This window comes from Vibrio sp. RM-41-2B (assembly GCF_024744415.1).
GTDB lineage: Bacteria > Pseudomonadota > Gammaproteobacteria > Enterobacterales > Vibrionaceae > Vibrio > Vibrio diabolicus.
The window spans coordinates 1-115,343 of the sequence record NZ_JAMQWD010000021.1; the positions used below are offsets into that span (position 1 = coordinate 1).

General features: G+C 44.2%; 114 protein-coding genes and 1 pseudogene. 76 read left to right on the forward strand and 39 right to left on the reverse strand.

The window, feature by feature from the left end:
• The first annotated feature begins 73 nt into the window (after positions 1-73).
• From NB463_RS14645 to NB463_RS14725, 16 genes are all read left to right on the forward strand, one after another.
• Positions 74-541, forward strand: coding sequence for an Sbal_3080 family lipoprotein (locus tag NB463_RS14645; RefSeq protein ID WP_053809708.1), 468 nt, complete (start codon positions 74-76; stop codon positions 539-541).
• Between the two features lie 430 nt (positions 542-971).
• Positions 972-1,568: a glutathione S-transferase family protein gene (locus NB463_RS14650; RefSeq protein WP_047009863.1), complete on the forward strand. Its 597-nt coding sequence runs from the start codon at positions 972-974 to the stop codon at positions 1,566-1,568.
• A 146-nt stretch (positions 1,569-1,714) separates the two neighbouring features.
• Positions 1,715-2,236, forward strand: coding sequence for a GNAT family N-acetyltransferase (locus NB463_RS14660; protein ID WP_017821456.1), 522 nt, complete (start codon positions 1,715-1,717; stop codon positions 2,234-2,236).
• A gap of 104 nt (positions 2,237-2,340) precedes the next feature.
• Positions 2,341-2,742, forward strand: a complete 402-nt coding sequence (locus NB463_RS14665) for a putative signal transducing protein (protein ID WP_258432157.1) — start codon at positions 2,341-2,343, stop codon at positions 2,740-2,742.
• 147 nt (positions 2,743-2,889) lie between these two features.
• Positions 2,890-3,498 carry a pyridoxamine 5'-phosphate oxidase family protein gene (locus NB463_RS14670; RefSeq protein ID WP_258432158.1) on the forward strand — a complete coding sequence of 203 codons (609 nt, stop codon included), beginning with the start codon at positions 2,890-2,892 and terminating at the stop codon, positions 3,496-3,498.
• A gap of 151 nt (positions 3,499-3,649) precedes the next feature.
• Positions 3,650-4,063: an RDD family protein gene (locus tag NB463_RS14675; RefSeq protein WP_041852944.1), complete on the forward strand. Its 414-nt coding sequence runs from the start codon at positions 3,650-3,652 to the stop codon at positions 4,061-4,063.
• Positions 4,064-4,198: 135 nt separating this feature from the next.
• Positions 4,199-4,768, forward strand: a complete 570-nt coding sequence (locus NB463_RS14680) for a hypothetical protein (protein WP_225462259.1) — start codon at positions 4,199-4,201, stop codon at positions 4,766-4,768.
• A gap of 149 nt (positions 4,769-4,917) precedes the next feature.
• Positions 4,918-5,463, forward strand: coding sequence for a GNAT family N-acetyltransferase (locus tag NB463_RS14685; RefSeq protein WP_047009859.1), 546 nt, complete (start codon positions 4,918-4,920; stop codon positions 5,461-5,463).
• Between the two features lie 142 nt (positions 5,464-5,605).
• Entirely contained in the window at positions 5,606-6,247 is a 642-nt protein-coding gene (locus NB463_RS14690; RefSeq protein ID WP_182033408.1) for an alanine--tRNA ligase-related protein, read from the forward strand.
• 143 nt (positions 6,248-6,390) lie between these two features.
• Positions 6,391-6,678, forward strand: a complete 288-nt coding sequence (locus NB463_RS14695) for a putative quinol monooxygenase (protein WP_258432160.1) — start codon at positions 6,391-6,393, stop codon at positions 6,676-6,678.
• A 143-nt stretch (positions 6,679-6,821) separates the two neighbouring features.
• Entirely contained in the window at positions 6,822-7,118 is a 297-nt protein-coding gene (locus NB463_RS14700; RefSeq protein WP_176320614.1) for an antibiotic biosynthesis monooxygenase family protein, read from the forward strand.
• 92 nt (positions 7,119-7,210) lie between these two features.
• On the forward strand, positions 7,211-7,816 hold the full coding sequence (locus NB463_RS14705) for a hypothetical protein (RefSeq protein ID WP_258432161.1): 606 nt from the start codon (positions 7,211-7,213) through the stop codon (positions 7,814-7,816).
• 97 nt (positions 7,817-7,913) lie between these two features.
• Positions 7,914-8,267 carry a DUF1428 domain-containing protein gene (locus NB463_RS14710; RefSeq protein WP_012841750.1) on the forward strand — a complete coding sequence of 118 codons (354 nt, stop codon included), beginning with the start codon at positions 7,914-7,916 and terminating at the stop codon, positions 8,265-8,267.
• Between the two features lie 299 nt (positions 8,268-8,566).
• A complete protein-coding gene (locus NB463_RS14715; RefSeq protein WP_258432162.1) occupies positions 8,567-9,193 on the forward strand; it encodes a LysE family translocator in 627 nt (208 codons plus the stop codon).
• Positions 9,194-9,362: 169 nt separating this feature from the next.
• Positions 9,363-9,827: a DUF2846 domain-containing protein gene (locus NB463_RS14720; RefSeq protein WP_005377099.1), complete on the forward strand. Its 465-nt coding sequence runs from the start codon at positions 9,363-9,365 to the stop codon at positions 9,825-9,827.
• A 288-nt stretch (positions 9,828-10,115) separates the two neighbouring features.
• Entirely contained in the window at positions 10,116-11,822 is a 1,707-nt protein-coding gene (locus tag NB463_RS14725; RefSeq protein WP_258432163.1) for an autotransporter assembly complex protein TamA, read from the forward strand.
• Between the two features lie 58 nt (positions 11,823-11,880).
• Here the strand turns inward: NB463_RS14725 and NB463_RS14730 are convergent, their stop codons facing one another.
• The 6 genes from NB463_RS14730 to NB463_RS14755 form a co-directional block, all read right to left on the reverse strand.
• Positions 11,881-13,332, reverse strand: a complete 1,452-nt coding sequence (locus tag NB463_RS14730) for a phospholipase D family protein (RefSeq protein ID WP_258432164.1) — start codon at positions 13,330-13,332, stop codon at positions 11,881-11,883.
• A 101-nt stretch (positions 13,333-13,433) separates the two neighbouring features.
• Positions 13,434-15,473, reverse strand: coding sequence for a carboxylesterase family protein (locus NB463_RS14735; protein WP_258432165.1), 2,040 nt, complete (start codon positions 15,471-15,473; stop codon positions 13,434-13,436).
• A 210-nt stretch (positions 15,474-15,683) separates the two neighbouring features.
• Positions 15,684-17,336, reverse strand: coding sequence for a hypothetical protein (locus NB463_RS14740; RefSeq protein WP_258432166.1), 1,653 nt, complete (start codon positions 17,334-17,336; stop codon positions 15,684-15,686).
• 301 nt (positions 17,337-17,637) lie between these two features.
• Positions 17,638-18,993 carry an FUSC family protein gene (locus NB463_RS14745; RefSeq protein ID WP_258432167.1) on the reverse strand — a complete coding sequence of 452 codons (1,356 nt, stop codon included), beginning with the start codon at positions 18,991-18,993 and terminating at the stop codon, positions 17,638-17,640.
• 13 nt (positions 18,994-19,006) lie between these two features.
• Complete coding sequence (locus NB463_RS14750) at positions 19,007-19,867, reverse strand: HlyD family secretion protein (protein ID WP_005435679.1); 861 nt, start codon at positions 19,865-19,867, stop codon at positions 19,007-19,009.
• 10 nt (positions 19,868-19,877) lie between these two features.
• Positions 19,878-20,090, reverse strand: a complete 213-nt coding sequence (locus tag NB463_RS14755) for a DUF1656 domain-containing protein (protein ID WP_258432168.1) — start codon at positions 20,088-20,090, stop codon at positions 19,878-19,880.
• A gap of 426 nt (positions 20,091-20,516) precedes the next feature.
• On the opposite strand from NB463_RS14755, the gene aspT reads away from it, so the two are divergent.
• From aspT to NB463_RS14785, 6 genes are all read left to right on the forward strand, one after another.
• Positions 20,517-22,232 carry an aspartate-alanine antiporter gene (aspT, locus tag NB463_RS14760; RefSeq protein ID WP_042523827.1) on the forward strand — a complete coding sequence of 572 codons (1,716 nt, stop codon included), beginning with the start codon at positions 20,517-20,519 and terminating at the stop codon, positions 22,230-22,232.
• A gap of 95 nt (positions 22,233-22,327) precedes the next feature.
• Positions 22,328-23,923 (forward strand): bifunctional aspartate transaminase/aspartate 4-decarboxylase, encoded by a 1,596-nt coding sequence (locus NB463_RS14765; protein WP_047009847.1) that lies wholly within the window; start codon positions 22,328-22,330, stop codon positions 23,921-23,923.
• Positions 23,924-24,048: 125 nt separating this feature from the next.
• Positions 24,049-24,906, forward strand: a complete 858-nt coding sequence (gene pdxY / locus NB463_RS14770; protein WP_033906186.1) for a pyridoxal kinase PdxY — start codon at positions 24,049-24,051, stop codon at positions 24,904-24,906.
• A gap of 210 nt (positions 24,907-25,116) precedes the next feature.
• Positions 25,117-26,286, forward strand: a complete 1,170-nt coding sequence (locus tag NB463_RS14775) for a patatin-like phospholipase family protein (RefSeq protein ID WP_130546138.1) — start codon at positions 25,117-25,119, stop codon at positions 26,284-26,286.
• A gap of 17 nt (positions 26,287-26,303) precedes the next feature.
• Positions 26,304-26,732, forward strand: a complete 429-nt coding sequence (locus NB463_RS14780) for a hypothetical protein (protein ID WP_047102715.1) — start codon at positions 26,304-26,306, stop codon at positions 26,730-26,732.
• Positions 26,733-26,874: 142 nt separating this feature from the next.
• The gene (locus tag NB463_RS14785) at positions 26,875-27,786 is read left to right on the forward strand and encodes a LysR family transcriptional regulator (protein ID WP_005435695.1); all 912 of its coding nucleotides are present in this window, start codon (positions 26,875-26,877) and stop codon (positions 27,784-27,786) included.
• A gap of 265 nt (positions 27,787-28,051) precedes the next feature.
• On the opposite strand, the gene NB463_RS14790 is transcribed toward NB463_RS14785, so the two are convergent.
• The 5 genes from NB463_RS14790 to NB463_RS14810 all read right to left on the reverse strand — a co-directional run bounded on the left by NB463_RS14790 (position 28,052) and on the right by NB463_RS14810 (position 33,146).
• Positions 28,052-29,203, reverse strand: a complete 1,152-nt coding sequence (locus NB463_RS14790; protein WP_258431664.1) for an ABC transporter permease — start codon at positions 29,201-29,203, stop codon at positions 28,052-28,054.
• Complete coding sequence (locus tag NB463_RS14795) at positions 29,200-30,366, reverse strand: ABC transporter permease (RefSeq protein WP_258431665.1); 1,167 nt, start codon at positions 30,364-30,366, stop codon at positions 29,200-29,202. Before NB463_RS14795 ends, NB463_RS14790 begins: the two co-directional genes overlap by 4 nt.
• Before the next feature lie 22 nt (positions 30,367-30,388).
• Positions 30,389-31,369 carry an HlyD family secretion protein gene (locus tag NB463_RS14800; RefSeq protein WP_258431666.1) on the reverse strand — a complete coding sequence of 327 codons (981 nt, stop codon included), beginning with the start codon at positions 31,367-31,369 and terminating at the stop codon, positions 30,389-30,391.
• Positions 31,370-31,372: 3 nt separating this feature from the next.
• Positions 31,373-32,788 (reverse strand): TolC family protein, encoded by a 1,416-nt coding sequence (locus tag NB463_RS14805; RefSeq protein WP_258431667.1) that lies wholly within the window; start codon positions 32,786-32,788, stop codon positions 31,373-31,375.
• Positions 32,789-32,918: 130 nt separating this feature from the next.
• The gene (locus NB463_RS14810) at positions 32,919-33,146 is read right to left on the reverse strand and encodes a hypothetical protein (RefSeq protein ID WP_170891487.1); all 228 of its coding nucleotides are present in this window, start codon (positions 33,144-33,146) and stop codon (positions 32,919-32,921) included.
• A 477-nt stretch (positions 33,147-33,623) separates the two neighbouring features.
• Between NB463_RS14810 and NB463_RS14815 the strand changes: the two genes are divergently transcribed.
• Positions 33,624-35,243 carry an ATP-binding protein gene (locus NB463_RS14815; protein ID WP_253645214.1) on the forward strand — a complete coding sequence of 540 codons (1,620 nt, stop codon included), beginning with the start codon at positions 33,624-33,626 and terminating at the stop codon, positions 35,241-35,243.
• Positions 35,240-35,926: a response regulator gene (locus tag NB463_RS14820; protein ID WP_114322274.1), complete on the forward strand. Its 687-nt coding sequence runs from the start codon at positions 35,240-35,242 to the stop codon at positions 35,924-35,926. Before NB463_RS14815 ends, NB463_RS14820 begins: the two co-directional genes overlap by 4 nt.
• 77 nt (positions 35,927-36,003) lie before the next feature.
• Here the strand turns inward: NB463_RS14820 and NB463_RS14825 are convergent, their stop codons facing one another.
• Positions 36,004-38,139, reverse strand: coding sequence for a TonB-dependent siderophore receptor (locus NB463_RS14825; protein ID WP_258431668.1), 2,136 nt, complete (start codon positions 38,137-38,139; stop codon positions 36,004-36,006).
• A 117-nt stretch (positions 38,140-38,256) separates the two neighbouring features.
• Positions 38,257-39,189, reverse strand: a complete 933-nt coding sequence (locus NB463_RS14830) for an AraC family transcriptional regulator (protein ID WP_258431669.1) — start codon at positions 39,187-39,189, stop codon at positions 38,257-38,259.
• 539 nt (positions 39,190-39,728) lie between these two features.
• On the opposite strand from NB463_RS14830, the gene zwf reads away from it, so the two are divergent.
• From zwf to gnd, 3 genes are read left to right on the forward strand one after another with little or no spacing between them, the layout of a single operon-like run.
• Positions 39,729-41,231, forward strand: coding sequence for a glucose-6-phosphate dehydrogenase (zwf, locus tag NB463_RS14835; protein ID WP_005397367.1), 1,503 nt, complete (start codon positions 39,729-39,731; stop codon positions 41,229-41,231).
• Complete coding sequence (gene pgl, locus NB463_RS14840) at positions 41,228-41,944, forward strand: 6-phosphogluconolactonase (protein ID WP_005397368.1); 717 nt, start codon at positions 41,228-41,230, stop codon at positions 41,942-41,944. The genes zwf and pgl overlap by 4 nt, the downstream gene beginning before the upstream one ends.
• A 37-nt stretch (positions 41,945-41,981) precedes the next feature.
• The gene (gene gnd, locus NB463_RS14845; protein WP_139059339.1) at positions 41,982-43,430 is read left to right on the forward strand and encodes a decarboxylating NADP(+)-dependent phosphogluconate dehydrogenase; all 1,449 of its coding nucleotides are present in this window, start codon (positions 41,982-41,984) and stop codon (positions 43,428-43,430) included.
• Between the two features lie 82 nt (positions 43,431-43,512).
• Here the strand turns inward: gnd and NB463_RS14850 are convergent, their stop codons facing one another.
• Positions 43,513-43,716 carry a hypothetical protein gene (locus NB463_RS14850; protein ID WP_005397371.1) on the reverse strand — a complete coding sequence of 68 codons (204 nt, stop codon included), beginning with the start codon at positions 43,714-43,716 and terminating at the stop codon, positions 43,513-43,515.
• Between the two features lie 575 nt (positions 43,717-44,291).
• On the opposite strand from NB463_RS14850, the gene NB463_RS14855 reads away from it, so the two are divergent.
• Positions 44,292-44,429: a hypothetical protein gene (locus NB463_RS14855; RefSeq protein ID WP_012841759.1), complete on the forward strand. Its 138-nt coding sequence runs from the start codon at positions 44,292-44,294 to the stop codon at positions 44,427-44,429.
• Between the two features lie 60 nt (positions 44,430-44,489).
• Here NB463_RS14855 and NB463_RS14860 read toward each other — a convergent pair whose 3' ends face one another.
• Positions 44,490-46,250, reverse strand: coding sequence for a sigma-54-dependent Fis family transcriptional regulator (locus tag NB463_RS14860; RefSeq protein WP_258431670.1), 1,761 nt, complete (start codon positions 46,248-46,250; stop codon positions 44,490-44,492).
• A gap of 239 nt (positions 46,251-46,489) precedes the next feature.
• On the opposite strand from NB463_RS14860, the gene exaC reads away from it, so the two are divergent.
• Entirely contained in the window at positions 46,490-48,010 is a 1,521-nt protein-coding gene (gene exaC, locus NB463_RS14865; protein ID WP_065646409.1) for an acetaldehyde dehydrogenase ExaC, read from the forward strand.
• A gap of 133 nt (positions 48,011-48,143) precedes the next feature.
• Here the strand turns inward: exaC and exsE2 are convergent, their stop codons facing one another.
• Together exsE2 and exsC are read right to left on the reverse strand one after the other, a co-directional pair.
• On the reverse strand, positions 48,144-48,449 hold the full coding sequence (gene exsE2, locus NB463_RS14870; protein WP_074191265.1) for a T3SS regulon translocated regulator ExsE2: 306 nt from the start codon (positions 48,447-48,449) through the stop codon (positions 48,144-48,146).
• Between the two features lie 8 nt (positions 48,450-48,457).
• The gene (exsC, locus tag NB463_RS14875) at positions 48,458-48,904 is read right to left on the reverse strand and encodes a type III secretion system regulatory chaperone ExsC (RefSeq protein WP_005397386.1); all 447 of its coding nucleotides are present in this window, start codon (positions 48,902-48,904) and stop codon (positions 48,458-48,460) included.
• 387 nt (positions 48,905-49,291) lie between these two features.
• On the opposite strand from exsC, the gene NB463_RS14880 reads away from it, so the two are divergent.
• The 20 genes from NB463_RS14880 (at position 49,292) to NB463_RS14975 (ending at position 65,408) form a co-directional block, all read left to right on the forward strand.
• Positions 49,292-49,699: a YscW family type III secretion system pilotin gene (locus NB463_RS14880; protein WP_253645220.1), complete on the forward strand. Its 408-nt coding sequence runs from the start codon at positions 49,292-49,294 to the stop codon at positions 49,697-49,699.
• 615 nt (positions 49,700-50,314) lie between these two features.
• The gene (locus NB463_RS14885; RefSeq protein WP_258431672.1) at positions 50,315-51,175 is read left to right on the forward strand and encodes a helix-turn-helix transcriptional regulator; all 861 of its coding nucleotides are present in this window, start codon (positions 50,315-50,317) and stop codon (positions 51,173-51,175) included.
• A 148-nt stretch (positions 51,176-51,323) separates the two neighbouring features.
• On the forward strand, positions 51,324-52,304 hold the full coding sequence (locus NB463_RS14890; protein WP_006741518.1) for a T3SS regulon anti-activator ExsD domain-containing protein: 981 nt from the start codon (positions 51,324-51,326) through the stop codon (positions 52,302-52,304).
• 12 nt (positions 52,305-52,316) lie between these two features.
• A complete protein-coding gene (locus tag NB463_RS14895) occupies positions 52,317-52,745 on the forward strand; it encodes a YscB family type III secretion system chaperone (protein WP_012841763.1) in 429 nt (142 codons plus the stop codon).
• Positions 52,742-54,616 carry a type III secretion system outer membrane ring subunit SctC gene (gene sctC / locus NB463_RS14900; RefSeq protein WP_405054831.1) on the forward strand — a complete coding sequence of 625 codons (1,875 nt, stop codon included), beginning with the start codon at positions 52,742-52,744 and terminating at the stop codon, positions 54,614-54,616. The genes NB463_RS14895 and sctC overlap by 4 nt, the downstream gene beginning before the upstream one ends.
• A 5-nt stretch (positions 54,617-54,621) precedes the next feature.
• Positions 54,622-55,923 (forward strand): type III secretion system inner membrane ring subunit SctD, encoded by a 1,302-nt coding sequence (sctD, locus tag NB463_RS14905; RefSeq protein ID WP_256895098.1) that lies wholly within the window; start codon positions 54,622-54,624, stop codon positions 55,921-55,923.
• Positions 55,910-56,113 carry an EscE/YscE/SsaE family type III secretion system needle protein co-chaperone gene (locus NB463_RS14910; protein ID WP_012841766.1) on the forward strand — a complete coding sequence of 68 codons (204 nt, stop codon included), beginning with the start codon at positions 55,910-55,912 and terminating at the stop codon, positions 56,111-56,113. Before sctD ends, NB463_RS14910 begins: the two co-directional genes overlap by 14 nt.
• A gap of 17 nt (positions 56,114-56,130) precedes the next feature.
• The gene (sctF, locus tag NB463_RS14915; RefSeq protein WP_047009831.1) at positions 56,131-56,379 is read left to right on the forward strand and encodes a type III secretion system needle filament subunit SctF; all 249 of its coding nucleotides are present in this window, start codon (positions 56,131-56,133) and stop codon (positions 56,377-56,379) included.
• A 3-nt stretch (positions 56,380-56,382) separates the two neighbouring features.
• Positions 56,383-56,742, forward strand: a complete 360-nt coding sequence (locus NB463_RS14920; RefSeq protein ID WP_047009830.1) for a YscG family type III secretion system chaperone — start codon at positions 56,383-56,385, stop codon at positions 56,740-56,742.
• Positions 56,739-57,374 carry a YopR family T3SS polymerization control protein gene (locus NB463_RS14925; protein WP_225461715.1) on the forward strand — a complete coding sequence of 212 codons (636 nt, stop codon included), beginning with the start codon at positions 56,739-56,741 and terminating at the stop codon, positions 57,372-57,374. The genes NB463_RS14920 and NB463_RS14925 overlap by 4 nt, the downstream gene beginning before the upstream one ends.
• Before the next feature lie 8 nt (positions 57,375-57,382).
• Positions 57,383-57,727, forward strand: coding sequence for a SctI family type III secretion system inner rod subunit VscI (gene vscI / locus NB463_RS14930; protein ID WP_005377202.1), 345 nt, complete (start codon positions 57,383-57,385; stop codon positions 57,725-57,727).
• Positions 57,727-58,473, forward strand: coding sequence for a type III secretion system inner membrane ring lipoprotein SctJ (gene sctJ, locus NB463_RS14935; protein ID WP_086015689.1), 747 nt, complete (start codon positions 57,727-57,729; stop codon positions 58,471-58,473). The genes vscI and sctJ overlap by 1 nt, the downstream gene beginning before the upstream one ends.
• A complete protein-coding gene (vscK, locus tag NB463_RS14940) occupies positions 58,466-59,131 on the forward strand; it encodes a SctK family type III secretion system sorting platform protein VscK (protein ID WP_258431676.1) in 666 nt (221 codons plus the stop codon). Before sctJ ends, vscK begins: the two co-directional genes overlap by 8 nt.
• Positions 59,110-59,748, forward strand: coding sequence for an HrpE/YscL family type III secretion apparatus protein (locus NB463_RS14945; RefSeq protein ID WP_006741524.1), 639 nt, complete (start codon positions 59,110-59,112; stop codon positions 59,746-59,748). The genes vscK and NB463_RS14945 overlap by 22 nt, the downstream gene beginning before the upstream one ends.
• A 185-nt stretch (positions 59,749-59,933) precedes the next feature.
• A complete protein-coding gene (locus NB463_RS14950) occupies positions 59,934-60,365 on the forward strand; it encodes a CesT family type III secretion system chaperone (protein WP_047009825.1) in 432 nt (143 codons plus the stop codon).
• A 3-nt stretch (positions 60,366-60,368) separates the two neighbouring features.
• Positions 60,369-61,532, forward strand: a complete 1,164-nt coding sequence (locus NB463_RS14955) for a VopS family T3SS effector adenosine monophosphate-protein transferase (RefSeq protein WP_258431678.1) — start codon at positions 60,369-60,371, stop codon at positions 61,530-61,532.
• 264 nt (positions 61,533-61,796) lie between these two features.
• Positions 61,797-62,243: a type III secretion system chaperone gene (locus NB463_RS14960; protein ID WP_047009823.1), complete on the forward strand. Its 447-nt coding sequence runs from the start codon at positions 61,797-61,799 to the stop codon at positions 62,241-62,243.
• Positions 62,244-62,253: 10 nt separating this feature from the next.
• Entirely contained in the window at positions 62,254-63,231 is a 978-nt protein-coding gene (gene vopR, locus NB463_RS14965) for a type III secretion system effector VopR (protein ID WP_047009822.1), read from the forward strand.
• Positions 63,232-63,461: 230 nt separating this feature from the next.
• On the forward strand, positions 63,462-63,920 hold the full coding sequence (locus NB463_RS14970) for a CesT family type III secretion system chaperone (RefSeq protein ID WP_258431679.1): 459 nt from the start codon (positions 63,462-63,464) through the stop codon (positions 63,918-63,920).
• A gap of 9 nt (positions 63,921-63,929) precedes the next feature.
• Positions 63,930-65,408 carry a hypothetical protein gene (locus NB463_RS14975; RefSeq protein WP_047009820.1) on the forward strand — a complete coding sequence of 493 codons (1,479 nt, stop codon included), beginning with the start codon at positions 63,930-63,932 and terminating at the stop codon, positions 65,406-65,408.
• Positions 65,409-65,483: 75 nt separating this feature from the next.
• Here NB463_RS14975 and NB463_RS14980 read toward each other — a convergent pair whose 3' ends face one another.
• The 3 genes from NB463_RS14980 to NB463_RS14990 all read right to left on the reverse strand — a co-directional run bounded on the left by NB463_RS14980 (position 65,484) and on the right by NB463_RS14990 (position 67,544).
• A complete protein-coding gene (locus NB463_RS14980) occupies positions 65,484-65,687 on the reverse strand; it encodes a hypothetical protein (protein WP_005395134.1) in 204 nt (67 codons plus the stop codon).
• 597 nt (positions 65,688-66,284) lie between these two features.
• Entirely contained in the window at positions 66,285-67,028 is a 744-nt protein-coding gene (locus tag NB463_RS14985) for an SDR family NAD(P)-dependent oxidoreductase (protein ID WP_258431680.1), read from the reverse strand.
• Between the two features lie 63 nt (positions 67,029-67,091).
• Complete coding sequence (locus tag NB463_RS14990; protein WP_005395130.1) at positions 67,092-67,544, reverse strand: MarR family winged helix-turn-helix transcriptional regulator; 453 nt, start codon at positions 67,542-67,544, stop codon at positions 67,092-67,094.
• A gap of 449 nt (positions 67,545-67,993) precedes the next feature.
• Here NB463_RS14990 and NB463_RS14995 point away from each other — a divergent pair.
• Both NB463_RS14995 and NB463_RS15000 read left to right on the forward strand, forming a co-directional pair.
• Positions 67,994-69,006 (forward strand): annotated as a pseudogene (locus NB463_RS14995) (HlyD family secretion protein).
• Between the two features lie 5 nt (positions 69,007-69,011).
• Positions 69,012-70,544, forward strand: a complete 1,533-nt coding sequence (locus NB463_RS15000) for an MFS transporter (RefSeq protein ID WP_258431682.1) — start codon at positions 69,012-69,014, stop codon at positions 70,542-70,544.
• Positions 70,545-70,595: 51 nt separating this feature from the next.
• Here NB463_RS15000 and NB463_RS15005 read toward each other — a convergent pair whose 3' ends face one another.
• From NB463_RS15005 to vscN, 9 genes are all read right to left on the reverse strand, one after another.
• Entirely contained in the window at positions 70,596-71,198 is a 603-nt protein-coding gene (locus NB463_RS15005) for a TetR/AcrR family transcriptional regulator (RefSeq protein WP_258431683.1), read from the reverse strand.
• Positions 71,199-71,482: 284 nt separating this feature from the next.
• Positions 71,483-72,538 carry a SctU family type III secretion system export apparatus subunit VscU gene (vscU, locus tag NB463_RS15010; RefSeq protein WP_258431684.1) on the reverse strand — a complete coding sequence of 352 codons (1,056 nt, stop codon included), beginning with the start codon at positions 72,536-72,538 and terminating at the stop codon, positions 71,483-71,485.
• A gap of 18 nt (positions 72,539-72,556) precedes the next feature.
• Positions 72,557-73,339 (reverse strand): type III secretion system export apparatus subunit SctT, encoded by a 783-nt coding sequence (gene sctT / locus NB463_RS15015; protein ID WP_258431685.1) that lies wholly within the window; start codon positions 73,337-73,339, stop codon positions 72,557-72,559.
• Positions 73,336-73,602 (reverse strand): SctS family type III secretion system export apparatus subunit VscS, encoded by a 267-nt coding sequence (gene vscS, locus NB463_RS15020; RefSeq protein ID WP_005377227.1) that lies wholly within the window; start codon positions 73,600-73,602, stop codon positions 73,336-73,338. The genes sctT and vscS overlap by 4 nt, the downstream gene beginning before the upstream one ends.
• A gap of 13 nt (positions 73,603-73,615) precedes the next feature.
• Positions 73,616-74,266 (reverse strand): SctR family type III secretion system export apparatus subunit VscR, encoded by a 651-nt coding sequence (gene vscR / locus NB463_RS15025; protein WP_005377232.1) that lies wholly within the window; start codon positions 74,264-74,266, stop codon positions 73,616-73,618.
• Positions 74,263-75,231: a type III secretion system cytoplasmic ring protein SctQ gene (gene sctQ / locus NB463_RS15030; RefSeq protein ID WP_258431688.1), complete on the reverse strand. Its 969-nt coding sequence runs from the start codon at positions 75,229-75,231 to the stop codon at positions 74,263-74,265. Before sctQ ends, vscR begins: the two co-directional genes overlap by 4 nt.
• Positions 75,228-76,376, reverse strand: coding sequence for a type III secretion system needle length determinant (locus NB463_RS15035; protein ID WP_258431689.1), 1,149 nt, complete (start codon positions 76,374-76,376; stop codon positions 75,228-75,230). Before NB463_RS15035 ends, sctQ begins: the two co-directional genes overlap by 4 nt.
• A gap of 9 nt (positions 76,377-76,385) precedes the next feature.
• On the reverse strand, positions 76,386-76,847 hold the full coding sequence (locus NB463_RS15040) for a type III secretion protein (RefSeq protein ID WP_048626446.1): 462 nt from the start codon (positions 76,845-76,847) through the stop codon (positions 76,386-76,388).
• Positions 76,844-78,166, reverse strand: coding sequence for a SctN family type III secretion system ATPase VscN (vscN, locus tag NB463_RS15045; protein WP_258431690.1), 1,323 nt, complete (start codon positions 78,164-78,166; stop codon positions 76,844-76,846). Before vscN ends, NB463_RS15040 begins: the two co-directional genes overlap by 4 nt.
• Before the next feature lie 185 nt (positions 78,167-78,351).
• On the opposite strand from vscN, the gene sctW reads away from it, so the two are divergent.
• The 13 genes from sctW (at position 78,352) to NB463_RS15110 (ending at position 89,191) form a co-directional block, all read left to right on the forward strand.
• On the forward strand, positions 78,352-79,245 hold the full coding sequence (gene sctW / locus NB463_RS15050) for a type III secretion system gatekeeper subunit SctW (RefSeq protein ID WP_048626445.1): 894 nt from the start codon (positions 78,352-78,354) through the stop codon (positions 79,243-79,245).
• Complete coding sequence (locus NB463_RS15055) at positions 79,226-79,510, forward strand: TyeA family type III secretion system gatekeeper subunit (protein ID WP_258431691.1); 285 nt, start codon at positions 79,226-79,228, stop codon at positions 79,508-79,510. The genes sctW and NB463_RS15055 overlap by 20 nt, the downstream gene beginning before the upstream one ends.
• Positions 79,497-79,871 (forward strand): type III secretion chaperone SycN, encoded by a 375-nt coding sequence (gene sycN, locus NB463_RS15060; protein WP_046874927.1) that lies wholly within the window; start codon positions 79,497-79,499, stop codon positions 79,869-79,871. The genes NB463_RS15055 and sycN overlap by 14 nt, the downstream gene beginning before the upstream one ends.
• A complete protein-coding gene (vscX, locus tag NB463_RS15065; RefSeq protein WP_005377246.1) occupies positions 79,868-80,245 on the forward strand; it encodes a type III secretion system protein VscX in 378 nt (125 codons plus the stop codon). Before sycN ends, vscX begins: the two co-directional genes overlap by 4 nt.
• A 5-nt stretch (positions 80,246-80,250) precedes the next feature.
• Positions 80,251-80,592: a type III secretion system chaperone VscY gene (gene vscY / locus NB463_RS15070; RefSeq protein WP_258431693.1), complete on the forward strand. Its 342-nt coding sequence runs from the start codon at positions 80,251-80,253 to the stop codon at positions 80,590-80,592.
• The gene (vcrD, locus tag NB463_RS15075; protein ID WP_139060553.1) at positions 80,576-82,702 is read left to right on the forward strand and encodes a SctV family type III secretion system export apparatus subunit VcrD; all 2,127 of its coding nucleotides are present in this window, start codon (positions 80,576-80,578) and stop codon (positions 82,700-82,702) included. Before vscY ends, vcrD begins: the two co-directional genes overlap by 17 nt.
• The gene (locus tag NB463_RS15080; protein ID WP_258431694.1) at positions 82,702-83,115 is read left to right on the forward strand and encodes an LcrR family type III secretion system chaperone; all 414 of its coding nucleotides are present in this window, start codon (positions 82,702-82,704) and stop codon (positions 83,113-83,115) included. Before vcrD ends, NB463_RS15080 begins: the two co-directional genes overlap by 1 nt.
• Positions 83,116-83,175: 60 nt before the next feature.
• A complete protein-coding gene (locus NB463_RS15085; RefSeq protein WP_005395092.1) occupies positions 83,176-83,460 on the forward strand; it encodes an LcrG family type III secretion system chaperone in 285 nt (94 codons plus the stop codon).
• A gap of 10 nt (positions 83,461-83,470) precedes the next feature.
• Positions 83,471-85,294 carry a virulence-associated V antigen gene (locus NB463_RS15090; protein ID WP_309303490.1) on the forward strand — a complete coding sequence of 608 codons (1,824 nt, stop codon included), beginning with the start codon at positions 83,471-83,473 and terminating at the stop codon, positions 85,292-85,294.
• 12 nt (positions 85,295-85,306) lie between these two features.
• The gene (gene vcrH, locus NB463_RS15095; protein WP_005377258.1) at positions 85,307-85,792 is read left to right on the forward strand and encodes a SycD/LcrH family type III secretion system chaperone VcrH; all 486 of its coding nucleotides are present in this window, start codon (positions 85,307-85,309) and stop codon (positions 85,790-85,792) included.
• A gap of 7 nt (positions 85,793-85,799) precedes the next feature.
• A complete protein-coding gene (gene vopB, locus NB463_RS15100; RefSeq protein ID WP_145532011.1) occupies positions 85,800-86,999 on the forward strand; it encodes a type III secretion system translocon subunit VopB in 1,200 nt (399 codons plus the stop codon).
• Positions 87,000-87,009: 10 nt separating this feature from the next.
• Positions 87,010-88,014, forward strand: coding sequence for a type III secretion system translocon subunit VopD (vopD, locus tag NB463_RS15105; protein ID WP_065646434.1), 1,005 nt, complete (start codon positions 87,010-87,012; stop codon positions 88,012-88,014).
• Positions 88,015-88,219: 205 nt separating this feature from the next.
• Positions 88,220-89,191 (forward strand): TAXI family TRAP transporter solute-binding subunit, encoded by a 972-nt coding sequence (locus NB463_RS15110; protein ID WP_046874934.1) that lies wholly within the window; start codon positions 88,220-88,222, stop codon positions 89,189-89,191.
• Positions 89,192-89,496: 305 nt separating this feature from the next.
• On the opposite strand, the gene NB463_RS15115 is transcribed toward NB463_RS15110, so the two are convergent.
• From NB463_RS15115 to NB463_RS15135, 5 genes are all read right to left on the reverse strand, one after another.
• Positions 89,497-90,267 (reverse strand): sulfite exporter TauE/SafE family protein, encoded by a 771-nt coding sequence (locus NB463_RS15115; RefSeq protein WP_005395076.1) that lies wholly within the window; start codon positions 90,265-90,267, stop codon positions 89,497-89,499.
• Positions 90,268-90,349: 82 nt separating this feature from the next.
• On the reverse strand, positions 90,350-90,865 hold the full coding sequence (locus tag NB463_RS15120; protein WP_065646435.1) for an adenylate kinase: 516 nt from the start codon (positions 90,863-90,865) through the stop codon (positions 90,350-90,352).
• A gap of 277 nt (positions 90,866-91,142) precedes the next feature.
• Complete coding sequence (locus NB463_RS15125) at positions 91,143-92,669, reverse strand: tripartite tricarboxylate transporter permease (protein WP_048626439.1); 1,527 nt, start codon at positions 92,667-92,669, stop codon at positions 91,143-91,145.
• A 19-nt stretch (positions 92,670-92,688) separates the two neighbouring features.
• Positions 92,689-93,183 (reverse strand): tripartite tricarboxylate transporter TctB family protein, encoded by a 495-nt coding sequence (locus tag NB463_RS15130; protein ID WP_065646436.1) that lies wholly within the window; start codon positions 93,181-93,183, stop codon positions 92,689-92,691.
• Positions 93,184-93,422: 239 nt separating this feature from the next.
• Complete coding sequence (locus NB463_RS15135) at positions 93,423-94,394, reverse strand: tripartite tricarboxylate transporter substrate binding protein (RefSeq protein WP_005395072.1); 972 nt, start codon at positions 94,392-94,394, stop codon at positions 93,423-93,425.
• A gap of 259 nt (positions 94,395-94,653) precedes the next feature.
• On the opposite strand from NB463_RS15135, the gene NB463_RS15140 reads away from it, so the two are divergent.
• From NB463_RS15140 to NB463_RS15185, 10 genes are all read left to right on the forward strand, one after another.
• Positions 94,654-95,052, forward strand: coding sequence for a GFA family protein (locus NB463_RS15140; protein ID WP_053807462.1), 399 nt, complete (start codon positions 94,654-94,656; stop codon positions 95,050-95,052).
• Positions 95,053-95,317: 265 nt separating this feature from the next.
• Entirely contained in the window at positions 95,318-96,031 is a 714-nt protein-coding gene (locus NB463_RS15145; RefSeq protein ID WP_005395069.1) for a GntR family transcriptional regulator, read from the forward strand.
• Between the two features lie 12 nt (positions 96,032-96,043).
• Complete coding sequence (prpB, locus tag NB463_RS15150) at positions 96,044-96,940, forward strand: methylisocitrate lyase (RefSeq protein ID WP_005395068.1); 897 nt, start codon at positions 96,044-96,046, stop codon at positions 96,938-96,940.
• A 131-nt stretch (positions 96,941-97,071) separates the two neighbouring features.
• Entirely contained in the window at positions 97,072-98,214 is a 1,143-nt protein-coding gene (gene prpC, locus NB463_RS15155) for a bifunctional 2-methylcitrate synthase/citrate synthase (protein WP_253645069.1), read from the forward strand.
• A gap of 156 nt (positions 98,215-98,370) precedes the next feature.
• Positions 98,371-100,962: a Fe/S-dependent 2-methylisocitrate dehydratase AcnD gene (acnD, locus tag NB463_RS15160; RefSeq protein ID WP_258431696.1), complete on the forward strand. Its 2,592-nt coding sequence runs from the start codon at positions 98,371-98,373 to the stop codon at positions 100,960-100,962.
• 9 nt (positions 100,963-100,971) lie between these two features.
• Positions 100,972-102,168, forward strand: a complete 1,197-nt coding sequence (gene prpF, locus NB463_RS15165) for a 2-methylaconitate cis-trans isomerase PrpF (protein ID WP_258431697.1) — start codon at positions 100,972-100,974, stop codon at positions 102,166-102,168.
• A 57-nt stretch (positions 102,169-102,225) separates the two neighbouring features.
• Positions 102,226-104,103, forward strand: coding sequence for a propionyl-CoA synthetase (locus tag NB463_RS15170; RefSeq protein WP_258431698.1), 1,878 nt, complete (start codon positions 102,226-102,228; stop codon positions 104,101-104,103).
• Between the two features lie 190 nt (positions 104,104-104,293).
• Entirely contained in the window at positions 104,294-104,770 is a 477-nt protein-coding gene (locus tag NB463_RS15175) for a GNAT family N-acetyltransferase (RefSeq protein WP_046874942.1), read from the forward strand.
• Between the two features lie 194 nt (positions 104,771-104,964).
• On the forward strand, positions 104,965-106,296 hold the full coding sequence (locus tag NB463_RS15180; protein ID WP_258431699.1) for a trypsin-like serine protease: 1,332 nt from the start codon (positions 104,965-104,967) through the stop codon (positions 106,294-106,296).
• Positions 106,297-106,684: 388 nt separating this feature from the next.
• A complete protein-coding gene (locus NB463_RS15185) occupies positions 106,685-108,130 on the forward strand; it encodes a bifunctional NUDIX hydrolase/phosphatase PAP2 family protein (RefSeq protein WP_258431700.1) in 1,446 nt (481 codons plus the stop codon).
• A gap of 162 nt (positions 108,131-108,292) precedes the next feature.
• Here the strand turns inward: NB463_RS15185 and NB463_RS15190 are convergent, their stop codons facing one another.
• Positions 108,293-109,102, reverse strand: coding sequence for a Cof-type HAD-IIB family hydrolase (locus NB463_RS15190; protein ID WP_041852954.1), 810 nt, complete (start codon positions 109,100-109,102; stop codon positions 108,293-108,295).
• A 216-nt stretch (positions 109,103-109,318) separates the two neighbouring features.
• On the opposite strand from NB463_RS15190, the gene queE reads away from it, so the two are divergent.
• The gene (gene queE, locus NB463_RS15195; protein ID WP_041852955.1) at positions 109,319-109,969 is read left to right on the forward strand and encodes a 7-carboxy-7-deazaguanine synthase QueE; all 651 of its coding nucleotides are present in this window, start codon (positions 109,319-109,321) and stop codon (positions 109,967-109,969) included.
• Between the two features lie 14 nt (positions 109,970-109,983).
• Positions 109,984-110,679, forward strand: a complete 696-nt coding sequence (gene queC, locus NB463_RS15200; protein WP_258431701.1) for a 7-cyano-7-deazaguanine synthase QueC — start codon at positions 109,984-109,986, stop codon at positions 110,677-110,679.
• Between the two features lie 12 nt (positions 110,680-110,691).
• Here queC and NB463_RS15205 read toward each other — a convergent pair whose 3' ends face one another.
• The 4 genes from NB463_RS15205 to NB463_RS15220 form a co-directional block, all read right to left on the reverse strand.
• Positions 110,692-112,665 (reverse strand): tetratricopeptide repeat-containing diguanylate cyclase, encoded by a 1,974-nt coding sequence (locus NB463_RS15205; RefSeq protein ID WP_258431702.1) that lies wholly within the window; start codon positions 112,663-112,665, stop codon positions 110,692-110,694.
• Between the two features lie 187 nt (positions 112,666-112,852).
• The gene (locus tag NB463_RS15210) at positions 112,853-113,206 is read right to left on the reverse strand and encodes a DUF2750 domain-containing protein (protein WP_104969426.1); all 354 of its coding nucleotides are present in this window, start codon (positions 113,204-113,206) and stop codon (positions 112,853-112,855) included.
• 167 nt (positions 113,207-113,373) lie between these two features.
• On the reverse strand, positions 113,374-113,988 hold the full coding sequence (locus tag NB463_RS15215; RefSeq protein ID WP_258431704.1) for an OmpA family protein: 615 nt from the start codon (positions 113,986-113,988) through the stop codon (positions 113,374-113,376).
• A 2-nt stretch (positions 113,989-113,990) separates the two neighbouring features.
• Positions 113,991-115,301, reverse strand: coding sequence for a TolC family outer membrane protein (locus tag NB463_RS15220; RefSeq protein ID WP_074191299.1), 1,311 nt, complete (start codon positions 115,299-115,301; stop codon positions 113,991-113,993).
• Positions 115,302-115,343: the final 42 nt, after the last annotated feature.

Sequence of the window (115,343 nt, forward strand, 5' to 3'; positions counted from 1 at the left end):
CACTCCTTAACGCGGCGTTATGCAGCCACTTGAAATTCATTTACAATTATAGATTTATTAAAAGAGATGTAAAATGTACAAGAAACTAATCATTTTTAGCTTGCCTATTCTACTGGCGGCGTGCGCAGCGCCAAAATATACAGTTGAAGCTATTTCGGAAGAGAACCAGAGCAAGGAAATTACTATTGTACAAGATGACGCCACACGAGATGTTTTCTTGGACTCGGTACAAGAATGGTGTTTGGATACGGCACATAAATGTACGGTTGTAAGTGATGGAACTCTTCCTAAGAGCTCTGAACTTACGTTGACTTATGTATCGCGCTGGAGTTGGGACTTTAGAACGTTTATTGCAGATGCCCAAGTTAAGGCATATAAAAACAGTGAAAAAGTTGGCGAAGTAGAGTTCAAGGCGCCAAATAGTGCCAATTCATATAAGTGGGGAAATGACAATAAAAGAATCATCGCAATGATGGATTTACTGTTTGGGAAACAGTCGGTTAATGAAGCTCAGTTCAAAATTAAATCGGGCGAAATGTAGCGACGTAACAAACTGTTCAAGAATGATTCAGCAGGCGTGGCATTTTTGTTTTGTGGTGTCGCACCCATATTTGGAGCAGAGACTGTAAAATGGGAAGATATTCCTGTAACAGGTTTCTCTGGCTTTTTTCTAGCTTTTGCAATATGGCCTGTATTTAGCCTGTTTTTTACATTGTTTATGTGGTGTTTTGCAGCATTTGGTTTATGGATTTACTCATTTATTAAACCGTTGAACTTAGTTTTTAAAGAGCGCTTCGAACCTAATTAGCTATTTGTATAACAAAGCATTTTAGAGTGATTCCCAACGCTTGGCATTTTCAGTTCAAGGTTGGGTTTCGTGTTTTAGGCACAATCGTTTAGTTTGGGTGGTAGCGTAGTTCATGCCTTAACCGCGCGTTATGCGCTTTACGAATTGAAACATGGAGAGAGTAATGGTTGTATATGGAGATTTGCAGTCAGGTAACTGCTTAAAAGTAAAATTACTATTGTCATTCCTTGGCATTGAGCACCAATGGAAACACGTTAATATCTTAGATAACGAGACTAAAACAACAGAATTTTTAGCCCTCAATCCAAATGGTAAAATCCCGACAGTCGTTTTAGATGACGGTCGAGTACTCTGTGAGTCCAATGCAATATTGGGGTACTTTGCAGAAGATACACCTTATCTACCTAAGGACAGTTATCAAAAAGCAAAAATGTACGAATGGCTTTTCTTTGAGCAATACTCACATGAGCCTTATATTGCAGTGGCGCGTTTTATTCAGAAGTATCAAGGTATGCCGGAGCACCGTCTAGAAGAATATAAATCACTACAATCAGGCGGCCATAAAGCATTACAAATCATGGAGCTACAGCTGTCAAAAACTAAGTTCTTAGTTGGTGATAATATTTCTATTGCTGATATCGCACTGTATGCTTATACCCATGTCGCAGATGAGGGTGGTTTTAACCTAGAAACTTACCCAAATATCGAGCGTTGGATTGGGGTAATTCGCAAGTTGGACGGTTATGTAGGTATGTATTAACCACGCGCATAACATAGCGTTTAAGATAGATTCGCAATGCGTGGCATTTTAACTATGCGTTGAGCTCAGTGATTAAGGCGGTATGCGGGAGTTTCGGTATTGTGTTGATCACCCTTTAACAGGTCATTAGCCCTCAAAGGTCAAATATGGATATTTACCCAGAAATCGAGTTATCTAAAGCACAGCATAATGCAATTGAAGCTCTTAGAAACCAGTCGTTTCCTGAACATCAAGTTACTCGCTCTTACTATAAGCAACTCCCGCATATGAGAGTTCTGAATTACGAAGGTGATCAGTTAGTTGGTTACATGGGATTAGACTACAGAGTTGTTCGTGTTGGTGATGAAATTTATAAAGTATTAGGTGTGAGTGACTTTTGTGTCGAGAGCACAGTTCAAAGACAAGGTATTGGTACAAAAATGTTGTCTCAACTCAGCGAGTATGCGTCCACTAAAGATGTCGACTTCATCATTTTAGTCTCCGATTTGGAGCGTTTTTATGTGGCTAATGGTTATATGCGCCTTAACTCTCTAAGTTCTTGGTTGCGAGTTCACGAACATAAAAATTACGGTGTCGCTGTAGAGCAACTAGATGATTTATATGTTAAACCTATCAGCGGTAAAACTTGGGCTGTTGGTCATATAGATTGGTTAGGGTATATGTATTAGTCAGTAGTGGGCTAATAAATTGTTCAAAAAGAAATACTACACGTGGCATTTCCAATTAGCGTTTCTTATACCTTACGAGAGCGTTTTCCCACAAGGAGTAATATGTGATTGTAGTAGCAAGGTTTTCTTTTCCTCATGAAGTTCATATTGCGAGAGCAAGCCTAGATAGTGTCGGAATAGAAAGTCACATCGCTGACGAACACACGGTGAATACTCAGTGGCTTTATTCAAATGCAATGGGCGGCGTTCGTCTGATGGTGGCCGAAAGTGATGCAGAAGACGCGAAACAAATACTTAGCAGTGATTTCTCAGAATCATTAGAAAATGAACTTGCCGTTGATGAAGGAAAAGATGTTTGCCCTAACTGTGGTAGTAAAGAGCTATATACATTTACAAAAGGTAAGCGTCCAGCTTTCTTAGTCTTTATTTTACTGGGTTTTCCATTGTTCTTTTACAAGCATGGTTACAAGTGTAAGCAGTGTGGGGAATTCAGTGAAAGGCTTTAATTTAAGTCTTTAGATAACAAAGCGTTGAAGAGATAATTTGCACGCGTAGCATTTTTTACTTTGCGTTAGGTTGAGTGGCTATGCAGAAGTCAGAGTTCTGCTTACTTCCAAGGAAAGCATTATACGATAGTGAAGGGACAACATTGAATGAGTGAAATTAAAACAATAGAGCAGTTAAAAGAGATTTACGCAGAGCCAAGTGCGAGAGCTAAAAATAAAGCGTTGCCTGCCCTAGATGTTCATGCGATTACATTAATTAATAATTGCCATTTTGCAGTTCTAAGTACCGCCGATACTCAAGGCTATATCGATCTCTCTCCGAAAGGAGGGGAGCCTGGCTTCGTAAAAGTTTTAGATGAATCAACATTGTTGCTCCCTGATAGCTCGGGGAATAATCGTATAGATAGTCTAAAAAATATCATTAGTAACCCCAAAGTTGGGTTGTTATTGATGGTAAATGGTATTGATGAAGTACTGCGTATTAAAGGAATTGCAAGTATTCACACAGACTCCAAATTGATATCTGCTTGCCCCGATGGAAGTAAAGGTCCTAAGGTTGTTATCAAAATAGTCATCGAGAGTATGTACTTTCATTGTGCGAAAGCGGTGATGAGAGGGAAACTTTGGTCTGATTACTATAAAGTCAATCGCTCAATTCTCCCTTCATTAGCTCAAATCTTTAAAGATCAACAAAAGTTAGAAAATAAAGCGCTTAATCAAGAAGAGATGTTGAAATATTACCAATCCAGTCTTTAGAGCGAGTGTAGTAAAGTGTTTAAAAGGGAGAAAAATGCTTGGCTCTTTAGGTTTGACCTGCTGTACGGCACTATGGATTAGTTTTGGTGGGGATGTTATTCAACCCATAACGTTAGTCCACAAATAAACAATTGTTAGTCCAAATTTTAAAATGAAAAATGTAGAAAACTTTACTCTAGAAAATTACGTTTTGGCTAGTCCGGGAATTAGGTGTGTTGGACAAATGATCGACTTTTTTGTCAGTTTTAGCATTTTTACACTCGTTTTGTGGGGCGGCTTAGAAATCGGTATTGAAAAGGAACTTGTTCGCGCTACAGCAGTAACAGCGGCTGTGTCGTATTACCTTTTTTCTGATAGTTTCCCAAATGGTCAAAGTGTGGGCAAAAAACTTTTGGGCATTGCAGTTATAAGTGCAAGAACGGGTAAAAGGTGCAATATTTTTCAGTCACTTTTTAGAAATATTATTACTCCATTCTTCGGTTTTATTGACTCAATTTTCATTCTTGGTAAAAAGAGGCAACGGCTCGGTGATAAGTTAGTGAGAACAGTGGTGGTAGTTCACTAGCTTGTTTAAAAATTGACAGCGCTGGGGGTTTGGGTTTAAGTCGGGCTTTGTTTTCAGGGTGGAACAGCTTCGCTTAGGTGGTGGCGTTGCTCACACCTCAATTCGGTGTTAGGCAATCAGAATCAGTACGTAATTATGAATAAAGAGCATTCCGAAGCTTTCATTTTGGAGATTGATAAGGTTTTAGCCCCGAGCGGTTTCAAGTTTATCAAATCTAGAGGAGTATGGGAGCGCAAGGTGGGTAAGGTCGATGTCGAATGGTTTCACTTAAACTTTGGGCTTACTGTTTTGAACCCTTCCTTCGGGGTTAAATACAAAGATATAGAAAAGGTCTTACCTAGAGAAATGCGTTGTATTGGTGGTGTTTCTCGCATGTTGAGCAGTATCACTGGTAATTCATATACCGACGCAATTAGTCCTATAGCTTTCGCTTATATGGTAAAACAGTTACTACCTATTGAGTTAGAAAAACTAAGAGATAGAAAGCGGGTTATCGAGAGTTTAAAAAGCGAAGATGTAAAAGTCTGGCCCGTGTTCAGTTATTCCACTCGTATACGACTGCTTCCTTTGCTTCTAAGTAAAACTTCGCCAAATGAAGCAATAAAGTATATGGCCTATTTTGAGTCCGAACTTAGGACTCGTGATCAACTCATTCCAAACTATGATGCGTTCAAAGGTTACTTGTTGAAGCACTTGAAGGCCTAAAAATTGCTTCAATTGATAATCGTGACAAGTGGCGCTTTTACTATGCGTTGAGCTTATTAAAAAGTGTTATACGAGAGCATTTGTATTACGTATATCACACTTTAGTTGGTTTTTATTCACCAATAACAAATCAAAAGGCTGGCCAAAAAATGTTAGTAACTAAGATTGAAACGGAACGATTAATTCTAAGAGAGCTAGTTGAAGATAATGCAAGCGAATTGTTTGGCATATTCTCAGACCATGAGGTCATGAAATATTGGAACTCTGGCCCTTGGGGTTCAATTGATGAGGCTCTAACATTTATAACCAATAGTACACAGGCTATGAATAGCAATACAGAAATGACACTAGGCATCTTCCTAAAGAGTAATGGCCAACTTCTGGGTAAGATAATGCTGTTTAACTACGTGAAAGAGTCCAGGCGCGCAGAAATTGGCTTTGGCGTTAGTCGCAATTTCTGGGGTAAAGGCATTGTACTAGAGGCGGGAAACGCATTAATCGAACACGCATTTAAAACACTGAATCTACGTCGAATAGAAGCTGAGATAGATCCAGACAATGTTTCTTCAGGTAAAGTCTTGGAACGGCTAGGTTTTATAAAGGAAGGTTTCCTAAGGCAGCGCTGGGAAGTTAATGGAGTCGTATCAGATTCCGCAATTTATGGGTTGTTAGCTAAACCTCTGGATAGAGCTTAATATCCAGCCTTAAAAGCACCTAATAGATATAGCCTGCCAGCGCTCTATACATAGCCTTACACTTGACGGTGAGGTTTCTTGAATTGACTTGGTGGTCACTGAATGTACTATCAAGGACAGGACTTACTGCAAGGATAGCAGCATGAGCGAAAAATTATTCTGGGTTAATCCCTACCAAACAGAACTTAACTCAAGAGTGACCAATGTAGACGGAAATAAAGTTGAATTGGACCAGACTATCTTCTTTGCGGAGTCTGGAGGACAAGAGAGTGATAAAGGAACGATTAATGGTATTCCGGTTTTGATTGCTCAAAAGTTAGGGGTTCGACTTATTTACACATTGGAATCCTCTCCAAATTTCGCTCTTGGTGACACTGTAACTACGCGTATTAATTGGAAGCGTAGATACGCCTTAATGAAGCTACACTTTGCGGCTGAAGTGGTGCTTGAGATGTTTTATCAGCGTCGGGAAGGCATTGTTAAGATAGGCGCGCATATTTCTGAAAATAAGAGTCGCATAGATTTCGAGTGGTCTGAAAGTATTGGTCCGTTATTGAAAGCAATTGAAACTGATGTGCAAGATTTGATTAACTCTGATTCAGTTATTATTAGTGACTTTTCCGATCAAGAGAGTGAAAGAAGGTATTGGAGAGTGGATGGGTTTGCGCAAGTACCTTGCGGTGGCACTCATTTAAAGCGCACATCAGAAGTCGGCCAAATTCAACTAAAACGCAAGAACATCGGTAAAGGCAAAGAAAGGGTTGTGATAACCTTATGCTCGTAAGTCGATAGGGCATTCGAAATAGATTCCTAACACGTGGCATTTTAGTTCATGGTGAGATTCACATTTGCGATATGATGATTGAGATTGAGGGCGTGTTGGCTACTTCTTAACGAAACGCTACACGATAGGAGCGGGAGGATGATATGTCGAAGGTAGCATTGAAAGGCTTTATTTTAGTTCCGGAAAAGGATTTAGAGTTAGTAAAACATGAGTTAATAACTCACAAAAGGCTCACGCTAGAAGAGCAGGGCTGCCTTACTTTTCTTGTGACTCAAAGCCCGACTAATCCTTTTCGTTTTGATGTCTATGAGGAGTTCGTCGACAAAGCCTCTTTTAAACAACATCAGGAAAGAGTTCAAGCCTCACATTGGGGAAAAGTAACAGCCAATGTTAAACGTCAATACGAAATCTTTGAATGTGTGCATGACTAATCGAATCGGAGTGATTTAGAGCGTTTACGCTTTGTTTTTTAGGTTGCTCTACGCTCTACTATGTTGCTTTATTCATCTATTCACCTGGTCTAGTGTTCTTGATACTTTGCCGTGTTAAATCTAGAAATTTTAATGGAAGTGTTATGTTTAGAGTTGTGTATGAATGGCGTGTGCCAAGTGAAAAAATGGATGAGTTTCAAAATATCTGGCGTTCGACGACAGATTCAATTCATCAGTCAGTAGATGGGGCGTTTGGTAGTTTTATGCTTCGTTCTTACGATGTACCGGAAAAGGTTTTAACTATTGCCAAGTGGCGAACACGTGAAGACTGGGAGCGGTTTTGGGGAACTAGTAACCCAGAAAAAATGAAGAAGATGAGTGAAATTGCAGAGCGTATTTCAGTTGAACCATTCGATGAAATTGAAGATAGAACTAAGTAGGGTCATAGACAAGCAATAGAAACGTTAAAGTGATGCCTAATGCACAGTTTGGCGGACAATATGAAAGACAACCTTAACCAAGGAATAGGGTTATGCAGATTTTAATTGTTGGAGGTAGCAAGGGTCTAGGAAGGTTCTTGACTACGAACTTACAGGGTACAGAAACTTATACTATTTCTAGATCAAAGCTAGTTGAGGATGGAGTAGCTTCTGTTCGTCTTGATGTTAGTCCGGAGAAAAAACCAGATTACACGTGCTTCAAAGGTGTAGAGTTTGACATCATAGTTTATTTGGCATCGATGTGGGGAGAGTCTTCAACATTGACAACAAACGAACTGATTGAGTTTATGAATGTTGGCCCGATTGGGTATCTTAATTTAGTCAATGAACTTAACGCTTTAGGTTCACTTAACGATAAATGCAATATTGTATCTATTGGCTCTACAGCAGAGCTTTCAGAAAGTAGTGAATACCCTGCATTCGCCCTCAGTAAAAGATTACTCAAAGATATTTCTAGCCAGCTGCAAAACGTTTATCGTGATTACCGCTTTACTCACTTTACAATAGGTGGGATCGGGCATACTGAAGAGGAACGTATTGAGTATTCGAGTGTTTTGGAGATTATAAATATGCTAACCAAGCTTGATCCAAACACATACCTTTCAAATATGCATATAAAGTCCAAGCTAGGAATGTAGCTCTCAAGCTGTATTACGTACCTGCTTCTATGATTTGGCATCATGTGCATACTTTTTATTGAGCTATGGTTATAACTCCAATGAAAGGAGTTTACTTATGTCATACATTGATGGGTTTGTCGCTGCAGTACCGACAGCGAATAAAGAAAAGTATATCGCACACGCAAAAATTGCAGCAGAAATGTTTAGGGAGTTTGGGGCATTAAAGGTTATTGAGACGTGGGGAAGTGAAGTACCAGACGGTGAGATCACATCATTTCCCATGGCAGTTAAAGCTGAAAGCAACGAAACCGTTGTGTTTTCATGGGTAGTCTGGCCTTCAAAAGAAGTTAGAGACTCAGGGTGGCAGCGGATCATGGGTGATCCTCGAATGAGTCCTGAGAATAACCCAATGCCCTTTGATGGAAAGCGTCTCATTTATGGTGGATTTGATGTTATTTTGGAGCAGTAAAATACCAGAGAGCCCCAGCTTGATTCGTGACACTTGGCGCGTTAATCAGGATTACGCTTCTGATGTACATTATTCCGCGATAAGCGTTGATAAAACTCCATGTGGAGGCTTAGAGTAAAAATGGAAGGGATGAAATTATTCACTGATTGTCGTATCAGCTATAGCTAGCCCCGGGCCTGCGATGGCAGGCACGTTAATGAACTACGGTCAACGCCTTGATAACCAACGGAAACCTAGACGTTTCATTACTTATAGTTCGATGAGATGTTATCCCGCAAGAAGTTAATCTGGAGAAAAGAATGGATTCAAACTCACTATTACTATTTGTTGTCGCTTGTCTCGCTATCAACATGATTCCTGGACCTGATGTAATTTATATTGTTTCCAATACAATGAAAGGTAAATTATCTACTGGGCTGAAAGCGGCTCTGGGGCTTGGTGTTGGTTACTTTTTTCATACACTAGCGGCATGTTTAGGTTTGTCAGCAATAATTCTGAGTTCATCTTTGGCTTTTAGCGTTGTTAAATGGTTAGGGGCCGCTTACCTAGTTTATTTAGGTGTTCAGTCATTACTGTCAATGTGGCGTGGAGAAAGTAAAATCGTTGAAAACAAAAATGTTGATAATAATAAAAATTTGTTTGTTCAGGGGGTTATCGTCAGCGTCTTGAATCCAAAAGTAGCGCTATTCTTCCTCTCGTTTCTGCCTCAATTTATTGATACGTCTGCAAGCTCAACATCAATGCAATTATTAGTACTTGGCTTGCTGTTCAGCGTACTTGCGACGACATGTAACGTTTTGTACGCATCTGTGGGTAATTGGGTATTTAGTCGTCCACACTCTCAGCGTTATTCAAGAACTCTTGAAGGTGTTTCAGGTATTCTACTTATCAGTCTAGCGAGTAAAGTGGCATTCAGTGATCGTTAGATACAGGACATTTTATTCTCGTGATTATTATATGGCTAATGTTTGCTCAATCTATACGTTAAATGAGTGCTATTGCATAGGTTGAATCACAAATTTCAAAAATACCAATAAGTGAACGTATTTGTTTATAGTATGGTTGGCGCGATTTTATCGTAGCTAGGTTAATAACATGAAAAATAAAGTAATTCTGTGTTCCGCATTCCTTTTGGGTTTATCAGGTTGTGCTTCTGTACCTACTGTTGATTCGACAGTATCAAATCAAATGAAATCATTTGAAGCACCTCAAAAGGGGAACGCAGGGATTTATATTTACCGAGAAGATGCTTTTGTCGGAGCAGCACTTAAAAAGTATGTTTACGTCGATGGAGAATGTATTGGTGAAACCGCTCCTGGTGTGTTTTTCTACCATGAGGTCGAAGGCAATAAAGAACATCAAGTAAGTACAGAGTCTGAGTTTTCTGAAAATCACTTAACTATCTTAACGGAAGAGGGGCGCAATTATTTCGTTAATCAATACATTAAAATGGGTGTATTTGTTGGTGGTGCGGGCGTGGAACTCGTAGACGAAAGCAAAGGTAAAGCAGAAGTACTAAAAGTAGACATGGCAGAAAAAGGAAACTGTTCTTCGATCTAGTTTTACTAACAGACCGCTTTTTAGATTAAAAAACACATTATCAATGTAACCCAACGCTTGATGAGATCCATTCAGCGTTGGGTTTTGTATTTTTGGCAAACAGTATACCTATTTCAGACCGCATGATTTGCCACCTCCTAGCTTGAGCCCACTTATTGTTCAAAGAATCTACTTGTGAAACGTTAATTCTCGAGAGGATTTCGTAGGGAGCAATCCTACATACGCGATTAACTGATATATCATTCCATCATTAACCTTGTCGAGTGTATTGCTAAACTAGGTAGCGGTGTGTCTCCTCTCATTAAACAAATAATAGGTATATCAGTTTTAGCTTCTATCCCTTTACATCATGCACTCGGAGCGCAATTTAAAATCAAAGGACTAACGCCAATATTAGAGAAAAATCTTGAAAATCACCTTACACCACTAACGAAACTCTCTATTTCAAACATTACCTCAAATCGACTAACGCAGATGGTTAATAATGCGTTAAACCCTTATGGCTACTATCATTCCGAGCTCAATGTTCAGAGAGAAGAGAATGATCTCATCGTGCTCAATGTCGACGCTGGCGACGTGATGTTGGTGGCAAAATCTAACCTTGCTGTGTCGGGGGAGGCCAGTAACGAGCAGGATTTCATCGAACTAATTAATCAAGCTCAACTTAAACAAGGGCAGCCGTTGCTTCATTCTGAGTACGATACGCTAAAACGAAACTTGATTTCATTGGCTCAGCAAAAAGGTTATTTAGATGGACGTTTTATCGAATCGTCTTTGGAAGTCATTCCAAGTTTGAATCAAGCCCATGTGAATCTGCATTTCTCTAGTGGTTCTCGTTACCAATTTGGAGAGCTCTCTGTTCTTACGTCGGGTATCGAAACGGCTCGAATAGAAGCGATGAGAACATTTGAGTGGGGCGACGATTTTGACACTGTGAAATTGAGTCAATATCAGGCCGACCTCTCCAGTACTGATTGGTTTCGCAGTGTGATTGTGAAAGCGGATTTCGAGGAGATATCCGATGGTCATAAGGTGCCGATAGAAGTGCTCGCAGAGCCGAATTCACGCAATATTGTGCAAGTCGGCGGTGGGTATTCGACAGACTTGGGATTACGCGCTTCGCTAAACTGGACCAAGCCTTGGTATAACGCACGTGGACACAGTTTTGAGGCACAAGCGTACGCTTCCAAACCGGAACAATCACTATTACTTGGTTACAAAATTCCCACCCAAAATGTTCTAACGGATTACTACGGGGTTCAGTTTGAATCTAAGCATGTCGACTATCGAGACACATCGAGTTTTTCTAATGATTTATCGTTTGAAAAACACTGGCAGTTAGACAGTGATTGGCAAAGCACCATGCACGTTCGTTATTTGCAAGAAAGTTATCGACAAGCGTCGGAGAATAACGAATCGCAGTTGTTATTACCGGGGGTGACATTTTCACTGCTTGATCGCAAGAACGATCAATTAGAAGTAAGGCACCGTCACGTTTACTCATTGGAATACTCAGACCCTAATTTTTTCTCCGATTCTCGTTTGCTGCGTATTGAGGGTAATAGTGTTCTGTCTTGGGACATTAGTGAAACACACAAGTTTCACTTTCGTTCCAATGTTGGCATTAATGTCGCTGACACTTTGAGCGATATCCCATCATCATTACGCTTCTTTGCGGGAGGTGATGGCAATCTTCGTGGTTATGGTTATGAATCCATCTCTCCGAGAGATGAAAATGGCGATTTAACGGGTGCTCGTTACATGTTTACTGCTGGGTTGGAATATCAATATCAGGTCTACCGCCAACTGTGGCTTGGGGCATTTTATGATGTTGGTGATGCCTTCAACGAAAGGGTGGATTGGAAAAGTGGAACAGGGTTGAGTTTGATATGGAACTCAAAATACGTGCCCGTCAAAGTGGACTTTGCTTATGGTTTAGATGTTCCTCAAGGAGACCAATTCCGCATTCACTTTTCGCTAGGCACGCAGTTTTAGCGGGCATTAAAAAGGCCCTCATCCTTGCAGATAGAGAGCCTTTTTAAGTCTTGATTGTTTAGAGTTCGAACTCACCATTCAGTTTCTTGAATATCCAGTTAGGCGCCTTATGCCATCCACCATAGTTTGGATTCTTAGTATGGTTCTCATTCATTGATTGCCACTGAGTTTGGCCTTGTCCATCTCGAGATACTCGCCAAAACAGTTCATCTTGTTGTCGAGTTAAGTAGTGCATGACATGTTCTGCAAAAGCTTCGCTTTGGACCAACACACCAAATTCCACATTGAGGAAATCCGATCTTGGGTCGAAGTTTGATGAGCCGATATAAGTCAGCCGATCATCGAGTATCACCGTCTTGTTGTGATAATAAGTATCCGCATGGAAGTAATGGTCATCATTTTTCGCTTGATTTTTGTACTCAAGTATATGAACGCCCTTATCCAACAGGGTTTGTCGGTGCTCCTCGTAATAAGCCGGAATAAAGCCAGAATCATTAGAAGCAGACGAGTTCGTCATTAACGTGATGTCCGCTTTTTGCTCCATCAAGGTATCAATAAAGGCAAATTCACCATCACTTGGTACCACGTAAGGTGTTGATATTACGGCTTTGGACGCAGTGGTTATTTGTTGCCAAACTTGGTGTTCTGCCCGTTTTCTAAAGTAGGGCTTGTTGTTTGCTAACTTGTTTAATGAGTCGAAAACGGGGGTGACTTGCGCAGCAATGAAGTGGGGTCTGGTCAGTTGCTTAACTTGTTTTTCAACTTCCGCCAGAATGATGCTTTTGTCTTTCTCACCTTTATTAAGCGCTTTAGTAAACGCGGAATAGTTTGGGGTAACGTTAACGATGTTTTCTATTGGCGTGACATGCTCGCTGTCCCAAAGTTGTTGGTAGTTCTGGTCGAACGCTCGAATAATGCTGCCTTTGAACAAGACATCCATATCAAAGAAGTTGGCTTTTCGGCTGTAACCAAAATAGTCGTCGCCAATGTTACGTCCACCTAAAATCATCCATTGATGGTCGACGTTGAAGTACTTCTCGTGCAGACGATTGTCCAAACGTTGTTGATGAGTAGAGAAGTTGACGGTGCGACCAATCCAACCTGACTTACGTGAATCAAACGGATTGAATAAACGGATTTGCATGTTGTCGTGAGCGCTGAGATCAGCAAGCCATTTCTCGTTAAAAACCAATAAATCATCGAGAGTGAGTCGAATTTGCACGCCTCGATCTGCTGCTTGTTTGAGTTCATTGAGTAGCATCAAACCAAGCGTGTCACTTTCCCAAGAAAAGTAAGTCATATCGATGCTTTGCTTAGCATTTCTTACCAGTTCAACGCGACGCGCAAAGGCTTCTGGAGCGGTTGGAATTAAGTAAACTTTGGCTTGATGCTGAGTAGTTTGCCAATTGGCTTCAAAATCCGGTTCAACTTGAGGGTAGGGCTGAGCACAGCCAACCAATAGCGCGCCGAAGATAAAGAGTAGCAGGGCACGAAGGGCGTTAGGAAACATGAGTAAACCTTCCTAATTATGTTCAAGGAATAAGGATGAAAAAAGCCAGCGAACTGGCTTTTAGGTATTTGGTAACGAGTTTTTAGTAACTGAAGATAACGTTACATGTGACTCAGAATTAGCCCGAGTTCCTCGAGACCGTTGAGGCGACCTTGGCGCAGTTTTGGATCGATGCCTGAGTGATGAGCATTGTCCCAGTCTTGTGTGGATTGAATACCGCCATCGTTATCGATCAGCAATACTCCATCAGTCGCGCTGTTGTATTGGAAGTCTTCAAATAAACGTTCGCTAAACCACATACGAGAGAGCTCGTTCATCATTGCTTTGTCTTTGCTACCTGGGCGAACACTTGAACCATCAAGCTTTAATGCTTTATTAAACACAAATGGTAATTCCGATGCATTACAAGCGCCCACAATGCAACTGATGCTTTTGAGTAAATCACCAACGTCGAGATCGCCATTTTCACCTTTGGTGTTGTAAGTCCATACGTTGAATCCAGGTGTGTAGTCAAAGTAGTAGAAGCTTGGCGTCGCTCCTGTTGCTTCTTCAGTTGAAACTTTATGACGGTTTGGACCCGTGAAGAGCAAATCATGCAACGTGGTTTTGAATTGCTGCATGTTTTTGGCCGCGCCATTCAGTTCGCTTTCATCGTTAGGGAAGAAGTCAGCCAGAGCAAGTAACTCCGTGGTTGAATCGGAGTTCCCCAAACCGAAGAACAACTTAGTCATCGCCTCATAAGCGGTGCTAGGTAGCAGTTCTAATAAGTCAGAAAGATCGAGTTCAATTGAAGCTGAATCGCTGAGTAATGAACGATATTCGGTGCGTAAACGGTTTAAGTTCGTTTCCGATTCTAGCCACTCAACCATGTATTCGACGATTAAGTTTTCGTCACTACTTTCAATGATTTCTGGCGCGTCTTGGCTCAAAATATCAAGGATAGTTGGGATCAAAAATGTCAGGCTCGGCAGCATGCCCAGAGTATTGCTTTCTGCGCTGTTAGAGCCAATTACCGTCGGTACGATCCATTCACTCTCAATCGCTTGTTCAGTAAAGTGATAGCCTGGTACTTCTTTCACTAGAAACGCTGGTGGGCGATGCTCGATGTAAGGCGCAAACGGCATCAACGTAGCTAATGGGCTGTTGTCGCGTGTTGGACTTATAACCGGAATATTCGCGGCGGTCAGTACCCAGTTCTTAAGACGTTGAATAGGATCTAGCATCTCGCTCTGTACCTTCATGACCTCTTCAAGTGGTAGTAACGTCAGATCTTCAACGCTTTGCTCTGGTCTTTGGCTCTTGGCAACATCGTAACTTTTATATTCAAAGCCGTAAGCGTTGCTTTGCATGATGGCACGTTGAAAGTGCTCACCTGCGATTGCAGCATCGCCTTTTGATTGCTGTAAAATTCCCACCGACATGGCACCCGCACCTTGACCCATGACTGTCACGTTTTGCGGATTGCCGCCGAATGCCTCTATGTTTTGTTGAACCCATTCAAGCGCGTGTTTTTGATCGCCTAGACCAAAGTTACCGCCTTCAGGGTTGTCCAAACCATCGACCCAAACACTGCCCAACAAGCCCAAACGATAGTTAAAAGTAACAGCAATGAACGGGTTACCATCGTCAGCACCTTGTGCAACCACCATATCACCATGAATCAGCGGTTCTGAGCCTGCGCCGTATTCAAAGTCTCCACCGTGAATAAAGACATAAACTGGCAAATCTGCGTACGCTTCTGTCCCAGTTGGTCGCCAAATGTTTAGGTTCAAACAATTTTCTGACTGCGTTTGTGTCGTTGTTTTTAATTGCGGACACGCATCACCGAACTGAGTCGCATCAACATCGCCTTCAAGTGGGGCCACATTGCTGTGCTGAAAGCGGTCTGCTTGCGCAAATTGGATACCTTTGAACGCCTCAACCGCTGCCAGTTTTTCATCTGCATCAAGAGGTGTGATGACAAGGGACTCTTTAGTGGCTTGAATGGCTGCATCGCCAATTTCCAAAGCGATTTGCTCTGGTGGTAAGGGTTGTAGTGGCTTCGGGCCGTTAGGAACGCTAGGTTTACCAGAGTCATCACTGCAAGCTGCTAAGGCAAGAGTGATGGTAATGGCTAAAGTTGAGCGATTGAGTAAAGTCATTGTTATGTCCAAAAAGTCATTTGGTGCGTACACCGAAAATGTTAAACGGCATCTAACAAGCGACGTCCTGACGCTTTGGCATTAATCCGTGAATGGTTGGATGGCTTGTTGTATTGATGGCTCAAATGGTAGGACATCGGCGACAGTTTCAGTAATCGCCTTTGTAGGATGCAGTCCTACCATCGTCTAGGGGCGGGCTCTTTATGAGAGCTAGAAACGGTAACCAAGATTTAAGGTTACTGACTCTCGAGTTTCCCCTTTGTTATAGAGAAAGGTCAGGTTGTAGTTTTTGCCGATTTGCTTATTGAAACCAGTCAAAAACGCCCATTGATTAAGATCTACACCGATGTCGTAATCGAACTCGATATCACCGGTTTTTACTCGGCCATCCATACGAGAGTCTAAGCCTTGATATTCAGCTCCGACAAAGAACTGGGTTCGGTAGTCTACCAACTGATAGCCAAGCATCGGTTGAACGGTAACAATACCGTCCCCCCAATCATCCAAGCCTTTCAAACGTGTTTGAGAGTACGTGCCAGTAACAGAAGCAAAGAACTCTTTGTAACCAACCGAGAGTGTTGTACCCACACCGCGCAAATCGTATTCTAGGTGAATGGGTACGTTCAGTCGCCCGCGATTACATAGAGCAGACAAACCATCACAAAACTTGTCGCCTAAGCCCGGTAGACGATCATTAAGCTTGTCTTTTAGGTACTGACCACCTTCGCCTGTGTATCCTGCATCCACGTTAGCATCGACATTGATTTTGCCGATGTAACCAAACACGTTCCAAAAAGGCAGGATATTGACGTCACCACGAATGCTGAAACTCTCTGCGTTAACAATCCCGACAGTGTCCTCTGGGTCAAATAGGTCGTTTAAACGCACGCCATCAATAGTGAAGTCATTAAATGGGATGTTCATATCTTGGTTACGGTAAGCCATTGACACACCAAACGGCAGTGGTAAATCGATACCTTGTCGACGCACCATATCGCCCATTAACGGGAAGACACGATCAAGTTTTACACTGGCTTCTTGCATGCGTGGGTCAGAAACTTCGTTCAAGCGCTTCTCATCCAACACTTGCACACCAATGTCATCCTCATAGATGGCAACAGGTTTAAGGGTGCTGACCATTTTCAGTGGTTTGTTTTTGCTTGAGCCAACAATTTCAGTGTGTTTGCTCGCAATCACAAGTTTGCCAGAATCCAGCTTTTGAAAGCGGATCTCTTGATGGTAAGTATCCACCTTGTATTTGTGGTGTGTGAACGGCTTGTCGTTAGTGATGACCATGCGTTTTGGTTCACCGTTAACGAGTTCGATATCGACGCTTAAGAAACGAAAATAGGCGATGTCTTGTGGAAGCCCGTATTTTGAGTAGTTGAAGCTGACAATGACATTGCCGTTTTGATCTTCTTTTGCTCGTACCGATGAAGAGTCAAAGCTCTCTGCGTAATTACGCAGACGATATTCTGTGCGTGTGAAGGCTTCGATTTCATCGAGTACTTTTTCGTTCTTATCCAACTCTTCAGGGTTGTATTTGATGCGTAGATCGATATTGCCCTTGCTGTCTGTGTTTTTTACAAGGAACACCGAAGAATCACGGACTTCGTTGCCGATTTGAACGGTTCGGTGAGCATGCTCTACCAAGTGCTCGCCTTGTACTAGAGAACTGATGGCCAGTTTTGGTAGATCATGGCTGATACCGTATTTGTCGAAGAGCTGGCGACCTTGTTCCATTACTTCGTTGTAAGTTGTCTCTTCTGCGGCGAAGCTAAAAGTGGGGGTAGTAAGCATTAGTGCGCTCGCTAGCACAGTAAGAGAAGATGTCTTGCTAGCGCGTATTTCAAAAAAACTCATGACGATTTCCACTCTGAATAGCCTCAAACCTTCGAGACTCAGACAGTTAATGTGTCACTGAACTTCTTGTTCAGTTAGATAGATGTGTTTGCTGTGATTGACGTTGTGAATGCCGTGTTTTTAATTGCATTTCGTAAATCAATGAGAGGATTTTATGAGGTGAAGAGAGATTCCGTTAATCGCTTTTGATGGATACTATCCTCGCTTTATGGGGTACGAAGGAATAATGGCTAGCTCACAAAAAAAAGCCCCGCAGAGCAGAAGCAATGCAGGGCTTTAGTTTCAAGTACGGAGCTGACGCTTAGACCGTAACGCGAACACGAAACAGATCAGTAAACAACTTGGCAATCATCAAAATGATCATAATGTTTACCAGCATCAGCAAGGGCGTTTCAATTCGATACGCTGGGGTTAAATTGAGCGCTCCTGATGTCAAGACAACCAATAAGTTAATACCTAGAATTCTGTGTACCATCAGTTTTGGTGTGGAAAAGACTTTCCAAATTACGATGATGTTGATGAAGTAGAATAGCCCTAGCTGCCAAAGCTCGGTCATCATTGGCATTAGGAAAATGTATTGCAATAGAATCACCGTGCCAGTGCCTATCACACCAAAAAATGCATCTTTAATAATGCTTGGTGGCATAGTAGGAACGATTGAAGAAAACACGCCTGCTAGCATCGGAAAAATGAAACCTCCGGGTACGGGCAGATAAATCCAGATCAACAAAGAAGTGACGAACATGGATACACCTTGCAATACCTTTCTGCCGTCTTCATTCAAATGCTGGATAAACGTTCGATGCTCGTGATGCCAAACCGTGTTTTTCTCTCTTTGCATGACATAAGCAACGTGACCAATGAGCGACGTACTTGGATTTTTAATATCAAAGCTTTGAAGTTGCTGCGTTAGCGTTGGCCAATCGATCTCACGACTTTGCGATTTATCTGCTTGTTCTAGCAATCGGTCTTGGATTTGTGCCATCTCATTTAAACGCGCACGCCATAGCTGACGATGTTCTTTTAAATGGTAGCTACCAGTGAGCGGCAAGCTGATCAGTTGGAACAGTTTCTCAATGTTAGTCGTATTGGTTTCCAGTGCTTCGATATCAATGTGGTGAGGGTTATTCATGGCGTTAAGCATTGCCTCACGGCTTGTCTCAAAACGCTGAATGAAGTTTTGTTCCGTGTTCACTGGCCACACTAAGCGATACACAACCGAGAAGGTGATCACACCAAGAATCGTCTCCTGCATACGAAGGACGGCGAAGTGAAATGTTGCTTGATTATCAAAGCCCCCCATACAGGCGACAATTGAGCACACCGCAAAACCGATCGTAAACACATAGCCGTACTTCTCGTCGCTCGACATAAATATGCACACACCCAAAAACAAGGTGAAGAAGGTGAGGAACAAAAAGCGGTCTTGAGAGAACGTCGCGATAAGAAAGAAGGCATAACCGATGCCCAATAAGGTTCCCAGCAATCGGTTATTTCCTTTGTTTATCGAGTGCGCGAAGCTTTCGTTCAATGCCATCACCGCGACCGCAATTGCCGCCCAGTAAGGTTTCTCCCATTGAAACCATAGGGCAAGACAGATCGCGATAACGATAGAGAGCGCAGCTTTGATCGCTTCTTTGGTAGAGGCGTTGAACATAACAATCACCGAATTATTTAATGATTTTGATAGAAGCCGTCATACCCACACGAAGTTGCAGATCGTCTGGCAGTTCATCCAGTTTTACTTTGATGGGAATACGTTGAGCCAAACGAATCCACTGGAAGTTCGGATTGACGTTTGGCAGGAGATCGTTGCCTGTGCTGCCATCTTGCTTTGCAATACCGTAGCCGATGCTTTTGATTTCACCTTTTAGTTGCACATCGTTGTGCATCATCAAGGTTACATAAGCGGTGTCTTCAGGATTGACGCCTACCAGATCTGTCTCTTTGAAGTAACCCTCTATCCAGAAGCTGTCTTCATCAATTAAGGCTACGACCGGAGAGTTAGCGACCACTTGAGAACCGACACGTAAGTTCAAATTAGTGATGTAACCATTCGTTGGAGCATAAACTTTGGTGTAATCAAGGTTCAGTTTTGCTTCCTCTACATTGGCTTTTGCAAGCTCCACGTTGGCAACCGCCGTTTCTACCGCATTGTTTAGATTGTTCAATGTCAGTACAGGTACGGCTCCAGGTGTGCGCTTTTCTAACTTAAGTGCGCGCTGCTCTTCGTTTTTTGCTTTTGCTAACAGAGCGACCGCTTGTTTTTGAGTCGCTAATGCTTTGTGGTATGCCGCTTTGTAGATGCTAGGGTCGATCTCAAACAGTAAATCGCCTTGTTTCACTTGAGAGTTGTCTTCGACATACACGTTAATAACTTGTCCTGTCACACGCGGCGTGATTGAGACAATGTATGCACTGACTTGACCGTCTCGTGTCCAAGGGCTGCTTGAGTACGACTGGTAATAGCTGAAAATCACACTGCCAGCGGCACAAAGCAGGAGCAATGTGATGAGATAACGTTTAATCACGGGATTTGCCTCAAAAGATGGTAATGAATCGACCAATAACGCCGGTAAAAATCACAATTAGACTCAGCTCTGCGAGTGCAGGAAATGCAACGTATTTGTGGATACCCAGTTTGGTAGCAACGGTTCCGACCAAAATGGTGAGCATGTAAGCCAATGCAATAACCGGCAACAAGGGTGGGAAGTAAACTTCGCCCCACACAAGTTCATGTGGCATTGAGTTCATGGTGTTTTTCTCTATTAACTTGATGAATGGGAAGATAAGGCAAGTGATGGCATCAGTGATAATCGCTTTTGTAGGATCTAATCCATCAAGAGAAAGGTGTCATGCGCTATATAGAGGGAATAGCGCAACAAAGTAGCTTTTTGGACAGTGAAAATAAAAATAAATTTATTTTCCAATTTATTTGATATTCATTGCAGAACGCTAAGTTATTAAATTTTCGACAATTATTGATCGATGTTTGCTTTTGAATATGCGAAGTGATGGTTTCATCCTTCAAATGGGATTACGAGTTGTGAGTTTTTGTTCCTAATATTCGCTTCGAAGCAAACGAGATGCTTTTTAAATTAAATAATCCAACAAATATGAGTGACAGATTATTCGTTAGATTATTTGAGTTTTATATTTATTAATAAGAGTAAAATTGTCATGGAAATTATTTCTAACCTTTTTGACATGGCACCATTTGTTGCTCTCTTTATTACGCTCTCTCTCGGTTATATGGTAGGTAAAATTACCATTGGTCGATTTGTTCTTGGCGGTGTTGCCGGAACATTATTAATGGGTGTAATTATTGGGCAATTTGGTGTTCATATTGATCCCGGAGTAAAAAGCATTTTCTTTGCGCTCTTTATTTACGCAGTAGGGTATCAAGGTGGTGCGCAGTTCTTCAAAGCATTGAACTTTAGAACCATCAACATTCTACTTTCCGCTGTAGTGATGACGGTTTCTGGCCTGCTTTGTGTACTAGCAGCAGCTTGGATGTTTGATCTAGACAGAGGTACGGCAGCAGGCCTTGCAGCTGGTGGTTTGACTCAATCGGCAATCATCGGTACAGCGGGTGATGCGATCGCACGTCTTGGTGGTGTGACAGAAGAAGCGAAGCACCTAATGCAGACCAACGTCGCAGTAGGCTACGCGGTTACGTACATCTTTGGTTCGCTTGGTCCAATTCTGATGGTGACATGGGTATTCCCAACATTGATGAAGTGGGATATCCGAGCAGAAGCGATTGCTCTAGAAGAGAAAAATTCAAATGGTAAGCGTGATTTAGCGCCGGGTGAGTTCAACGCCGTCACAGCGCTGGTTACACGAGCATTTAAAGTGAGCAAAGATGGTGGGCTAGCAGGCAAAACCTTAGCTCAGTTAAACCAACACGCTCTGGCTGCTTGTATTGAATTGATTCAACGCGATGGCAAAGTGCTAGACGTGGACAAATTCACAGCACTGAAAGAAGGGGATGTCATTGTTGTAACAGGTCGCCGTAATGCAGTACATCAGTTGCAAGATGGTTTGGCTGACAACGAGATTGCACTTCCAGAAGGCTATGAAGTTATAGAAGAAAACCGTCAACTGATCGCAGACAACCGCAAACTGATTGGTAAGTCGCTGCAAGAGATTAAAGAGGCTTCGAACCAAGGCTCTATGCGCGGTATTTATGTGACAGACTATATTCGTGAAGGCAACTCAATTGAAATGACGCCGGATCTTGTGGTGAAGAAAAACGACGTCATCCAGCTTACAGGTACCGCAAAAGACATCAATCGCGTTGAGAAAAACATTGGTCAGCGAATGGGCTCAGCAAACGTGACTGACTTAGTCGTGCTTGGTATGGGCATGGTGGTGGGCCTATTAATTGGTCTAATCAGTTTTAAGATTGCTGGTATTCCCGTCACTATCGGTTCTGGTGCAGGTTGTTTGATCTCAGGTTTGATCGTCGGTTGGTTGCGTAGCCGCAATCCGCATGTTGCTCAGTTTCCTGTGGGTGCCGCGAACTTTATTCGAGATTTCGGTTTGGCAGCATTTGTGGGCATTGTTGGCCTTGAGGCTGGGCCTCAAGCGGTCGACACCATCAAAGAACACGGTATGTCTCTGTTGTTCCTTGGCATGGGTGTAACGATTATCCCTCAGATTATTTCGTTCTTCTTCTCATATTTTGTATTGAAGATTAAGAACCCAGTTGAAGCACTTGGCTGTGTTACAGGTGGACGAAGTGCGAACCCAGCATTCGCGGCTTTAATGGAAAAAACAGGTAATGCAACACCAGTATTCTCATTCACCGTGACTTATGCAGTCGCCAATGTACTGCTTACCCTATGGGGTCCAATTATTGTCGGCATTATTACTTTAAACGCAGGCATGTAATTTAAATAAATTCGAACACTCTTATCGCCTAATTAAATAGGCGGTAGGGGAAGTATTATCCAAATTTTACTAAATAATAGATTCAGGTAAATATTATGACTACGCAAAACACAACAATTGATTTTTCAAAATTTGCAGATTTAAGCCCATTTGAATTAAAAGATAAACTTATTGAAGTGGCACAAACTGTTCCTGACCGCGCTTTATTAGATGCAGGTCGTGGTAACCCTAATTTTCTAGCGACACTACCACGTAAAGCGTTCATTCGTTTGGGTGAATTCGCAATATTGGAAGCCGAGCGCACTTACTCATACCTAGATGGTGGTTTCGGTGGCATTCCAGATGGTGTGGGCATTGTTGAGCGCTTCGATACGTTTGCAAGCAAGAATAAACAAGACCAAGGCGTACAGTTCTTGGAAAAGTCGCTGAGCTACGCAAAAGACCGTTTGGGTCTAGAGAAGCAAGCATTCTTGAATGAACTGGTTAACGCATACCTTGCATGTAACTACCCAGTGCCACCACGCATGTTGACGAACATCGAAACAGTTGTGAAACAGTACATCGCCGAAGAGATGTACGGCCCGATGCCAATGACAACAGACTTCGATCTGTTTGCAACAGAAGGCGGTACAGCGTCTATGACGTACACGTTCCAAACTATGTTCAACAACGGTCTATTGAAGAAAGGTGACAAGGTTGCACTAATCACTCCAATCTTTACGCCTTACCTAGAAATTCCAGAACTGAGTGAATACGAACTGGAAATCGTTGAACTACGTCTGGATGAGACAACATGGCAGCTGCCGATGTCTGAAATCGAAAAGCTTGCAGATACAGACATCAAACTGCTTTGTGTTGTGAACCCAGCAAACCCAGCGTCTGTGAAGTTCTCGGACGAAACTCTGGATAACCTATCAAACTTCGTAAACAACGAACGCAGCGACCTGTTCATTGTGACTGACGATGTATACGGCACATTTGCGGACGACTTTGTCTCACTGTTCGCGAAACTGCCATACAACACGCTTTGTGTTTACTCGTTCTCGAAGTACTTCGGTGCAACAGGCTGGCGTCTAGGCTCGATTGCGATTCAACACAACAACGTGTTTGACGATGCAATGCGCAGCCTTCCTGAAGCGCGTCAACTTGAGTTGGACGATCGTTACAAAACACTGACTCCGGAACCTCGTGAGATTAAGTTTATTGACCGTATCGTAGCAGACAGCCGCAGCGTAGCGCTTAACCACACAGCAGGTTTGTCTCTTCCTCAACAAGTTCAAATGGCGTTGTTCTCATTGAACTGCTTGATGGACTCAGAGAAAAACTACAAAGAAGCATGTAAACGCATCATTCGCGAGCGTTACAAAACTTTGTACAAAAATATGGGTGTAGAAATTGAAGAAAACAAAGATCGTGTGGACTACTACACACTACTTGAGCTCGACACTTTGGGCGGCAAATTGTACGGACCAGCATTCGTTGAATGGTTCAAAGCGAGCGAGAAAGGCAAAGACTTCCTGTTCCGCCTTGCACATGAAACCGGCGTTATCCTACTTCCAGGCCAAGGCTTTGATGTAGTGCACGCATCAGTTCGAGTTTCGTTAGCAAACCTTACTCACCACGAATACGAGCTTATCGGACGTGCAACACGCAAAGTGTTGGATGAGTACTTTGCTGAATTCCAAGGCTAATGAATCCAGCCTGATTAAGAATAAGCCTCGGCGTTGTCGAGGCTATTCCGACCAAATAAGCACAGTGTACGTCATTGTGTTTATTTAGTCGCCAAGCTAACAAACTTCCCAATTAAGAGTGACTTATGAAAAGTATTATTTCTATTCAATCTCATGTGGTTTATGGCCACGCAGGAAACAGTTCTGCAGTCTTTCCGATGCAGAGAATGGGCCTCGAAGTCTGGCCAATTCACACGGTTCAGTTTTCAAATCACACTCAGTACCAGCAAGGTTGGACTGGACAGAAGTTTGGGGCAGATGAAATTCATTCTCTAATGAGAGGCTTAGATAACATTGAGAAGTTAGGCGAATGTGGCGCGATACTGTCCGGTTATCAAGGCAGCGCAGAGCAATGTCGTGCGGTGGCCGAAGCGGTAAGTTTAGTCAAATCGCGTAACCATAGTGCACTTTATGTGTGTGACCCAGTTATGGGTGATCCAGACAAAGGTTGCATTGTGGCAGACGGTGTCAAAGAAGCGATAAGCCATAGCTTGTTGCCAATCGCTGATGTGATTGTTCCTAACCAGTTTGAACTGAGCGAGTTAACAGGTGTGAAAATTAACTCTCTTTATGATGCGGTCACTGCATGTAAAAAAGCCTTAGAGTTAGGACCGAAAATGGTATTGGTGAAACACCTGCATGCACTAACAGATGACGCCTTCAGTATGATTTTAGCCACGCCGAAAGCAAGCTATTTGGCCCAACGCCCTAGTGTTGAATTTGCTATGCAGCCAGTGGGTGTCGGTGATTTGATTTCTGCGATTTTTACTTCTTGTTTGGTGAAGAAGATGTCTCCTGTCGCAGCCTTTCGTCATACACATAACGCCGTTTACGGTGTATTGGAGATCACCAAAGGCTATGGCACATGGGAGCTACAGACGATCAATGCCCAATACGAATTTGTCGAACCGACGCATGAGTTCAACGTCGTGAAAATTGCTTAGCGCAGTACCTAATTAACGGAGAAGCGTAAAGTTAGCATATAGAAACTTGGCATAATTGCTTTGATGGATAGCATCCTACAATCGCGATTATGGGGTTTAGCCGTGCCTAGCTATAGTAACTCCACACAACGAAACGGACTTCATTTTGACCCAATTAACTTCAAACTGAGTCTCTGGTCATACGCCAGAGAACATTAAATGAGACTGATTATGAATCGTTTAATTTCCTCTGGTGTGACGGTTGCACTTTCGCTGTTGATAGTAGCTTGTAGTTCACCCCATACGCTGGATGTTCGTGTTTCTCAAAGCAACTATAAAGATGTCGAGATCGCGAGTTCGACACCAAATGAGCCACTTCGAATGTGGGCCAATGAAGCGCCGGATTTTCTCTACTCGTCGCACAATCAAACCACACCGATCAAAGTAGAGGGTGAACAGCTCAATATTTTGGCCTTATCGGGTGGTGGCGTAAACGGCGCGTACGGTGCCGGCGTCTTGATGGGGCTGCAGGAAAAGGGGGAGCTAAAAGATTATGCCATCATTACTGGAGTCAGTGCGGGTGCCCTAATCGCTCCTTTTGTTTTCATTGGCGGTGATGCGATGCCAAAGATGAAAGAAGTCATGCTCAACATCAATGATAAGAATATTTTGGGTAAGAAGAACTTCTTAAATACCCTGTTTAAGGACGCGTTTACCGATGGTGAGAACCTATATGATTTCATCGCAGATGCTTACCCTGAGCCCATGATCGAGGCGATGGCGCAGCAACACCGCAATGGTAAACGCCTCTTTATTGGCAGTACCCATTTTGATTCAGGCGAACTGGTGATTTGGAATATTGGTGCGATTGCGAACAGTGATTTAGCGGACAAATCTGAACTGATTTACAAGGTGCTTGCTGCGAGCGCATCGATCCCTGGTGTTTTCCCTCCACAATTTATCGATGTTGAACATGATGGAGAAACACTTGAGGAGTTACACGTAGATGGCGGTCTCGCAGCGCAGGTGTTCTTTAATCCGTCTAACTTCAACTATCAACAAATCTCAGATGCTTTGGGGTTAGAAAAAGCGCCTCAGCTGGATGTGATTCGCAATGGTGCGTTAAAAGCACCGTATCGACCACTAAAAGACAAAGGTTTGGACTTGGTATCGAAAAGTGTCTCAAGTCTTACGCTAGCGCAAACTCGTGGTGATCTCTATCGAATGAAATACATCAGTGAAATCAACGATATCGAGATGCAGTTTACCTACATTGATCAAGATTTCAGATACGCCAAAGTAACGAAAGATATGTTCGATCACCGCTACTTGCTGACGATTTACGAATATGGATTCAAAAAAGCCACCCAAGGGCAACTTTGGGTAACTGAACTCCCTTAATACAGGAAAACGATACAATGAAAAAAGCCGTTCTTACACTCATGATGCTTACCGCTTCCGCGACTGCATTCGCCCAAAGTGGAGCCCATCTTGACCAGCAAAAAGTGGATAGTGATATGCAGCAACTGTCTGCAATCAAAGAAGAAGGTGCAGCCTTTATCATGATTGACGAGAACTCGAGTTACGTGGCGGTCGAGTTCGTGGGAAAGTGGGAAGAGATCAACAACTATGTGTCACACAAAGAAGCGAAACAACGTAAATTGGAAAAAGTGAACAAGCAGTTCGTGTACTCTCAGGTCGGTGAAACGTTGGAGTCACTTGAGCAAAAAGTCGTTGACCACATTTACGCTGATCAACCTAAATATTTCAGTGTCGATGTCTACCGTGATTACCATGGTGACTCAGGAGAATTCAACTATTTAGCTCGTGTCGTTGAGTACAACTAAGTTAGAGAAAACCTACTGAAGCTAGTAGGTTTTTTTGTGTCGTCGAGAAGGAATTCAAACGCAGATTGTTTCCGTTACCAAGTAGCAATTCTACGATCTTGTGGTAATTTAATTAGATAACTCTAAAAAGTAAGCACAACCTATGAATTTTAGTTTTGAACAACTTCTCGCGTTCGTAACCGTTTATGAACAGCTTTCGTTTAGTAAGGCGGCGGTCAAACTCAATAAGCACCGAACCACAATAGGGCAGGTGATTACCAATCTTGAAGATCAACTGGCGGTCAACCTGTTTGAGCGAGTGGGGCGCTCGGTAGAACCAACAGAAGATGGCCACCATCTGTACCACTATGCTAAACAAACCATCGAACAGGCTCGTACTTTCGATAAAGTCGCACTGAGTCTTTCTTACGGTGGATTAGAAAGCGTTAACATCGCCTATTCTAGTGTGATTCCGCATCGTGCTTTGGTTGAAATTCGCCAGCAATTGTTACGTGACTTTCCGTTAATGCGTGTGAACTTCTTTGTTCGGAATAAACAGGACATCAAAAAGGGGATCGCTAGTGGTGAATTCCACTTCGGTATCGTGAATGTTCATGATAGCCAGGCGATGCATAGCTTTGATGCCACCTTCCTTGGGCATTTCGAGTTTTTCCCTTTTGCACAAAAAGGTGGAGAGCTGTCTAAGTTGAAGAAAGATGAAGTCTTAACCGCATTGAAAAGCAGCAAGCAATTTGTCTTACGCTCATTTATCGAAGAAGGCATGGCGGAGAAGATCATCGTTAGCTCTGATAACGAAGAAGTCGATCAGCTTGCCCTCGTGATAAAAATGGTCGAAGCGGGCTTGGGCTGGGCGCTACTGCCTAAAACCTTTGCTAACACTGAGTTTGCCAACCATTCGATTGAACCTGTCGAATCTGCCGAGATGCTTGAAGGGTTCAAGTTTGGTTTTGCACTATGGTGTCCACATTCGAAACAGGTTGGTGATATCAAGCAATCGCTAATGACCGTGATAAATAACTATCGCCAGCGATTCGAAGACAGCCTTCGTCGCTGATTCCAAAGACTCATTTCATTCCAACAAGGCTCATTTCGAGCCTTGTTTTCGTTTTATCCGACTCAAAATATCCGGCTTCAAATTTTGAAGGATCACACCCTCTATACGAGAGTATGGGATATCACTATTTTGCCTTAATCTAATCTCGCTCAATGGGTAAGCCCAGAGCAAAAAGTGTTTTTACCATATGTCCGCTGCAAGGACGCAGATTTTCAGCCGGGTTTAGTTACCCGGCTTTTTTTATAGTAATAAAAAATGTCAGCTGTCACCCCAAGCTCTCTGTTACAACTGGCTTGTTACTTCGCTTAGCAATCCAGTACGCAACGCTACCCCAAAGCACAGTGAGTGCCCAAAGTGCCGTCCAATGTAGAGCGACTTGTTGCCAGGTTGCCCCCATTTGGTTTAGCGCTAAGAAAGCTTTGATCGCCCAAGTGCTTGGGCTTAAATCAGCAATCCATAGCAAGGGAGTAGGTATGGATTCAATCGGCCAAATAAAACCAGCCAAGAAAATGAGCGGCATAGAGCTCACTAGGACGACTAAGGTGACAAGTTCACGCCGAGGTAATAAGTAACCTAACCAGAAGCCTAGTCCGCAACAACCTAAAAAGAACGGGAACAACATAGCCAGCAATTCGCCCGCATTGGCGATATGGTTTACGTTTAAACGTTCGAAGCTAAAACCAAAATAGTAGGCGCCGAGTAAATAATAAATTGCCACAAATACTAACGTTCTCACAAGCAGCAGCGATCCCGTTGATACTTGTGACCAATAGCCACGACCATGACGCTGTGTTCCCGTTTGTAATCCAACCGCCATGATCAACGTTTGTTGTAAAATCAGAACAAATACTGCCGGCACTACGTATTCGATGTAACCCATGGTTGGGTTGAACGTCGGTTTCATATTAAGCTTAATAGCAGAGTAATTATGGCTAGCCATACTCATGGGCACACCATCTATCACCATTTTACTGACTTTCACTTGGGCCCCTAATGTGCCTCCCGCTTGGGCCAATCCTTCTACCACGGTTCCGTATACGAGAAAATACGAGGCGTCCGCAGCGTAGGCTAGAGTCGGGCTTTTACCTAGCATTAGGTCTTTGTAAAAGTGTTCCGGTATGACTAAAAAACCGGTGATCTCTCGTTGTAAAAATGCTTGCTTTGCATCGGCAATCGTATGAAGTCGAGTAACTACGTTGACTTGCGGGGTGGCATCAACCATACGTTCCAGCTTTAAACTCGTCTGACTACCATCTAGATTAACAATCGCGATTGGTTGTTCACGAGGCGTTTGTTGTGCATAAGGCAAAGGGTATAAAAACGAGTAAAATACGACACCACCAAACACGGTCAACGTAACGACTGGATTAGTTAGAACGGCCTTAAGTTCCGCTTTAATCAGTTGCCACAATGTCATACCGCCTCCTTCGCTTGGCATGTTGATGAAGCTGTTCGATGTTTACCCATCAAGGCTGCGGTAATGAGCAGAGGCACAACGTAACCAATCATAGGCCATAGCGAGCTTAAAGATTGTGCGGCCGATGCTCCATAGTTTGCTTGACTCACTTGTACTTCAATGTAATGGGTAATCGGCAATAATGAACGCCATGCATAAGCGAGCGTGTTCATGTCAGAAACTGGGAATGTAATTCCCATGAACGCGAAGCTTGGAGCCGTAAATGCGCCAGCAAAACTCATCGCACGTGCAGGATCCATCGACAAGAAGAAGAACAACGCTCCCATAATGATACAGGCGATAACCGTCGCCAATTGTGCTAATAGCATAACCACAAAACTGCCTTCCATTGGCCAATCAAGCACGGAATAAAACCAGTACAAGAACAACGCACCTTGCGCCATAAAGACCGGAATGTACCGACTTAATAAGGTAGTGAGCCTGGCGTATGGCTTTTCGCCCAAAAATGCAAAGCTATTCTTTCCACCATAAATGCGAAAGTGCGCGGCAAGAATCAAAATAGTGCTTACTACAATACATATTTGCCAAATGGCTGGCACGATAGCCGTTACCAAAAATTGTGCGTAGTTATTGTTACGGTTAAATAATGCGGTTATTTGTGTCGACACGGGTACAGCCTGTCCAGCCGCTGCTAACGTTGTGGTGTTGCCCTTAGCCAAGTTGCCCATTACTTCAACCTGAGCGTCGAAATAGCCTTGTGCTTGCGCAACGGCAGAGTTGATCAGTTTCGCTACCAAAATGTACTGACTGTTGTAAAAGACAGAAAGTTGAGGTTGGCGGTGCTGGAGAATATCTTGGTCGAACTTAGATGGGATGACCGCGTAAGCGTAGATATCGCCTTCAATCATCGCATTTTTTGCTTCGCTTGCACTGGTGTAGTGATAGTTAACAGCCAGACTCGACGACGCATCCAAAGATTGAATGAGCTTTCGAGAAAGTTGGGAATGTTGTAGATCAACCACACCGATTGGCAGATCCCGGGCAATGCCCGCAGAGAACACTCCCCAAATCATCATCGCGAGCAAAATCGGTATCCAAGTAAGGCACGAAAGCAACCACTTGTCTCGTCGTAAGATATGCCGCTGTGAAATCTTAATCGTCATAGCATTAACCTAGTGGTTGTGATTAAAGTTCAACGACAACACTCATTCCCATACGCAGTTCAGGTTCGGGTTGAGCTGGACGAGCTTCTACTTCAAAGGTACGAAGATCAAAACCTTGAGAAGCATCGGTTGCTCTCCACGTTGCAAAGTCACCCATAACGGCAACATGCGTTACTTTGAACTCAACATTTTTCTTTAAGGCAGGCAAATAGGCATCAAAGGTTGCTCCTTTTTTAAAGTGTTGAAGGTAATCTTCACGCACATTCAGTGTCGCCCAGGCATCTTCTGTATCTATCACAGTAACAACCGGGAAGCCCTGAGGTGCTAATTCACCACTTTGAAGTAGAACTTGAGAGACTTCGCCGTCGAACCAGCTGTAGATCTGAGTATCTTTCGCGTACGCTTCTACTTCGGCTACGGCACCTGATGCCATGCGCGCTTTTTCCGCCGCAGCCACTTTGGTTTCACTTCTAGCGCCTTCTTTTGCCATTTCGTACATTTGAAACGCGGCACTTTCTGTGTATTTCGCTGCTTGCCACTGAGTTAAAGCTTCATCGCGTTTTTGTTCTGCAACCACGCCATCGTTATAAAGGTTATTCACACGATTGTAGGTTTTTTCCATTAAATTCGCAGCGGCTTTGGCTTTCATCCACTGATCTTTTGCTGCTTGGATTTGTTGCTCACGTGCGCCTTTCTCAGCTTCTTGAGCTAAGGCGTCCGCCGCTTTTTCACCTGCTTTTGCTTGTTCTAACTTCGCTTCAATTTCAGGACTATGAAGGGTAAAAATAAGCTGACCTTTCTCTACATCGTCGCCTTTACGTACCATGACCTCATCAATACGCCCTGGAACTTTTGAGGAAATGCTGTATTGCTGGGCTTCAATTAATCCCTGTAAGCGGGTCGGTTCCGGTTGATAGGCTTGGTAAAATTGATAACCAACCCAAGAGGCAACACCCAAAGCACAAAGTGAGAGTAAAACGGGTTTTAGTGATTTAGCTGCCATGATTTATTTCACCTCTTTGGATGTTGAAGCAGGGATATAAGCGGTATTTTGATATTGTTCGAAGCTGTTCATTTCACTGCTCAATGCGAGTAGCTTGGTTAAAGATATTAAATAGCGGAAACGCGCCGCTGAACGTTGTGTTTCTATACTCGCGACATAAAGTTGTGCATCCACAACATCCAGAGAAGACGACAGACCCTGAGTAAATGCTTTTTCACGCAAGCGCAGGTTTTCGTTAGCGAGTTCAATGCTAGATGCGAGCCCTTGTACTTCATCAATAGCTTGCTGAGCCTCCAAGTATGTCTTTTGGACTAACAGCGATAAGTCTTGTTTGGCTTGGGACTTTAATGAGTCAACCTGCGAGACGACGCTTTGAGCGGCTTTGACTTTTTCGCTTCGCCCTGATGATTCAATCAGTGGAATGCTGACACCAACACCAACTAACCAGTCTGGCTTCATTTGGCTTGCGAGAGAATCGTCTTCATACAAGCTGTAGTCGCCGTAAAGGTAAACTTCAGGGTAGTATTTCCCTTTTTCTGCTTTGATTAAGCTAGAGGCTTGTTTGTGTTTAGCGCTCAGAAGTTCTAACCCCGGATAGGTAAGCAACGTTTGATCGACAAAAGCGGTAAGAGGGGGGAGACTGTCGTTGATAAACAAAGATTCAGCGGGCTCTACGGCGTCATCTTGCGCAAGTAATTTACCTAATGCTGCTTGAGCGATACTCAAATCGCTGGCGGCTTTACGTGTTTCTACTGATGCTTTATCTAGAGAAGCCTCGGCTTGCAGGCGCTCAACGTGTGCGATTTGTCCTTGCTCTTCAAGCTTAATGGCAAAATCTCTATGCTTTTTTAGTCCAGCTTCAACCGCTTGCCGCGTTGCGAGTACTTCCTTTGCCAGCACGACAGAAAAGTAGTACTTCGACAAATCTTCAAAGCGCGCTTGTTGTTCCATTAGAAGCTGGCTTTTAGCCTCATCTGTTTTGCCTTCTGCTGCTGATTGAGCAGCAGAAATACGACCACCAGTAAAAATTGGCCAAATGGCACGAATAGACGAAGAGAAAATATCGCGCTCGGTTATGGTCGAAGTAGTACTAGCTAAGGCACCAAAAATAGGTTGAAAAGTAGGAGGTACGTTAATGTGTGCTCCTGTGCTGTCTAGGATCTGTTTTCCCGACAGCGTGATATCGGTATCTAAACGCGTGTAATTCGCGCCAATGGTAACCTGAGGTAAGTTGAGATTGCTGGTGGCACTCTCTTGGTATTGGTAATTCTCGACGTTTGAGCGTTGAGCTTTAAGAGAATAGTTGTTTTCTAGCAATAGCTGCCATGCGGTATCAAAAGTGATCGGTGCCGCATGACAGGCAAGGGAAATCGAGCTGCTAAGTAAGCCCAGTATCCAAAACTTTCCTGTTTTTTTCATAATGGCTGCTTTGTCGTAGAGTATAAGCTCTAATATAAAGGATTCGTAACTTGGTGTTAAGTAGGAGGGGAAATTGGGTAGTAGTATGCGCCCAGTTATGTTTGTGCTGGGCGCGGGAGATGTTACAAGTTTACTTCGTATATGGACAGTGAAACTCTGCTCTCCACTCAAGCTGACGAGAACCTCGCATCGTATTCAATAGGTCTTTTCCACTCATTTGAGGGAACGACAACAGGACCTTGAGATCAGAAGTACCGCCTCTGTTTTTTTCATAAGCCCTGACGTGTGTAAACGTTGAATACATATTCTCTGACAGCATCGCCTTATTCAGGCATATTCCAAAGGTATCGCGTTCCATGTTTGGTGTTCCTTCTAACTATAAATGCACCTCTGTTTATAGTTTTCCAGTTTTCAGATGGTGTCTAAGTGTTTGTCATATAGTCAGTATTTGTGTTTTGTTTTATTTGTTTCCAAATCACTGACATCAATGTTGAGCTTTTAATAGACTTCCAGCTTCACTGCTTTCTAACCGAAACTCTCAATGGTTTCGTTGATTAAAAATTATACGTTGGAAAGTCTAAAAACGCCTCAAAAACCGCTAAAATCGATGTGATCACGATCATGTTTTAAAGGGCAATTTATGTATGGAATTGAGTATCAGAGAGGAATGCTAAATTTGGTGAATGGTTGTAATTTTATGTTTCAGCTCGTCGATTAATTAACCGTAAACTCTGCGGTTTGCTTGCCTTCCTCACAGATTTATCACCGCGACAACGCCATGCTGTTAACTGAGTGTTAACGTAATCGCTTGGGAGTGAATCATAAGGATGTATCAATGAGTTGGAAAACGATCAGCTTTCGTAAGCGAATGCTCATTATTATGACGCTGTCGGGGTTGATAGAGCTTCTATTGCTTGTCGCTGCAGGATTCACTTATCTCAAAATCAATCAAGAGCAAGAAATGGGAGAAAAAGCACTGGGTGTTGCCCGTTTTTTAGCAGACTCCGCCGTTGTTCGCGAAATGGTCGCAACCCAAAATCCTCAGCCATACCAACTTCGTTTCCGAGAATTAACCGAAGCCATCGGTGCTGCATTCATCGTTATTGGCGACCATGAGGGAGTGCGCTTAATTCACCCCGTTGATGAGCGGTTGGGTAAACCAATGAGAGGTGGTGACAATCGTCGAGCGCTAGAGCAGGGATTGTCTTATATTTCGACGGCACAGGGCTCGTTAGGTTATTCAGTTCGTGGTAAAGCTGCGATTTTTGACGAGCAAGGGAACATCATTGGTGTGGTTTCGGTTGGCTATTTGCTCGACCGGCTGCAAGACCGCATCGAACCATTTTTGGCCTTTTTGATTTTAATGGTCATCGTAGTTGTTGTCGCTAATGCCATTGTATCCAATTATGCGTCGAGAAAGTTTCAGCGCGCCATTTTGGGGTTCGAGCCTGAAGAGATAGGGCGGTTGTACGGCGAATTAGAAGTGACGATGAGTACCATTAAAGAAGGCGTGTTAAGTATTGATGCCCAAGGGATACTTCGCTCGATCAATCGTAGCGCCTGTCAGATTCTCGGTATTGATAGAGAGGCAGCTCTTAATAAACCGTTGACTGAGACGTTACGCGATAGTGACTTATATACGGTGCTAGAAACCGGACAGGAAGATCATGATATTGAGATATTCCTTAATCATAAACGTCTGATCGCAAACCGTTCGCCAATTTATGTGGATGGAAAAATAGTGGGGGCAGTATCGAGTTTCCGTTTAAGGGATGAAATCAACGACCTAACCGAGCAGTTATCACAAACTAAAGAATATGCAGATTTATTACGTTCGCAAACCCATGAGCATCGAAATAAGCTAAACACCATTAGCGGGTTAGTTCAGATGGGTGAGCTGGATGCCGTACAAAAGTTAATTGGGCAAGAAACCGCACACTATCAAGCGATGATCGAATTTTTAAGAGACACCGTTAAAGACCCGTTAATTGCTGGTATGTTGCTTGGAAAAACAGAACGTGCTCGCGAGTTAGGCTTACAGCTGGTGGTTGAAGAAGGCAGTCGTTTGGAGCCTCTGCCTGAGTGGCTAAATTCGGAAGACCTTGTCACCATTCTGGGCAACTTAATTGATAACGCTTTCGATGCAACGTTAACCTCGATTCGTGATGAATCGAATGTCGCATCGGAGCGCAGAAATATCGATGTGTCAGTGAGCGATTACGGAAATGAAGTGATACTTGAGGTGATAGATCAAGGCTGTGGTTTACCAAGCGATATAGAGCCGCAGGCGCTATTTAAAAAAGGGGTGTCGACGAAATCTCGTCAAAATCGGGGGGTAGGATTGCATCTTGTCAACCAGTTGGCTACTCGATATCACGGCCATGTTGAGATGATGCCCAACACAAATTATGGAACAAGAATAACGGTGTATTTACCCAAGGAAGAACAATTATGAGTATGGCGACTCGCGTAATGATCATTGAAGATGATCTGGCTATTGCTGAGCTGCACCACAAATACTTGAGCCAATTGGCAGGTTTGGAAGTGGTCGGCATTGCGACCACGAGAATAGAAGCGGAAATGCAACTCGATATTCTTAAGCCAGACCTGTTGTTGATGGATGTATACCTTCCTGATGGAACAGGGCTTGAGATACTCAATACATTACGTGCGAACAACCAAACGTGTGATGTCATTTTGATTACCGCGGCAAGGGATGTCGATACGCTACAACAGGCAATGAGAGGTGGCGTTGTCGATTACCTGTTAAAACCAGTGATGTTTCCACGCTTAGATGCCGCACTGAAAAAGTATGTGTCCCAACGCCAGCAACTAGACATCGCAGAGAGTTTGGATCAGAACCTCGTTGATAAAATGCTGCAGTCTCACGCCAATCAAGACAACTTGCCGAACCGATTACCGAAAGGGATTGATGGTGTAACCTTGGATAAGATTAGAGAGTTGTTCCCAAATGGTAGTGTGCTGACCGCTGATGAGGCAGGCGAAAAGATTGGTGCGAGCCGAACAACGGCAAGGCGCTATTTGGAGTATCTGATCAGCACTGGTGAACTAGAGGCTGATTTAAACTATGGGTCGGTAGGTAGGCCGGAAAGGTGCTATAAGAAAGTGATACGGTAACGTAGAATTTGATGCTAAATACGAAATGAAAGCGATGGCTTGTTTTAAACAAACCATCGCTTTTTCGCGCTAAGGAGTTAGAAATTATATTCTAATTTCGCTTCAATAGAGCGCTCAGCGCCAAACCAACAGTTATTTTTGTCGTAACAAGAATAGTATTCTTTATCGAATAGATTGCTTGCAGAAAGCGTGACGCTAGCCCCTTTCATTGATTCAGATACTGTTGAGAAATCGTAACTTGCTGCCAAATCAAACAAGGTGTAGTCAGGCACTTTTTCGCTGTTTTGAGCATCAATTTGTGCTTCTCCGACATAGCGAACGCCAGCACTGGTACGAAGGCCTGAAAGATTTCCTTCAAAGAAGTAGTTGGCCCATAAAGAGGCCGTTTGCTCAGGTACCCAAACCGGCGTTTTACCTTCTTGGTTGTAATAACTGTCTTCGGTAATCTCCATATCGGTATACGTGTAGCCTAGAGTTAAATCAACTTTTGCTGTGGCTTGCCATTTTGCCTCTAGTTCAACACCCTGTGATACCACTTCGCCCGCTTGATAGTTCGGTGCATAAGGATTATTCGGGTCGGTCAAGATCGCGTTTTTCTTCGTAATATGGAAGAACGCTAAATTACCTGAAATGTCATCAGACAATGGCGCGTATTTAAAACCGAGTTCCCACTGATGCCCGGTTGATGGTTCAAACGCTTTGCCTGTGGCATCTGCACCTGCAATCGGCTCAAAACTCTCGGAGTAAGTAAGGTATGGGGATAGGCCGAAGTCGAGTTCATACAAACCACCGACTCGGAAAGATACGTTGGTGTCGTCTAACTCTTCCTTGCTGTTGGATATTGTTCCTAGGTAATCGCTCTCGGCGTCTGTATTTGAATCGTATTTATCCCAACGAAGACCCGCAATCATTACAAGTTGGTCGTAACGAACTTGATCTTGCAAATAAACGCCAATTTGCTTCGTTTTGATATCTAAGTTTTGTTTGTATTGGAAATTCAGTGCATTACGGTCAATGCTGTTGTGGTCAGGATTAAAGATGTCCTGAGTTAGCGAATACCCAAGCGTATCTTTGTATTTTACATCCGAATCTAGATACTGATAATCAAGTCCGAACAATAAGTTATGTTCAAAGTCTCCCGTTTTAACGTAGCCAGATAGTTGGTTGTCAATCACAAAGGATTTGGACTTTTCATCGGTTAAATAGGCATTTCGACCAACGGTACGGTTATCCGCTTCAAGTGCACCGTTATATGTGTTTTCCTGATAGGCATCGGCGGTCATGTAGCGGGCATTCTGTAGAAATTGCCAATTGTTGTTAAAGTCGTGTTGGACTTTGTAACCCATCATCAGAACTTCGCGTTCGTAAGTGTTCCAGTCCTCATCCCCCAAATAAGTGCTTGGTGACATCGAGCCAAGTGGGTTGTCAATCACTGAGCCAGACGCTGGCACGGTCGTGTAGATACCTGCTGATGGATCATTTTGATAGTAAACATTCACATTGACTAAGGTGCTTTCTGTCGCTTGCCAATTGAAAGATGGAGCGAGGACATAACGTTCGTCTTCAGACGTATCGGCTTGACCATCTCGCTGTTTTGCTAGGCCGATAATACGGTAATCAACATTAGAGTCACCAATTTGTCCTGTGGTGTCGAACGTCAGTTCTTTTAGGCTGTTAGTCCCAGTACTAATCGAGACAGAGTGCGAAGGTGTTGACTGAGGCGCCTTGGCGATAATATTGACCATACCTCCTGGTGGAATATTGCCGTAAAGAACAGACGTTGGCCCTTTAAAAACCTCGATTTGTTCAAGGGCAACGGAATCGACCTGAGGTTGAAGGTTCCAGCCGTTGTACAGCAAAGGAAGACCATCATAAAAGTTGGTGTAGTTAATAAAACCACGAATATTGAATAGGTCAAGTCGGGAAACGGCACCGCCACGCAGCTCTGTATTTACGCCAGGCGCGTAACGCAATGCTTCGCTCACCGAGTTTACGCCGCGTAGGTCCATGTCATCTTTAGTGATTACCGTGATCGCTTGCGGCGTTTCTTCCGGTTCTAAAACGGTTTTAGTTGCGGTGTTTCGGTATGTTTCGCCAAGTACTGTGATAGTTTCGTGCTGAGAAGTGCTCTCAGTGGCACTGGCGTGACCAGCAATAAGCGCGGATACCACGACTGCAACCGCAGAACGATGAAATCGATTCGGACTTTCCATATTTATTAATTCCACTACTTTTATTTGTTGATAATGATTGTTGTTTGCATTCTATAGCGAAAGAAATAGGAAAAGTTAACAATTTGGTGCAAAGCCAGAACCTAAGTGCTTAGGCTTTTATCTAATGGTCAAGGCTTCGTTCGGTTTGACAGGTATCCAGTAATGCATTTGGGCATTCTCACTCTCAACATCATAGTCTTCTGGATAAACTTCTAACTCGTAGCCATCGATACCGTGATAATTGGAATAGGGGAGCCAGTGCAAAATGAACCACTCAAGCGTCGCCGCTAGATTTGATGCTTTACCTATGTGCGTAATCACTGCGTAGGTTTGCTCAGGAACAACCAGAAGATCTGGTTCTTGCGTAGAGCCTTTGGATATTGAAGTTCTTGACGCTGAGTTGTACTCATAACCTGCCCAATACTCGAGTTGCTGGTTACTTGAATACGCTTTTGTTACGTCAATCACACCAAGATATTTTCTTTCCAGATGAGTATGGTTTTCAGATGAATAGAGCTGTGACCACAGAAAGGGCACTTTGGATTGGAAGTTGGGCGTTGCGGAAAACAATCCATAAATAGGTTCATGATAACCAGCAAGCACAAAAGCAGGTTTTGTTTCTATTCGAACTTCGATAAAGCACTTATGTCTATTTTCGTCTTCTGGTGTATCGCGCAACGTTAAAGGTTGCCTCAAGCCCGTTAGTTGCTGAGCTTTACGATAATCTCGAGGACTTTTTGAAAACATATTTTTGAACGCTCGACTGAATGCATGTTCAGAAGCAAACCCCATTTCTATCGCAATATCTAACGAGCGATCTGATGTATGGATTAAGCGTTCAGCTGCAAGGCTTAGTTTAAGCTCTCTAATATAGTGAGCGACGGATACGCCAGTGTGTTGCTGGAAAACGCGTTGCAGTTGCCAACGTGACCAGCAGCTTGCTTTCGAGATTTCATCCACACTAAGTGCGATATCTAGATTGTTGTGAATGTAATCAAGCACAGAGTGTATTCGGTTTATCGGGTGCAGATTCTTTGTGCCTGGTTTCATGACATTCTACTTTCGCATTAATAGTATCCTCATTATCTTTAATTGAGTATCATTATCAATAGGGTGAGAGGATAAAATTCAGGCTACATAGATCACAATAAAGTTGTAATGGATTGCAAGGATGGGTAAGGATTGTCCATATTAGAGTTTTTGCTTAATTTTTGTCTTACGTTAGTGCAACTTTTTTTATCCATAAAATACAAACATTTATGATGTTTTGTGCAACTTATTTAAACGTTTGCACTGGCAAGTGTTGATGTAAATCAAATAGTCGTAGACAATACTGCACCGTGTCGGACTCTCCTCCAGCGAGTACAGTGTGTACTTTTGAGACATAAGTGACCTAAATGACCTTAATACGTCGTGTTTCCAAAAGATTTGGGAGTGCTACTTCTTGAGGTTCTTTGGGCCTATAGACTTTACCTATCAACGTAATAGGTAAGACCAATTTTCTATTTTGAGGTGCCATTGATAGGGTTGGCTCATCCTTTAGCCGTATCCGGGCACACAATAAGTACCTCGTTTTTAAGGGAAAGATGATGGTAATACCAGAAAACAGCAGCATCGTTATTTTTGGTGCTTCAGGTGACCTTACATACCGTAAGCTCATTCCTGCTTTATACCACCTCTATGCGAACAAACAGCTTCCAGAAAATTTTGCCATTCTGGGTGTAAGTCGCACTGAATACAGTGATGAGTCTTACCGCGCGAAGCTGAAAAAATCGCTTCAGGAAATGGAAAAGACTGAGCCAGAAACGCTTGATGCATTTATTAACCATCTGCACTACCAAGCTATCAATACTTCTGACACACAAGATTACAGTAAGCTATCTTCTCGTTTAGACCAACTTGCTGACGAATATCGCTTCGATCAGCGCAATACGCTTTTCTACTTAGCAACCCCACCAAGTTTATACAGTGTGATTCCTGCAAGTCTTGCAGCACACGGCCTAAACAAAGAAGAAGATGGTTGGAAACGCCTGATTATTGAGAAACCATTCGGTTATGACCTTGAATCAGCGCGTATTCTGGATAAAGAAATTCACGAGCACTTCCAAGAGCATCAAATCTACCGAATTGACCATTACTTAGGTAAAGAGACGGTACAAAACCTTCTTGTACTTCGTTTCTCAAACGCGATGTTTGAGCCGCTTTGGAACCGTAACTTCATTGATTATGTTGAAATCACGGGCGCAGAATTCCTCGGCGTAGAGGAGCGTGGTGGTTACTACGACAACTCGGGTGCCGTGCGCGATATGTTCCAAAACCACCTGCTACAAGTATTGGCGATGGTGGGTATGGAGCCACCAGCACAGATCAATGCAGATTCGATGCGTGATGAAGTTGTTAAAGTACTCCAGTGTTTAAAACCTTTGGACGAAAACGCTCTGCGTAACGATCTAGTATTAGGTCAATACACCGCTTCTGAAGTTCGTGGACAAAGTCTACGTGGCTACCGTGAAGAGCCGGGGGTTGCAGATGATTCACGTACCGAAACTTACATCGGTTTGAAAGCCTACATTAACAACTGGCGTTGGAATGGCGTGCCATTCTACGTGCGTACTGGTAAGCGTCTTCCAACACGCGTGACTGAAGTGGTTATCCACTTTAAACAAACACCGCACCCAGTGTTTGGTCAAAACGCACCAGAAAACAAGCTGATCATTCGCATTCAGCCAGACGAAGGCATTCAAATGAGCTTTGGCTTGAAAGAGCCAGGCGCAGGTTTTGAAGCGAAAGAAGTGAAAATGAACTTTCATTACGCTGATCTACAAGAAACGCAAATGCTAACTGCGTATGAGCGTCTTCTACTTGATGCTTTGAATGGTGATGCTACGCTATTTGCACGTAGTGATGCGGTGGAAGCGTGTTGGCAGTACGTACAGCCAATTTTAGATTTTAAACAAGATCCACAATCCCTCTTCGGGTACGCATGCGGCACATGGGGTCCTAAAGAGTCAGACGACCTGCTACAGCGTGATGGTCGCGCTTGGCGCTTCCCATGTAAAAACTTAACAGATACGGATTACTGTGAACTATGATCAACCATAAGATCTACCAAACAGCAGAGCAGGTAGTTGAAAGCCTAGCTAACGACATGAAAGCGTTCAGCGAAATGGGCCGACCTGTTCACATCTCTCTTTCTGGCGGCAGCACTCCTAAAATGCTGTTCAAACTGTTGGCTTCAGAGGCTTACGCAACCTCTATTCAGTGGCAAAACCTCCACTTCTGGTGGGGTGACGAACGTTGTGTCGCACCTGACGATGCGGAAAGCAACTACGGAGAAGCGAACGCGCTACTGTTTAGCCAAGTAAACATTCCAACAGAAAACATCCACCGTATTCGCGGTGAAGATGACCCTAAAGTGGAAGCGGAACGCTTTGCGAAAGAGATGTCAGAGGTGATTCCGACTGAAAACGGAACCCCTGTGTTTGACTGGATCTTATTAGGTGTTGGTGCAGATGGTCACACAGCTTCTCTGTTCCCTGGCCAAACTAATTATGATGATGCGAATCTATCTCTTGTGGCTTCTCATCCTGAGTCAGGCCAGCTTCGTGTGTCAAAAACGGCACGCGTTTTAGAAGCAGCAAAACGCATCAGTTACTTAGTGCTTGGTGCAGGAAAAGCGGACATCGTTGAAGAGATCAACAGTTCACCTGCACACGCACTGCCATACCCAGCGGCTAAGATTCAAGCGAAATCTGGCCTGACGGAATGGTATTTAGATTTGGACGCAGCAGCAAAAATTGCTTAAACGCTGCTCGTCAATGAAACAAAATTGGAGAGAAACAATGAAAGGTGATATCGGTGTAATTGGCCTAGCGGTAATGGGTCAAAACCTTATCCTAAACATGAACGACCACGGTTTTAAAGTGGTCGCTCACAACCGTACTGCTGCTAAAGTAGACGAGTTTCTGGAAGGACCAGCGAAAGGCACCAACATCATCGGTGCATACTCTCTAGAAGAACTAGTAGAGAAGCTAGAAACGCCACGTAAAGTGATGCTAATGGTTCGCGCAGGTGACGTTGTCGATAAATTCATCGACGCTCTAGTCCCTCTACTAAACAAAGGCGACATCATCATCGACGGTGGTAACACGAACTACCCAGATACAAACCGTCGCGTTGCAGCACTACGCGAAAAAGGTATCCACTTCATCGGTACTGGCGTATCTGGTGGTGAAGAAGGTGCGCGCTTCGGTCCATCTATCATGCCAGGCGGCGCTCCAGAAGCTTGGGAAGCGGTTAAGCCTATCTTCCAAGGTATTTCTGCGAAAACTGATGCAGGCGAGCCTTGTTGTGATTGGGTTGGTAACGACGGTGCGGGCCACTTCGTTAAGATGGTTCACAACGGCATCGAATACGGCGACATGCAGCTGATCACAGAAGCTTACCAGTTCATGAAAGACGGTCTTGGTATGTCTGCAGACGAGATGCAAGCAGTATTCGCTGAGTGGAACAACACTGAGCTAAACAGCTACCTTGTTGAAATTACGGCTGACATCCTTGGCTACAAAGACGAAGACGGTGAGCCTCTAGTTGAGAAAATCCTAGACACTGCTGGCCAAAAAGGTACAGGTAAATGGACGGGTATCAACGCTCTAGACCTAGGTATTCCTCTAACGTTAATCTCTGAGTCTGTATTCTCTCGCTGTCTATCTGCACTGAAAGATCAACGTGTTGAAGCTGAGAAACTGTTCGGCAAGACAATCACACCAGTTGAAGGTGATAAGCAAGAGTGGGTTGACGCACTACGTCAAGCGCTTCTAGCGTCTAAGATCATCTCTTACGCTCAAGGCTTCATGCTAATGCGCGAAGCGTCGAACGAAAATGGCTGGGATCTAAACTACGGTAACGTTGCTCTTATGTGGCGTGGTGGTTGTATCATCCGTTCTGCGTTCCTAGGCAACATCCGTGATGCATACGAAGCGAATCCAGAACTAGCATTCCTAGGCTCTGATGATTACTTCAAAGGCATCCTACAAAACAGCCTAGTAGCATGGCGTAAAGTGGCGGCTAAGTCTCTAGAAGCAGGCATCCCAATGCCATGTACGACTTCTGCACTAACGTTCCTAGACGGTTACACAACAGCTCGTCTACCTGCGAACCTACTGCAAGCTCAACGTGACTACTTCGGTGCTCACACTTACGAGCGTATCGACCGTGAGCGTGGTGAATTCTTCCACACGAACTGGACTGGTACAGGCGGCGACACAGCGTCTACAACTTACGACGTTTAATCGTTTTAAGTAAATCGACTAAGTATAAAAGGATGCCTAAGCATCCTTTTTTGTGTTTGGCTTTATGAAACTCAAAGAGCGCCTAGGCGCTCTTTTCTGTGGTCGTTTTTTTGTTTTGATAAAACCTGTCTTTGAGGTAGAGAATTGCGCTGACCACAAGAGCTACTACAGAAACAGTAAATAGGGCATACATGCTGAGAATCCATGCGAATGTAGCCGTCAAAAACGCAATGAAGGAAAACATTCTGCTGAAAGACATCACATGGCCAAGTTTGCTACTTTTCATAAACGCCTCCCAAAGCGGAGTGGGGATAGACAAGTGTGGTCATATACCACACTTTGATTGTCTGTTCTTTTTGGGCGTTTCACACAAAAAAGCGGCTAAAGATTTCTCAAAAAAGGTGAAATATTGAACTGGTAGACAAATCCATAAACGGCTTTACAAATATATGAATGCATTTGTCTATCACTTCAAAGTTTTTGCTGTGCGGATTAAGGCCTTTTAACGCTATTATTGCAGCCTTCGAGTTTACTAGGCGTAATTTCAAGTCAATAATTCCGGGAAGCTCATCCTCATTATCAGTCACGATGAAAATTACTTTTCTTTGTTTAACAGTACTTTATTGAATATGTGTGATTGCATCAGGTTTGAGAATGAAACTAAGGTTGCAAGAAAGGCGAAAAAGAGTGCTAGGTAAGCCTTTGAACTACGCCTATAATTAGCGCCCACATGGAGGATGTTTAATAAATGAACATCCTCTATTTTTTGAAACCAGCAACAAGGATCCAGTAAAACGTGTTTTTCTGGTGTTGTTTACGTTGACCAAGAAGGTGATTAACACAACAAATTGAGGTTCTAAGATGATTCTTAACAAGTACTTTGTTTTCATTCCGGCAGAATTGGATCAGGAAATACACAAGGACAACCAAGTGATCTCTGAGAAGGAAACTCAACGTCAGGCATTAGTAAAACAGGCGCAACAACAAGGTGGCCTGTAAGCTAGGTTTCAAATAGAAAGAGCACCGCAAAGGTGCTCTTTTTGTATCTGAGGTTATGGATTAACCCAATATGCCGAGGCTTTTCAGCTTTCTATAAATCGTATTTCGACTGACGCCAAGCATACGAGATGTTTTGCTGATGTTCCCCTGATTGGCTTGATATGTTTTGAGCAGTTTGTCTTCGACGGTTGCACGCAGTTCTAACGTGGGTTCGGCAGTGGTTGTTACGTCTTGAGCCTGGCTGAGCTTCTTACTCAGGTGAATCGGTACGTGAGTGAGCTCTAACGTTTCTTCACCTTGCGCCATTAACGCGGATACTTTGATTAAACTATCGAGTTCACGCAAGTTTCCTGGCCAAGAGTAAGAAAGCAGTAGAGAAAGTAGGTGAGGACAGAGTTGTTGTTCAGATTCAGCGTGACGTCGATGAATATTCTCGATCAGTTGTTGCTTATCATCTCGCTCTTCGAAGCGAGGCAATTCGATGATCAAACCATTGAGGCGATAGTATAAATCTTGACGGAACAATCCTTCGCTAACCAAGTTCTCGATATCTTTATGTGTGGCCGCAATGATTTGCGTATCGACTTGAACACTTTGGTTTGAACCCACAGGAAGCACGGTTTTATCTTGCAATACATGCAGCAAGCGGCTTTGAGCTTCCAAGGGTAAATCTGCGATTTCATCCAGAAATAAAATCCCCTTGTGCGCTTGGCGAATTTTTCCCTGATAGCCTTTGCTGTTTGCGCCAGTAAATGCACCAGCCACGTAGCCAAACAATTCGGACTCAACCAAATCTTTTGGTAGTGCGCCGCAGTTTACGGAAACCAACGGCCCCGTTTTTCTCTGGCTGTTTTTATGTAGCGCTTTCACAAACTCATTTTTACCAACTCCAGTCTCTCCGAGAATCAGTAAACTGATGTCTTTATCGATAACGCGATTGGCTTGTTGCCAGCAATGTTCGACAGTAGAATCGCCGTAATGCAGATCATTGGAAGCGGTAACGGAACGAGACTTCACTTTTTTGTCGGTCAACGGCTTTGTTTTGAACACGAAAGGATGGTCGGCACTTTGGATAGAAAGAATGTCGTCGAGCGATTGCCCGATGACGTTTTGTTGCGCGAGGAGCTGAGAAGCAACTTGGTTGTGCGCGAGAATCTGTCCATCTTCATTAGCGATGATAATGCCTTGCCATCCACTGTTTAGTAAGCCTTTTTCACACGCCAAATCCACACGAATATGCCCTTGTGGAATCAAGTTAAGCAATTGATTTTCAACTTGCTGAACCATGTTCTGTACCAGCACTTGCGTTGAGAAATCATGTTTCTTTTGTTCGCTGGTGATATCTAGCACGCCAATCAAATGACCAAGATGATCGAAAATAGGATTGGCCGAGCAGCTAATAAAACGATGATGTTGGATGAAGTGTTGATCGCCGATGACTGAGACCGGTTTTGCTTCAACTATCGCAGTCCCAATCGCGTTGGTGCCTTTGACCTTTTCTTGCCAGCACGCACCAGAGCTTAGCGCAATTTCGGTCAACTTCTCGCGGAACTTAGGTTGTCCCCAACTGCCGATGATGACGCCGTCGGCATCCGTCAGAATTAAGCGGCTGTCACTATGAGCAAAAAGCTGATTAAACAGCGGGAGAGCAAACTGGGTGACGGTTTCCAATAAGAAGTTGAGTTGGTGACGCCTATCTTGAAGTGTCGCTGGTGTCACTCGAATATCTTCAGGGCGTCGACGCTGTTTTAAACCCGCCTGTTCACTTCGGATCCATGAAGTTGAAAGCCAATTGTTATCGCTAATGTGTTGAAGTTCCATGACTGTACCATTTTGTCACAGTGAGGGTGTGCCATTTTGGAACACTTGAACATTGGTGTTCACACCATACATCCGCTCAAACATCGCTCACTTGGTTTGTTATCGCTTGGTAATCATAGTTTTACATTTAATTAACAACAAGTGTGGTGTAGTTGGCGTGTGACTTGCGTAATGCTCTTTGTGAACAGTGCGATACGACACTGCAATAACACATTGAACGAGAAACAAAAGGAAGAGTTATGATCTATGCACAGCCAGGTAGTGAAAATGCCATCGTTAATTTCAAATCGCATTACGATAATTTTATCGGTGGGGAATGGGTAAAACCAACGGGCGGTGAGTACTTTGACAATATCTCACCAATCAACGGGCAAGCGTATTGTAAAGTTGCCCGTTCTGGCGAGGCAGATATCAACTTAGCATTGGATGCAGCACACAACATCAAAGCAAAGTGGGCGAAAACCAGTGTGACCGAACGTTCGAACATCTTGCTGAAAATCGCAGACCGTATTGAGCAGCATTTAGAAGAACTTGCGGTTGCAGAAACATGGGAAAACGGCAAACCAGTTCGTGAAACCTTGGCGGCGGACTTGCCTTTAGTGGTGGATCATTTCCGTTACTTTGCGGGTTGTATTCGCGCACAAGAAGGCAGTGCGGCGGAGCTGGATGAGCACACGGCAAGCTATCACTTCCCAGAGCCGATTGGCGTGGTTGGTCAAATTATTCCGTGGAACTTCCCAATGCTGATGGCGGCTTGGAAACTAGCACCGGCACTAGCGGCGGGTTGCTGTGTGGTATTGAAGCCAGCAGAGCAAACGCCAACGTCGATTCTGGTTCTTATGGAAAAGATCGGTGATCTACTGCCACCGGGCGTCATTAACGTTGTTAATGGTTTTGGTTCAGAAGCGGGCCAAGCGCTTGCAACCAGCAACCGCATTGCGAAGTTAGCGTTTACCGGTTCAACACAAGTTGGCAATCACATTCTAAAATGTGCAGCAGACAACTTAATCCCATCGACAGTTGAGCTAGGTGGTAAATCTCCAAACATCTACTTCTCAGATATTTTCGACTATGAAGATGAGTATCTCGACAAGTGTATTGAAGGTACGTTACTTGGTTTCTTCAACCAAGGCGAAGTTTGTACCTGTCCATCTCGCGTGCTGGTTCATGAAGCGATTTACGATAAGTTCGTAGAGAAATTGACGGAACGTGCGCAGTTAATCAAGCAAGGTAACCCGCTCGATACCGATACTCAAGTTGGTGCTCAGGCTTCTCAAGAACAGTTTGATAAGATTTTAAGTTACCTCGAAATCGGCCGTGAAGAAGGCGCAAAAGTGGTCTTTGGTGGTGGTGTCTCTGAACAGCCAGAGTCAATCAATCAGGGTTACTACATTCAGCCAACGATGTTGGAAGGCCACAATAAGATGCGTATTTTCCAAGAAGAAATCTTTGGCCCCGTCATTGCCATCACTAAGTTTAAAGATGAAGCGGAAGCATTAGAAATCGCGAACGACACCGAATATGGCTTAGGCGCAGGCGTTTGGACGCGTGATGCGAACGTCGCATATCGTATGGGCCGTAATATCGAAGCTGGTCGAATCTGGATTAACTGTTACCACGCTTACCCTGCACACGCTGCGTTCGGTGGCTATAAAAAGTCGGGTATCGGCCGCGAAACACATAAGATGATGTTGGATCACTACCAAAATACGAAAAACCTATTGATTAGCTACAGTGTTGATCCACTAGGCTTCTTCTAAATGAAGTAGTTAACAAAGAAAAAGCAGTACTAACCAAAACCCCGAGCCTTCGGGGTTTTTTATTGCATGGGCTTGCGGGTGGTAGGGTGTATATACGTGAAATTTATATTTTGAACCCATCTATATTGCGTGCTCAGGAACGTTGAATTACGGCCACTTTTCGTTCAAGTAGTTTTTCGACCGCGGTGTTTTGCTTTTCAAGACTAAACTGCTGATCAAAATCCAAGACGCGATTACAAGACTCAAGACTCGCAAACTGGTTTAAACATTCGCTAAGTTCTCTTTTAGAGCTCATTCGAGCCAAACTGCTTTCTGATGAAGAGAGTAGGGTCACTTTGCGGCCATGAAACGTTCCTTGTGGCAGAGCATCACTTTGCTGTGCTTGCTTTACTTCATGAACCGGTAAGTTAGTGTATTTAGATTGGATGTCGTTGGACATAGAGACACCTAAACTCTTAAGTCTAAAGTTTGTGGCATCGGAGCTACCTCAGCAGTGGCGACATGAGCAGACAATAACGACTCCCACGACTCACTTTGCGTCAACAATTCCGCCAAAGCAGTTTCAAAATACTCATAATCCAGTCGCTTAATGTTAATGAGTCGGTTTAAACAGAGTACATGTCGATGATTATCTAAACTAAAGAATAATTGATGCTCAGGCCAGTGATAATTAAAGGCTAGGAAAGAACGATAGAGATCGGAATTAACGATTTGAAGACCAACAATCTCAGCTTCGAGCTGGAGGGTTGTCGATTCAGGATGAAAGATGATATGCACTCTTAGATTATCATCAAACGCTAAGCTTACTTCATTTTCCGTTAGATGCAGTGCAGGCAAGCCTATTTGATGAGCAAACTTTAGCAAAATCTCATCGATAGTTTGGCGTGCTGACATAGGAATAGTCCCTTTTGAAATTTTATCAAGGAAAATATTAGATGTATCTCTTCGTGTTTATCAATATTGGTCGGTTGTTATTATATTTTGGTTTTTAATTTCGGTGAGCTAAATAGAACAGCGATAACAAATGTGCTCTGATGCATATTGTGGTGCTTCTTAGATATTTAAATATCTTTGTTCTCTAATATACCCGCCTAATTGAAAGTGTATTAAGGTGCAGTCACGATGAGTTAAATTAAATCTAATGTTAAATATGTGTTGTTGAAGAATGCGATTTATTGTCCGCTTGTAGTATAAATATAAGTTGATCTTTTATATTTTTACATAAAGAATTGTGTGAAATTAAAATGAACTAAGTCTATAAAATAAGTTTATGGTGTCATAATGAACAATTCTATGTGGGCTGGTTTTGTCGGACTATTCCTACTAAGTGGGTGTAGTCAGTCTGTGCCGATTGTAAGGGAAGGTAGCTTTGACACAAAGAGTCAGGCGGCACTCTATGGTTGGGTTTCTGTCGATGGATACTTTCCACCTTCGATTACGTCTCTTGATGTGGAAATATGTAAAGTGATTGAAAATCAGTGTCTTAGATCTGCATTGCAGCACTACCAAGGCGTTCAATTACCCGTACAGTATTCATTTTTAATTGCACCGATTCAAGCTGGTGACGGAAACATGAAGATAATTGGAAAGCTATACTCGAATGGGGAACTTGTAGCGGAAAAAGAAAAGAACTATTTATTTTCAGTGGAGGGAAAACAGGAAAACTTGATACTCGTTCCAAAAAAATAACCAGATGAAAAGTAATCGGTTACATTTAATTAGACCTTACTAAATTATTAAAAATAAAGATTTGCTCTTTCCTGTTGTGAAAGTTTTGTTGTTTTTTACAAACATTAATCACATGGTTTAAGTCATCGGGTCAGTTGTTTTTTAGACTTATACTTGTTGCAAAAATAGCATTCTTTATGATTATATCTCGCTCCTTGAACACGTTGGCTTGGCGTTTTAGGCTATAAAACATACAATTTTAAGATTTTGGAAATTTCAGTTTGTTCGATAAACGATACCATAATCTATTTAATTTTATTCTAATGTATAACAAAAATCCTAAACTTTAATAACGAAATGATATTTAAGTTTTGGCTAATAATAAACGCTATCTGATAAAAATAATAAAGACGGACAGCAGAGTTTACTAAGATAAACCTTTACCTTTAGGTAAGGGTAATGCTTAGGATATTCGCTAATTATTCGGGGGGTATGGTAAGTGATATGAACTTCTATGCTCTTTTCTTTGCTTCTTTAATTGATATAGCAGTACTTAGAAATAACAACAATCAAAGTATTGCTTTGAAAGTTTCTCAACACTCGTACTGAGAAACTCAAAATAATGAAGGGTAGAAAATGGATGTGTCAGGCCAACTAAACACAGAAAAGGTCGGCTCGAGCTCGCGAAAAATTCGTAGTTTTTCCCGCTATGAAAAATCTGACGAAGTATTTCACTCAGACCAATCTCACATTGTTGTCGTTCACAATGGTCAGCTTCGAGTTCAAACAGGTGATTGCACAATCGATGTCGCGGCAGAAAATGGGGTGTTTCTATCCCAAGGGGATTACTTATTCGAGTGCTCGCCCTTAGACGGGGCATACAAAGCGTCGATTATAACCTACGACAACGAACTCGTTAGCCAGCTATTACAAAAGCACAGTGATCTTTTGATGATGCTGCCCAAGGTAGATAAAGTTTGTTCTGGCTTGTTTACTTTTGGTTTGAACATACTCGTAGAGCAAGTGCTTTCCAGCATGCAGACGCTTGAGCAACAGGCGTATCCAGATGCGATCATGTGCCTAAAATATGAAGAGTTACTCATTCTTTTGCTGCACGGCAAAGGAGGAGAATCACTCTATGCGTTGCTGTCACAACAAACTAACCGAACATCGGAACGGTTACGTCGATTTATGGAACAACACTATCTCAAAGAGTGGAAGTTGACTGACTATGCGCAAGAGTTTGGTGCTAGCTTAACGACTTTTAAAGAGCTATTTAATGAGCACTATGGCATTTCTCCAAGAGCTTGGATCAGTGAGCGCCGATTGTTGCACGCTCATAAACTCCTGTTGACGAGCAAGATGAGCATCGTGGATGTGGCGATGGAGGCTGGGTTTTCTAGTCAGTCTTACTTTACGCAGAGTTACCGCCGTCGTTTTGGAACGACGCCAAGCCGTGTACGTTCGGGAGACGATCAAGTAGCTATCGCGAAATGAAATGACTTGGGACTAAAATTTTCTGACTAATTTTGAAAGTCACTCATCAGCGTAAATTCTATTATGCGTCATGTAACAACGAACGATTAAAAATTATTACACCTCTTTCTTTCTGGATCGTTCGAGAGGGGTGCGGAGACGAACATAAATGAAAAAGCAGCATTGGCGACGCCGTTCGCTTTTTCCAGACAGCATTGTGACACAACGGAAAGTGACAGTTTTGCAGAGAGGAGCTCGATATGAAAGTGCTTCTAGATCAACGCAGGATTTCAATGTTGTGCACGTCAATCACCGACAATTGTTGAGTGAAGGCGTCATTAATTATGAACAGTTATCTTTACTTCAGCGCTTGTTGGATAGAAGCGTCGTCGATAGCTTGTGCGCAAGCCAGTTGGTGAAAACGTATCAAAAGCTCGGTGCGTCGCTTGACCGATTCGCCATGCGTTTATTTTTGGAAATTGGGTCGCAGCTCAGTGATAGCCGCACACTCGTGACCTTTGAACAAAGACTGGAATACATCAACGCGCGTCTTGGTTTTCGCTTCAATTTAGCGGTGCCAAAAACGTTGATGCTTTGTTTTCATTTATCGCTAAACGAGTGGATTAACCGTCAAGTTGATCAAAGCGCTTTGCATGCCTCCATCAAAGTGGAACAGCTTATCAATCAGCTCGATATTCAAAAGGAATATTGGTCGAAACTATCGGGAGAGGACACCAGTGCGGTGTTTGTGCAACAGCAACTCGATTTAATTGAGCGCCAACAACATCAGTTGAAAGATCAACTCGGGACGTTGAGCGAACAACAGATGCAAGTGATTGAATGTCATCGTTCGTTAATTGAGAAGTGGCAACCGTCCCTAGACGAGCTTAAAGGGTTCGCAGAGTACACCTCTACGACTGCTCAGTTTATCTCTGAGTGGAAAAAGTGGTGTTCGGAAGTTCGACTTGAAGCTCCTGAGCTGAACGAAGTCTGGGATGCATGTGATGTGGTTTACAACGACCAAAATGCGGTTGCGAAAGTATGGCAGTGGTTCAAGAGCATGCAAATTGTTGGCGATATTGATCACTACTATTTTGACACTCAAAGCGGCCAGTGCGGCCAGGCTTGCAATCACCTCAGCCAGATTTAAATAGGGCGTTAAATGTTAGATAAGATGATGAAATCTTTAGCGGAAACGCTAAAGGTAGGGGATTTTATTGCCTCAGAAAATGGCTCTTACAACATCGAGGTTGATCAGTTGTCACTGACCATCAAACAACACGCATCATGGTTTTTATGGGAAGCGGCTTTACCCTTCCAGTTTAAAGAGCATCTAGATTATCAACAAGAACAAGCGTTACAACGTTGCATGCAGCTCTCATTAAAAACAATCCGTGAAGATGGCTGCGTACTAACAGCGAATGATGATCAGCAGCTGATTTTGCAAAGCAAAGTGAGGATCGAGGACTGTTCGATTGAGCTGTTCTCTTCTTTGCTTTCCAAGCACGTTAATCTATGTGAGCGTTATATGGCATTATTGGAGCACGAGCGCGTGAACCACACGATTAATCATAATGTGTGGTTGCCATGATACGAAAAGTCTTTCCGAACATCAGACGTGCTGCCACAAAGATACTGTTGTGTGCTGTGAGCTTTGCTCCGTTGGGATTCGCACAAGCAACAGACTTACACTGGCCCGAACAACCATTCCGATACTATGCAGATAACGACTCATTAAAAGAGTTGTTGAATAACTTTGGCGCAAACTATCGCGTTTCGGTTTCTGTGAGTGACAAAGTTAATGATCGAGTGAGTGGACGTTTTACTCCTGATGATCCGGCTGAGTTCCTCGACTACTTATCGCAAGTCTATAACTTGATGTGGTATTTCGATGGTGCCGTCTTACATGTCTATAAGGCGACAGAAACGCGCTCACGTTTACTCCAATTAGAATTATTGACCGCCAGAGAGCTACGAAGCACGTTAATTTCCACTGGAGTGTGGGATTCGCGCTATGGGTGGAGAGCCGCTGAAAGTAAAGGGTTGGTTTATCTTGCAGGTCCTCCACGTTATGTCGACTTAGTTGTACAAACGGCCGAAGCATTAGAAACGCGCCTGCTGCAGAAATCGAATTCAACCGACGAGTTATTCGTTGAAATAATTCCTTTGAAGTACGCTTCTGCAACGGATAGAGAAATTGCATATCGAGATCAGACCATTACGGTTCCGGGTATCGCATCGGTTTTAAAGCGAGTCGTGTCTGGTGTTCAAACTCAAGTGACGAGTGCGTCGAACAAAGACGTTACCAGTTCAGATAAGCCTGTAAAAAGCAATAAAACCGCCTCAGTTCATGGCGGAGCAACGGTTGAAGCAGAGCCGGGCCTTAATGCGATTATTGTTCGTGATACTCAAGCGCGATTACCGCTCTATCGCAAACTGGTTGCTCAATTGGACCAACCGCAATCAAGAATTGAAGTTGCATTATCGATTGTCGACATCAGTGCCAACGATTTAAGTCAGTTAGGCGTGGATTGGCGAGCGGGAGTATCAGTCGGAAATAATCGAATTGTTGATATCAAAACAACAGGGGATGTGAGTTCGGGTGATGTGACTCTCGGCAGCGGACAAAATTTTAAGTCTTTGCTTGATTCAACCAATCTGAATTACCTGTTGGCTCAAATCCGTTTATTGGAATCTCAAGGCAGTGCTCAAGTGGTTTCAAGACCAACACTGTTAACCCAAGAAAATGTCGAAGCGGTACTGAACAACAGCAGCACGTTTTACGTCAAGCTGGTTGGTAAAGAGACCGCAGCACTGGAAGAGGTCACGTATGGCACGTTACTGAGAATTGTCCCGCGTATCGTTGGTGACAGGTTTGCTGCCCGACCAGAAATCAATCTGAGCCTTCATCTCGAAGACGGGGCAAAGATTACCGATGGTGGTGTCGACGACCTTCCTTCCGTTCGTAAAACTGAAATCAGTACGTTGGCGACGGTGAAGCAAGGACAGAGCTTGCTCATCGGTGGTGTTTATCGAGATGAAGTGAGTCATCAGTTACGTAAAGTACCACTGTTGGGAGACATCCCATATTTAGGTGCGTTGTTTAGAAGTAATACCAACACTAAACGCCGCACGGTGCGCATGTTTATTCTAGAACCGCGAATCGTTGTGGATGGTATTGGCGATAGTGTGTTGATTGGTAATGAGTACGATCTGCGACCAAGCATTGGCAAGCTCAACAACATTTCCAACAACGGTGCTGAATTTAAATCGGTCGTCGAAGTGTATAGCTGCACATCAAAGACTCAAGCAGAGCGCTATCAGCAAGACTTATTGTCACAGCAACAGTCGTCTCAATTGAAGCAGTGCCAATTGCCGACAGGGCAAAAGGGGTGGCGTGTAAAAGTATTGGAATGTGATGACTCACAAAGTGAGTGTGTGCATCCATCAGAGGAGCCTTAACCGCGATGCAGCAATGGAAAATTCGTATTTTATCAGGCGTGCATTCCGGAGTTGAAGTCACCTTACCTGAGGGCGCTCTTGTGCTTGGCAGTGACGACTTTATCGCAGATCTCGTGCTGTCTGATGCTGGGGTCGAAGCTAACCATTTCACGTTGGTTTGCCAGCAAGATTCGGTCATTTTACGAGGCTGCAAAGAGGCAAATATTAACGGTGAAAACATCTCTGTTGAAGATGATGGGATCGATTTGTCACGCCATGCCGTTGTCTCTGTAGGCGTTGTGAAATTCGCACTGGGGTACGCAGAAGATGCGTTAATCGTGAGTAACGTCAGCGACGAATCTAGCGAACAGGATACACCTGTTGTTGCTGTGCAACGCTCCAGTTGGAAAAAAACAACGCTCATCGCCTTGCTTTGTAGTTTTGTCCCGAGTGTCATTTTTGCTGGTATGTGGTACAGCCAAGCTAACGGAAACAACAACGAGACTGTCACAGAAGCAGAACCCATTGTTTTGGTGCGCAACATCTTAGGCGAGCTCAAACTTAGCGACGTTCGTGTGGAATGGAATGCCGCCGCACGCCAAGCGGTTTTGGAAGGCTATGTTGAAGATCGAACTCAGAAACTCGATCTGCTTGGTCGAATTGATGTATTAGGTATCAATTACAAAAGTGACTTAAGAACGATGGAAGAAATCCGTCGCGGGGTTCGATTTATTTTACGAAACCTCGGCTATCACCAGGTGAAAGTCGAAAATGGGGATGAGACGGGCACACTGTTACTGACGGGTTATATCGATGATGCAAGCCGCTGGAACCAAGTTGAGCAAATTTTAGAGCGAGACGTACCGGGCCTAGTAGCGTGGAAGGTTGAACTGCAAAGAGCGGGTGCCTACATGGATACGCTAAAAGCCTTATTGACGGATGCGGAGCTACTGAAAAAAGTCCAGTTGGTTACCAGCGGTGATCGCATCGAAGTACGCGGGGAACTTGATGATATCGAAACGACTCGATTTTACGGTGTGACTCGAGACTTCCGAGAACAATATGGTGAAAAGCCGTATTTAGTTTTGAAATCCATACCTAAGGTGAGTAAAGGCACCAACATCGATTTCCCTTTTCGTAGCGTTAACTTTGGTCAGGTTCCATATGTGATTCTGACTGATAACGTTCGTTACATGGTTGGTGCAAGAACGCCTCAAGGCTACCGCATATCCAGTGTTACGCCTGCTGGCATTGAGCTAGTCAAAGGCGGGCGGGTGATAACAATAGAACTCGGATACGAGGGCGAGACGAACAATGACAAATCTTGAACAAATTTTAAATAACGACAAAAACGGTGCGGAAGTGCACAAGATTAAGAGCAAGCTCTTAGAAGCACAAGCGGTGGTGAAACGTCAGTTGGATTTAGGGTGCTCACCACAGCAGTACCAATTGCTACTCAAACAGTATGAAGCTTACACCGCCGCACATGCGGTCGTTGAATCATACGAAGCGAACTAAAAATACGAGGAAGTCTTATGTCATTTTACGATGCTAGTAACAGTGTAAACCTTGATGATGTTAAAACTAAGTTGGAAAAACAAGCGAAAGATGCCAACACAGAAGTGACGACTGCCATCAAGAACCTAGAAACAAACGCCGATGATCCATCTAAGCTGGCTGAACTTCAGCACGCGATCAACAAATGGTCTGTTGTTTACAACATCAATGCGACCACCACTCGTGCGATTAAAGATGTGATGCAGTCGATTCTCCAGAAGGTATAAAGCATGGAACGAGAAATGCGCCAATTGCTGGCTGAAATCGCGCTGATGGCAACCGGTATGCATCGTCATCAAGAAGCTAACACGATTGCGGACGGCCTTGAAGCAAGCTCTGGTTCTGAAGAGACCGTGGTGATGATTCGTGCAATGAGCCTTATGAATAAAGGCTTGTACGAAGAGGCTCATCAATTGCTCGAACCACTTTGCAACGCCTATCCAGATCTGATCAGTTTAGCGGCCCTTGCTTCCGCCAAAGCTGGTTTATTGAGCAAAGCGGAAAGTTGGGTAGAACTCGCATCACAGGGAAGCGAAGAAAGCCAAGCATTTGCTGCAAGCTTTTCTCAGGACATTAGGAACCTTGGATGATCGTTGATTCAAGTAATCTAACTCTTCAGCCTCAACCTCTGCGCCAATCGGAGTCGCGCCATTATGAGCGGAGCGATGAAGATAAGATGAATGTGCTCATGGAGCGTAATGCCAAGCAAGCGGAAGCCTCACACGCCTCTCCAAAAGAGACGTTAGAGAAAACAGAAGCGAAACTGGCGGACATCAAAGCGTGGTATGAATCACTAAAAGAAGCAGATGTTGTCAGTAAACAAAGCGTCTTATCATCGTTGAATGAAGCGTTCTCCGATCCTCAAGTTAAACGAGAGGCAATGTGGTACGCCTTTTATGAGGCGAAGAGTGCAAAGGGCACCGAACACCCGCAAGCCGATTTATTAAAGGTGTTGAAGCAGGAGTTGCTAGGGGATTTTTCGGGCCAGCTTATTGCCGAACCACCTGTCGATAAAGCAGCACTTAAAGAAATGTTGGCGCAGCATTTTCCACTGGGTGCCCAGAAAGAACAAGCCTTGTGGCACTGCTGGGCTGAGTTGAAGTCGTTACCTGATATGGCATCAACACTGGACATGGTTCGTGATGAGCTTAGCTTCATGATTCAAAAAAATGCGATGGTGAAAAACATCGTCACTCATAGTCACAAGTTAGATTTGTCTTAGGAGTACATATGATAAACACGCAGTACACCGAGGTGATGCAAACCAACATTGATAAGTTGCAGGATGCGCAAGTCGAAGACGGCTTAAGCGAACGTTTTGAGCAAGCTATGTCGGTTCCCGAGGCAAATAATGGCCTGGAGGGCGGTTTGCTCGAAAACATCAGCGAGTTAAAAAATACTATCGATAACGCTAAAAGTAACCTGCAAGACAACATGAAGATGGTGGGTGATGATCCGGCGCAATTACTGCAAATGCAGTGGGCACTGACGCGCATTACTTTTCAAGAAGAGCTGATCGCGAAAACCGTGGGTAAAACCACACAAAACGTAGAAACCTTATTGAAGGCACAATAGTGATGATGAATAAAATGAGAGCGGTTTTCATCATGCTCACGTTGTTTCTGGTGGGGTGTCAGACCGAGCTGTACACCAACGTAACTCAGAAAGAGGGGAATGAGATGTTGTCGATCTTATTATCCGAAGGTGTCGTTGCAACAAAAGAACCTGACAAAGACAACACCGTCAAGTTAATGGTAGACAGTTCTCAAATCGCCTTCGCTGTAGACGCGCTGAAGCGAAAAGGGTATCCAAGAGAGCAGTTTTCTACATTGAAAGAGGTGTTTCCCAAAGACGATTTGATCTCGTCGCCATTAGCAGAACGAGCACGTTTGGTGTACGCGAAATCTCAAGAACTTTCTTCAACCTTATCTCAGATTGATGGCGTGCTGGTGGCACGTGTTCATGTTGTTTTGGAAGATCAAGATCTACGTCCAGGAGAGCGTCCAACGCCTGCATCTGCCTCTGTGTTTATTAAACACGCGGCGGATATTGCGCTTGATTCGTATGTTCCGCAGATCAAATTATTGGTGAACAACAGTATTGAGGGGTTGAATTACGATCGAATCAGCGTAGTGATGGTACCCTCATCAGAGGTACGAGTTGCTACTCAAAACAATCAATTTAAAAGCATTTTGTCGGTTCAGGTCACCAAAGAGACGGCGAATAATTTTGTCGCCATCCTGGTGTTCTTGGTAGCTGCGCTTATCGGTTCAAATATCGCTACTTTTACTTGGTGCCGCAGGAACACAAAGCGTGGTTAAACCAGAAACACCACTCGCGCAGGTACAACATCAATTTAACTACGCGCCTTGCCAATACATCCATAAAAGTTGGATAGAACAGAAACAGCCTTGGTTATTAAATATTGAAGGTTGGAGAGATAACCCCATGTTTAACCAATGGTGCATAAATGAGTGGGCGTTATCTCCAGTTCCAGAGACGGCTTTTAACAAACCTTGCCATAGCTTGGCGTTGCTCCCAGCGGATGCGTTGAATCAACTCGTATTGATGGTGGGCGGAGCTTTACATTGTGTGGCAATGCGAGGCGTTGTTTTAAAACATCCGAAACAGGTTCTGAACAACGTCTTTGGATTGGAAGGCGCTCGGTTCTTGATTCAAAACGGGCCGATGTTGTTATCCAGTTGGCCGCAAGGTTGGCAACATCCGTTGCCAGAATCATTGGATGAGCGGTCTGTTGAAGCAAAAATGCAAGCGCTTGGGTACTCCTGGATAAGGTTTGTTTTAGTTAACTCGCCAGAAGACATTGTCCTGCGTTTGCAATTCAAACTAGAACAGGAGCTCAGCGAGAGTACGGAAATGGCTAGCTGGTTGGCAAAAGATCAGCGAGATCTGGCGTATCGACTCACAAAAAAAATCGCAAAACAGGTTATTCCCCAATGGTTTCATTTGTTGAAATAAAAACAGACAACTTGCAGCTGGCACCTGGCTTAAAGGTGCTGAAAGCGAAAGATTATGCCAGTTATCTTGATTCGCAACACTTAGTTGAAGCCGCGAACTCCAAAGCTGAAAGCATAATTGCTAATGCCCAACAAGCCTACGAAACTGAAAAACAACGTGGTTATCAGGATGGCCTTGCACAAGCCAAGATTGAAAATGCGCAAACGATGGTTGAAACCCTAGCGCGTTGTAATGATTACTATCAGCAAGTCGAAGAAAAAATGACAGGCGTGGTGTTAGAAGCGGTACGTAAGATCATCGATACCTTTGATGATGTCGATACCACGGTGAGCGTCGTGCGAGAAGCGTTGCAATTGGTGAGCAACCAAAAGCAGGTCATTTTACATGTCCATCCAGAGCAGGTTGTTGATGTGAGGGAAAAGGTGGCTGGTGTACTGAGTGATTACCCTGAAGTCGGTTACGTTGACGTGGTAGCAGACGCTCGCTTGAAAAATGGAGGCTGCATTTTGGAAACTGAAGTCGGGATCATCGACGCCAGTATTGATGGACAGTTGCATGCATTAAAGCAAGCGATGGTGAAGCAGCTCAGTGAGCGTAAAATTACGATTCATGAATAAATCTTAAAAACTCAGCACTTGCTGAGTTTTTTCATTTTAATGCCTTTAAACAAAAAAAATCCGACCATTTCTAAAATATTCACTGTCATAAATCCTTAAGAATACACCTAAGAAAGCTGCTTAGTTGATAAGTGTTGCAACCAAGCAGCGCCCCTAAAACAACAAAAATAGGATTATTTAGTCGAATGGCTAATGGATTTATAACTTCTTTACTGACAGATTTTGCCAGCCGCTGCCAACTGGAGTCGCTGGTTTTTGATGAGGATGATTGTTGTCATCTACTCATTGAGCAAAATACAGCAATCACAATTCGCGCACAAGAAGATCGCCTGACACTTATTGGGCTAATTTCAGGCGATAAGCCGAGTGATGATGTTTTGCATCAACATATGAAAGATGCCTTAACGCAAGGCTCTCCAGCGGTATTCTGGGAGGCAGAAACGGGATACATCGGTTTCATACACCTGCACCAGCATCTGTTAACTGCTTCTTTTCTTGATGAATCATTAGCGAATTTCATCGAATGGCTAAAAAGTGCGAACACGCAAAAAGTAACCAATAAAACAACCGAAGTCCCGGTAACGAGTACTACTCATTTTTCCACATTAAGGGTTTAAAACATGATCAGTTTTGGAAGTGTTAGCGCATTGCAGGCTGCCATGCCGCAAGCTCGCAACGAGATACTTAACGAAGGCAAGCTGAGTATTGGTGGCAAAGAATACCAAATCAATGCAGCGACCCAAGAATTTACTCGCGCCAATCCTACGAATGGTGCGGTAGCGCGATTTTTTGAAGCGACAGGAAAACTGTTTCGCGAAGGTAGCCCACAATCGGTAGCGAAAGCCCTTACAAAAGCCGTATTTGATAATGAGCAAGGACAAGCTCAGCGTTTACAAGCTGCTTCTTCTGTTGAGCATGGACAAATGTTCTTCAAAGATGGAAGCATAAAAACCGCATCAGATGTCTTAAATGCCTTTGCGAAGTTAGACAGTAAATCAGTTCAGTCGAACTCTGCTGAGCTAAACCAGTTAGCAGAGCGAGCGATGACAGAGGCAATGTTAGAAACCGATTCTGGTAAAAACCTCACATCACTGATTGGCGAAAGTGCAGCGAAGTCGCTTGCTGGACGTGTAGTAAAAGACTACGGCGGCGGTGTATCTGCAGCGCAGAAAAATCCGGCAGGTAGCATCAATCAAATGCAAGCAGTGTTTGATATGGAGGTCATGCATCTTAAATCGGCGCAACGTCATATCGAAGGTCTAGCAAGCACCGATCTAAGCCAAGGTGTATACGCTGAAGGACTGGCAGAGGACGCGTTTAACAAAAGTGGCGTAACCAATAATGTTGAAAGAGCTGCGGCGTGGATCATTAATGCTTCTAACTCTAAAGGAAACGATGCCGAAAATATTACGTCTTTACTGAAAGAATACGCGTCTAATGGTAAAGACTTATTGAATATGGAAAACCTAAAAGAGCTACACGCTCGATTGGTGCCTAATGTTGAGCGTGATTACCGAGGGCCAAATATTTCGGGTGGCACTTTGCCTTCAAGTATTGGCGGTGAGGGCATGTTAAAGCAGCACATTGAAGGCTTTTTGAAAGAGAACCCTGTAGAAGATAAAGACTTAGGTAAACATTTGTTCGCCGGAGTTATCGGGTACCATGGCTTTACCGATGGAAATGGTCGCATGGGGCGCATGCTATACGCGATAGCAGAACTTCGTAACGACTCATTCAATCCTTTAGCTATGAACGCAGAGAACAGCCTTCACGGCATCAAGTAATTTTTCTCTTCTATTCCAATTTTAGAGCGGCGATTGCCGCTCTTTTCTTATTTCTTTATCCAACTTATTCTTCATTTTTCTACCTCGCTAAAACGGCTAATAGCAATAAAATTGAGACGTTTAAATAAAGCTCTTGTGCCTATCACGCCATAAAATCGCTCTTATCCTTATGAGCTTATTTAAATAAGCCGTTATACCCAAGTGGCTTCGCTGAAACAAATATATCGATGTCACTTAGTTATAATAAATTAGACAGGACACAACATGGATACAGGAAAGATTAATATGCTTCTCTCTGAGCTAGGAGAAGTGCTGAACCTTGAGCGCGTGACAGCGTATGACGATCAAATGTGGTCACTGCATTTTGCTGAAAACAACAGCGTCGATGTTCTGCTCGTAGAGGAAAAAGACGAGTTATTGATTTCTAAAAACCTGCACATAGAACAAGAGGATATTACGTTAGACAAACTTCAAGTTTTACTTGAATACAACTTCTTATATCGAGAAACCGGCGGTGTGCAGTTTTGCGTTAATCCAACCACTAAAGATGTGGTTCTTCAGGTTGCCATCGCGGCCGAGAGTGAACTCACCAATATTGCTAACTTGATGATTCAACTGAATGAGCTAGTGGAAACTTGGGCTCAGCTATTTCAGAACAATACGGTCGTAGATTTTAGCCAAACAGACGTACACGCATTTATTCAAGTTTAAGGCATCACACATGGTCAATATTAATACATCGCACATGCACTCGTTGAGTCAGTTAACGTCACATTTGGCGACACAAAATCAAGCTGACGACAAAGAGGTTCGAGCACACAACGGCAAAGATATTTTTGTTAAAGAGGGCGCACCAAAAAATAAAAGTATCAGCGCGCGTATTAGCCACCAGAATAAAGCGAAAGATATTGTAGTGAACCTGCTTACTAAGCAGGGTATTCCTAAAGATGTTGCGAAGCTGATGCTGAAAAATGTGTTGAACGGTGAAAACAAGTTAACGCTTGGGAGCCTGAAAAATCTTGAGAGATTGTCGTCTGGTCCTAGCTCAAATTGGCCAACTGCACAAACGGCAGCCTCTTCTTCCAAAACCAATAAAGCCTTATCGAGTGTCGCGCTTATCAACGAACATAAAGCCAACCTTCAAAAGCTTGGTGATTTTGCCTGTACGGACTTAAATACGTTCGGTGTTAAGGGGTCACAGTTTTATGAAACAAAAGGAAAGCCACGACTAAAAGAGCTTCACGCGGATCAAGCGCGAATCATGCAAGATCACAGAGCGACGATGTCCGCAAACGGAGTTCAAGCTGCAGCACAAAGAGGAACCGCACCGCAATTAAGCACTCTACAGAACATTGCTAAGGCAGTACAAACCGCGAAAGCCGGCTGCTGTACTACATTTGCCTTTGCTGCCGCCGCTGAGATGATTCAAGGCATGTTAGGAACACCTGAAAGTGAACCCAAAGTAGAAGTGGTTGCGTTTAAAAAGGGTCATTCAGGTACACACCTTTATGTACTGGTTGGTCGACAAGAGGGGAGCGACATAAAAGATCCATCAACGTGGAGTAAGGATGTGAAAATTGTTGACCCGTGGGCGACATCTGCATTCGGTGCACCAATGTTTGGAGATGCACAACGACCACCTGTTTCGAATATGTTCCCGCCAACAGAAGTCATTTTTGATAGCCATAAACTGGGTTAGTCACTCTGCAAAAGAAGTGAGCAAATACATCATACTAAGCATCTAACCTTTATTGAAAGAGCAGCTCTGAGCTGCTCTTTTTTATTACTCTGGCAACTCGATTTTAGAGCGAGATTTCTGCGGAAAACCTCACAATGAAGGCGAAAAAGTGACAAAAATAAAGCCATTACCGACATCGTTCAATCTGCAATCGTTGTTCAATAGAGTTATTGAAACAAAAGGAAAAAGTTATGAACACGATTCAACAACTGCTCTTGGAGTTTTGCCAACTCAATGAGTTGCCCGAACTGAATTTTGAAGAAAATGAACGTTGTCAGCTACTGGTCGATGATCGCTACATGTTGTATTTCATCGCGACAGATACGGATGACTTAATGTTGTCCGTGACGTTCGGAGGATTAGAAAAGTCGGGCGAACAAAGACTAAAAGGTTTAGAGCTTCTTGCTCATGCTAATTATCAGGGCATCGGTAGTGGCAGCCTTGCACTTGCTTTAGCCCCAAATGGTCGACAGCTTGTCTTAGCGGGACGTAAACCAGTTGAGCACCTAAACACGACGAATCTTACTGCTTGGTTTCATGAGGTTATTGAACAGACTGAATTGTGGCAAGCGCGTTTTGCAATGTTGGATCAAGCGATTCCAACCCCCCCTAATCATGAACAAGCTCATGTTCAATCACTTCGTGTGTAGGAGAGAAAAATGGTCAATACAACGCAAAAAATCAGCCAAAGCCCAGTCCCTGATCTAGAACAGTTTCGTGCAGTCGCTGCGCAAAAAGATGACCGAGTGATCAGTAAAAGAGGTGAGGTAAAAGAACCTTCAACGTTCCACAAAGGTCACAAGTTTGCTTCTATCCACGAAGGCGTGTTGAGAAGCAAATACACTAAGTTTTTCCAAGAAAACATCAAAACTCACCTTGATTTGAAACAGGCGCTACTTAAACAAGAAAAGCCTGAGGTTGCCTTGCTAGCTTACTCATTAGTTAGCCCTTCTGGTTATCGCGGTGAGCCGCTTACTGAGCGCAAAATCTTAGAAGTTGTCAGCTTGTTGGATGAAGTCAAGGTGAACAGTGATACGTACCAGCAGCTTAAAAATACGTTTGACGCGATCAGCAAAGATCCGCGTATGCAGGTGAGTTTAGAGGCTCAGTACCCGGGGAAAATGGATGGTTTTGGTGCCGAACTGTTACAGATGGGCAAAGAAAAGCTGAAAGGTTCTGGCGTTAATGCAGTCATCAACCTAGCTTTGCCTGGCGTAGGGCTATTAATTTCAACAGGACGTGAGCTGCACAAAGCGGCAGTCAATGGCGATGCTGAAGCTTACCACCATCAGCTGGAGCAAATTTCGCAGCTTCCAGGGCGAGACCAACGTCTCTCTATGCCGATGCAACAAACATTAGCCCAAGGTCATGCAATGTTATCAGCTGAAGGCGCAGTTGGGGCGACATTGGGCATGGCGACAGGTAGTTTGGGTACTTTTGGTGTGAGCTCCGTAGCGACAGCGGGTGTCACACCGATAGCAAAAGAAGCCATTGGTTCGGCTGCCACGACTGGCATTATCAGTGGTGGTGGTTTTGTTGCGAACCAAGCTGGAGCATACGGGTTAAATACGGAAGTAAAAGAACAACTCATGCAAGGTGAGATGTCTGGTGTTTTACCAAGGCTTGAAGTTTCTAATGCCAAAGGAGACTTTACCTTCAGCATGCAAGATCCAGCTTCTGTACGCGCATTGATGGCGTACCTTGGTCCTAAAGAGAACACGGCGATGACATCACCTCAAGCGCCTAAAGAAGCACAAGAGATGGAAGCTGCTCGCTTAACGTTGAAAAAGATGTTGGGCTCAGAGCCAGGTGAACACTTAGTCCCTGACGTTGATTCTATCTTGAAGCTAAGTCCAGAAGATGCGCCAAGTAAAACTGAGGCAACTGCTCATAGTGCGTTTAAAAAGCTGTTGGGCGAAGATTGGGATTGGCTCATGCCTGCAGTTCGAGCGATCGATAAAGGTGAGGCGAGTCAAATCAATGAAAAGTTGACTTACAAACTGCCACTTGATGCCGAAAATGGACGAGTATACCTTGATAAATGCCCAAACCTGAGTGACGCTCAGTTGGATGCATTAGATAAACTGGGCTCACCAAGTCAATTGCGACTGATGTACTTAGCGGAAGGTTGGGTTTAATTGAAAGTAAGGGAGCAGATGCTCCCTTACCGTATATGGTGTTTTGCCGGATGTTTATCTAGGCGTTAAATTGGCCTACTGATTTCGCTTAAAAAAGCGCTCGGCATTAGCAAATAGAGATTCACAGTGCTTTTTCTGCTTGTCGTAGTCAGCCGAACCTTCTGGCATTGCGTCTAATACTTCTTTTGCGCTGTGGTATTCTTTTACCATCAACTCAAATTTGTCTTCATAATTGCTTTTTTTATTCTTTTTTTGAAAGCTATCTCGTTTTTTTCTCATTTTTATTCCTCTAGAGCGTGTTTATTAAAGGTTAATCTAATTAACCTCTACTTTTATAGGAATAACGAAGTCAAAATGGTTTAAATTAAGTCTAAATATTCCATTGTCATCGCGCTGATTAATATATTTCACCGCTAATGACTATTCCTAAATAGTGATGATATATACACGAAGTGGCTATGCAGCGTTATGTCTTATTTTGACGCTTAATGATTGTTTTTATAAGGTTAAATTCCTTATAAACCTATCGATGTAAAGACAGCGCGTTGTGATAACCATGCTAAGAGAGCTAACTCTCGTTCGTATTTAAATCAAAACTGAGGCTATTTAATGGAAGATAAAGAATAAGTTGCTACAGGAGTTGAGTAACGAAATGACTCGAAAGAAAACTAAGAAGAGACTCGAACTAAATATTTCATCAATAGCTCACGGTTAGGAGCTGAGCTCACTATACACCGATTATAAGAAATAGATAGGACTTTCTATTTTTCTTCAGAGAAAACTGCCCATGAAGGAAGCTTGCGCGTTGCAAAGCAATACCTAAAGATACAAAGGCATGCGTACATGCCTTTGTATGTGTGCGAGGCACACTTGGCGCTATGGTAGGTAGGCGCCGCCACATACTGGATTGTATGTGCCCGTGATATGTCCGCTTTTTTCACTTGCCAAGTAGCTCACGGTGTTTGCTACGTCTTCAGGTGTGGCAATTTTCTGCGTTGGTGTGAACATTCGAATGGTTTCTTTAAACTCTTCAGGAGCACCTTTTGTTGCGTCTGTTTCTACAAGGCCCGGAGCAACGACATTAGACGTAATCCCGAAAGGACCAAGTTCTTGAGCGAGGTATTTACTAAAGCTATCAAGTGCACCTTTTGCACTACCATGAGCAATAAAGCTTGGTGCAGGAGCTTCTGATAAGGTGCTAGAGATAAAAATTAAGCGCCCAAACTGGTTGGCTTTCATGTTTTCTACCGCCAATTTTGCCGTTTGATATGCAGCGTGCATTTCGTCATTTAGCTTTTGTGCAAACTCTTCCCACGACTGCTCAGTGAAAGGTTTAGCGGTAAAGCTCATGTTTGCGTTTGAGACAAGAACATCAACGCCACCATGTTCATTTGCGATGCTGTCGAACATCCCTTGTATTTGTGCGTCATCTCGAACGTCAGCTTTTAAAGTGTACGCCTCACCACCGGCGTCTTGAATTTCTAGAGCTAACGCTTCCGCGACCGCAGCACTATTTACGTAGTTGATAAAAACTCGGTAACCATCTGCAGCGAGTGCTTTTGCTGTTGCTGCACCAATTCCGCGAGCGCCACCTGTAATTAAAGCATTGCGTTTTGTCATCGTATTTCTCCAAGGTTGAGCCTGACTGTTAAACCAGCTTCTGTCGCAACGTACGCTGATAAGTTAAATTTGTCCGTTAAGCTTGCGTAAGTTCGCTACCACGCTAGAAAGTTGCTGTTTGCTGTTGTCTAGGTCGGCATCAGCAAGGTTCTGTTGGGCTTCTTGCAGCACTAGCGAAGCGATATTTGCACATGTATCAACGGTGTCTAAAGATTTTTCTGTTAGCACGACTAACTTGCTTCGACTATCCGTTGGCGAAGGTTTCCTCTCTGTCCAACCGCGCTTTTCAAGCCCATCAATTGATCGACTGACGCTCGATTTTTCTAAGTACAACAGTTCACAAATCTGACTTTGAGAAAGGGCACCGTTGTTTCGTAACAGCAACACGACACCCCATTGTTCTGCTGTCATATCAATACCAGCATCTTTGAAACGGGTAGTGAGTAATCGGTTAAACAGGCGACTAGCAAGCCCCGTAAGGTGACCGAGAGACTGATGATGGTTGTATTGGGACATGGAAAATTTCACCAAATAACATGAACGAACAATATGGTTGTATACACAACTATATTGAGCGATGTCAAATTCGTTTGAAGAAAATGCTACTAGCTTGTGCTTATCGTTGGGTTGATGTATCAGATTGAGATGCTAATGAAAATTGGTGAGGTAGCTTCGAAAACTTTGGCCAGTCAAGTTGTTTGCGATTGATGCGCCGAGTTGGGGAGCAGGCTTCAATAAAGGTAGGGGAGTTGCAGTCCTCTCTTTATTTATTCAGTTTAAATGTGTTTTTTTATTTACATTACAGATGGTTAGGTTTTAATTCTCTTCATTCAAAACACTTTTATCAAGAAGTTCATGATAAATCAATGAGATTGATCTTTTTTGATTGGCAATGATCAAATGTATCTTTACTAAAACTGTACGGTACAGTGCGGTTTGTGAAAATCATAAAATGGGTTTCAAACATGAAGAAGAAAGTTATCGCCTTGTCGCTTGTTGTTGGTTCGTTATTTGCTGCTGGCTGTGCCTTATACCAGCCGAATACTGTAATGACGGATAACGCATATGTTCATTCAGACGTTACGGCCATTTCACCTGAGGTTGGGGGCAAGTAAGCGAAATCTTTGTCAAAGATAACCAGTGGGTAAGAGAAGGAACTCCTTTGTTTGTCATTGATGATGAAGACTTTATTGCCAACCAAGAAATTGCTCGAGCAGCACTAGATGTTGCGAAATCTGAGCTTACTGCAAATCAAATCAAAACGGATATGCAGTTAATGAAAATTGAGCAGGCGAAGCAAGGTATTCGCCGCGCGAGTGCAAATGCCGAACACTAAGCGGCGGAGTTTCAACGTCTTTCTCGTTTGGTACAAAAGCAATCTGTGAGCAAAAATCAGTTTGAAGCACAAAAAACGCGATCTATTGAAGCAAGCAGTAATCTTGAAACCGCTAAATTGGGCTTAGCTGCTGAGCAAAAACAGCTCGACACATTGATGACTGAGAAGTTGCAACTGACAGCACAGCGTAAAAAAGCAGAAGCAAGCTTACGACTGGCTAATATTTCACTGGAAAGAACCACGGTGCGTGCACCATTTGATGGCTATGTGGCAGATAGACAAGTGCAAGTCGGCAAGTTTGTACAACCAGGAATGGGGCTCATCGTGATGGTGCCAGATTATGTTTGGATAGAGGCAAACTTTAAAGAAACACAACTTGAGAACGTTGTGCCTGGGCAAGAGGTTGAAGTGGTATTGGATATGTTTCCAAACCATCCATTGCATGGCCGTGTTTCTTCGATAACCCCGGCGACTGGTGCACAGTTTAGTTTATTGCCACCTCAAAATGCGACAGGCAATTTCGTAAAAGTAGTACAACGTGTACCAGTACGTATTGAGCTAGAGATCCCTCAAGAGTTGAGTCAACGAGTCTATCCGGGGTTGTCTGCAGAAGTATCGATCGAGACCGCGGCACAAGGTTAACTGCAATGGAAAAACGTTCACCGCTGCTGATTTTGACGCTTTTTGCGATTGCTGCTTTTGGTATTAACTCCGTGATGTTTACCGAGTTATCGTATGAGATGGCGGCAACGTCAGGCTTATCTGTCGATGAAGTCGCTCTGGTTAAAGTCGGCTTTATGATTACCCAGGTATTAGGTTTTATATTCACACCAATATTGGTGCGTAGATTGGGTACGTTAATTCTCTTACATGCCATTTTATTGGTAGGTCTAGCGAGCAATCTTGTACTTTACTGGGGCGGACAGCAAGAACTGGTGTTCACTCTGACTTGGCTCTCGAGTGGCTTTTTTATGAGCATGTTAATGGTGGTATTAAACCTTTACTTGCTCCACTTCTTTGAACAGCGTTGGCTACCAGCCATTATTGCTTTAACGCTAGTATTCTCAACCTTGCTACCGATCGGCGCTTACCCTTGGGTAGTGGCCAATATTGTCGAAATCTTTGATTGGTCACTGTTGTGTGTCGTGTCGGCTTGGCTGTACTTCTCTGCCTTGATAATTGCATGCATCTACAATCCTAAGTCGATTCAAATCGAGGCCGGACCCAAATCTGGCTGCTGGTTTTATTTAGTTTTTGCCCTGACAATAAGCCTCGTTGTATTTCTATTGATGAGAGGCAGTTATTACAACTGGTTTGACTCGGAAAGGTTTGGTAAAGCCTCTTCGATTGCCGCGGCTCTGACTTTATTAGTGGTGTATTACTTTGTGAAAACCAGTCCTTTAAATACAGCATCAATACAGCTGCATAGTAAGTTGAAAACTAATGTTTTTATGTACAACGCTTTTTTGGCAGGTTTTGCTGTTATGGCGAGCAATGTGTTGTTTACTAGCTTTTTGAAAATGGCGTTGCAGTACAACAACCTTAATGCTGGATATGCCCAATTGCCGGTATTTTATGCCATGCTAGGTGGTATGCTAGTCAGTGTGCTGGTGTATTACTTCCGCCGTCCATTAGCGGATGCAGTCGTCCCGTTTGGTGTGGTGATGATTATACTTTCGGTACATAAGTTTAGTCAGTTACCTAGCTTTGCTGGTACGGAATCTTTGTCCGTTCCGATGATGTTGCGTGGGTTTGGTGTCGGCTTATTGAATGTGTCTGTGACCATTGCAGTCTTGATGTACTTCCAGGTCGGGCAGCGTTTAGAAGGCATCGCCAATTTCTACCTCTTTCGTACCATTGGTGGTGTGATCGCTGGTGCCGTGTTCTCACGGGTAATGCAAAGCCATAGTGCACAAGCTGCTGGAGAGATTGGCCGAACGATAGATGATGTGAATCATGCTTTTGGTGCTTATAAAAATGCGTTGAGCAGTACGATTCTGACTCATGGACACTTGCCAAATTCGGCATTAGGAATGAGCCAAATTAGTTCTGTTGTCAAAGAACAGGCGACCACTCTCGCACTGAGTAATTCATTATTGATGTTTATTATCTCGGTCTTTGCTCTCGCGCCAATCTTAATAATCGGTAAAAAACTGGCGGCGAAGCGAGAGATTCACTAAGCCATAGAAACAAGAAGGGAGCGCTGATGCTCCCTTTTATATTCAGTGAGTTTACCTTTGGTATAGATTTAGGAAGGCGGTGACCGCTTTTTTCGTATGTTCATCTAACTCTTCATCTGTCGGAAAGTCGAAGCCAATTAGTGCCATGTTCTGGTAATCAAGCTTAATCAATGCAAGTAGTTGCTCACAAGCGAGGTCGGCATTTTCAACATCGAGTTGTGAGCTGACAGTTTCACTCTTTAAAAAGTCGATGAGGTATTGATGAATGCGATGCGGCCCTGTCTGCCAGAATTGATTTGGTACGGAATCATGTTTGTTGAAGTCAGCCGAAACGATCCGATAAAGTGATAGCATAGGATTGGAGCAAACACCTTTTAGGTACTTCTTGGCGAAGTCATTCAATGTTTCTTGTAAAGGCGCCGATTGCTTGTCGGCAAGCTGGAAGACGGACTCTAAGCTGGTTTTGGTATTGTATGCTAAAACTTCAACAAATAACCCTTCTTTGTTCGAAAAATAGCGATATAACGTCTGCTTTGAGCCTCCACAAATCGCGACGATTTGATCGAGTGATGTGTCTTTGTAACCTTGTTGTATAAAAAGGTCAGTGGCAACTTTGATGATTCGAGTTCGTTTCTTTTCGGTAGATATGCGCATAAATAAATCAACCCAAGCAAAAATCCACCTTTGTTGTGGCTGGCGTGGTTTCTTACCGAGCTCTAGGTGGTTTAGAGGTGAAAGTAAAACTGTCCAGTACAGTACCACTATTGACGTTAGTAAACACGACTTTTCATGAACCAAGTGCTTCATTGAGACAAGCAAAAGTAGGCAAATTCGATATGCTGAAACCTATAGCGAAGGATGACACATTTAAAAATATCATTACGTATAGAAAAGTGATAACCGTTCTTCGTACGATAGCCTTTACTCTCGAAATCATGTTAGTTCAGCGTCTTATCCGACTCCAATGATGCCAACCAACGAAGCACTTCGGCGGTTGCCTCAATAAGATCGCTTGGGATGTACTGGTCGACGTTGCCGTCCGCGTATAGTGCGCGAGCAAGAGGGACTTTTTGCATCACAGGAACGCCTTCCTCTTTGGCGATTGCGATCATACGTTTGGCCACCGCATTGGTTTCCATCAAGGTAATGACGGGCAGGGGCGTTTCGCCTTTTTTGTAGTACAGACCAACCGCGATATGCGTTGGGTTTGTTACCAACACATTGGAGCGTTTAACGTTTTCACGTTGATTGGAGGCCTGTAGCTCTTGGTGCAACTGACGACGTTTACTTTTGATTTCAGGGCTGCCTTCCATCTCTTTGTATTCGCGTTTCACTTCGTCCTTGCTCATTTTGAGCTTCTTCGTGTGGTCAAACTTTTGGTACGCAAAATCAGCTGCAGCGATGACGATGAAACCTACCGAAGAGATAATCATTAATTGTTTAATCATGACACCAGTAATGGTCGGGACACATTCTAGCCCGCAAGTTGGAATTTGCATCAAAGCGTTGATGTTACCGCGTAAGGTCACCCAGATAATGCAGGAAAGAAGAGAGACTTTAAGGATCGATTTGATAAACTCAATCACGCTCTTAAGCGAAAAAATGCGTTTGGCACCTTCGACGGGATTGATCTTTTTGATATCTGGTTTAACGGATTCACCACTAAATAGGAAGCCGAACTGCCCCATATTGGAAAAGATGGCGACGAGTGCAGCAACCAGAATAATCGGGGTAAGTAGATAGGCAATTTCTTTTGCGATGGCAATAGCGACATCGACTAGCGCATCTTGGAAGCCCTGATAAGCAAGCTTACTTGGTAGGAGAATAAGCGCTGAGATGTGCGACATGTAATAATCGGCGAACGCAAACAGTACAATTATGAGCGCCAAAATTAATGCAGACGATACGATTTCTTGGCTTTTGGCTACCTGACCTTTCTGCCTGGCATCGCGTAACTTTTTTGCGGTGGGTAGCTCTGTTTTTTCTGCGCTCATAAAGAATCCTAAGCGTTATTACCAAATGGTATTGAGTTGTTCTGCGAATCGTGTAATGCCGTAAAACTGTACTTCAAAGTGATCCATCATTATTCCGAGATACACGATCAGTAAAACACTCGCGATGGCACTTTTTATTGGCATGGCAAGGAAAAAAACATTCAATTGCGGTGCAAAACGACTGATAAGCGCCAGACCAAACTCAGCAAGAAACATTGCCAACACTAATGGGGCAGACATCAGCACACCAAGCCACATAAGCTGTTCAAATTGTGCGTAGAAGAAGCTCACCCATGCATCACTAACGGTTGGGAAAAAGTCCACGATCGGCCAAGATGTGTAGCTTTTGAATAACGCGTAGATAAAAGTGACAAAGCCCCCGCCAGAGAAGAACAGGGTAATCAACGTTTGGGTCAGCAACACTGCGGTTGGCGTCGATTGCGAGCCTAGCGTTGGGTTAAACATACTTGCCATGGCAGCACCACGTTGGTTGTCGACCAGAAAGCCAGCCGCTTCTATTGCCCAAAAGGGGATAGCAGCAACAAACCCGATCAATAGCCCAATTAATACCTCCTTACCCAAAATCACTATCAGCCAAATACCGTCGGTTTCTGCGGGCAAGCTTTGCTGATTAATCATCGGAAATATAAACAGTGCGAGTGAGCAAAGCACACCATTTCTCACCATGGTGCCGCCTAGCATTTGCTTGCTCAAAATAGGCAAAAAGATGAAGCATGCCATTAACCGAGGCAACGTCAGGCTGTACAAAAATAAGGCCTGGTGTAAGTCGTGATAACTCATCGTATTTGAGGAATTTTATCCATGGCAAGCGAGGCGAAGGCGTGGAGCTCTGCCCCTAGCCACTGCGTTGTGACGAACAGCGTAATAATGACCGCGATAAGCTTGACCACAAAGCCTAACGTTTGTTCTTGGACCTGAGTTAACGCCTGAATAAGCGACACCAATGTACCAACCAACGCTGCGACTAAAATCGGCGGTAACGACAAGTATAAAACTAGGGTTAATGCTTGAGTCGTGAAATGAATGATTTCAGCAGAATGCATACTTTCTCCGTGATTAACCGTAACTCAGTACTAAGCCGTGAGTGAGTTTCGTCCAGCCGTCAAGCAAGACAAAAAGCAACAATTTGAAAGGGAGAGAGATGGTCATTGGCGATACCATCATCATGCCCATGGCGAGCAAGATATTAGAAACAATTAAGTCGATAGCGATGAACGGCAAGTACAATAGAAAGCCAATCTCAAAAGCACGGGTAAGCTCACTGACCGTAAACGCTGGCAGCAACAGCAACAAGCTATCTGACTCTAAACGGTCCACGTACTTTTGAGGCCATAATGTGCGCGCAGCATCGGTAAAGAATATGGCTTCGGTTTCCCGAATATGTTTTTTCAAAAACTCTCGATAAGGCTGTAAACCGCTTTCAATGAGGCCTTCTACACTTGCAGAATCTTCGAGGGAGATATCATGCTGCTTTACGTAGTCGTAGGTTTCAAAACCGACGGGAGCCATGATGAAAATAGACAAAATGATCGCCAATCCGTACAGCGCCATGTTCGGTGGAATTTGCTGTACACCGAGAGCGTTACGCAGCAGTGAGAATACAACGGCGAGTTTTACAAACGACGTCGCCATCATCGCGATAAATGGGATCAGTGCCAGCAGTGCTAAGCTGACAATGAGATTGAGTTCGTCAGGTAACTGGATCATGCTGGCTCCTGCGTGCCACCAAACAGTTCCAGTACGCGCACACCTAAATGCTCATTAACATTAACCAGTTCACACTCACCGACGATTTTGCCGTTGGCACGCAATGTTACCGGCTTAGATACAGGTTGGTTTAGCTCGAATACGTACCCAGGCTGAAGCTGGTTAAGCTGTTCTAGAGTGATGGTTTGATGGCCGATATCAAACGTGAGTTCCACGGGCAGTTGCTGGTGGTCGGTTAACATTTCTGAAGTGTTTACGTCATTCATATTGGTTTCTTTTTCAATAATGTGAAGAATTTGGTCATCCAGTTGGCAGCGCCAGAGATTCTGGTTAGATACTTGAAAAATGGCTTGTTGTTGGGCGATATAACAATCGTCAAAAAAGATCACATCTCCCAGTTCGAGCGAATTAAATTCGCTTAACATTAAATGGGTCTTTCCAAGGCTTAACCACACAGGTAAAGCGAGATGTCGCGCCTGAAGAGCAGCGCTGTTTGGTAGTGCATCCAACAGCACGTTTGCTCCTTCGCTAACCCACAAACAAAGAGAGCCGTTAGGTTTATTGAGGGTTAACATCAAGGTATGCTCTTGAACTTGGCTCGACTCTAACGGTTGTAACTGGCTAAGAATGGGCAACTGACCAAATAGTGCTTTGAATGCCTCACTATGCGGTTCAATCTGAGAACTCAAAAGTGCTAACTGGAGCGAGTTGGGCAGTGACTCGAATGCAGTGGCATTCAGAGTAGACTCAAGCCATTTCTGGAGTTGCGAACGACAAAAATCCACTTGGATCGTTTGCCCTCCAATCAACGTGGTTAAACGGAATCCTTCAAATGAAGGGATTTGAGAAACAGTAATCGATACGCTCTGACCATCAGCCCCTTGGAAATGGCATTGCTTTGCACAAAGTTGATTACTGAGCGCAATACTGTCTGAATCGACTTTGGGTATCGTTAACGGCGTCATAGGTCATTCTCCGCTTGCCATTCTTCATACACGCTACGTTTCTGGCGTGAGTGTTGTTGTTCATGTTGTTGTTGATCGAGCTGTTGAGTTTGTTCGCTGATCGCTAGACGAAGTGGCTGATCACCGCCAAATCGATTTAGGCGTTCGGCAAGATCTTGTCTAGCTTGTTGGCTAATAATGGAAAGAGCATGCTCTTGTCGAATCGTCACGCTATAACCTTGCGCGTCCAACTTGATGTGGATTTCACCACCTTTTAATTGTCCTTCACTTAGAAACAGCCGAACCTCTTTGTTGTCCGATGCGGTTGGCAGCGAAACATAGATTTTGTCCACCAATTGTTGGAGTAACGTGTTTACTTCTCGTACAGGGGCCGGCTGAGCCTGTGAAGCGACACTCTTTAAAATGACATCGCCTTGTGTTGCCGCGCTCGCAAGGTGTTGAGGTTCTGCTTTTTCGTCATCCGCTTTAACGGCCACTAGTGCGCTTTTCGTCTCGACTTTCTCAAGCGATTTAGTTTCAGAACGACTATCGGGTTTATCTGTTAGTTTGCCTGTGTCTTGTAGTCGCTGCGTTGCACGCTTATTGTGTGTCGTTTCGGTTTGTTTCGTCGTGAAGTTGGCATTGTTAATTGCATCTTGAGTGAGCGATTTTCCTACGGCCTTTTTAGGGAGAGAACCGTCGAGAGAAGCTTGTGCTTGAGAATGGGGGCCAACGCGCTCAAGCGAGGATGAGCTTGGAGGCTGATCGCTCTCAAGTTTTTTATCTTTCTCATGCAATTTACTGTTTTCAATCAGGCGTTCTTCGCTATTTGTTGCGTCGTCTTGTGGTTTCTCTACGCCTTTCTTTGTGACGACGTCACTTTTACCTTTTAATGTAGCGGTATTTCTATAAGTGCTGGCTTCTTGGTTAGAAAGTTTCGATTGTTTGTCTAGGGTTTGAGATGCTTCATGTCTTAACGGAAGGCTCTCGTCTCTGCTCTGAGTGTCTTTTTTGCTCGCAACGGTAGATTCTTCTTCCTTGCTAGGTTTCTCCGTCATTGCACGCTCGAACTGTGATTGAAGCTCAGCTTCTCGCTCCAAGGGCTTTTTTTCTGGCGTTGATTTGTACAGCGTATTCGGTGTTTCTTCTGTTGGAGTAATGCGCATAATGAACCTTTAAATAATATCGACAGTGCGAAACTCTTCTTGTTCGAGTTCTTCTTGGTATTGTCTTTCTCGCGACTGTTCCGCGAGTTCTTGTTGTTGCAACTGAACGAATTTTTCTTTGGTTTTATGGGCTTGCCGTGCCTCTTTTTGTTTTTCTTTAAGTACCGAACGTTCGTACTCAAGCGCTTTTTTTGCTTCGGCAACACGCTGTTTAAGCTCGGCTTCTCGCTCTCTCAACAACGCGATTTCTTGTCTCAATGTTTCCAACTCTTTGAGAACGAGTGTGTGTTGCTTTGCTTTGGCAAAACGTCGTTCTTCTTCTTCCTGACGCCAAACGTGATAGTCCGCTACGGAACGTTCGGCCTTTTGAACCTGTGCTGCCGAATTTGATACTCGGTATTCTTGGCGCTTAACGGCTTTATCCGCACGTTCCGCTCGAATTTGTTTGATTTCTAATAACCGTTCGATCATTGGTTCGCCATCCCTTTTAGTTGAGCGATAGCACCATCAAGATCACTTGGCTCATGCGTTCCTTGACGTAAAAAGGCGCGTATATCATCACTTTGCGCAATCGCCATATCTGCTCGGCTATCTGCCCCATGCTGGTACTCGCCAATTTTGATCAGTAGCTCAACTTCTTCGTACTTGGCTAACATTTCGCGAAGGTGAGCAGCAGACGCCTGATGATCAGGTTCAACGATTTGATTCATCACGCGGCTTGCTGACCGGAGTACATCAATGGCAGGATAATGGTTCATTGCCGCAAGTTTGCGCGAGAGAATGATGTGCCCATCTAAAATGGAGCGAGTTTCATCGGCGACAGGCTCTGTCATGTCGTCGCCTTCAACCAACACGGTGTACAGCGCTGTAATTGACCCTTTGTCAGATTGACCAGCTCGTTCCATCAGCTTTGGCAAAGCGGCAAAAACGGAAGGCGGATAGCCGCGTCGTGTTGGTGGCTCACCTGCGGCTAGGCCAATTTCTCTCTGTGCGCGGGCGAAACGCGTTACAGAATCCATCAGCAGTAACACGCGTTTACCTTGGTCACGAAAATATTCAGCAATAGAAGTGGCAACAAAAGCGGCTTTGGCACGTTCCATGGCTGGGCGATCGGATGTCGCGACCACTAAAACCGACTTAGCCATTCCTTCTTCGCCCAAGTCATTCTCAATAAACTCTCGTACTTCGCGTCCGCGTTCACCAATCAAGGCGAGAACGGTCACGTCAACGTCTGCGGATCGAATCAGTTTTGCGAGGAGGGTACTTTTACCACCGCCAGCCGCTGCAAAAATGCCCATGCGCTGACCTTCACCACAGGTCAGTAGTCCATCAATGGATCGAACCCCAAGAGAGATTGGCTTTTCAATCAGTTTACGTTGCATTGGTGGCGGTGCATCGCGATAAACCGGATACCAAGCACTTGGTTCCTGACTTTGCGTACCATCGAAAGGACGCCCAAGCCCGTCAAGCGTTGTACCTAATAGGTGATCGCCAACGCCTACCTCATGCATTTTTCCCATTGGGCTAACTTCTGTATTTGAGGAAATCCCAAACATATTTCCTAACGGTGTGAGCAGAGCGTGATGCTGCTGAAAGCCAACGACTTCCGCTAACAAAGACAGAGTTTGATCAGGATTACGCAACTCACACAGCTCACCAACACGAACGCCGGGGACAACGGCCTTGATAATGGTACCGGTTACTTGCGTAACGCGCCCGCGAATTTGGATCAGACGAGTTTGCCTGATCGCAGATTGTTGGATATCAGTGATGTATGAGAAATCGTTCAAGGTAAAAATATGCGCAATGATTGATGTTGGGAGGATAGAAAGGATGAGGGGGTATTTATAGTGAATATCAGTCGGGAGTTTTTAGAAAACTGAAAACGCACTAAAAAAACACGTCTGATTTTGACAGCTTCGAGAAAGCGCACTTCCTATAATTCGCCTGTATTGTACGGAAGGAGTGCAAGTGAATGAGTATTATCAACAATCATATCGCAACAAACCCAAAGTTTGATGCGTCTATCCAAAACGGGTTGGAATCGTCTCGTACCGACGCTTCACGAAAAGGCAATTACCGCGGTGAAACGGTCCGTGTTCACAATGCCACACAATCACTTTTTGATGCGATGGAAGAGCTCACTTCACTCGGTTCCGAAAAAGCAGAAAAAGATTTGACCAAGCGTAAAGTGAAAGATAGTGGCGTTCGAGTGAATGAAGCGCACGAACTCGTTTCGGACTATTTAAGAAAAGTCCCTGATCTTGAAAAGAACCAAAAGATCAAAGATCTGGCTGCAAAAATGGCGGGAGGAAATATCTCGACCATCGCTCAATTGCAAGCTTATTTGAATGGATTTTCAGAGGAGAAAAGCCATCAATACCTTGCGTTAAAAGCCGTTAAAAAGTTTTTGAGTGCGAGCCCAGAAAGTAAACATCTACTAGCGCTGATTGACCAAGCGATTCTGAGAATCGAGCAAAACCCAGATTCTTGGGCTCAAATTGATACGGAAATTCGCGTCTCAAATTTTGCTGATGAGTACAGCCAAGAGCAAGAGTTTAGCTCATTACACCAGCTGCGCGGTTTCTATCGCGATACCGTTCATAGTTATCAAGGGCTCGGAGCCGCTTATCAAGACGTAGTGGCGCGCTTTGGTGAGCAGGAGGTATCGACCGCTGTTGACTTTATGCTGCAAGGAATGAGTGCAGATCTTAGTGTTCAAGGCAGCAGTATCGACTCGGTTAAGTTGCAGTGGTTGATGTCCGATATGCAAAAACTCAAAACTCTGAATACGTTGCAAGATCGCGTGAGTCAGTTGTTCCAAATGTTTAAACCGGAAAGGACGAGTTATGGCTTATCAAGTTTCTAATTTGATGGCTGATGTGATTGCGTTGGTAGAGCAGCGATGGGTAAGCAGTGATGAGATTTGGAAAGTCGCTAACGCAATGGAATTGACGGCGGTACAACAAAAAATCGATTTTTTTCGAGAGTTCCACAAGTTAGTCCGCGTAATCCCAATTGACGTATTCGCCGATGAAGAACAACGACAGAATTTAATACAAGCGGTACAAAAGGCGCTAGACGAAGCCATTGATATAGAAGAAGAGGAAGCGTGGGAAGATGAGTTGGATTGATGCATCCGTCAATGAATTTTGCCGAGGAATGGGGCTCGATGCCGTCGATTTCTCATCAGCTGGACGGGTGCAGCTGGATTTTGAGCAAAGCGGTACACTACATATTGAGCGACACGGAGAACAGCTATTCTTGATGTTGTCTCAAGCGTTATCTTGGCATCAAACCAGTGACATCATTCAAAGCGCCCTCAGTTTGTGTCATGCCGATCAAGGCTGGCCTTTCGAAATTAAAACTGGTTTGTTAGATGAGCAAACTTTGGTTTTTTCCGCGAGGTTAAACGGAGAAGAGGTCACACTTCCGACTTTAGAACAAGCGTTTACGCTTTTGGTTCGTCTACATAACGATGTGGCAAGCTCATGACTCGAGTAAGCACTTTAAACGTAGGCATAGAAGCCTTCACGCATGTTACGCATAGTGAGGTTAAGGCCGATTTCCCTGAGCGGTTTCAATTACTTCCTGATGGGCAGGCGGTCGCTACGCATTTAGAGAAGCTCTATGACCTCAGGCCTTCAGACCAATACCTAATCGCGTTAACCAAGCCAAAATTGTTGCACTCAGAATTGTTGCGTCCAGAAAAGTACCGCCAACAGTTCGATGAAACGTTGGCTCAGTTGCAAGTTCTTGCACAGGATTCAGGCTCCGCTTCTTTTATCAAAGCATCCGAAACGCTACAAAGTACGCAACTTGATCAGCGTTACCTCACTATGGCGCTCAATCTCCTTATCCAGGTCTAACCAATATGTTGAGAGCCAAAGACATTGAACTCTTGCTTGTTCACGCTGCACTACAAGTTCAATACCAAAAGCCAGAGCATGCTATCTCTATTCTCGACGCGGTTTTAGAGATAGACCCGCAACACAAAGAGGCGATGCAAACGCTCGCAGTGGCGTGTTTACAAAGTGGTCGATATGCCCGTGCGGTTGAGGTATGTGAGCACTTATTAAAATCCGGCCTTAAACCTGATTCGGCAGGACTCTGGTTTTGCTTAAGCCAAGCGCGTTGGAAACAAAATGACGTCGATGGGGCACGCCAAGCGCACCGACGCTATCTGCAATCTTTAAATAGTGAACCACATGAATAAGTTGATCGATATTTTAAACAAGGTAGGGCAACGTAAAGACATTATGCTTGCTGTGATGTTGCTCGCGATCGTCTTTATGATGATATTGCCACTGCCTACCGCGCTGGTGGATGTGCTGATTGGCACCAACATGAGCATTGCGGTGGTGCTGCTTATGTTAGCGATTTACATCACTACGCCGCTTGAGTTCTCAGCGTTTCCCGCAGTGCTACTGATCACGACATTGTTTCGTTTGTCTTTATCCATCACGACAACCCGTTTGATCTTGCTGCAAGGCGATGCTGGTCAAATCGTTTATACCTTCGGTAACTTCGTTGTGGGCGGTAACTTAGTGGTCGGTATCGTTGTGTTTCTGATCATTACCATTGTTCAGTTTATGGTGATCACCAAAGGCTCTGAGAGGGTAGCAGAAGTTAGTGCGCGCTTCTCACTCGATGCCATGCCTGGTAAGCAGATGAGTATTGACGGTGACATGCGTGCCGGAGTGATTGACGTACACGAAGCTAGGCACCGACGATCACTGATTGAAAAAGAAAGCCAAATGTATGGCTCGATGGATGGCGCGATGAAGTTCGTTAAAGGCGACTCCATTGCTGGTTTGGTCATCATTGTGGTCAACATCTTAGGTGGCGTCACGATCGGGGTAACGCAAAAAGGCATGAGTGCTTCTGAAGCACTTGAGTTGTTTGCGATTTTGACCGTTGGTGATGGTTTGGTATCGCAAATTCCGGCGCTGTTTATCGCGATTACGGCCGGTATTATCGTGACGCGTGTATCTCATGAAGATTCTTCTGATCTCGGCTCGGACATTGGTGGTCAGGTCATTGCTCAGCCGCGTGCACTCCTCATTGGCGGTGTGCTTTTGGTACTGTTCGCACTGATTCCTGGTTTTCCAAAAATTACTTTTCTGGTCTTGGCCACAGTGGTTGGTGGTGGTGGTTTCTTCCTTTTCTATCAACAGAAAAAACAGGCGGAATCAGATAGTACCGACTTATCAAGCTTTGTTTCGCAAGGGGCGGGTTCACCAGCAGCGAAGCCAAGCAAACCAACCCCATCTAGAAACAGTAAAGGTAAATTAGGTGAGCAAGAAGAGTTCGCCATGACGGTCCCGCTCTTAATTGATCTTGACGCGAGCCTTCAGGAAAGCTTGGAAGCGGTCGCATTGAATGAAGAGCTAGCAAGGGTTAGGCGCGCACTATATCTCGACCTCGGCGTGCCTTTCCCGGGTATCCACCTGCGTTTTAACGAGGGGATGCAAAATGGCGAATATTTAATTCAGTTACAAGAAGTTCCGGTTGCACGAGGACGAATTGTAAAAGATCAACTCTTGGTGACAGAAGGGAATGAACAGATCGATTTATTAGGCGTGCCTTATGAGCAAGATGAAGATTTTCTACCTGGTATTTCTAGCATTTGGGTGGCACAGAGTTATGAGCAAAAACTCGTAGCCAGTCATGTCGGCTTTCTCACACCCGACAGAATTTTAACGTACCACTTGTCTCATGTTCTCAAGGAGTACGCACAAGACTTTATTGGTATTCAGGAGACGCGTTATCTATTGGAGCAGATGGAAGGCAGTTATTCGGAGCTTGTTAAAGAGGCTCAACGCATTGTCCCGTTACAAAAAATGACGGAAATCTTGCAACGTTTGGTTTCTGAAGACATTTCCATCCGAAACCTTCGCGTGATCTTGGAAGCGATGGTTGAGTGGGGCCAAAAAGAGAAAGATGTTGTACAGCTGACGGAGTACATTCGTTCCAGCTTAAAACGTTACATTTGCTACAAATACGCGAGCGGACAAAACATGTTGCCCGCTTACTTATTAGATCAAAGTCTCGAAGACACAATACGTAGCGGTATTCGTCAAACCTCAGCAGGGAGCTACTTGGCGCTAGACCCGTCAGTAACTCAACAATTTGTGAGTGATGTGAAACAGACCATTGGTGATTTAAGCCGCATGCCGAATAAGCCTGTGTTAGTTGTGTCTATGGATGTACGCCGATATGTGCGAAAGCTTATTGAATCGGAATACTACGATCTGCCCGTTTTGTCATTTCAAGAATTAACCCAGCAAATCAATATTCAGCCACTTGGAAGGGTGGGGATGTAATGAAAACAAAACTAATGCTCTCGCTTGCGCAAGCGGGGATCGAAGTGACGCCATACTTTTGGCAAAAAAGTGAAATTCAACTTGGTTATCGAATTGAAGTTGAGGGTTTAGAGCTCGTTTTTCGTGTGGAGGACTGTGAAATCATCATCGTTCTGTTGAAACGTGTGCATCCAAACCTAGGGTTGAGTAACCCTTTTGCAGGCTTATTTCTCTTAGCTGAGCATGCTGTTCAACTTTATCCCTCCGATTGGGTCATTCGCGGAAACGTCGATGTGTTACGTGGCAGCAATATGAGCAGTCAGCGATTAGCCCAGTTCTATCTAAAAGCATGCGGTGCAAGCCATGATGAGCTAGACGACTGGTACTGTTTACGCCTAGCAGATTATAGACCTTTGAAAAAGTTGAAAAAGTAAAAACTCACGACTGTTACTGACAGCACCGATGAGATGACCCGCTTTAAGATAGGAATCAAGATGAAGCAACCGTTTACCGATGCGATTGAGAACGCTGAGCTCGCCATTAGAAAAGCTGAAGACAGAACCGATATTTTTAACGAGCTATTGGAAGGCTTAGGTGTTGGTCCTGTTGCGGGTGATGTTTTACTTGGCGGCATAAAAGCGCCAGTAGATACCATGAAACGTGCAGAGCAAGAGCTAATAGACGAAGTCCAGCGCCGCCGGCAACAACAAAATCAGCTACAAGGTACGTCAGGTAAACGCAGAAAGCGTCCCACAGTGATGCGCGGCATGATGATTTAGAGGTTTGGAAATGACGAATATGAAAACGACTGGCTCTACGACAGGAGCAACAGACACAGCTGCGAGTAGTGCACCATTACCCACTTTCCAACAAAACTTGATAGAGGCATTTACCCCTGTACTGGGTGAAGCAGAGACTCAGCAACTTGCCTCTCTAATTTCTTCATTGCCAACTATCTCGGGACAAACGGAATCACAAAGCATCGCGCTTTATGTTGATACACTTGAAAACCTAAACGCGAAAAATAACGCGTTTGCTAATATATCATTGACTGACACCGCATCTGTTTGGATAAAGTCGCTACAAAGTGCTAACTCAGATGGCGAATTGACCGCAGCCGAGTTCAATGCTCAAACAAACCAAACACTATCAAATCAGTTTCAAGCTTGGTTTAGTAAGTTACTGACGGAAAACGTAGATAGCTCGTTATCTACTGAGTTTGTTAGTCAATTTAATTTGGGCACTCAGAGTAACCAAGCGGAGCAGATCGCCAACCTCTCCGAGACAGGTCTGGCTAATGCCACCAAAGAAATTTCTCTTTTTGTTGCAGAGCTTGCTAATCAAATGAGCTCCCGTGAAGTGAGAGATGCTTCTATTTCTTTTCTTCGCAATGCCTTTAGTAGCTTAGGTTCCGTTAATCTCGCGCAACTGAAGAGCTCGGATTTCCTGTTGACTAAAGAGAGTTTCGCTCTTCAAGTCTCAGCTCAATTAAAAAGTAGTTTTCAAGGTATCGGTATTACTTTAAGCACCGATGACGCAAGTGCGCTAGCTAATCGAATCACTTGGACTCCCGGTATTTCTAAACAGCAGCTTAAAGAGGCGCTAAATGAAATGGCCGCTCAAGTGAAAGGCCAATATAGCGCAGCTTATGGGGAGGCGGCTGGAACAAACAACCTAAAAGCAGCACTTAACACCGTCATTGCCGGAACCGAGCCTTTGACCCTTTCTAGTCTGTTCGCCAACTTCGCGGTGAGTTTAACAAATATAGAAATCGACGACTTTTACCAGGACAGCGCGATAGCCGATGTCCAAAAGACACAAATAACGCCAGCTCAAGTTACTTTGATCAAAGAAAACACCGAACGAGATATCCGATTACAGTTTGAAAAAATAGTAAAAGGTGAATCTACCGGGGCTTCATTTACTGAGCGATACGAGGCATTGCGCAAGAACTTAGGGGCATTGAAAGAGCGTCTACTCAATATCACCGACAAAGAGAAAGCGGATCGCGAGGTGAGAGCAGAGCACTCTCTAACGGCTCGTGATTTGTTGGCCGTTGTTGAGTCCAGCATTGGTGATCGTTTTGATGAGCAAGTGCTGCTTGCACTAAATGAGCGTCGTGTTAACCGTTTAGAGAAACGTAATGACCAGAAAGAGGCATTAGAGGATCTCACAATACAGCTTAAAGTTTTTGGTGTTGTGCAATCAAAAATTCACTCTACGCAAAGTGTTGATGGGGTTTATAAACCGGGATATCCAGAAAGTAACTTCAAAGCGAGTGACTTTAACTACAGTAATCAAACGGATTTTGAAGCTTCACCTGAGTACAAGTATTTGACGGATAATAAGATAACAAACCATCGAGACTTTCTTCAAAAACAAGGTATTACTATCGGTGATGGTGCGTCGTACCAAGACGAAGAGAAGTCGAAAAAACTGTCTAATTTTTCTAGTTCTGTCAGTGCTAAATCCAAGTTGCTTAACGATGAAGTGCAAATCAAAACCACTGAGCTGAACGACACCAGTTCCCAATACAACTCTACCGTTGAAGCAATGAACAAGTTTGTTCAGAAGTACCACAGTATTTTACAAGAAATCCTACGAGCCATTTAAGGATAACCAACCATGACTAAAACAAACGCGACCGATCCATCCCAAATGCAAGCAGAAGAGCTGCTGTCTTTTTTGGAAGAGGGAGGCACGCTAAAAATGTTGCACGATGTGTCTCAGGACACCATCGAACACATTTATGCCGTAGGTTACAACTTTTTCCAATCGGGAAAGATTGAGCAAGCAGCGAAAGTATTTCAATTACTCAGCATGCTTGATCATTATCAGGCGCGATTTTTCATTGGCCTTGGCGCGGCTCGTCAGGAGTTGGGTGAGTATCTGCAGGCAATAGACGCCTACAGCTACGCAGCGCTAGTGGACGTAAATGATCCACGCCCACCTTTTCACTCTGCTGAATGTCACCTGAAACTGGAACAACTGACAGAAGCAGAGAGTGGGTTTTACAGCGCGAAGGAGATGTCTGCCGGAAAATCACAATATGCAGATTTGCATGAGCGTGCAGGCATCATGTTAGAAGCGGTGAGAAATAAAAAGGAGTAATTAGACTATGAGTTCTATTGCACTTGACCGCATCCAGACACAGGTTTATAGCCCTGAATCTGGCCAAGCCACGTTAGATAACGTGCAGAAAACGGCGTCTACAACGACGCCTTCTGTGACGGTAGAAAACGTGAAGAGTAAAGATGCAGATGTACTGAACACCGGAAAAGTAAAAGTTCAGTTAGATGCACCTAACGCAGCTGTTAGCGACAAAGTGAATGATTTGACGCTAAAAGCCATGGCACAGCTGCAAAAGATCGTCGATACCATTGCAAAATCTCTCCATGCAGTTGCAGATCAAACAGGTTCGATTGCAGTCAAAATCATCGCAGGTTCTGCTGATGATTTTGAAGTAGAGCTTGCTGCTATCACGGATAAACTGAAAAGTGCTCAAAACGAGCTGAAAATTCAGGAAGTGAAGGTCGCAAAAGCTAAGCACGAAAAAGAGATGGTGGAAAACCAAGACAAAATCAAAGAGTCGGAAGCCGCTGCAAAAGAAGCCCAAAAATCAGGCTTAGCAGCGAAGATCTTTGGTTGGATCAGTGCGGTGGTTTCTATTGTTGTTGGTGCCGTGATGGTGGCAACGGGTGTTGGTGCAGCAGCCGGTGCGCTTATGATCGCTGGTGGCGTCATGGGAGCTGTGAGCATGGCGCTGCAAGAGCCAGCCGTTCAAGATGCGCTAAAAGAAGCGGGCGTAAATGTCGATGTGCTAAACAAAGTCGTAATGGCATTAGAAATCGCAGTCGCGGTTATCGGAGCTGTTGTGACGTTTGGTGGTGCAGCAGCTGGCGGTATCGCGAAACTTGCAGCAAAAGGTGCTGGCAAGATAGCTCAAAAGGTCACAGAAATCGCTACGAAAACAGCTGCAAATATGGCGAAAGTGGCGGACATGGGCTCAAAAGCTGCGACAACGACCGCAAAAGCGATTCGTTACGGAGCAGAAACTGTCGATATTGCCGTCAACGTAGGTAAAGGCGCTACGGACAGTGTTCATGCCGCTAACAATGCTCACGTAACTGAGATTCAGGCAGATATCACGGACCTTCGCGCCAAAATGACCTTAAGCCAGGCCGTCATCGACAAGCTTAAAGAAGAAATTGGCAAGTTGATGGAAGATTTCCAAGAGCTGATGAGCGTCATCATGCAAATGATCCAAGCGAAAAGTGAAACCATGCAAACGGTGTTAAGCCGTCCTGCAACGGTATAAGGAGTTTATTATGCTAGATAAAGTAGGCGGAACGGGACGCGGCGAACTGTATGGTTTAGGCGACACTATCAAAACAACCAAAGCAGAAAAAACACCAGAAACAAAGCTTGAAGCGGGCGCTATTAAAAGCCAAAGTGAATCAGGTGTTTCTGGTGCAGCACGCTACCAGTTAGAGGCTCCTAAAGCACCAGCAGTGAGCAACCAAGCTCAAGTTGTTGCAAACTTAATGAACGCTCTTGCACCGACGGTCAGTTCGCTAATGAGCACAACAATGAAAGCGCTTAACGGTGAAGAGGTGATCAAGTCACCATCAGATGCGGTATCACAATCGTTGACGCTACTAACATTGTTGTATCAAGTATCAAAATTGAGCCGTGAGCAGCAAGTGCTACAGCGTGAAATTGCTGTAGAAGCAAACGTTGCGAGCTTAGAAAGCCAAGCGGCAGAACTAAACAACTCAGCAAGCGCGATGATCGCTATGGCAGTTGTTTCGGGTGTATTAGCGGGAGCAACAGCCATTATTGGTGCGCTTGGTTCTTTCAAAGCGGGGAAAGAAATCAAGAATGAAATGGCAAGCAATAATGTACTGAAGACGCAAAAAGCAGGCTTTGAACAAGCAGAAGAGTTGATGAATAACAATGGATTATCTAAAACTCAGCAAGATCAGGTTAAGCGTGCGCACTCACTAGCAAAAGACAATATCGCGGACACGACAGCACAGCTGACAAGTGGTGGTCGTAAGTTCGATAAGCTGATGAGTTCAAACCAAGCGAAGAACGCCATTCTTCAAGCTTTGGGCCAGATGGCAAACTCTGCATCGAATGTAGAGCAAACCAAAGCGCAAGCGCGCAGCAAAGATGATGAAGTACAAGCGACTCGCGCACAAGCAGCCAAACAGAAAGCTGATGAAAACATTGGTTTCCAAGAAGGCTTATTGAAAGAACTACGTGACTTGTTCCGTTCTATCTCAGATAGTCAGAACCAAGCGTGGCGAGCGTCAGTCCCAACGGTGTAACCGTCCATCTTACTAACTACAAGGCGTTGTTTATACAACGCTTTTTTTGTGCAATTCAAGTATAGATATTATTTATCAGTAGGTTACGTTGATGAAAAAGTACATATCTATAATTCAACCTTCAAAGATGAGAACTCAAACGTTATCAAATTGTTAACGGTTGCTATACTTAAACGGTCATCAACACAGGTAAAAAGGATGTTCAATGTTTAAGTTTAAGCAAATCGCACTTGCTGCTTCTTTAGCGGCACTCACAACAGGCTTTTCTGCGTCTGCGGAAGAAACGTTTGTCACGATTGGTACTGGTGGCGTAACAGGGGTTTATTATCCGACTGGTGGAGCAATTTGTCGCTTAGTCAATAAATCGCGAGAAGAGCACGGTATTCGTTGTTCGGTAGAAAGTACCGGGGGATCGATTTATAACATCAACACTATTCGTGCTGGTGAACTGGATCTCGGTATCGCTCAATCAGACTGGCAGTATCATGCTTATAAAGGAACCAGCAAGTTTAAAGAAAGCGGGCCTTTTAAAGAACTACGCGCCGTATTTTCCGTTCATCCAGAACCGTTCACTGTCGTTGCACGTAAAGACGCGAACATCAAAACTTTTGATGATTTGAAAGGTAAGCGCGTCAACATTGGTAACCCTGGCTCTGGTCAACGAGGCACCATGGAAGTGTTAATGAGCCAGTATGGCTGGAGTAACGATGACTTTAAGCTTGTGTCTGAGTTAAAAGCAGCAGAGCAATCAAAAGCACTTTGTGATAACAAAATTGATGCGATGATTTATACCGTTGGTCACCCAAGTGGAGCGATTAAAGAAGCTACTACGTCGTGTGATAGTAATATCGTAACGGTAGCTGGACCTAATGTAGAAAAATTGGTTGCAGACAATAGCTTCTACCGTGTCGCAAATGTACCGGGTGGTATGTATCGTGGCACAGATAGTGATGTTCAAACCTTTGGTGTGGGTGCGACGTTTGTTTCCTCTACTGCTGTACCAGAAGATGTGGTTTATAACGTGGTTAAAGCGGTATTTGAAAACTTCGATGATTTCCGCCGTCTCCACCCAGCGTTTGCGAACTTGAAGAAAGAGGAAATGGTAAAAGACGGTTTATCTGCGCCTCTTCACCCAGGTGCGCTTAAATACTACAAAGAAGTAGGGCTGATTAAGTAACCGTTACTTTCTCTTCTTATTGATGTAAAACGCCATCTTTCTCGATTAATGCCACTCGTTTAACAGCGAGTGGCATATTTCTATTTCTCGTCATCCTGTACAGCGACGAAGGAGCGTGATACAGGATCTTCTATCCGAGCCCTTTATGGTCAAAATTGTTTCATTAGCCGCTCAGCGTATTGCTATTAGATCCCTAGTCACGCCAAGGCTCGCTGTAATGACACAAAAACCTCGTTAAGCGATCAGCATTAATCTTTCGCGATGGCGTTTTTTGCAGGAGCGTTATCCACTTGTACAAGTTTTGCTTAAGCATAAACATCAATGAAAAAGTAGATAGTGATCAGAATAGAAGAAAGAGCAACAAACCCTTTAACATGATTGGGATTAAGTTGACGAGATACACGAGCTGCAAGATAACCACCCACCAACGTACCGACCAAAACAACGCTACCTGTGCGCCAGTCAATGGAACCATTCGCAACAAATATCACGATAGCAATGAGTGAAACACACGTAGATACCAGCAATTTCAAACCGTTCATTAAATTAATGTCTTGGTGACCCGCTACTACCAGATAACTCAGAACAATAACCCCTAAACCTGCGTTGAAAAAACCACCGTAAGCAGAGACACCAACAAGTAATAGACCCAAAGCGATTGCTCCGAGTATTCCTGCGTGTTTGTGCTCTTTCGCGACAGTTTTGATAAGCATTGTTAAACGAGAACCAGTCAGGAAAAGTACGGTGGCAAACAAGAGCAGCCAAGGAATGGCTTCCAAAAATAGCGATTCTGGTGTGTTGAGCAGCAGATATGCTCCGACAGCGCCACCTACTAAACTGAATGAGACTGTGAACAACAGTTCTTGTTTGTTCTTCATGATCTCTTCTCTGAAGCCAACGGCTCCGCTAATGTACCCCGCACATGAAGCATAAGTATTTGTTGCATTGGCCATAATTGGAGGCACACCAACCGCCAATAGGGCCGGAAAAGTAATAAAGCTTCCGCCTCCCGCAATGGAGTTAATGATCCCACCAACTACGCCGGCAACGAATAAAAGCGCTAGTTCTAAAAGCATAAACAATCCTTGTTATGTTCTTTTTTCATTGTTAGAGCTTTAGATGGCCCATCCCACATGCTCTAGTGTTCTGATATGAAGTTTACTTTACCCGCTCTAAAACAAAATTGTTCAGTTCTGTGACGTTTTTGATGACATGAACGGTTTTACTTTGAGAGTACCCTTCGAGACGAGACATAAAGTCATCATTCCAGAATGCAGGGCATTGCTGAAGAACTTTGTAGCTTTGTAATGTCCCTTTCAATACCGAACTGCCATCAGGCCAACCTTCGGGTTTAATAAATAGTCCTTTAAGGAGACGTTTCGTCACAAACCAATAGCTTGCGGAGTATGGTAGATCAATATAAACGAGAGTATCGGCTGCATCTAAACGAGCATTAAAAGAGCTGATAGGCCCCAGACCATCTATAATCCAACGATCTGAGCTAAGTATATTGCTATGTGCTTCATCAAAAACGTTACGCTCAACGGGCTCACCGTTTGGTTTATAGACTATTGAATCTAATTGATGAAGAGGGAGACCGGTAGCAGACGCGATTGCTTTACTTACCGTCGATTTTCCACTGCCGGGTTTACCAAAAACTGCTATTTTTTGCATGTGACCGCCTCCAAGAGAGTATTCCCCATACGGTAGAAACAGAAAACCCACCGCTATGGGTGGGTTCGATAAATATTGAGCGCATCAAATATCCCACCATTCCTATGGAATGATGATAATTCGTTGGTTAAGTTGCGCTAAGTGTGTGTTCATGCAACTACCTTTATATATAAGCGATGACTTGTCAATATTATTTTGCTTAATAAGTGAACGATTTGATAGGAGAAAGAAAAGCCATCGCGATGGATGGCTTTATCTAGGTTGTAAGAGACAGTTATTACTGCTCAACGCTCACTGGCTGTGCTTTAAACTTTTGAATCAGCTTTACGATTAGTGGACTTGCCAGTACCAATACGGCCAAAACAGTAAAGGTAAGGGTAATAGGGCGCTCCCATAGGAAACTCAATTCGCCGTCTGAAATCATTAATGCGCGGCGTAAGTTCTCTTCCATTAATCCCCCAAGGATGAAACCCAGCAATAAAGGCGCAAGTGGGAAGTTAGCGAGTCGAAGTGCAATGGCAGCCATAGCGACAATCAGCATCACGAACACATCCATAGTATTAAAGGAGACCAAATAAACTCCGGTGATTGAGAAGAATAAAATCATCGGCAGAAGTACCGTTCTTGGAACCGCCAAAAGCTTTGAAATGTACGGAATCAACGGTAAGTTCAGGATCACGAGTACGATGTTGCCGAAGTACATGGAAATGATCACTGACCAGAACACATCTGGGTGTTCAACAAACAGGCGAGGGCCAGGTTGAATACCATAAGCGATCAGCGCGCCGAGCATAATAGCTGTCGTACCAGAACCTGGAATGCCAAGCGTTAGCAGCGGTACAAATGAACCACTAGAGGCTGCATTGTTCGCTGATTCTGGCGCGACTAAACCACGGATACTGCCTTTACCGAACTCTTCCTTTTTCTCTTTAGGTGCGAGGTTGCGCTCCATACCATAGCTTAAAAAAGCAGCAATGGTTGCTCCTGCGCCAGGAAGAACGCCAGTGAAGAAACCTAATATTGAAGAGCGAATTGAAACAGGCGCGACGTCTTTGATTTCTTCCTTCGTCACTTTCATTGAGCCAATGTTACTCAGCTTTTCCTGTTCTTCATCGCTGGTGTCTTTTGATGGTTTAAGAATGCCCATCAGCGTCTCGCCCAGTGCGAATGTCGCCATTGCAAGCAACAAGAAGCTAAAGCCATCCATTAAATCCGTTAAACCGAAGGTAAAGCGTTCAACGCCTACGCCTTTATCGATACCAACTGTAGATAGCATCAAACCAAGAATGGTCATCATCCACGCTTTGATTACCTGACCTTTCCCCGCAAAAGCCGCGACTGCTGATAACCCGAGTAGCATCAACGCAAAATAGTCCGACGATTGGAAGCTAAGGGAGACGCTAGCCAATGCTGGTGCGGCAACAAGCAACATAATGGCAGATAGCGTACCGCCAGTGAAAGACGAATAAGCTGCCAAAGCTAATGCTTTACCTGCTTGGCCTTTTTGAGCCATCGGGTAGCCGTCGAATGCTGTCACCACGGTTGAAGAACAACCCGGCGCGTTAATTAAAATCGACGACGTAGAACCACCAAATACCGCACCGTAATAAACACCCGCCATCAAAATAAGGCCAGAAGAGGGCTCTAGGCCATAAGTAATTGGGATCATCAAAGCAATGGCTGAGATCGGCCCAAGCCCAGGTAACATGCCGATAAATGTACCGACGAAACAACCAACGATCACCATCATGATGTTCATTGGCATTACTGCAGTGGATAAACCTTGTAGAATTCCATCTAACATAATTCAGTCCTTTCTTTGACTACCAGATGGTGAAAATCAAACCCGGTTCGAGGTAGATGTCCAAACCTTGAGTGAGTAATAAATAGAACGCGATCACGAATGGAAACGACGCGCCGAACAGAACGGGTTTACGTTTTTCCCCCAGCAGATAAAAGCCAGCCAATAAAAAGAAGCCTGTAGCTATAACAAAGCCTAGGTAAGTCAGGCCCACGCCGTAAAGCGCCATCAAAACCAAGAAAGCGATCAGTAACTTCCAATTAAAGTTCAGCACCGCGCCACTTTGTTTATCTGGTTGTCCTGTTACCAGCAATAACAAAGAAAGGCCTGCACCAACGTAAGTCAGGATGGTTGGCAAAGTACGTGCGGTGAACGGTTCGTATTCATCACCAGGGAACAATGGAATTTGTGAGGTTTGATAACCGTAGCAAAGACAGAAGAGTAGAAAGATCATTGCGCCGACACGGTCACGACAGAGCAAATATTCTTTGGTGAAAAAGTTGGTTGAACGAGACATATTCAACTCCTAACAAAAATAAAAAAGACCGCATATGGACGTTAATGAATAAACTAAACCATTAACAATTAAGCATTTCGCTGCTAGTCGAGCTGCTTTGGGTATATAAACAAAGGAGTGTGCATGCCGATTGTCGACAATATCCATATACGGTGAAACTTAGAGTGCAAATACAGTTGGGGAAATACCAACCCCACGTTATTGGGTGAGGTTGGAATCTGAGGGACCCAGTTCGACTGTTACTTTAGGAAGCCTAACTCACGCATTAAGTCACCCATTTGCTGCTCTTGCTCTTCAAGGAACGCGAAGAACGCTTTGTCCGCCTTGTAGTTGTCTATCCAACCATTGCGGTCACGGACGACTTGCCATTCGTCAGTGTTGTACATTTTGGTAAATGCTGCATTCCATTCATCCAGCTTTTCTTGGCTAGTACCTGGTGCAGCAAAGAATCCACGCCAGTTAGCGAAGACAGTTTCGTTACCATATTCTGTTAGCGTAGGGATGTTTGGTGCGGCTTCTAGGCGTTTTGGTGCAGTTACCGCTAGCACTTTGACTTGACCAGATTTTGACATCTCCAGTACTTCACCTAGGCCCGTAGAGAGCAGTTGAGTTTCGCCTGAAAGAAGGGCTGCCATGGCTTTACCGCCCGCATCGTAAGCGATGTAACGAACTTTACGCGCATCAAATCCTTCGCCTTTAAATGCGGCGGCAACGACGAGGTGGTCCATCGAGCCACGAGCAGAGCCACCCGCAATTTTCACTTTGCGAGGGTTAGATTCAAATGCTTTTACTACGTCTTCCCAAGAATTGTATGGCGAATCAACAGAGGCTACGATGGCACCGTAATCCGCAATGGTGGCTGCAACGGGAGTGAGATCTCTAAAGGATTGAGGGAAAATACCTGTTAGAGAGCGAACGACGATCGGTGTTGAATTCACCATCAGCGTATCTTCTTGGCGATCTGCCGTTTCAATCAAGTGCGCAATGGCTTTACCGCCGCCGCCACCAGAAAGGTTTTGGAAAGATACCGTCTCAACGATGTCTGATTTGAGTAGCACATCACCTGTACCTCGTGCGGTCATGTCCCAGCCGCCACCGGCACCTCCAGGGATCAAGAAATGCATTTTTTCTACATCAGCAGCAAAAGCGTTAAATGAAAATGAAGCTGCGATGATCGATGCGGCGAGCGTTGGTTTGATTACCTTTAACATGTTCACGTTCCTTATGTTGGTGACTCTATTTTTAGATGAGTCTTATTTTTGTTTCAGCTTTTAACTCGAACTGGATGCTGATGTGTCAAAGGTTAATCAAGTGTTAAATTGATGTCTTTAAAACGTCGATAAAGAGAATATTGAGCATAACGGATATTTTGTTCATAAAGTTCACGCTGAAAAATTGGTTGCACATCACGCGTGCGTGCTAACAATTGCGTCATAATGGAATGACATCAAACGAATAAGGAAACAGAGAATGAAAGGGACATGTTTGTGCGGCGCTATTGAAGTGATCGCAGATGCTAAGAATGAAGTGAGTCTATGCCACTGCTCGATGTGTCGAAAATGGTCGAGTGGAGCACTCCATGCTGTGCATTGTGGTCCTAACGTAACGTTTAAGGGGGCCGAGCCAAAGCGTTATCAATCGTCTGACTGGGCGGTGAGAGGTTTTTGTGGCGAATGCGGCACAAACCTTTTCTATCATTTGTTACCGACAGGCGAGTACATTCTCTCCGCTGGTTTGTTCGACAATCCAGATTTCAAACTCTCATTAGAGATCTTTACCGATGAAAAGCCCGCGTATTATGACCTCAATCCCACCTCACAAAAGATGACATCGCAGCAAGTTTTTGAGCAATTTTCACCTAAAGAATAGCCTTTTGTATCCTTAATTGTTCGACGGCTTAATTATTTTTCTTTTATATCATTATGTTAAGAGGTGTTTGGGTGTCGACAATTTATTTTTTCCTTCGCAATTATCCCTCCATTAAGCCCGTAATAGACGATTTTCGTCGATTTAAATTACGACCTTAGTCTAAATTGTCGACAATTTACTTGATTGTCGACACTTTGATCGACTACTTTATATTCAGGTTAAGAAATTGTAGACATTTTGATGTCGGTAACGTGAGTATCTGAGTATGAACTCTGAGTTGAAAACTCGTTATAAAGTACTGGGTTCTGAGAAAGAACACACCAAGTCAGAAACACTGACAGAAACACTGATTGAAGTCATTGTGAATGGCGATGTTAAGCCTGGTCATAAAATCTCGGAGCCTGAACTGGCGAAGAAATATCAAGTCAGCCGTGGCCCTTTGCGTGAAGCATTAATGCGTTTAGAGGGGCTAGGGCTCATTGAGCGTATTCCTCATGTCGGGGCTAGAGTGACCACTTTTTCTCCAGAAAAGCTGATAGAACTCTATGCGGTTCGCGAAGCGCTAGAAGGTATGGCGGCAAGGTTAGCAGCGCGACATATTACGCAAGAAGAGCTCTTGAGCTTGGAAATGCTATTGTCGACACATTCTAAGCACATCGATCAAGTGGAGGGAGCCTCTTACTTCCATCAGCATGGAGATTTTGATTTTCACTATCGCATCATCCAAGCAAGCCGAAATAGCAAGCTGATTTCTCTGCTGTGCGACGAGCTTTACCACTTGTTACGCATGTACCGCTATCAGTCACCGCGCGCGCAATCTCGTCCAAATGAAGCGCTGACTGAACACAAATTCATTCTGGAAGCCATTCGCAATCGCGATGAAGAGCTTGCAGAAATGCTGATGAGAAGACACATCTCAGGAAGTCGAAAGCTCATCCAATCGCAAATTATACATACAGAAAGTTTAGACAAAGACTAGAAGGAATTCGTCATGAGCTTAACACCGGGAGCGAAGTTCAGACTCGCCATTGAACAAAACAATCCGCTGCAAATTGTCGGCACCATTAACCCTTACTGCGCCATGATGGCGAAAAACTTGGGGCATCAAGCGATTTATTTGTCTGGCGGCGGTATTGCAAACGCGTCATACGGATTGCCGGATCTCGGTATTACAACATTGAACGACGTACTGGTCGATGTTGACCGCATCACTAACGCGTGTGATTTACCGCTATTGGTCGACATCGACACCGGTTTTGGAGGCGCATTTAATATTGCTCGCACGATCAAAGCAATGGAAAAGGCGGGTGCTGCTGCGGTTCATATGGAAGACCAAGTCGCACAGAAACGTTGTGGGCACCGTCCGAACAAAGCAATTGTGAGCCAGCAAGAGATGGTTGATCGCGTAAAAGCAGCGGTTGACGCACGCAATGATGAAAGCTTCGTGATTATGGCTCGTACAGACGCGCTAGCTGTTGAAGGCATGGACAGTGCAATTGAGCGTGCGATTGCGTGTGTGGAAGCTGGCGCAGACATGATCTTCCCAGAAGCGATGACCAAGCTGGATCAGTACCTTCAGTTCTCAAACGCACTTGAGCAAGCAACTGGAAAGCACGTTCCTATTCTGGCGAACATTACCGAGTTCGGCGCAACGCCACTGTATGGCTGCGACGAGCTTGCAAAAGCGAAAGTCGATATGGTGCTTTACCCGTTAAGTGCGTTCCGAGCCATGAACAAAGCCGCTGAAACGGTTTATAAGCATTTGCTAGAAGTGGGCAATCAGGAAGCTTTGGTTGATTCAATGCAAACACGCAAAGAGTTGTATCAGCACCTGAACTACCACGATTACGAAGACAAACTTGACCAGCTATTCTCTGAAGGGAAATAGCGGGGAAAAGAAAAGATAGACGGAAGCCCAAGAAAAGATAATCGGAATTTATCTAATTCAATAACGTGAAATTCGTCTGGCTAAAAAACGCTCCAAAGAGGGCAAAGCCAGACAGAAAAGGAGTTCAAACAATGTCTCAAACTGCAGAAAAGAAAGCAGAGTTAGGTGGTGCAGGCCTACGCGGTCAAAGCGCCGGAAGCACAGCTTTATGTACTGTCGGAAAAACGGGGACCGGTCTGACTTATCGCGGTTACGATATTACTGACCTTGCCAATAATGCTCAATTTGAAGAAGTTGCACATCTTCTGTTACGCGGTCACTTACCAACTCAGAAAGAACTGGATGCGTACAAGACACATCTCTTAAACCTTCGCGGCTTACCAGCTGAGCTTAAGCAAGCGTTAGAGCTTATTCCTGCTACTGCTCATCCAATGGATGTGATGCGTACTGGTTGTTCTGTGTTAGGAAACCTAGAGCAGGAAATGAGCTTCGATGAGCAATTGCATTCGACGGAACGTATGCTGGCGCTTTTCCCAGCTATCATCTGCTACTGGTATCGTTTTAGTCACGATGGCGTTCGTATCGATACAGAAGATCAAACCGAAGACTGCATCGGCGGTTACTTCTTGCGATTGCTTACAGATAAAAAGCCATCAGCGCTGCACAAGCAAGTGATGCACTGTTCCTTAATCCTTTACGCTGAGCATGAATTCAACGCATCAACTTTTGCAGCGCGTGTTTGTGCATCAACGTTATCAGACATTCATTCTTGTATCACGGCAGCAATCGGTACGCTTCGCGGGCCACTTCATGGCGGCGCAAACGAAGCAGCGATGGAAATGATTGAAGATTGGCAAACGCCAGACGAGGCGGAAGCGAACATCATGAAAATGCTGGCCAACAAAGACAAGATCATGGGCTTTGGCCATGCCATCTATCGCGAAAGTGATCCTCGCAACGCGTTGATTAAGCGCTGGTCGAAAGAGCTGTCACAGCAAGTCGGTGATACACATCTATATGCTGTTTCTGAGCGTGTAGAATCAGTGATGAAGCGAGAGAAAGGTCTGTTCTGTAATGCGGACTTCTTCCATGCATCGGCTTACCACTTCATGGACATTCCAACCAAGCTGTTCACACCAATTTTTGTGATGAGTCGTTTAACGGGCTGGGCGGCACACGTTTATGAGCAACGTGCCAATAACCGCATCATTCGCCCAAGTGCTGATTACACGGGCCCAGACCATCAAGAATGGGTACCTATCGAGAATCGCTAGCGCGAAGGTCAATCAGGGCACATATGCTTTGATTGACCACCTCCTTCCTTTGTACCTCTCTCTGACAGAGGAAGGAGCCCCTCTCATCACGATGTTTCTGGAGCAATGGAAAAACGTTGATGAAGGCAAGATGTACAGACTGAATGGAAGCAAACCATGAACACAAATATTAATACCCAATATCGTAAGCCGCTTCCGGGAACTCAACTGGATTATTTTGATGCACGCGAAGCCGTCAATGCCATTTCTCCTGGAGCCTATGAAAAACTCCCTTACACCTCCCGCGTGCTAGCTGAGCAACTGGTCCGTCGCTGTGAACCGAACACATTGACGGATAGCCTAAAACAGTTAATTGAACGTAAACGTGATCTTGATTTTCCTTGGTATCCAGCACGCGTGGTTTGTCATGACATTCTTGGTCAGACTGCTCTAGTCGATTTAGCGGGTCTGCGCGATGCTATTTCGGATCAGGGTGGCGATCCTGCAAAAGTGAACCCTGTGGTTGAGACTCAATTGATCGTTGACCATTCTTTAGCGGTTGAGCATGCAGGCTTTGAACCTGATGCTTTCGATAAAAACCGCGCGATTGAAGAACGTCGTAATGAAGACCGATTCCACTTTATCGAGTGGTGTAAAACAGCGTTTGAAAACGTAAGCGTGATTCCTGCGGGTAACGGCATTATGCACCAAATCAACTTGGAGAAAATGTCTCCTGTGGTGCAAGCGAAGCAGGGTATTGCCTACCCAGATACCTGTGTGGGTACGGACAGTCACACGCCGCACGTAGACGCCCTCGGTGTTATCGCGATCGGTGTTGGTGGTCTGGAAGCTGAAACCGTAATGCTTGGCCGACCATCAATGATGCGTCTACCTGATATTGTCGGTGTAAAACTAACGGGTAAACGTCAACCAGGCATCACCGCAACGGATATTGTCCTCGCGATTACTGAGTTTCTGCGTAATGAGCGTGTGGTCTCTTCATATCTTGAATTCTTTGGTGAAGGTGCACGCGATCTAACGATCGGAGACCGTGCAACCATTTCCAACATGACACCAGAATACGGCGCGACAGCTGGCATGTTTTATATTGATGAGCAGACCATCAATTACTTGAAACTAACTGGCCGAGATGAAGAGCAAGTTGCTCTAGTAGAAAAATACGCAAAACAAACCGGTCTTTGGGCTGACGATCTAGATACTGCCGTTTATGAGCGAGTACTTGAGTTCGATTTATCATCAGTAAGTCGTAACATGGCCGGCCCGTCAAACCCTCACCGCCGTTTACCAACATCGGAGTTGGCGCAGCGTGGCATTTCTGGTGCGTGGGAAGAGAAAGAAGGTGAGTTGCCAGATGGCGCAGTGATCATCGCTGCTATCACATCGTGTACTAATACCAGTAACCCAAGAAACGTCGTCGCTGCTGGCCTTGTCGCGAAGAAAGCCAATGAGCTCGGCCTTGTACGTAAACCTTGGGTGAAATCGTCTTTTGCTCCGGGCTCTAAAGTTGCACGCCTGTACTTGGAAGAAGCGGGCTTATTACCAGAGTTAGAAAAGCTTGGCTTTGGTATCGTCGGTTACGCATGTACCACTTGTAACGGCATGAGTGGCGCGTTGGATCCAAAAATCCAGCAAGAGATCATTGATCGCGATTTATATGCGACAGCCGTTCTGTCTGGTAACCGCAACTTCGATGGCCGAATCCATCCTTACGCAAAACAAGCTTTCCTTGCATCACCACCATTGGTTGTCGCTTATGCGCTAGCGGGTACGATTCGTTTCGATATCGAACGCGATGCATTGGGCACGGACCAAAACGGCAAACCAATTTATCTCAATGATTTGTGGCCAAGCGATGAAGAGATCGATGCAGTTGTCGGTACTCATGTTAAACCTGAGCAGTTTAAGCAAGTTTACATTCAGATGTTTAAGCTGGATAACGCAGAGAAAAGCTCTAGTCCGCTTTACGACTGGCGTCCGATGAGTACCTACATTCGCCGTCCACCTTACTGGGAAGGTGCGCTGGCGGGTGAAAGAACACTGTCTGGCATGCGTCCATTAGCGATTCTGGGCGACAACATCACGACTGACCACCTGTCACCATCCAACGCGATCATGGCGAGCAGTGCTGCGGGTGAATACCTTGCCAAAATGGGCGTTCCGGAAGAGGACTTCAACTCTTATGCGACTCACCGTGGCGATCACTTAACGGCGCAACGTGCGACCTTTGCTAACCCGAAACTATTTAACGAAATGGTGAAAGAGAACGGTGAAGTCGTTCAGGGTTCTCTGGCGCGAATTGAACCAGAAGGCCAGGTTGTACGCATGTGGGAAGCGATTGAAACCTACATGAATCGTAAACAACCATTGATTGTTGTCGCCGGCGCGGATTACGGTCAGGGTTCATCTCGTGACTGGGCAGCAAAAGGTGTTCGTTTGGCAGGCGTAGAAGCCATTGTTGCTGAAGGCTTTGAGCGTATTCACCGTACTAACTTGGTTGGCATGGGCGTACTGCCGCTGCAATTCAAACCAGGTGTAAACCGTAATACGTTAGAACTGGATGGTACGGAACTTTACGACGTAGCTGGCGAGATTAAACCGGGTGCGGATCTGGCCTTGGTTATCACGCGTAGCAACGGCGATAAAGTTGACGTTCCTGTTACCTGCCGCCTAGACACCGCTGACGAAGTTCACGTGTACAACGCAGGTGGTGTTTTGCAGCGTTTCGCGCAAGATTTCTTGGCGCAATAAGGAGTGGGTATGGAAAGCAAAACTCCGAATCAAATGAGCCAAATCAAAGTGCCGGCGACGTACATGCGTGGCGGTACAAGTAAAGGGGTCTTTTTTAACCTCGACGATTTGCCACAAGAAGCACAAGTGGCAGGCGAAGCTCGTGACAAACTCTTGTTGCGTGTTATCGGCAGCCCAGATCCGTACGCAAAGCAAATTGATGGCATGGGTGGTGCGACGTCAAGCACCAGTAAAACAGTAATTGTTTCTCGCAGTAGCCGAGCCGATCACGATGTTGACTACTTGTTTGGACAAGTGTCGATCGACAAACCATTCGTCGATTGGAGTGGTAACTGCGGCAACTTGTCTGCCGCTGTCGGTCCTTTCGCCATTCATGCTGGGCTGATTCCACAAGATCGCATTCCAGAAAATGGCATTGTGACGGTGCGTGTTTGGCAGGTGAACATCAGCAAAACTATCTTGGTGCATGTGCCGATTGTGAACGGATTCGTCCAAGAAACCGGCGAGTTTGAGCTCGATGGCGTGACGTTTCCGGCCGCCGAGATTCAAGTCGATTTCGTTGACCCTTCTGATGGCGAAGGCAGCATGTTCCCAACAGGCAACTTAGTCGATGATTTAGTGGTACCGGACGTAGGTACGTTTAACGCCACATTTATAAATGCGGGCATTCCAACCATTTTTATTGATGCTGAATCGATTGGTTATCAGGGCACTGAGCTGCAAGACGATATCAACAACGATGATGCCGTATTGGCGATGTTCGAATCTATCCGTGCATATGGCGCACTAAAAATGGGTCTGATTTCTGATTTAGAAGAAGCTCAAACACGCCAGCACACACCGAAAATTGCGTTTGTTTCTAAACCGAAAAGTTACCTGTCTTCAAGTGGTAAAGCCGTTAATGAGTCGGATATTGATGTGCTCGTTCGCGCGCTGTCGATGGGCAAACTTCACCATGCAATGATGGGAACAGCAGCTGTTGCTATCGCTTCAGCGGCGTGTGTACCGGGTACGTTGGTTAACTTGGCTGCTGGTGGCGGTGAAAAAGAGTCAGTGACTTTTGGCCACCCCTCAGGAACGTTAAAAGTTGGAGCACAAGCGAAGCAAACTGAGCAGGGCTGGGTGGTGCAAAAAGCCATCATGAGCCGAAGTGCGAGAATACTAATGGAGGGATTTGTGCGCGTACCCTCTGATGTCTTTGAGTGAAAAGAACGGTCTTTGAATAGAACGAGAGCAATGTCAGGACATACTGGAGGAAGCAATATGTCTTCATACGAAAAAGAATATTTATGGGCGAAGAATGAACCGGAGAGTTTTTGGCGCGCTCAAGCGGAGAATATCGATTGGTTCGAATCTCCTAAAACCATCTTGAAATCTGATGAGAACGGCATCGAACGTTGGTTCCCAGATGGAGTAATGAATACGTGCTGGTTAGCATTGGATTACCATTGCGAGCAAGGACGCGGTGACAATACGGCACTCATTTATGACTCGCCAGTAACTGGCAATAAAACCACGTATACCTATAGTGACTTGCGTGACCAAGTGGCAAAAATTGCCGGCATGCTGTCTGCTCAAGGCGTTGAAAAAGGCGACCGAGTCGTTATTTACATGCCGATGATTCCAGAAGCCGCAATGGCGATGCTAGCCTGTGCGCGTTTGGGGGCGATTCACTCCGTTGTATTCGGTGGTTTTGCACCTAATGAGCTTGCTGTACGAATTGAAGATGCAGAGCCGAAAGTCATCATGACGGCGTCGTGTGGGATTGAGATCAACAAAGTTATTCCATATAAGCCAATGGTAGACAAGGCCATTATGGACAGCCGATGCAAGCCTGAAAAAGTATTTGTATTCCAGCGTCCTGAGTGCGAAGCCGATCTAAACCAAGAAAGAGACTTAGACTGGCAGCGAGAGTACAACCAAGCGCTGCCACATGGTTGTGTTCCGGTGTTAGCAACCGATCCGCTCTACATACTTTATACATCGGGTACGACAGGTAAGCCGAAAGGCGTTGTGCGTGATAACGGTGGCCATGCTGTCGCGATGAAGTACTCTATGAGCGCAATCTACAACATTCCTCAAGATGGCGTATTTTGGGCGGCATCTGATGTTGGCTGGGTAGTAGGACACTCTTACATTGTTTACGCGCCACTGATTCACGGTTGCACAACAATCTTATTCGAAGGTAAGCCCGTCCGAACACCGGATCCTGGCGCGTTCTGGCGAGTGTGTGACGAATACAAAGTAGATGCGTTGTTCTCTGCCCCGACAGCGTTCCGTGCGATCAAGAAAGAAGACCCAGAAGGTGAGTTTTTAAAACAGTATGATCTCTCTAAATTGAAAACCATCTTTATGGCAGGAGAACGCCTTGACCCTCCAACACTGGAATGGGTTCAGGGCAAAGCAGACAAACCCGTTATTGACCACTGGTGGCAAACCGAGACGGGCTGGGCAATTGCGGGCAACCCAACAGGTGTTGAAATGATGCCAGTTAAAGCGGGTTCTTCGACGAAGCCAATTCCGGGTTATCAGGTCGAGATTCTGAATGAACTTGGAGAGTCGGTCGGGCCTAACCAACAAGGTTTTGTCGCATTAAAACGTCCGTTGCCACCGAGTTGTCTGCCAACGGTTTGGCGTAACCATGACCGTTTTGAAACCGGTTACCTCAGCCAATTCCCTGGCTACTATGTGTCAGGTGATGGTGGCTATTTGGATGAAGACGGTTACCTGTTCATTATGGGACGTATTGATGACGTGATTAATGTCGCGGGGCATCGTTTATCGACAGGCGAAATGGAAGAAATTGTCGGTGGTCATCCGGCGATTGCGGAATGTGCAGTGGTGGGTATTCACGATGATCTGAAAGGGCAACTCCCACTTGGCTTTGTGGTACTTAAAGATGGTGTCAAAGTGGACGAGCTTGATCTTGAAGGTGAGCTTGTTGGCAAGGTACGTAGTGAGATCGGTGCGGTTGCCTGCTTTAAGCATGCACTGGTTGTGGATCGCTTACCGAAAACACGTTCGGGTAAAATTCTGCGCCGAACCATACGTCAAATAGCCGATGGTGAAAAATACACCGTTCCGTCAACGATTGATGACCCAAGTAGCTTGAACGAAATTGAACGAGTATTAAGACGCTAATTAAAACTCAATTCTAACTAACCCCTGATCCTCGAACTCTGTAGGTTGGTTCTGCCTCTGTACGTTTATTAAGTGCAGGGGCTTTTTTGCTTGTAGATCGCGTAAACGTCTCGTGCAGGCAATTTTGTGACTTGCCAATACAGCATTTTCCTCACAAACTACAGCCATTCAATTTTTAGTGACCCTTTGTATGACCACGTTTGTAATTAAATCTGCGTGTTTTAGCGACCTTGAGTCGCTCAACGACCTTATGTTTGAGCTGCATGATGAGCATCATCTTCAATCTCCTGAGCTGTTCAAAACTGCAGAGGAGATAGAGCAAGAAAAAAGTATTGCTCGATACATTGATGATCCTGAATGTCTTGTTTATGTAGCAAAACAAGGAGATGAAATTATTGGCTTTATCTCTGGTCATTTCTGTGAACTTGTTTCTACCGTCAGTCAGCCGGTTATGATGGGAAGTGTGGATGAGCTCTATGTGTTACCTGAGTTTCGGAAACAAGGCACAGCTCAGGCATTGATTAACAAAATTGAGTCAACGTTCTCTGATTACGGTGCAAAACAGATGTTTGTTGAAGTATGGCACTTTAACCAGGGTGCAATCTCTTTGTATGAAAAACAAGGGTTTGCACACCATATTCACTATCTAAGAAAGCCGTTGAGCTAATGGCCATGCTTAATTTTAATATTGTGATACACATTCTAGCGAATTGAAATCATTCAGTTCGTCAATAGACTTTTCTCTATAAGTTGCTCGCAATGTTAGTAAATTAATATGCGCCCACATTGGTATTGGCGTTTTTGTCTGCTTGTTTATTAGTAGCACGAGGATCGTGCTTACAAAAACAAGAGGACAATATTTTGAAACTAACAAAATCGTTACTTGCGTTGGCTGTTTTGCCAATGTTCGCAAGTGCTGATGATTTGTCACAGACACAAAATCACACTATACAACCCCAGATCGTAGGCGGCATCACTGCTGATCCTAGTGAGTGGAGATTCTACACCCAAATTGTTAGCCGTTATGGTAACCGATCATATTGTGGTGCCAGTTATATTGGGAATGGCTACGTCCTGACTGCGGCACACTGTGTCGAGGGTGATTCACCGAATCAGATTGCGGTTAAAATTGGTGGCGTCGTTTACAATGGCACTGACGGTGTTCGAGCTAACGTGAGTGAAATCCACATGCACCCGGCATATCGCCGAGCAACGCTTTCTCACGATCTCGCAGTATTAAAGTTGGACTCTGTACCTCAAGGTGTTGCTGCGGTTGAAATTGCCGATGGCAGTCTAACGCAATACGTCAGCATCGGAGATTGGCTTACAGTCGCAGGTTTAGGGAGAACCTCTGAAGGAGGAAGCTCTCCATCTCGATTGCAAGAAGTTGACGTTCCGCTCGTGTCGGACACTACTTGTCGTCAAGCCGGTGGTAATTACACAACCGTTGGAGAGGTGTCTTTCTGCGCGGGAATTCCTCAAGGTGGGATAGATTCCTGTCAGGGAGATAGCGGTGGCCCAATCGTTATTAATCGTGGTGGCGTAATTACTCAACTTGGTGTGGTCAGTTGGGGGATAGGTTGTGCTCGTCCGGGTATGTATGGTGTTTATAGCGATATCGCCGCCATGCGCAATTTTGTTAATGGTGTCATTGGCACGACTACACCTCCGAAAGAGAATGTTTCTGTTGGGTATACCACCGAACAGACATTGGCATCATTTAATGTTGGCGAGTTGCAGCAACATAGTTTTGTTATCAAAAATTCAGGTAACACGACGTTCACTGTAGAAAACGTTCGCGCGCTTGCTTCTGGCGTTGCTGATGCTGCCGTTATTGCTAATGATCAGTGTTCTCAGGCGACGTTAGCCATGAATGCAAGTTGTCGTGTCGATGTCGAATTTGGAGCAGCTCAGGCGGGAGAAGCAAGAGTTGCTTTGAACTTCAACGTTGATAAGACCAGCACACAATATCAGGCGCTAGTGTCGGCTCAAGCGAAAACAGTGACAACGCCTCCAACAGATAACTGCGCAGCAGAATGGCAAGCGAGTACGGTGTATCTCAAAGGGGATAACGTTACTTGGAATGGCAAAGTGTGGCAGGCGCAGTGGTGGACTCAAGGCGATAACCCAGCAGACTCTGGACCTTGGGGTGTTTGGCAAGAAGTTAGCGACGCACATTGCAAGTCTAACTAACCACCAAGCATTCAAAAGCTGATTCGTTGGTGACTTGAGGTAGAATTCATTCTTAGTTTCAACGAGCAGCGCATAGTTATCATAATCAGGGTTTATTGTTTTCGAATAATAAGCCCTTTTTTATTGTTCCAACTTTGAGAACCCATAAAATGTGTATGACTTTATCCTGACGCTACCTTCATATAACTGGCAGAATTGCGATCAACATTTCATGTTTTGTCTGATTTTTGTCAGGTTTGCATTAAATTACTCTCCAATGAGCTTCAAGATCATGCTTTATTCGATCAACGTTGTTTGGCATAACTCGTTACTTAATTTTTATCGAAAAAGATAAGATTAACTGCCATTATTCATTGGTTATCATAATGTTTACTTAAGGTCATATTTTGTGTTGAGACAGCTGTTATTACTCATCCTTTGTTTTATTTTGTTACCTGTTTCACCAATCTCTACGGCTAAAGCTGCCGCGAGCGAAGTAAAAGGGGCGCTCTGCGTTGTTCGTGCTGACGACAAGTTAGTGCTAGTTCATGAAATATTGACGGATAAGATTTCTCTACCTGGTGGGACAATTATTGATGGAGAATCCTCCAAAGTTGCTGCGCAAAGAGAAACGTGGGAAGAAACGGGTTTAGTGGTCACGGTTGGGGAGGAACTTGGCAGAACAGACACCGCGGTTTATTACGATTGCATATCAGATTCTGAGATTATTGCTTTTTCGATGAACAATTCCTTGGGTGGGAATGAGTTACCTATTTGGTTTGCTCCTCACTACGGAGTAGAAATCGCATCAGCAATGTTACTTGGACCATCCGAGCTGCCATCATTTTTGTACCGCTATCCCGCTCAATGGCCACAAGCCATTCAGTTTTTTGAACAAGCTACTCAGCAGTCCGCATCTTATGTGACTCAGCTGATCGAATCCGCGCCTTCATTTCGTCAGATTGAATTGAGGTGGATGAAAGACTTACAAAGCTGGGTAGGGGCTTTATCAGAAACGAGTTTCGAGGTAGCGAATCAGATCTCAAATCTTGTTATAGAACTGACAGAACCTACGATACTGCTTTTTCTATTTCCGTTAGTAATGATGCGTTTTGGCAGTCGATTTGTATTCCGACTCTTTTTCGCTATTAGCGCGACGTCCCTGATGGTACTTGTAGCTCAACAGGGCTTTGCGCTTCCTCGCCCGCATGTCTATATACCAATGATGGAGTTAACACACAGCTTTGGATTTAGTTTTCCAAGTTTGCCTATTGCCGTTTGGTTTTGTGTTTTAACCTTTTTATTTCAGAGAACGCATTATTTCGGCTTGAATGGTACGACCGCTGTCATGATGCTCATCACGCTTACTATTATGTTATGTAAGTTTTTCCTTGGTAGCGCCTTTTTCTTAGATATGTTGTTTGGTGCGCTGTTAGGAAGCTTGGTGGCCTGGCATGTTCTGCGATTGGAAACAAATCAAGACGTGAATGTTGATCAAGTGCTGAGCTCAAAAGGTGTCTGGTTCATTATGACTGCGGTAACGGCGGTCATCTCTGTTATCTGGCCATTACCTGTGTTTGGTCGTTGGTTGGCTATTTTAATTACGGCATCAGCATTGGTTATGACGTTTAGAGAGTCAAAAGTGCATTTGGATTCTCGTCAGATGATTTTTGTAACGCTTGCGTTGGTATTCGTTGAGCAACTTTATTTGTACTCAAGCTCTGTTGTCTCGTTTAGTGGTTTGTGGTCATTGGTATTGTCGACGTTGCATTATCCATTGTTGATGTTGCTGTTTATCTTGCTTGCAAGAAAGCTGATTCATGAAAAACAACAGAGAGAAACAGTGCTAGATTGATGGTTGTATGCTTTCTTTCTCAGGCATACGAGTAAAAAGAAAGCCTTGCTTTACAGCAAGGCTTTTTTGTATGTTGAGTAGCTCAACAATGTGGCTTTGCGTATATCTGACGCCATGGCTGAGTTAAAGGTAATAACGTTGACGCCATAGCGGCGGAGAGAATTAAGCGTTAAGGACGAATTTTTCAATCGCTTTAGCGACACCGTGTTCATCATTACTTGCCGTAATGTAATCAGCGATTTGTTTGGTCTCTTCCATCGCATTTTCCATCGCGATACCAAGGCCAGCATACTTCAGCATGTGGTGGTCATTTTCAGCATCACCCATACAAATCACTTCTTCCGGTTGAATACCTAGATACTCAGCAATTGCAGCAACACCAATACCTTTGTTGCTCGCTGGGTTAAGAAATTCCAGGAAGAACGGAGCGCTTTGAACCACCGTAAACTCTTCACGCATTTCAGACGGAAGCGCTGCGATGACCTCAGTTAACTTACTTGGCTCGGCAACCATCATTGCTTTGATGATTGGATGATCATCTTCTAGCGATTCAAAATTAATCTCTGTTACATTTAAGCCATTAATGTTGGCTTCGATGTCAGTGTATGGGTTTTTCTCATTGGTGATCAAGCCATGTACTTGGCTGAATGCGTGCACATAAGCGCCTAATTCTTTCGCTTTACGAGCGACTAATTTTGCTGCCTTACCATCAATGATTTGCTGGTGGATGATTTCATTTGTTCCTACGTTCTTAACCATAGAGCCATTGTAGAAAAGGACAAAATCTTTATCGGAATGGATATTCAGTTCGTCGAGCTTGCCTTGCATTCCTTCTAATGGGCGACCAGAAGCGAGAACGACAGTAACGCCTGCTTCTCGAGCCTTTGCGATCGCTTGTTTGTTTTCTTCAGAGATTGCTTTATCACTATTAAGCAGTGTGCCATCCATATCTAATGCGATCAGTTTATACATCATTTCTTACCTTAAAGTTTTTGGGAACTGTAAGTGAATAAGGTTTGGTATAACGCTAACCAGAAACCTACGCTCACCGCGACTATGAAACTACAAAATGGTCTATTTTAACAATTAATTTTTGGTTTAAATTGACCTAGACACGTGTGTCCATTAAGGTCTTCGCCTCGAAGTATTATGAGTTGAGTGAGTTCTACGTTGTATAAGCTAAATGAGATGTTTGAAACCATCCAAGGGGAAGGGGTTTTCACTGGAGTACCTGCTGTTTTTGTTCGCCTTCAAGAGTGTCCGGTTGGTTGCTCATGGTGCGATACCAAACAAACGTGGTATGCAGATGAGAATGACCAACGTCAAATTGGTGATATTTTGGTGAAGACGGAAGATTCTCCGACATGGTGCGTCGCATCTGCCGAGAACATCGTAGAGCAATATCAACTGCAAGGCTTTAATGCTAAACATATCGTGATTACTGGTGGGGAGCCTTGTATTTATGATCTACGCCCTTTAACAAAGGCGTTTGAGGATATGGGTTGCCAATGCCAAATCGAAACCAGTGGCACATCAGAAGTCATCACGTCAGAAAATACATGGGTGACCGTGTCACCAAAAGTGGCGATGAAGGGTAAACTTCCAGTTCTCAATAGCGCGTTAGAGCGTGCGAATGAGATTAAGCACCCTGTTGGTACACAAAAAGACATCGACCACCTTGATGAGCTATTGGCAAATGCGAATGTCGCGGTTGAGACTGTCATTGCATTGCAGCCTATTAGCCAAAAGCCTCGTGCAACGCAATTGTGTATTGAAACGTGCATTGCTCGCAATTGGCGCTTGTCTGTTCAAACTCATAAATACCTAAGTATTGCTTAAGAGCGGAGAGAGAAATGAAAAAAGCCGTTGTTGTTTTTAGTGGTGGTCAGGATTCCACGACTTGTCTGGTTCAAGCACTTAAAGAGTTTGATGAAGTTCATGCCATTACTTTTGATTATGGTCAGCGCCACAAGTTAGAGATAGAAGTGGCACAAAAGATCGCAAAGGATCTTGGCGTCAAAGCGCATAAAGTGATGGATGTTGGCCTTTTAAACGAACTTGCGATTAGCTCTCTCACGCGTGATGACATCCCTGTCTCACACGAATTGCAAGAAAACGGCCTACCAAACTCTTTTGTTCCTGGCCGTAACATCCTATTTTTAACGCTCGCAGGAATCTACGCCTACCAAATTGGGGCTGAAACCGTAATTACTGGCGTGTGCGAAACTGACTTTAGTGGTTATCCAGATTGTCGTGACGATTTTGTGAAAGCAATGAACACGGCTTTGGTGAAAGGGATAGACCGTAACCTGACGATCAAAACACCGTTAATGTGGCTAAATAAAGCAGAAACGTGGGCGTTAGCTGATCAATATGACGCGTTGCAACTGGTTCGTAAAAATACGTTGACCTGCTACAACGGGGTCATTGGTGATGGTTGCGGTGAGTGCCCATCGTGCGATTTGCGCAAAGCTGGCTTAGATGATTACCTAAACAATAAAGAGACCGTAATGCAGTCTCTTGTGAACAAGCAGGCTGCTGACGTATAGTCGTGCCTTGCTTTACTGGCTAACATAGTCAGAACTTAGGCTAATTGGCTCATCGTATGCGTCTATAATGATGTTTTTTCCCTGCTTTTTAGCCTGGTATAAAGCTTGGTCTAGTATCGAATAAAGTTCATCAAAGTTGGTAAGCGGCATTGATGTTGATAGATAGGCCAAGCTAGCAGTTACACTCAGATCACTATTATCTACCGTGCGTACGCGCTTCTCTGAAATCGTTTTGTGTAGGCTTTGCACCCGGAAAGGAACGTCAATTTCATCGACGTTTTTCAATAATAAGATAAACTCTTCTCCACCCAAACGGCCGATATACTCTCCCTTATTGAGCTTAGCTTTAAGCACTTGGCAAACTTGCTGTAACACCAAGTCGCCAGTCGGATGACCGTATTGATCATTTATCGTCTTAAAGTCATCAAGGTCGATTAATGCTAAAACATAGCGGAAGTCTTCGTCCGCTTTGGAGGTTTGACCTTTGATGGTCTCTATAATTGCCGCTCTATTCAACGCACATGTTAGACTATCTATTTTGGCTTTTTGTCGTGTTTGTCGCTGAAGTATCAATGCCAGAATGAGCAAGACCAACAAACAGGAAACCACAAAATTATAAGTGCGCTTTTGATCGGTAAGCTTCTCAAATTGATGCTGATTTAAGCTTTTTTCATTATTCAACCGAGCGACTTGAAGATCATATTCGTACTCTTTCTTTGTGAGGTCTAATGCCTCTAATGCTTTAATATTGCTAGCGTCTCGGTTGGCCAATTCAATGTTTGAATAGGCTTCGTGGTGCTCTAATGCCAGTTTATAATCACCTTGGGCTTGGTACGCTTTGGAAAGGAGTAATTGAGCTTGTGCCTGTAATAATGGCCTAGAGTTATTGATCGCTAGTGTTAACGCGACTTTGCCATGTGCAATCGATTTTTCAGTAGCATGGTTATTCAAATACGCGAACCCAGCAGCTAAATGTCCTTCCGTTTCGAGGTGCGTATTTTCATACGTTTCAGCAATGTCTAAAGCTTTTCTAATGTAATCTACTGCGGTATCCAGTTGCCCACTTTCGGCTAAAACCGCAGACAGCCCTAAGTAGCTTAACCCTTGACCATATGGGTAGTGGAGCTGGTTGAGTATTGTTAATGCATTTTGATAATGATTGATGGCTTTATCGAATTCTTTGGATTTCTTATACATTGCCCCAAGGCTATGTTCGACTTGGGCGACTTTGAGTGGTGTCCCTTCATCTTGACGAGCGAGTAGGGCTTGGATGAGATATTGTTCTGATTGTTCAAACTGCCCAAGCTCTGCTAGCAAATTTCCGACGTCATTGTAAATGCCAGAAGGATCGCTTTGAGCAGACATGTTGGCCAGCAGCTTTCGATAAAGGCTCAGCGCTTTTTCATAGTCACCACGATAGTTATAGTTATTCGCTACCACACGTAACGCGAGATCAATAGGGAAGTTTTCTTGGTGTTGTTGACTTAGATGGCTTTCTAACGACGAGCAATAAAAGTTTGCTTTGTGATAACGACCTTGTTGATTCAACGTATAACAGAGCTGATAGTTCATCAAAGCTTTGCCTTCAGAATCTGAAGTCTGCTTCATTTTTTGTCGCAATGAAGAAAAGCTATTTACTGAGGCGTCATAACTACCATGCTTACGTTCATTTAAGGCAAGAATGTACTCTGACTCTAACTGAGCAAAGTTATTGTTGAGAACTTGGCTGCTTCCATAGTACGGCTGCTTTATGTTCGACATGTATTCATAAATCAGCCCGCTGACGTAGAGTTTTTCGCTGTGCGATTTCGCGGTGTGGTATCGATCTTGAAGCATGCTTAATGCTGAGTCAGGATTACTTCTCAATGTGGTTTGATAAACGGCGTGCCACTGCGTGATATTTTGTTCTGGCTCAATATCTTGAGTGTCACTAGCATATACCGGGGCGAGTAAGAGTGACGCAAGCAAAGGATAGAGCGTGCGCATATTTAAACGTGCCTTATGTTCTTTTGTTGCTTTGGAATTAGAGAATCATAACGCTATTAATTGATCAGCTTTGTGATTGAGTTGGGTGTACGAAGAAAAAGAATAGGAAAACTATGCACTTGGTCGACATATCAAAAAAAGAGCATAAAAAGAAAGACCCCAACATAAAGTTGAGGTCTAGAAGTCGTTATGCAATGTAAAGCTTAGCTAGATCTTGAGGCTCCATTTCTTTGCCTTCTAGCTGATCGTTCCAGTTAGTACCAACAAGAACACCATCTTCTGCAAGAGTTAAAAGCCAATCTTCAACAAAGATATCTAGTGGGATTTCTAGTACAGTGAAGTCAGCCCATTCTTCAACATTGTGCGCTTCTGCATCTTCTTTAGAAGACCAGAAAGGCATGACTTCACTGTTTTGGAATTCAGTTGAATCGCAAGATAGCCAACCTTCTTCATTGCGTAAACCCCAAACCAGTTGGTTTTCTTTTGTTTCTGCAACAAAAAGGTCAAGGTTTGCTTGGATATCTGATGTAAGTTTGCTCATTTCAAAACTCTCGTTGTTATGACGCCGCTAGGGTAACACTAAAGTGCCGATTCCTAAAGCATAATACGGTTATTGCAATGAGTAAAAATAAAGGAGCCGAAGCTCCTTTTCTTATGTCATTCTAGGTTTATTAATGCTTGTTTGAACAAACATTAATACAGATATTTTTACCTTTCAGGGAGGGTAGTGAATATTGTCCACTCTTTTTTAATCTCGCCTTTATAACCAACGACAGAAGCAGTTACTCGGCGGTTTAAAGCGTGGCTGACTTCATCGGTACCTTGTTGCGCTAGGTGAGTATCTCCAAAGCCAACAATACGAACTCTGCTCGCTTCGATGTTGTAGCTCAATAGCGCCTCACGGACATTGCGCGCTCGTCTCTCTGATAGATCTTGGTTGTGTTGAGAGCCACCAACTTTACTCGCGTAGCCGTGTAGTTCGATCGACGTAGTAGGGTATTCTTTTAAAAAATCGGACAGTTCACGTACTTGTCTTCTGAACACGGGATTGATTTCATCAGAATCATTGGCAAAAAGTATTCTCACTTGTATGTTATCTGATGCTTTAATGTATTCGCCGCAACCGTCATTGTCGACTTCTGAGCCTTCCGGTGTTCCAGGGCACATATCTCGAGCGTTGATGACGCCATCGTTATCTTCATCTTGAAGGTCAGCGATTTGCTCTGCACTTGGTACAGGTCGATAGTCATACTCGTCTTCAGCAACAACCTGTTGAGTAACGGCGAGAAGGCTTAATGCAAATAGAATTTTCATTGGTTTCATGATCAGTACTCCACCTTTCCATTCCATTCCGTAGGCACATCGACTCGCAAGGCATTTAACAATTGGCCGGTCGCATTCATTACACGGTATTTCGCGTATTGCTCTGAATATCGAGCATCCAAGTAGTTTTTTCTCGCTTCAAATAACTCGTTTTCAGTATTTAACAAATCCAAAAGGGTCCGTTTACCGATGCGATACTGTTTCTCGTAGGCGATAACAGTTTCAGATGCCGAATCTACGTGATCCGCCAGAAACTCTTTTTGCTGAAGTGTTAAATCTAACGCGCTCCATGATAGACGAAGCCCTTCTTCAACGCTGCGGTATGCGCGTTCTCGTAGATCTTTGGCTTTGTTTAGTTGATAGGCAAAGTTTTCAGCATTGGCGACATCACTACCACCATTAAAGAGATTGTAACGCATACGCAGCATCGCTGTCGTTTCATCACTGCTTCCTTCGATACCGCTTGCATCATCACGCCACGTTTGAGCCGCTTCTACAGATATCGTTGGATAGTAAGTTCCCTTAGATTGCTTATATTGGAACTTAGCTGAGTCTACATCTGCCATCGAAACTTTGATTACTGGATGCGATTCAAATGCCAAGTCAATTGCTTCATCTATGGTGTAGGGAATAAAGTTCTGGTCCGCTCGCGGAAAAATCAATCCTTGTGGGGACTGTCCGACAAGGCGTGTAAACGTGGTGTGGCTGTCATATAAGTTGTTCTGAGCCGCCACCAAGTTACCGTGAGCTTTTGCTAAACGAGCTTCTACTTGAGTTAGGTCAGCGGTAGACCCAAGTCCTGAGTTAACTCGCTTTTTAATGTCTTCGTAGATCTTCTTATGAACCTTCAAGTTGTTTTCTGAAAGTGTAAGAATTTCATAAGCTTTTACTGAATCTAAGTAAACCTTTGCCACTTCGAGTGCCGTGTCTTGAGCATCAGCGAGCAGTTGATAACGAACTGATTCTGCGTCAGCTGCTGTTCGATCCATATCGTTAAGTGTCGCAGAACCGTCCCATATCAACTGGGTTAGTGTCACGGTCGCTTCTTTTCTTGTCAGATCCGTTGAATCTCGCCCTGCTTCTGCTGGGTTAATTCCTTCATAACCGATACCGGCGTCTAAATCTACGGATGGGAGGTAAGCACCGCCAGATGCTTCATTCACATACTGCTTGCTAACGAATTCATTGAACGCACTTTTGATGTCAGGATTGGTTTTTAATGTGTTTTCAACCGCTTGCTCTAGTGTTTGCCCAAAAGCATGACTAGCTGCGAACACACCAATGCAAAAGGCGTTGGCACGAGTCCACTTCACTGTGATTCTCCTAGATAATAATAAAATTTCTCGAGGTGAGAG

Excerpts from the sequence above, each read along its gene's own strand:
- NB463_RS14645 (WP_053809708.1), top strand. The coding sequence starts at position 74 with ATGTACAAGAAACTAATCATTTTTAGCTTGCCTATTCTACTGGCGGCG.
- NB463_RS14650 (WP_047009863.1), top strand. The coding sequence starts at position 972 with ATGGTTGTATATGGAGATTTGCAGTCAGGTAACTGCTTAAAAGTAAAA.
- NB463_RS14660 (WP_017821456.1), top strand. The coding sequence starts at position 1,715 with ATGGATATTTACCCAGAAATCGAGTTATCTAAAGCACAGCATAATGCA.
- NB463_RS14670 (WP_258432158.1), top strand. The coding sequence starts at position 2,890 with ATGAGTGAAATTAAAACAATAGAGCAGTTAAAAGAGATTTACGCAGAG.
- NB463_RS14675 (WP_041852944.1), top strand. The coding sequence starts at position 3,650 with ATGAAAAATGTAGAAAACTTTACTCTAGAAAATTACGTTTTGGCTAGT.
- NB463_RS14680 (WP_225462259.1), top strand. The coding sequence starts at position 4,199 with ATGAATAAAGAGCATTCCGAAGCTTTCATTTTGGAGATTGATAAGGTT.
- NB463_RS14685 (WP_047009859.1), top strand. The coding sequence starts at position 4,918 with ATGTTAGTAACTAAGATTGAAACGGAACGATTAATTCTAAGAGAGCTA.
- NB463_RS14690 (WP_182033408.1), top strand. The coding sequence starts at position 5,606 with ATGAGCGAAAAATTATTCTGGGTTAATCCCTACCAAACAGAACTTAAC.
- NB463_RS14695 (WP_258432160.1), top strand. The coding sequence starts at position 6,391 with ATGTCGAAGGTAGCATTGAAAGGCTTTATTTTAGTTCCGGAAAAGGAT.
- NB463_RS14700 (WP_176320614.1), top strand. The coding sequence starts at position 6,822 with ATGTTTAGAGTTGTGTATGAATGGCGTGTGCCAAGTGAAAAAATGGAT.
- NB463_RS14705 (WP_258432161.1), top strand. The coding sequence starts at position 7,211 with ATGCAGATTTTAATTGTTGGAGGTAGCAAGGGTCTAGGAAGGTTCTTG.
- NB463_RS14710 (WP_012841750.1), top strand. The coding sequence starts at position 7,914 with ATGTCATACATTGATGGGTTTGTCGCTGCAGTACCGACAGCGAATAAA.
- NB463_RS14715 (WP_258432162.1), top strand. The coding sequence starts at position 8,567 with ATGGATTCAAACTCACTATTACTATTTGTTGTCGCTTGTCTCGCTATC.
- NB463_RS14720 (WP_005377099.1), top strand. The coding sequence starts at position 9,363 with ATGAAAAATAAAGTAATTCTGTGTTCCGCATTCCTTTTGGGTTTATCA.
- NB463_RS14730 (WP_258432164.1), bottom strand. The coding sequence starts at position 13,332 with ATGTTTCCTAACGCCCTTCGTGCCCTGCTACTCTTTATCTTCGGCGCG.
- NB463_RS14735 (WP_258432165.1), bottom strand. The coding sequence starts at position 15,473 with ATGACTTTACTCAATCGCTCAACTTTAGCCATTACCATCACTCTTGCC.
- NB463_RS14740 (WP_258432166.1), bottom strand. The coding sequence starts at position 17,336 with ATGAGTTTTTTTGAAATACGCGCTAGCAAGACATCTTCTCTTACTGTG.
- NB463_RS14745 (WP_258432167.1), bottom strand. The coding sequence starts at position 18,993 with ATGTTCAACGCCTCTACCAAAGAAGCGATCAAAGCTGCGCTCTCTATC.
- NB463_RS14755 (WP_258432168.1), bottom strand. The coding sequence starts at position 20,090 with ATGAACTCAATGCCACATGAACTTGTGTGGGGCGAAGTTTACTTCCCA.
- aspT (WP_042523827.1), top strand. The coding sequence starts at position 20,517 with ATGGAAATTATTTCTAACCTTTTTGACATGGCACCATTTGTTGCTCTC.
- NB463_RS14765 (WP_047009847.1), top strand. The coding sequence starts at position 22,328 with ATGACTACGCAAAACACAACAATTGATTTTTCAAAATTTGCAGATTTA.
- pdxY (WP_033906186.1), top strand. The coding sequence starts at position 24,049 with ATGAAAAGTATTATTTCTATTCAATCTCATGTGGTTTATGGCCACGCA.
- NB463_RS14775 (WP_130546138.1), top strand. The coding sequence starts at position 25,117 with ATGAATCGTTTAATTTCCTCTGGTGTGACGGTTGCACTTTCGCTGTTG.
- NB463_RS14780 (WP_047102715.1), top strand. The coding sequence starts at position 26,304 with ATGAAAAAAGCCGTTCTTACACTCATGATGCTTACCGCTTCCGCGACT.
- NB463_RS14785 (WP_005435695.1), top strand. The coding sequence starts at position 26,875 with ATGAATTTTAGTTTTGAACAACTTCTCGCGTTCGTAACCGTTTATGAA.
- NB463_RS14790 (WP_258431664.1), bottom strand. The coding sequence starts at position 29,203 with ATGACATTGTGGCAACTGATTAAAGCGGAACTTAAGGCCGTTCTAACT.
- NB463_RS14795 (WP_258431665.1), bottom strand. The coding sequence starts at position 30,366 with ATGACGATTAAGATTTCACAGCGGCATATCTTACGACGAGACAAGTGG.
- NB463_RS14800 (WP_258431666.1), bottom strand. The coding sequence starts at position 31,369 with ATGGCAGCTAAATCACTAAAACCCGTTTTACTCTCACTTTGTGCTTTG.
- NB463_RS14805 (WP_258431667.1), bottom strand. The coding sequence starts at position 32,788 with ATGAAAAAAACAGGAAAGTTTTGGATACTGGGCTTACTTAGCAGCTCG.
- NB463_RS14810 (WP_170891487.1), bottom strand. The coding sequence starts at position 33,146 with ATGGAACGCGATACCTTTGGAATATGCCTGAATAAGGCGATGCTGTCA.
- NB463_RS14815 (WP_253645214.1), top strand. The coding sequence starts at position 33,624 with ATGAGTTGGAAAACGATCAGCTTTCGTAAGCGAATGCTCATTATTATG.
- NB463_RS14820 (WP_114322274.1), top strand. The coding sequence starts at position 35,240 with ATGAGTATGGCGACTCGCGTAATGATCATTGAAGATGATCTGGCTATT.
- NB463_RS14825 (WP_258431668.1), bottom strand. The coding sequence starts at position 38,139 with ATGGAAAGTCCGAATCGATTTCATCGTTCTGCGGTTGCAGTCGTGGTA.
- NB463_RS14830 (WP_258431669.1), bottom strand. The coding sequence starts at position 39,189 with ATGAAACCAGGCACAAAGAATCTGCACCCGATAAACCGAATACACTCT.
- zwf (WP_005397367.1), top strand. The coding sequence starts at position 39,729 with ATGGTAATACCAGAAAACAGCAGCATCGTTATTTTTGGTGCTTCAGGT.
- pgl (WP_005397368.1), top strand. The coding sequence starts at position 41,228 with ATGATCAACCATAAGATCTACCAAACAGCAGAGCAGGTAGTTGAAAGC.
- gnd (WP_139059339.1), top strand. The coding sequence starts at position 41,982 with ATGAAAGGTGATATCGGTGTAATTGGCCTAGCGGTAATGGGTCAAAAC.
- NB463_RS14850 (WP_005397371.1), bottom strand. The coding sequence starts at position 43,716 with ATGAAAAGTAGCAAACTTGGCCATGTGATGTCTTTCAGCAGAATGTTT.
- NB463_RS14855 (WP_012841759.1), top strand. The coding sequence starts at position 44,292 with ATGATTCTTAACAAGTACTTTGTTTTCATTCCGGCAGAATTGGATCAG.
- NB463_RS14860 (WP_258431670.1), bottom strand. The coding sequence starts at position 46,250 with ATGGAACTTCAACACATTAGCGATAACAATTGGCTTTCAACTTCATGG.
- exaC (WP_065646409.1), top strand. The coding sequence starts at position 46,490 with ATGATCTATGCACAGCCAGGTAGTGAAAATGCCATCGTTAATTTCAAA.
- exsE2 (WP_074191265.1), bottom strand. The coding sequence starts at position 48,449 with ATGTCCAACGACATCCAATCTAAATACACTAACTTACCGGTTCATGAA.
- exsC (WP_005397386.1), bottom strand. The coding sequence starts at position 48,904 with ATGTCAGCACGCCAAACTATCGATGAGATTTTGCTAAAGTTTGCTCAT.
- NB463_RS14880 (WP_253645220.1), top strand. The coding sequence starts at position 49,292 with ATGAACAATTCTATGTGGGCTGGTTTTGTCGGACTATTCCTACTAAGT.
- NB463_RS14885 (WP_258431672.1), top strand. The coding sequence starts at position 50,315 with ATGGATGTGTCAGGCCAACTAAACACAGAAAAGGTCGGCTCGAGCTCG.
- NB463_RS14890 (WP_006741518.1), top strand. The coding sequence starts at position 51,324 with ATGAAAAAGCAGCATTGGCGACGCCGTTCGCTTTTTCCAGACAGCATT.
- NB463_RS14895 (WP_012841763.1), top strand. The coding sequence starts at position 52,317 with ATGTTAGATAAGATGATGAAATCTTTAGCGGAAACGCTAAAGGTAGGG.
- sctC (WP_405054831.1), top strand. The coding sequence starts at position 52,742 with ATGATACGAAAAGTCTTTCCGAACATCAGACGTGCTGCCACAAAGATA.
- sctD (WP_256895098.1), top strand. The coding sequence starts at position 54,622 with ATGCAGCAATGGAAAATTCGTATTTTATCAGGCGTGCATTCCGGAGTT.
- NB463_RS14910 (WP_012841766.1), top strand. The coding sequence starts at position 55,910 with ATGACAAATCTTGAACAAATTTTAAATAACGACAAAAACGGTGCGGAA.
- sctF (WP_047009831.1), top strand. The coding sequence starts at position 56,131 with ATGTCATTTTACGATGCTAGTAACAGTGTAAACCTTGATGATGTTAAA.
- NB463_RS14920 (WP_047009830.1), top strand. The coding sequence starts at position 56,383 with ATGGAACGAGAAATGCGCCAATTGCTGGCTGAAATCGCGCTGATGGCA.
- NB463_RS14925 (WP_225461715.1), top strand. The coding sequence starts at position 56,739 with ATGATCGTTGATTCAAGTAATCTAACTCTTCAGCCTCAACCTCTGCGC.
- vscI (WP_005377202.1), top strand. The coding sequence starts at position 57,383 with ATGATAAACACGCAGTACACCGAGGTGATGCAAACCAACATTGATAAG.
- NB463_RS14945 (WP_006741524.1), top strand. The coding sequence starts at position 59,110 with ATGGTTTCATTTGTTGAAATAAAAACAGACAACTTGCAGCTGGCACCT.
- NB463_RS14950 (WP_047009825.1), top strand. The coding sequence starts at position 59,934 with ATGGCTAATGGATTTATAACTTCTTTACTGACAGATTTTGCCAGCCGC.
- NB463_RS14955 (WP_258431678.1), top strand. The coding sequence starts at position 60,369 with ATGATCAGTTTTGGAAGTGTTAGCGCATTGCAGGCTGCCATGCCGCAA.
- NB463_RS14960 (WP_047009823.1), top strand. The coding sequence starts at position 61,797 with ATGGATACAGGAAAGATTAATATGCTTCTCTCTGAGCTAGGAGAAGTG.
- vopR (WP_047009822.1), top strand. The coding sequence starts at position 62,254 with ATGGTCAATATTAATACATCGCACATGCACTCGTTGAGTCAGTTAACG.
- NB463_RS14970 (WP_258431679.1), top strand. The coding sequence starts at position 63,462 with ATGAACACGATTCAACAACTGCTCTTGGAGTTTTGCCAACTCAATGAG.
- NB463_RS14975 (WP_047009820.1), top strand. The coding sequence starts at position 63,930 with ATGGTCAATACAACGCAAAAAATCAGCCAAAGCCCAGTCCCTGATCTA.
- NB463_RS14980 (WP_005395134.1), bottom strand. The coding sequence starts at position 65,687 with ATGAGAAAAAAACGAGATAGCTTTCAAAAAAAGAATAAAAAAAGCAAT.
- NB463_RS14985 (WP_258431680.1), bottom strand. The coding sequence starts at position 67,028 with ATGACAAAACGCAATGCTTTAATTACAGGTGGCGCTCGCGGAATTGGT.
- NB463_RS14990 (WP_005395130.1), bottom strand. The coding sequence starts at position 67,544 with ATGTCCCAATACAACCATCATCAGTCTCTCGGTCACCTTACGGGGCTT.
- NB463_RS15000 (WP_258431682.1), top strand. The coding sequence starts at position 69,012 with ATGGAAAAACGTTCACCGCTGCTGATTTTGACGCTTTTTGCGATTGCT.
- NB463_RS15005 (WP_258431683.1), bottom strand. The coding sequence starts at position 71,198 with ATGCGCATATCTACCGAAAAGAAACGAACTCGAATCATCAAAGTTGCC.
- vscU (WP_258431684.1), bottom strand. The coding sequence starts at position 72,538 with ATGAGCGCAGAAAAAACAGAGCTACCCACCGCAAAAAAGTTACGCGAT.
- sctT (WP_258431685.1), bottom strand. The coding sequence starts at position 73,339 with ATGAGTTATCACGACTTACACCAGGCCTTATTTTTGTACAGCCTGACG.
- vscS (WP_005377227.1), bottom strand. The coding sequence starts at position 73,602 with ATGCATTCTGCTGAAATCATTCATTTCACGACTCAAGCATTAACCCTA.
- vscR (WP_005377232.1), bottom strand. The coding sequence starts at position 74,266 with ATGATCCAGTTACCTGACGAACTCAATCTCATTGTCAGCTTAGCACTG.
- sctQ (WP_258431688.1), bottom strand. The coding sequence starts at position 75,231 with ATGACGCCGTTAACGATACCCAAAGTCGATTCAGACAGTATTGCGCTC.
- NB463_RS15035 (WP_258431689.1), bottom strand. The coding sequence starts at position 76,376 with ATGCGCATTACTCCAACAGAAGAAACACCGAATACGCTGTACAAATCA.
- NB463_RS15040 (WP_048626446.1), bottom strand. The coding sequence starts at position 76,847 with ATGATCGAACGGTTATTAGAAATCAAACAAATTCGAGCGGAACGTGCG.
- sctW (WP_048626445.1), top strand. The coding sequence starts at position 78,352 with ATGAGTATTATCAACAATCATATCGCAACAAACCCAAAGTTTGATGCG.
- NB463_RS15055 (WP_258431691.1), top strand. The coding sequence starts at position 79,226 with ATGGCTTATCAAGTTTCTAATTTGATGGCTGATGTGATTGCGTTGGTA.
- sycN (WP_046874927.1), top strand. The coding sequence starts at position 79,497 with ATGAGTTGGATTGATGCATCCGTCAATGAATTTTGCCGAGGAATGGGG.
- vscX (WP_005377246.1), top strand. The coding sequence starts at position 79,868 with ATGACTCGAGTAAGCACTTTAAACGTAGGCATAGAAGCCTTCACGCAT.
- vscY (WP_258431693.1), top strand. The coding sequence starts at position 80,251 with ATGTTGAGAGCCAAAGACATTGAACTCTTGCTTGTTCACGCTGCACTA.
- NB463_RS15080 (WP_258431694.1), top strand. The coding sequence starts at position 82,702 with ATGAAAACAAAACTAATGCTCTCGCTTGCGCAAGCGGGGATCGAAGTG.
- NB463_RS15085 (WP_005395092.1), top strand. The coding sequence starts at position 83,176 with ATGAAGCAACCGTTTACCGATGCGATTGAGAACGCTGAGCTCGCCATT.
- NB463_RS15090 (WP_309303490.1), top strand. The coding sequence starts at position 83,471 with ATGACGAATATGAAAACGACTGGCTCTACGACAGGAGCAACAGACACA.
- vcrH (WP_005377258.1), top strand. The coding sequence starts at position 85,307 with ATGACTAAAACAAACGCGACCGATCCATCCCAAATGCAAGCAGAAGAG.
- vopB (WP_145532011.1), top strand. The coding sequence starts at position 85,800 with ATGAGTTCTATTGCACTTGACCGCATCCAGACACAGGTTTATAGCCCT.
- vopD (WP_065646434.1), top strand. The coding sequence starts at position 87,010 with ATGCTAGATAAAGTAGGCGGAACGGGACGCGGCGAACTGTATGGTTTA.
- NB463_RS15110 (WP_046874934.1), top strand. The coding sequence starts at position 88,220 with ATGTTTAAGTTTAAGCAAATCGCACTTGCTGCTTCTTTAGCGGCACTC.
- NB463_RS15115 (WP_005395076.1), bottom strand. The coding sequence starts at position 90,267 with ATGCTTTTAGAACTAGCGCTTTTATTCGTTGCCGGCGTAGTTGGTGGG.
- NB463_RS15120 (WP_065646435.1), bottom strand. The coding sequence starts at position 90,865 with ATGCAAAAAATAGCAGTTTTTGGTAAACCCGGCAGTGGAAAATCGACG.
- NB463_RS15125 (WP_048626439.1), bottom strand. The coding sequence starts at position 92,669 with ATGTTAGATGGAATTCTACAAGGTTTATCCACTGCAGTAATGCCAATG.
- NB463_RS15130 (WP_065646436.1), bottom strand. The coding sequence starts at position 93,183 with ATGTCTCGTTCAACCAACTTTTTCACCAAAGAATATTTGCTCTGTCGT.
- NB463_RS15135 (WP_005395072.1), bottom strand. The coding sequence starts at position 94,394 with ATGTTAAAGGTAATCAAACCAACGCTCGCCGCATCGATCATCGCAGCT.
- NB463_RS15140 (WP_053807462.1), top strand. The coding sequence starts at position 94,654 with ATGAAAGGGACATGTTTGTGCGGCGCTATTGAAGTGATCGCAGATGCT.
- NB463_RS15145 (WP_005395069.1), top strand. The coding sequence starts at position 95,318 with ATGAACTCTGAGTTGAAAACTCGTTATAAAGTACTGGGTTCTGAGAAA.
- prpB (WP_005395068.1), top strand. The coding sequence starts at position 96,044 with ATGAGCTTAACACCGGGAGCGAAGTTCAGACTCGCCATTGAACAAAAC.
- prpC (WP_253645069.1), top strand. The coding sequence starts at position 97,072 with ATGTCTCAAACTGCAGAAAAGAAAGCAGAGTTAGGTGGTGCAGGCCTA.
- acnD (WP_258431696.1), top strand. The coding sequence starts at position 98,371 with ATGAACACAAATATTAATACCCAATATCGTAAGCCGCTTCCGGGAACT.
- prpF (WP_258431697.1), top strand. The coding sequence starts at position 100,972 with ATGGAAAGCAAAACTCCGAATCAAATGAGCCAAATCAAAGTGCCGGCG.
- NB463_RS15170 (WP_258431698.1), top strand. The coding sequence starts at position 102,226 with ATGTCTTCATACGAAAAAGAATATTTATGGGCGAAGAATGAACCGGAG.
- NB463_RS15175 (WP_046874942.1), top strand. The coding sequence starts at position 104,294 with ATGACCACGTTTGTAATTAAATCTGCGTGTTTTAGCGACCTTGAGTCG.
- NB463_RS15190 (WP_041852954.1), bottom strand. The coding sequence starts at position 109,102 with ATGTATAAACTGATCGCATTAGATATGGATGGCACACTGCTTAATAGT.
- queE (WP_041852955.1), top strand. The coding sequence starts at position 109,319 with ATGTTTGAAACCATCCAAGGGGAAGGGGTTTTCACTGGAGTACCTGCT.
- queC (WP_258431701.1), top strand. The coding sequence starts at position 109,984 with ATGAAAAAAGCCGTTGTTGTTTTTAGTGGTGGTCAGGATTCCACGACT.
- NB463_RS15205 (WP_258431702.1), bottom strand. The coding sequence starts at position 112,665 with ATGCGCACGCTCTATCCTTTGCTTGCGTCACTCTTACTCGCCCCGGTA.
- NB463_RS15210 (WP_104969426.1), bottom strand. The coding sequence starts at position 113,206 with ATGAGCAAACTTACATCAGATATCCAAGCAAACCTTGACCTTTTTGTT.
- NB463_RS15215 (WP_258431704.1), bottom strand. The coding sequence starts at position 113,988 with ATGAAACCAATGAAAATTCTATTTGCATTAAGCCTTCTCGCCGTTACT.